Consider the following 114,865-nt stretch of genomic DNA (forward strand, 5'->3'; position numbering starts at 1 on the left):
GTGGGCCTGGAGCGAGCAAACTCTCAGTGCTGATTTCGCCGTCTTGCCTAGCGCAACTGTCTGCATCGAGCGGAGAGGCTTGCTGACTACCGTCAACAAGCGAACGGAATCAGATGAATGACCCAGCAGACTCAGGCAGAAGGCCTCGCGGAAAACACCGGGCTACATAACGGAAAAACGCTGCTGCAAAAGTGACGGCAGGATAGGCTACCGCCGGTTTTAGGCGCCATGTGCGACACACTTCTACTGGATAAATATGACAGCGGCCTCCGTAACCCTGCGCTTGTCAACACGCACTCTCGCGTCGACCGGCATCCTGTTACGTATTCCGGTAACGTGATCGATCAGATTAACGCGAACATCCAGAACTGAATTCGTGGCCACCGAAATTGCTCGCCGTCTGCAGTGGCGTTGACAGACTGAATGCGCCGTACTCAACAGGTCGGCGGCGGTGTCGCGCCAAGAACTCCTTATAAGGAACAGCTCGCGTTAGAGGCGTCGTCGCGGCCGGCGAGTGTCGGACATTGCGATCATTGTTAGCTTCTCAGGAAGTGGCTGCTTTGCCCAAAGCGGCCCTGTTGCTGCGTCGGCCGGTGGCCTCAAAGAAATGCAAAGAACGATGCTACATGGAGTCGGGCAACCACCAGTCGATCCGTCCTGCCTGCCCTCGCCCTTGCGACACCGGGTTGACGCAATAACGTGTGCTATCGCCGCCTCGGCCGGCAGATCCACTTGCCACGTTCACCGCGACGGTGCTAAGAACTGGTCACTATCCTGCCGTTCGCGGATTTTGCATAAAGAAACTATCAACCTTTTGGTTGTAGTAGCTTTATGGAAATGTCGGGTTTGGGCCTCGGTATTCTTGCCGGTTCCTCGTGCGCCTTGCACTAGGAACCGGCGCAGGTGCTTGTCGCCGTGCTTGCTGATTCCACACAGGACACTTCGCTCGCCCGTGCTGTGCTGTCGTGGTACCAGTTCGATCGAGGCCGCGAAGTTCCGGCCGCTAGCAAACTGGGCAACGTTGCCGACTTCCGGTGCGAAAAGGCTTGCCGTAACGGTTCTGATACCGGGAATCGACAGTAACCGGGCAGCGCTCTCGTCTTCGTTAGTTGTGAAGTCAGATCCCGCTCGACATCGTTAATCTGCTGGTCGAGGTGAAGATAATGAGCATGGAGGCGGTGGATGAGCTCGATCAACCGCAGTGGCAGCTCCTGAACCGCAAGCACATCAGGCAACCGACGTAGCGTGGCTCTCGATAAAGGAACGACGATGCCGAACTCAAGCAGTACGCCACGAATCCGGTTGATGGTGGTCGTACGTTCGGTCACCAGACCTTCACGCGCCCGATGCAAGGCTGCCAGTAGCTGCTGCGCTTCCCTTCGCGGCTCGACGAAGCGCATAGCGGACCGGGATGCAGCTTCGCAGATCGCTTCGGCGTCGATGTAGTCGTTCATGTTGCTCTTCACAAAAGGTCGCACATATTGGGCCGAAATCAGCTTTACCTGGTGACCCATTGCATCGAGCTTGCGTGCGAGCCAGTGCGCGCCGGGACACGCCTCCATGACCACGGTAGCCGCCTTCAGATTGCTAAAAAACGGAATCAGTTGTGTGCACGAAAGCTTTCGACGAGGAACAGCGGCCAACTATTCACGCTGCTAATACTAAGAATTAGAAATCAGACTTTTACTTATTGTTTTTGGCTTCCGATAAAGGCACCAGGCCATGCGCGCAATGGCTGCGTTCATCCACTGAAACCGCCATGCCTCAAGGAGAAACTCATGACGTCCTCTCGCCTCGCGGACACGCCACCGCCACTGCCAGGAGATGGCACCCCGGCCAACATGAAAAAGATCGCGGTGGCGAGTGTGATCGGCACGACCGTCGAATGGTATGACCTGTTCGTTTTCGCCACCGCCTCAGCACTCGTCTTCAACAAGGTGTTCTTTCCCGGCTTCGTCCCGTTGGTCGGCACCTTGCTGGCGTTCGGCACGTTCGCCTCCGCCTATCTCGCACGCATTGTCGGAGCCGCCCTGTTCGGCCATTTCGGCGACCGCCTCGGACGCAAGGCGATGCTGCTGGTCTCGCTCATCATTATGGGCATCGCGACGTTTTCGATCGGGCTGCTGCCGAACTACGCATCCATAGGCATCTGGGCGCCCATTCTGCTGCTCACCTTGCGCGTCATTCAGGGACTCGCGCTCGGCGGCGAATGGGGCGGCGCCGTACTGATGGCGGTGGAACACGCCCCTGCCGGCAAGCGCGGACTGTATGGCTCGTGGGTGCAGATCGGCGTGCCTGCCGGTACCTTGATCGCCAATCTGGCGTTTCTGGTCTGCAATGCCACGCTGTCAAACGACGCCCTGCTCTCCTGGGGCTGGCGCATTCCGTTCCTTGCGAGCGCGTTACTCGTGGGGGTCGGGCTTTATATCCGTCTGAACACATCGGAAACGCCGTCGTTCCGCAAGATCAAGGAAGCCGACGCGCAGGTCAAACTGCCGATCGCCGAGGTCCTCACCCGATACTGGAAGCAGGTGCTGCTCGGCGGCATCGCAACGATGTCGACGGGCACCTCGTTCAACCTGATCGTCGCTTTCGGGCTAACCTATGGGACGCAGACGCTGGGCTTCTCACGTAACGCAATGCTTTCCATTGCACTGATTGCCTGCGCGCTCTGCATCGTGTTGTTGCCGGCCTTCGGCAGGCTATCCGACATCGTGGGCCGCAAACCGGTGATCATCGGCGGCATTGTTGCCGAGGCCCTGCTCGCTTTTCCGCTTTTCTGGCTGCTGGATACGCGCGAGTTTCCGTTTGCGCTGCTCGGCTATCTACTGATGATGACCGCCTTCGCAGCGAACTATGGCCCCATCGCCACCTTCCTCGCGGAGCTGTTCGGCACCGAGGTTCGCTACTCCGGCCTGTCGGTAAGCTATATGCTGTCCGGGCTGCTCGGCAGTGCGGCCACGCCGATTGTCACCACCGCGCTGTTGTCGGCTACCGGCCGCGGTTCGTCGGTGGCGTGGTACATGATGGGCTCGGCGGCTGTTTCGGTACTCGCGCTCGTGCTGCTCGCGGAGACACTGCGCCGCGACATCTCATCCACGGCGCGCGCCAATGCCGCCACCGCGAGCCTTTCGTGAAGACCTGATATGAAAACGGAAAATGCCGCTCTGATGCAAGCCACGCCAGACTCATCCTTACTGCGCAGCCTCGAATCCGTCAGCTTCCCGACACTCGGGCACTTCATGGAAAACGGCTTCGCGGACCACCGTCTTCGCGCGATGGTCCCCAATGTGAAGGTGATCGGACGCGCGGTGACGCTCAAGCTGCTGTCGCCCGACGCCATTCCCGTGAACCGCGCCCTGTCGCAGCTTAAACCCGGCGACGTGCTGGTGATCGACATGAGCGGTAACCATACGCATGCGCCGGTCGGTGCGGTCACGGCATGCGCCGCGCTCAACGCCGGCGCAAGAGGCGTCATCGTGGACGGCGTGGTAACCGATCTCCTCGAACTACGCAGCACGGGACTGCCGGTATTCGCACGCGGAACGTCATTGCTGACGACCAAAAAGCGCGACACGATGTCGAGCCTGTTCAACGAGCCCGTGGTGTGCGGCGGCGTCGTGGTGCGCCCGGGCGACATCGTGCTGGCCGACGACAACGGCGTGCTGTTCGCCGAAGCGTCAGCCCTCGCCGCCGTGATCGATCAGGCACTGGCCTCGGACCACGCGGAGCCCGCCTTACTGGCTCGGCTTAACGCCAAAGCGCCGCTTCACGAAGTCCTGCAATGCTTCACGTCGTAAAGTATTCACGCGGCTAATGATCAGCATTAGAACAATCAAGTTGACGGACACTGACGCGCTAACGAACACTACGCGCACTACAGCACGTGAGAACCTGGGAGTCTTCTGAAATGCAATCCACGCCCACACCCGATCGCATGAGCGACAAACCGGCGCCGCCGGCTGCCGAACAGCAGGTACGAGAGGAACTGGCGGCACTCTACCGGCTGGCCGCACACTTCCGCATGACCGACATGATCGACACGCACATCACGGCGCGCCTGCCCGGCTCGCCGGGCGAGCCGCCGGCATTTCTCATCAACCGCTATGGCGTGCTGTTTCACGAGATGCGCGCGTCGGACCTCGTGAAGATCGATCATCTCGGCAACGTCATCGACGAGCGGGCGCGCACCGATCCGGCGTTGTTTCGTGTGAACGCCGCCGGGTTCACGATTCATTCGGCCATCCACGCGGCGCGCGACGACCTGCACTTCGTGATCCATACGCACACTGCCGCAGGAACAGCGGTATCGGCGCAGGAGCAGGGGCTGCTGCCGATCAGTCAGCATGCGTTGAAGTTCTACGGCAAGCTCGCCTATCACGATTACGAGGGCATCGCGCTCGAACTGGGCGAGCGCGAGCGCCTGGTGCGCGATCTCGGTTCCTGCAAGGCGATGATCCTGCGCAATCACGGGCTGCTTGCGGCAGGCACCACGGCAGCCGAAGCGTTCCACGAGATCTATTTCCTCGAGCGGGCCTGTCAGGCGCAAATCCAGGCGCTGGCGGGCGGCAGCGCACTGCGCATCCCGCCGCGAGAAGTGTGCGAGTTGACCGCGAGCCAGTTCGCTCGCGACGATTCCGCGGGAATTTCGGAGTTGGCGTGGCGCGCGGCGTTACGGTTGATCGACGACCCGCAATCCGACTACCGCAGCTAGACCCGCTTTCTGATTCGATGCAATGACCAAACTAGTTCTGATGAGCCGTGACTACGACATGTCACATCTGGTGCAGCCGATTCTGCACGCCGCCCCTGAATTCGATGTCGTGATGCACGGCGAGCGGTCGGCCGCCGATGCTGACATCGCCGTGTGCTGGAATCCGCCGGCCGGCGCGTTGGCCGAACTGCCGAAACTGCGGCTCGTGCATAGCATCGCAGCGGGCGTCGACAACATCCTGTCCGACCCCGCCCTGCCCGCCGTGCCGCTGTGCCGGGTAGTCGATCCTCAGCACGCGCGCGGAATGAGCGAATTCGTCACATGGGGGGTGCTGCACTTTCATCGTCAACTCGACCGCGTGCTCGCCAATCAGCGTCTTGATCGCTGGTTTCGCCACGATCAGCGTGATGCGTCCGAATGCGCCGTCGGCATTATGGGACTGGGAGAAATCGGCAGCCGTGTCGCGACGGACCTGCAGCGCTTCGGCTTCGCGGTGCGCGGCTGGGCGCGCAAGCCCCGTGAACTGCCGGGCGTGACGACCTTCGCCGGTCCGCAGGAATTCAAGTCATTCCTTCGGGGGACGGACATCCTCGTGTGTCTCCTGCCGCTCACGCACGAAACCCGCTGGATTCTCAACGCGAACACGTTCGAACACTTACGGCCAGGCGCGAAACTGATCCACGTCGGCCGAGGCGAACATCTGGTGCCCGCGGATCTGATCGCGGCGCTGACGAACGGGCACATCGGCGGCGCGATCGTCGACGTGTTTCCGACCGAACCGCTACCACCCGAAGATCATTTATGGCGCGCGCCCAATCTGATCGTGACGCCGCATATGGCGTCGGTGGCCAGCTCGGAGACGATCGGCACACAAGTGGCGCACAACGCGCGCAGGCTGATCCGCGGCGAACCGCTGCAGAACGTGGTCGACGTTACGCGCGGCTATTGAGCGAGGTTGTGGAGCGCAGCGTGAGAGAAGTGGCGCAGAACGCGCGCAGGCCGATCCGCGGTGAACCGCTGCAGAACGTGGCCGACATGACGCGCGGCTGTAGAGCGTTGCGTTAGCCGCCAGCACCTTCCGCCTGACCGTCGATAAACACATTCAAAGCATCGATAAACGCGGCTTCAGCGGCGCTCAACTTACGGTCCTGTGACCACAGCATGTAGATATCGAGGTCAGCCACGCCTTCATCCGGCGGCAGCCGCTGAAGGCGGCCTTGAGCGATGTCGTCGCGTACGACGTGTTCCGGCAGGCAGCCAATGCCGAAGCCCGCGAAGATAAAACGCCTCACCTCGGTCATGCTCGACGATGAACCGACCACGCGCCCGGTGAAGCCCATCTCGTCACGAAAGAATGTGAGCGGCGACAGGTGGTCGCCCACTTTGTCGCCGGTGAAGGAGACGAACTTCTCGCCGGCAAGATCGGCGACCCGAAGATCCTCGCGCCCAAAGAGCGGATGATGACGTCCGCAGAAAAGCGCATACCGTTGCCGCAGAAACACGCGGCTATCAACCCGTTTAGGCAACGCTCGCCGCGGCGTCAGTCCGAGCGTGGCGGATTTTTGCTGGAGACTGTTCACCACATCGGCGCTGCGCATTTCCTGGCTTTCGAGTTCAATGCGCGGATACGTGCGATGGAACTCCGCGAGAAACGTGTCGTAGGCCGGAAAATCGATGCCGCTGACGGTACTCACGCGCACCATGCCGGAGATATCGTGATCGCGATCCACCTCGGCAAGCGAGAGTCGCGAAATCGTGCCATAGACGTCTTCAGCAATCTGCTTCACTTCGATGCCGGCCTGCGTGACCTCGATGCGCGGACCGTGGCGATCCACGAGGCGCAGTCCCAACTGTTCCTCCAGCCGGCGCAACGCCTGGCTCACGGCCGGCTGCGTCAGATGCAGCTTCGTCGCCGCGCGACTCACGCTGCCCTCTTTCGCAATGGCGAGAAAAGTCCGCAGCAGGTTCCAGTCGAGGCGGTCGTTCAGATAGGTGTCCGGGCGGTCTTTGCTCACGATGAGGCTCACTGTTTTCATCATCCGCCAAAATTATACTTAGGATTAGAATTAGAAATTAGACTTATCATTTTTGATTGCGGATAAAGGCATCACGACGAACCCGACGCGGACAGTACGCCGCGGCTTCAGGAGTGTGTGATGCTAAAGATCAATGGTGAGCGGCTCTGGACGAGCCTGATGAACATGGCCGCCGTCGGCACCACGGCCGGCGGTGGTGTGCGGCGCCTCGCACTGACCGAGCAGGACGCGGCAGGCCGGGCGCTTTTCTCGCAATGGTGTGTCGACGCGGGGCTCACGTTATCCGTCGACCAGGTCGGCAATCTCTTCGCCCGGCGCGCAGGCAAGCGGAACGACGCCGCGCCCGTCGCGAGCGGCAGCCACCTCGACACCCAGCCCGAAGGCGGCCGCTTCGACGGAGTCTATGGCGTGCTGGCCGCGCTCGAAGTTGTCCGCACGCTCAACGATGCGAACATTCAAACCGACAAGCCTATCGAAATCGTCGTGTGGACCAACGAGGAAGGCGCCCGCTTCACGCCGGCGATGCTCGGTTCAGCGGCCTTCACGGGCGTCATGCCGCTCGCCCAGGCATTGAACACGCGCGACGCAGCAGGAACCTCGGTCGAGCAGGCATTGCAGGCAACAGGCTATGCCGGCACACGCTCTGTGCCCGGCATCGTCTTCGACGCCTATTTCGAGGCGCATATAGAACAGGGGCCGGTGCTCGAGGAAAGTGGCGTGCCGATTGGCGTCGTCACGGGCGGCCAGGCGATTCGCTGGCTCGATGTGCGCGTCCGCGGGCAGGCCGCGCACGCGGGCACGACGCCGATGCAGTACCGCCGCGATGCGCTATTCGCAAGCGCGGAAATGGCCGCGGAACTGGAAAGCATCGCGGCGGATTTCTTCCCGCAGGGCCTCGCCACCATCGGCGAGCTGCACATACGCAATGCATCGCGCAATACGATCGCGGCGGACCTGTCGTTCACGGTTGATCTGCGCCACCCCGACGACGCGATGATCGAAAAGATGGAAGCCGCGCTGCGCGAGCGCTTCGAGGCCATCGCGCGGCGCCGCCGCCTCACCGTCGAGGTGGGGCAGCATTGGGTCAGTCCGGCTACGCCGTTCGACCCGCACTGCATTGCCGCTGTCAGCAACGCGGTGGGGGCGCTGGACTATCCGCATCAACGCATCGTCAGCGGAGCCGGTCATGACGCGATCCATCTCGCGAAGCACTGCCCGACCGCGATGATTTTTATCCCCTGTGTCGACGGTCTGAGTCATAACGAAGCCGAAGACGCTTTGCCGGAAGACGTCACGCGTGGTACGGACGTGCTGCTTCACGCGATGCTTGCACGCGCCGGGCAGGCCGTATGAACGTTGATCAAACGCCGCGCCCGCCAAGTATCCGACGCACATGGCTCTTCGTACCCGGCAACCATTCCGGGACCCACGCAGTCGCGCTGCAAAGCGGTGCAGATGCAATCGTCGCTGACCTCGAAGAGATGACTTCGCCGCAAGACCGGCCGCAGGCACGCGAACGCATTGTCACGCTATTGCGCGAGGCGGCTCGGGCCGGCACGTTCGGTTCGGTACGGATCAACAAACTGGAGCACGACGGCCATGCCGATCTCGAAGGCATCATGCCCGGCACCCCACGGGCGATTTTTCTGCCGCACGCGGAGAGCGCGGCTCAGCTGGCTTCACTCGACGATGCGCTGGCCGTCATCGAGCGCAAGCTGGGCATTCCGGAGGGTTCGACGGAGGTGGTTCCAGTTGTCGAATCCGCAAAGGGTCTGGTCAATCTGGGAGCGCTACTTCATGTGGGTGCGCGGATAAAGTGCTGCATGCTGGCGGTCGAGGACCTGGCGGCGAACCTCGGCGCACGCCGCACGCCGGGCGGTAACGAACTGCTTTACGCACGAAGCCGCTTTCTGATTGAGTGCGTCGCCGCCGGCCGCGTGCCGATTGATCTTCCTTGTACATATCGGTCGGCGCAGGTGCTTGGGCAGGACCTGGACATCTCCACACAACTCGGATTCGTATCAAAAAGCGTCGTGTTTCCGGAACACGTGCCGGCGATTCACCGCGCGCTAACGCCATCCGTGGAAGACGTGAAGGCGGCGCGTGCGCTCGTCGATACACACGCGGCGCAGCAGGCGCATCCGTCCCCTGCCGGTTCGACATGGATCGACTACCCGGAGCGCAATAACGCGCAACGGCTGATCGCGCGTGCCGCACTCCTCCGCGCCTTTGACGACAGCGGCAACGCATAAGTAGGGCGAGCATTAGCTGCCTTGATACTGAAGATTAAAAATCTGAATTTTGCGGGCGTATTTCGGCGACCGATAAAGTCGGCAGTCAAGCCAACGCTGTTCGCCCATCAACAGGATTCCCCATGTCCCATTCTGACCAGACTCATCAGCCGGTGCGCGCCGCCACCGCGGCTTTTATCGGCACGGCTGTCGAGTTTTACGACTACTACACCTATGCCACGGCCGCCGCGCTCGTGCTCGGCGAGCTGTTCTTCCCGAGCAGCAATCACTTTCCGAGTACGATGGCTTCGTTCGGCACGTTCTTTGTCGGCTTCATTGCGCGTCCATTGAGCGGTGCAGTGTTCGGGCATCTAGGCGACAAGCTCGGCCGCAAGAGGATGCTGCTGCTGACCATGTTCCTGATGGGGATCGCCACCACCGGCATCGGCCTGCTGCCCGGCTACGCCAGCATCGGCATCTGGGCGCCGATCTCGCTCGTGCTGTTGCGGATTCTCCAAGGCATTGCCGTGGGCGGCGAATGGGGCGGCGCGGTACTGATGGCAAGCGAGCACGCGCCAACCGGCCGCAAAACGTTCTTCGCGTCCTTTCCACAGATGGGCAGCCCGGCTGGGTTGATTCTTTCGCTCGTGTCGTTCAGGCTCGTGACCTCGCTCGATCACGCAAGCTTCGTTGCCTGGGGCTGGCGCCTGCCGTTTCTCGCCAGCTTCGTGCTGCTCCTGATCGGCATGGCGATCCGTCTCGGCGTGAAAGAGTCGCCCGAGTTCGAGCAGCTTCGCAAGAATCGCGAGGTGCTGAAGTCGCCGGTCAGGGAAGTGCTGCGCACCGCGTGGTATCCAATCGTCGTGGCAGCGATGGCCACGACGATTGGCTCCGCCGGGTTCTTCTTCACGAACACGTTCATGATTTCGTATGTCACAGCGTATCTCGGCATGTCGAAATCGTTCATTCTTGATTGCCTGTTTGTCGTCACCCTCATCCAGTTGGCGTCCCAGCCGGTTTCGGCGCTGATGGCACAGCGTGTTGGGGAGACCCGCTTTCTGACCTGCGCCGCCCTGCTCTCGATGCTTACGCCCTACCCGATGTTCCTGCTCGTCACGACACAAAATCCGGTCGCGATCGTAGTGGGCATCTCGCTCGCAGTGGTGGTGCTGTCCGCTATCTACGCAGTCATCGCCGGTTTCATGACACCGGCCTTTCCGACCCAGATCCGGTACTCCGGCATTTCGATTGCCTATCAGTTGTGCGCGACGATCGCCGGTGGGACGACGCCTCTGATCGGTACGATGCTCGCGCAGAACTACAAGGGTGAATGGTTGCCATTGGCGGTGTTCTTCAGCGCACTTTCCGCTGTGTCGCTGCTTGGGATCGTGGGACTCGGGCGATATCGCAAGGAGATCCGGGCAGAGGGACCTGCGGCGATGCTCATGAATTAGTGCGTGCAGGAGGCGCAATCGCGCCCACTTCGATTGATGCCGATCTCAGTCGGACAGAACCAGAATCAAGGATATCGGCTTTGCTGGTGCCTGACACAGAGTTTATGAATTTGACCGGTAAGTTTTGGTATCTGGGCCAACGCGTGCGGGATGTACATCACCGACTTCGGGGCCTCTTCCGAGCGGCAGACCGATGAGATACCCGTCGATGCCATCGAGATCGCTTACCGGTCATTGTCTGTTCATTTCCCGTGTAGTAACTCTTGCCTGCGTGCTTGCGAGGTACGTCCTCTTTGTATTGGCCGAACACGTGGAAATAATATCGTGACCGCTCCCGAGCGGGAGCGATCGCCTGACCGAACTCGGCATCGACATCCATATCGCTGCGTGAGACGAATATCCCCGAGCATAGCTCACCGGTCCGCCCGCCATCTCTCAACGACATCCGGGCGTTGCTCACGTCGGCGGTTGATTGACTTCATCGGGCCCAGGACGATGCGGCAGCTCTTGTGCGTCGAGAATCAGTCGTCAGCAAACATCGTGAACTTGCTCTATTGAGATTTCCGCGGTTTAGCAAGGAACCTATTGTCGCGTCCCCTCGAGCCAACAGAAAGATCACAGATTGTCCAAAGTCGCGGCCAGTTTGCGCAGAGTGCTTCCAGTAGGTGACGTTTCGCTAGTTACGCCGGCAGCCGGTCTGCCAACCGGTTAGTCGAGGTGCGACGGGGAGCTTCGGAAGCTATCTCCTTGCCGCTGGTCTGGCAATCACGCACTGCCTGCTTAGAGCTTGTGGGTGGAAAGCAAAATGCTTGTCTCCGTATTGGCGATTCCGTCGATCAACCGTATCGCACCGAGCACGCGATCGAAGTTCTCCAGCGTGTCGGCTCGCAGCTCCGCAATCATGTCCCAACGTCCATTGGTGCTATGGATGGTCGCCACGTTAGGGTGTCCGCGCAGCACCGTCATTACGTCTTTCGCTCGATTACCTTCAACGGCGATCGTCATCAACGCGCGAATTTGATGCGGCTCCGCCGCCGGTTTCAGGCGCACGGTATAGCCGACGATTACCCCGCTTTTCTCGAGCCGGGTTATACGGTTCTGCACCGTTGCGCGTGCGACGCGCAAGTGCTTTGCAAGCGTCACCACAGACATGCGAGCGTCCTGCCGCAACAGCGCAAGCAACTGCTTGTCGACATCATCGAGATTGACCACTTTCCCCACCGATCTGAATGCGCCGGCACAGACAGGTCGCCGCCAAATTTAGCAAATTGTCACGAATGACTAGCATTTTGCTACACAAGTCAAAAAAACTGCAACCTTTGCCATCTTTTTGTTGGCTGGAGGCCGGTGAATAATTTCACCAGCGTTCTCGCAATAGCGGCCACCAATAACATGGGAGATTCGGCAATGACCTGCTTTCTAGACGTACCCGCAACCTATCGCCTCGTCGCGGACATCGGCGTCCCGCTCTTCCTGAGTGAACTCGCCGACACGATTCGCGCCGATTACCTTCGATGGCAGGAATTCGATAAATCGCCACGCGTTGCCTGTCATTCGAACGTGGGCGTCATTGAGTTGATGCCCGTCGCGGATTCAAGCCTGTTCGCCTTCAAATACGTGAACGGCCATCCCATCAATGCCGAGCGCGGCATCCACACCGTGATGGCATTCGGTGCGTTGGCAGACGTCGACACGGGCTACCCGATTTTTTTGTCCGAGCTGACCTTGACGACCGCATTGCGCACCGCCGCAACGTCGGCGATGGTTGCGAAGGTGCTCGCACGGCCCGACTCTCGCACCATGGCATTGATCGGCAACGGGGCGCAGAGCGAATTCCAGGCGATCGCCTTTCACACCATCCTCGGCATCGAAGAGATCCGCGTGTTTGACGTCGATCCTCGCGCAACCGACAAGCTGATTGCCAATCTCGCGGGGTATCCGCAATTGCGAGTCGTACGCGCAAGCTCGACGGCTGACGCCGTGCGCGGGGCCGACATCGTCACCACCGTCACTGCGGACAAGGCGTACGCGACGATCATCACGCCCGAGATGATTGAGCCGGGCATACACCTCAACGCAGTCGGAGGCGACTGCCCTGGAAAAACAGAACTGCACGCAGACGTGCTGCGCACGGCGACCGTATTTGTTGAGTTTGAGCCGCAGACCCGCATCGAAGGGGACATCCAACAACTGCCGGGCGACTTCCCGGTCATCGAATTCTGGCGTGTGCTTCGGGGCGAAGTGGCTGGCCGGGAACGCCCCGAGCAAGTCACGGTATTCGACTCGGTGGGCTTCGCGCTCGAAGATTATTCCGCGCTCCGCTATCTGCATAGTCTCGCACAGAGCCGGAAAGTCGGCACACAGGTCGCATTGATCCCGCCTTCTGTCGACCCCAAGAACCTGTTCGATACGCTGGCCACGCCGAGCGCGCCTGCGGACGACTTGATGGCGCTCAATAACGAGGCTATGGCACTGAGTCAATAAGAAGCGTCGTCGAAACTCGAAACGACATATACAACGTACTCGTTCTCCCCTCACTGACATGAGCACTATTTCGATTCAGGCGCCCAGCGCTGTCGTCATGATCCGGCCGCACTGTTTTCACCCCAATCCCGAAACGGCGGATGACAACACCTTTCAGCGGGCCGGGCGCGAGCAGGACCATGCGGCACTTGCCGCTGCTGCGCGAAACGAGGTCACGGCAGCGGCGGCAGCGTTGGAGCGAGCCGGAATCCGCACCCACGTTTTTGACGATCACGGGGAACACCAGACGCCCGACTCCGTGTTTCCGAACAACTGGCTCTCAACTCATGCTGGCGGTCATATCGCGCTCTATCCAATGCATTGCGCGAACCGCCGGCGCGAGCGACGTGCAGATGTCGTCGAGATGCTCAAAGCAGAATATCGTGTCCAGGACGTGATTGATTATTCAGGTCTTGAATACGACGGTGTTTTCCTCGAGGGCACTGGCGCCATGGTGCTCGACCACGTCGCACGCGTTGCCTACACTGCGCGTTCGCGTCGCGCCGACCCTGTTGCCCTGGAGCGCTTCTGTACGCATTTCAATTTCGAGCCCATGTGTTTCGACACGACTGATCGTTCAGGCCGTGCCGTCTACCACACCAACGTCATGATGAGCATCGCTACCGAATTTTCGCTGGTGGGGCTCGACTTGATTTCTGATTCGTCCCGCCGCGCGGAAGTTCAGCGGCGACTGCTCGAGAGTGGACGGACCGTGATTGCGCTCGATCACGAACAGATCGACAGCTTTGCCGGCAACGCAATCGAACTCACGGGAAGCAACGGTCGTGTGCTCGCGTTGTCCGAACGCGCAGCTGAAAGTCTGAGACCGCAACAACGCACACAGATTGAGCAATCCGCGCGCCTCCTGCCACTTCGGGTTCCCACCGTTGAAATGGCGGGCGGCTCCGTGCGCTGCATGCTTGCTGGCATCCATCTCGCGCGACGCTAACGCGTGTAATCGACCCTCCTTAACTACAGCATTTCACCTACAACATCCGATGACCGGAGAGAGACAAATGCGACATTCATTCAACAAACGTGCCCAATTCACGGTCGCCGCCGTGCTTTGCGTCACGTCACCATGCGTTGCACTGGCGGCCCCAGACAACATCGTCGTGAAGATCGGGCATGCCGCGCCGCTAACCGGCGGCAGCGCACACCTGGGAAAGGACGATGAAAACGGTGCTCGCCTGGCAATTGAAGAGATCAATGCCGCCGGGCTAACAATCGGCGGCAAGAACGTCACACTTCAACTCGAGTCGGAGGACGATGCAGGCGACCCGCGTCAAGCGACTCAAGTCGCGCAGAAGCTGGTCGACGACAAGGCCGTTGCTGTCATCGGTCATTTGAACTCCGGTACGTCGATTCCCGCCTCGCGAATCTACAACGACGCGGGCATTGTTGAGATATCACCGTCGGCAACGAATCCAACTTACACAAAGCAAGGCTTCAAAACCACCTACCGGTTGGTAGCAACCGATGCGCAGCAAGGTCCGGCGCTTGCCGATTATGCGTCGAAGGTGCTGAAAGCAAGGACCGTCGCGATCATCGACGATTCCACTGCGTATGGTCAAGGACTTGCAAACGAGTTCGAAAAGCGGGCGAAAGCGGCTGGTCTCACCGTTGTCTCGCACGATGCCGCAACGGACAAGTCGATCGACTTCCGGGGCATCCTGACAAAAATCAAGGGTGAGCGCCCGGACGTCATCATGTACGGAGGCATGGACTCGACGGGCGGTCCACTTGCCAAACAGGCCACGCAGTTGGCAATACCTGCAAAGTTACTCGCGGGCGACGGAGTTTGCACGCCTAAAGTAGCGGAACTCGCCGGCGCCGCAAGCAAAAACATCATCTGCTCTATCGCCGGTCTTCCGCTCGAAAGGATGGAGCGAGGCAAGGATTTTGAGAAGCGATACGTTGCACGTTTCAACAAACCCATTGAAGTCTATGCGCCATTCACCTATGACGCGGTGTACATCATCGTGGACGCGATGAAACGATCGGGGTCGATTCAGGCCAAAGATATTCTCGAGGCGGTGGCATCTACTTCATACACAGGGGTTATTGGCACGACTCGGTTTGATGCCCAGGGCGACCTCAAACAAAGCGCGATATCACTCTATCAGTACGTTGACGGGAAACAGAGGTTGCTCGACATTGTAAAAATGTGAACGCCCGGTAGCATGCTTCGGACGCGTGCATGAAGTAGCAAGATGACACATCCGAGGGCACGTTTGCATCGACAGCGCAAGGTAGAGCGTCTGACACCCTGCACTTCGAGTACATCAGCACTTTCAAGTCGGGCCAACCGGTAGCCCCGGGGCAGCCCGCTGTTCACTCACGGATGACAGCCCTGTTCTTTTCACAGAGAACAGGTCCGGCCGGGATTCATTAAGATCCAAAGCTTAAGATATTTTCGATTATCTACATCGGAATAGATGTACTACGCTGTCTCGGGGTGGGTCAAATGATTCGTTTCGGCGCTCCAGCGCGATGCCAATACACGCTCAGCAGATCAGCGGGCGGCATGGCTTCGCCGAGGCCTGCAAGCGTTTTCACCTACACGACGGATCAAGCTACGGATGCCGACGAGCCTCGGGTCCGCCGGCATCCGGCACTCCCACCTTTAGGCCGCAGCCAATGTCGCAATCTGGTCGGCCGTGAGCGCGTTGTAATAGATACGGAACTCGTCGATCAAACCGTGGAAATATGGATCCGTGGAGTACTGCGAGTGGCCAATCCAGTTCTGGCTGGTACTGCCAAGGCGGAACGGCGCAAGCAACATTGCCGTATTCGTGCCGACCGCGCTGCCGTTCACATACAACGTCCCGACACTGCCTGACAGTGTCACCGCGATGTGGGTCCATTCTCCGGTGGGTAGTGCCGTCGTGCCGTTGATCCCCTTCTCGCCCGCGCTGCCATTGACCGTCATCGCAAAGCGAGGTACCCCGCTACTTGAGTGCGTCGTCAACATCATGTAGTGGTCGACATTTGAACCGAAGTCGAACACGCGCATCCAGTTGCGCGATGTGCTGCAGTTAACCCATGCTGCGATCGTGAAGTCAGCAAGACCGAGCACGATGTCGCTTGGCAGACTGACGTAGCCCGTGCTGCCGTCAAGGGAGACCGCGTTACCTGTCTTGCCGGCCACCCAGCTCGCCCCTCCGACCAGCGTGCCGGTATGGCCGTTGCCGCTCGAATCCGCTGCGGTGGTACCGCTGCTCGCGTTGAACGTGAGGTACGTTTGCAGTTGCACGGCCGTGACCGCTGCCGCTTCGTTCGACACCGCAGTCTCGCCAGTCGGCGTCTCCGCCGACACGACGTAGTAGTAAGTGCCGGCCGCGAGACCACTGTCCGTATAGGTCAACAGATCGGTTATGCCCGTTGCGATCGTCGTATAGGAACCACCCGAGGTTGTGCTGCGCTGGACGTTATAACTGGTCGCATACGCGGTACCCCACCACGACAGGGTGACGCTCCCCTCGCTCACGAACGCAGTGAGCCCGCTCGGCGCGACCCCGCTTCCAATCGGGTCACGCGTGCAGGTCAGCGTCCCGTAGCCGAGCTGGTCGTAGCCGCCAGTATTCGGACCATAGTTGCCGCCGCCTCCTTCGGTGCCCACAAACGTCATCATCTTTCCCGTATAGGGCGCAGCAATGCCTTGAAGGTTAACGTAGTGGTGATAGATCAAAGTCCAGCAAGGCCGTATCGTACCCTGCGCGGACGTCGAAAATGCAGTGTCCGTAACGCTCGCGTTCGTGTATGTCGCAAACGGAATCGTGTAATACGTCGTGCCGGACTGGATCAGGTTGCCCTTGGCGACATATTCGGCGGCAGCGAGCAAGCTGTTGTTGTTGTAACTGAACAGATCGACGCTCTGATTCCACGCCATCTGGCAGATCGCACCCAGGTGCGCGATGCTGAGCGTGTCGTGCCCCTGGTCGCGGCCGGACTCCTGCGTCTGCCCAAGATAGCCCGGATGGAGGTAATAAAGCGTCTGCGCGATTGCGCCATTGCCGAGTCCCGTCTTGAAGTACGTGACGGCCTCGTCGAACACACTCTGATTATCGCAAAGCACCCCGATTGCCATGATCGACGCCACGCAGCAGAGGTCCCAGTTCGAGTACACCACGAGCGCACCTGGAAGCGCCCCATGGTTCACCGGGTAGAAGATGTTGAGCATCATCGACTGGAAGCTGGCAAAGTCAGCTGCCGTCCAGCCCGAATACGTGCGCATGATCTCGCCAGCGTTGGCGAACTGATAACCCTGGATGCCGGCGAGCAGGATTCCGTCGTAGTCGCTGTTTGCGCCTGTCGTACCGCCAATTTTTGTCAGCGTCGACGACCACGCATTCATGATCTGGACCGCCTTGTCGGCATACGCGGTGGTACCCGTTATCTTCCAGCGCAGTGCGCATGCGTACGCGGCTGCGATGTCGTTATAAAGAGTGCCGGCATTGTTGGAGTCCGTACCGTCGTCGCCGCGTGAGACGACCGCCTGCGGATTTGGCGTCCACGACAGACTCGCGTGGCTGTTGGCAATCAGGATATTCCAGCTGTCGATCCACGGCGACGCTTGCGCCGCAACCTTCTGGCTCATCCGGTCAAAATCAGCCTGAGTATGCAACAGACCGGGATGTACGAACGCGCTGGACGACGAACTGCTTGTTGCTGCCGCCTGCGACGTGGACGACTGGGTCGACTGAGATGACGACGAACCCTCTCCGCCGCCGCAAGCCGAAAGGGCCAATGCGCCCAGGCTGTAGAGGAAAGTCCGGCGCGATACGCCGTCCGCAATTCGCGTTGGCATCGGTAAGGCGCCCAAGGGTCCTGACAATGTGTCAGACGCGTCACAACTCACGTCTTGGTACGGCGTATCGGCGTGGCCTGATTTCGACTTCGTCATATTTGTCCTCTCGTCGTGTGTGGAACGCACCCGGTGTTTCACTCACGCAGTCCGCTCCGGGCGCCATCGTCGACTGCCAAACGTTTGCTCGCAGACCCGCAACTTCGCCTCCCCGGATATCCGCCAGGGGACATGATTTCGATCTATTCTTCGATGACCCGTGCTAAGCGCTGCAGCATTAGAACCATTCCAGATAGCGCCGTATTCTATTCCGTGGCTTTTTTTTGGGTTCGAATACTTCGCGTTATCACGGGACAGCAGGAACTCATTTGCACTTATGCCCACAAGTGCACCCATCCGCTCGACGGCATAAGTGCGAATGATCCTGCATTTTCAAGGGTAAACGGCCCCGTCTCTTCGTTCTTGAGGGCAAATCTCTAATTTTTTAATTGAATTTCAATCAATTCTGGCCTGGTACGATACTTTGGGAAATTCACCTATAGGGCAATAAGGAAATCCCTACATTTCGATAAAGAATAGAACCGTAATTGATGATCTAAAAACGCCCCCTCGATGAACAGCTCATTAGGCGGCGCGATTGCGCCTTTCCATAGTCTGGTCGCCGACAGAGCGAGAATCCGTGTCGGCTTTCGGACGCTTCGTTCTTCGACGCAGGAAAGGCGTTGATGGCCATGCCCGACGCTAGCGTGATTGTGCACTCTGGCGGTCGCGACAACGCGCCGAAGCCGGGCTAAGGTACATCCTGGCGTCGTGCGACCGGTGCGACCGCGACAACGCAACACCAACATATCCCGTGTCGTTGTGCTGCCACATTGCCGGCACAATTTCCTGCACGAACGAATCCATTCATGACCGCGCTGCAGTCAGCGGGTATTTCCGTCTGAATACCCCTGTGCACCACGATTGCATCCCGGACAATTTCCCTATGATCGCAAACGATCGAACGGTGATTCTGGTCAATCAGCTTCGGCCACAGCGCAGACCCGGGACAAGCCGCCGTTGAGGCCCCGTCCTGCCACACAGCAACACCATTGACGAACACCTGATCGATGCCGGTCGCGGTGGATACTCAAAGGTCGCTCGGTCAAACAGCGTTTCCCGATCGAAAGCGACAATGTCCGCGAAATGGCCGAGGCATCAGACGTCCACGGTCGGCGAATCCGCCAGGAAGGTCGGTCATTCGAAACACAGCCTCTTCAAGGCTGAAGAGATTCACATCCCGCGCCATTTTGCTTCGCACTCCATTGCACTGACTTCAGATACCCTCCGCCGGTGCCCCTTCAACGCTCCCCGAATTTGGCTACTTCAGCGTGAAAGTCAACGTCCCGTAGCCGAGTTGGTCGAATCCACCGCTGTTGGGGCCGTAGTCGCCACCGCCACCTTCCACACGCGCCTTCTGCGCGAAGGCTTTCACATCCGGCGCACTTAACCCTTTGAGCACAACGTAGTGGTTATACAGCATTTCCCAGATAGGCCGCATGTCGCCACGAGAATTACTGGAGATCACGGCCTGCGTGACGTCGCTGTTGGCGTAGGGAGCGTAGGGTACGTCATAACCCAGGTTGTATCTGGCTGCATACTCTGCACCGAGCAGAACTCTATTATGATCGTAGCCGAACAGATCGTCGCCCTGATTCCACGCCATCTGGCAGAACGTTCCGAGCAGCGATACGTCGAGCATGGTATGCCCCTGATCACGTCCGCTCTCCTGAACCTGCCCGATTCCGCCACTGTAGATTTTCCACACGACATGCGCAATAGAGCCGTTCCCGGCGCCGTGCCTGAAATATTCTGTGGCTTCGTCGTAGATGTCGCGACGATCCGTGAGCACCCCGATGGCAAGCATGGAGTCCATGTTCGCGAGATCCCAGTTCGCCCAATAGTGGTCGATCTTCGCACCGTTGTGGCGGACCAGGAAGTCGTGATTCATCGGATAGAAGACCTTCAGCATCATGGTCCGGAACCGACGGAAATCGGCCGCACGCCACTTGGGATAGCTGCGTAGGATTTCAGCGGCGTTCGCAAACTGGTAGCCGTAGATTCCCGAGGCGAGGAATTTGTCCGACGTGCCGTCAATCTCCCTCAGGGTTGATGACCAGGCGTCCAGAATCTCGACCGCTTTTGCGGCATACGCGTCGTTACCTGAGATCTTCCAACGTAAAGCCAGGGCGTAAGCGGCAGCGGCATCATTGAAGAGGTCTGGATAGTTCTCTGCATGATGCCCGTCGGCGCCCCGATATACGACCCCTCGGGGATTGGGCCTCCAGTCGAGCGAAGAATGTCGATTGGCAACGAGTCTCTGCCAACCTGCAGTCCAGGGCTGATCTCCATGGGCGACCTTGATGCGCATTCGATCAAAGTCGTGCTGCGTGTGCAGCAAGCCAGGGTGTACAAAGACTTGATCATCCTTCGCTGGTGCTTCTGTGACAAATCCAACTCTCGCGCCAGTCGCCGTATGGCTTTGCTGTTGCGTCACACAGCCGACGAGCAATGTGGTAGCCACCGCAAACCCGATGACCCACGTGCTATATGGTTCTTTCATTTATCTTCCTTTGTTTCGCGTGTGACAAAAACAACGATTGCGACTGGCATTTCCTGCCGACTCGCAAACAAAGGTGCTGCAAGCCTCGGCAAACTGCGACACATGCTCAAATTGACGGGTTTGCTTCCGTAAAATCAATTGAATGCGCACTAGAACGCAAGATATCTGACTCGGCGTTCGGCCATCCTTGCACAGCAAGTGAGCGCCGTTAGGAAAGGTCTGGATAGCGCAGTTCTTGATGCGATTACCGCTTCGACTGTGCGAAGACGCGATACTGGGGGGAGAACACCTGCTGGATCACGACGCTATTCGCACCGGGCAACCGGTGGATATTCCGTACTGTGTTGCAGAGGGTGTGGACAAGCGGTGGCGACTCAGCCGATCCCCAATCACTTTATCGGCTCATTTTGCCAGCCTTTCCCAAGAGAGCGATGCACTCGCCTTAGTCGCCGTCCGAGTGGTAGCCGATGGATGGCGAACATGCGATTTTCTCTTTAGCGTTACTTTCGCCGTCACTGGCGACAGGCCAGCATTGAGTTGTCGCTGCAATACGCGTATCTTTCGCGCCGAATCCGCCAGCATTGCATGCTCGGACTCTTCATCCTTTCGTAACATCATGATCCGCTGTGCCGTGATGTCCTGTAATGCGTCGGACTCATCGCGCTGAGTCTGCGCAACCTCCAGGTCCGCCTGCAGTCGTTCGACTAGGGCTTGAGTCTCTGCGAGCCTTCGCCGCGCCGCCGCATTCTGCATTTCCAGATTCACACGCAACAGATGCGCCGCAGCCAACTGGACCATACGCCGAACAAATGCATGGTATTGGGATTGAGCACGCGCATAGTTGGGCGTCGTCATGACAAGCCAATATTCGTTCTGTTGGCTTAGTGCGACGTAGTAAGTCGCTCCATCGCCTTGCAAAAACAGTTGCACACGATATTCAGCGGCTGACGACGATTCTATCTCCGCAACCTTCCCAGCCGCCACTAACTTCGTCAGTGCCGCAACATTGCCACCCACCGGAGACCTCACGGCCGACTGCGAAGCGGCAACTGTCGAGCTTGCGCTGATCGGCTTCAGTTCATCTGGTATTGCGACGCCTGTTGGCGCGGGTTGGTCCGTTTGAGAAAAGGCCAATCCGGCAACGCCTAACGTCGCGAGAAGGATTGCGCAGCGGAGTGTAGATCGCGCCAAAGTGTGTTTCATTTTCATACTGGATTTGTCGTGGGATCATTCAAAGCAATAGGATTGCAGGCTGTCGATTGCCATGCCCATACCGCGTACGACGCATGTCATTGGATCCGTCGCGACCAGCACTCGCAACCCTGTTTCCTGCGCAAGACGGCGGTCCATCGAATGCAAACGCGCGCTTCCGCCACTGAGAACGATCCCGCGGTCTGCGATGTCCGTCGCCAATTCCGGCGGTGTGCGCTCAAGCGCGCTTTTGAGCAGAGAGACAATCTGATTCAACGGATCGCAGAGGGCCTCAAAAACCTCGCTACTTGAGACCTGCAGTGTGCGCGGGATGCCCTCGGACAAGTTGTGCCCAGTCACCTCCACGCAGGTTTCATCGTCACCAGCGATTGCGCACCCGATTTCGTGCTTGATACGTTCTGCCGTCTGCTCACCGATTACCAGTCCACGCGCACGGCGAAGGTGGTTGATAATAGCTCGATCGAAGGTATCTCCCCCCACGCGCGCCGACGCCTTATGGGCAACGCTACCGAGCGCCACGACTCCGATCTCGGTCGATCCCGCGCCGATATCCACGACCAGCGAGCCAATCGCGTCGAACACGGCAACGCCCGCCCCAAGCGCTGCAGCAATGGGTTTCTCAAGCAACATGACGTGAGTCACGCCTGCGCCCTGAATGGCCTCCTTGATCGCTCGACGTTCGACTTGCGTCGCCCCGCTCGGCACACCGACGGTGGCATGGAGCGACGCCGATAGCATGCGCCTCGCACGCCCCATCTTGATAAACTCGCCGATCATCCGTTGAGTTTCGGAAAAATGCGCGATCACTCCACCGTGGATCGGCCGAATCGCTTCAATGTTTCTGGGCAAGCGGCCGAGCATACGCTTGGCCTCCCCGCCGACCACTTGCGTCGGCCGCACGCTCGCGTCGGTTTGCCCACCTGAACTCACGCAGATCACCGATGCCTCATCGAGCACCATTCCTTTGTCGCGGCTATAGATGCGTGTGTTGGCCGTACCGACGTCGAGAGCGATATCAGTTTGGAGAAGTCCCCGGAATTGCGAAAACAAAGTCATGGATGGTCCGCTTGTTACAGCGCGATCTACTATAATTGGAGGCCCTCTGTCGTTCGCTTGCTGGCGCGGTCGTGCGAACAGATCACCTTGGGTTTGCAACAAGATGCCGGGACAGTCTCGTCTCGGCCTTTCAATGAGTCACGGTCAAAACTCGTGTCGCAAGCCCATCGCGAATAAAGCCTATGAATTCGCACCCGAGTTCACATTCGCAGATTCAATGGCCACCTCAACCGTACCCTTACCATTGCCGCCATTCTCATGCGCGTACGCTGCAATTGCGTAGTTATGGTTGTGCTCTGCGCTGCGGTGGCTCAAGGCATCTCGCCGAGCATCGAAACCGCTGCGGTATTAGACGGGACATCAAGCAATTCATGCGCCGTCCCGAGCCTCGGCTACATTTTGTAAAGGTAAGATTCCACGCATTTTCTACTTGTCATCGAAGTAGCGATCCGTAACCGGACCAGCACACCAGAGCCGACGTCGCATCTACTTTTTGCCGGGACGGATCGTGTGATGAGCTGCTCAATGCCTGCTCTTAACCAGACGATCCCTGTTCCGGGCGCTCGTGACATACGGCTGAACTTCGCTGCGAAGAAACCCATCAGAACCGATACGTCCAGCCGATCTTCAACACTGGATAGAAGCGCAACCTATCCGCCGTGTTCTGCAGCGATCGCTTCTCTGCGTCGACGCTAGCCTGCCCCGCCTCGGCAAGGATGTCGGCCGGCACCTCGAGATCAACGTGAGGCTTGCCGTACGCTACACCAGCGTCGAAGAACATCGAGAAACCCTTTTGTGCAGTCGGCGTGTGGCCAAGACCAATGCCGAGGTACGGGCGCAAGACGGGGAAGATCGCCTTCGCGTGGATACTCTGACCCAACGTCGGATACGCGATGCCATTGATCGTGTATGTTCCCGACGAGCTGTTGGCGGTCGCGTCGATGTTATCGGTGCCGATCAGTACGCCGGCGGTCAACCGGAAGGACACCGGGTTCGACGCGAGGAAAAAGTCCCCATAGATACCCCCGTGTGCGAGGTTAACCTTGCCATCGTAGTGCAAGCCTCCCGAATTGAAGTCGTGCGAAATACTGCAACCGTTTAACTCGGCACGAACATTGTCCAGCGCACCCAGCACATAGCTATAACCGATGCCGATACCCTCTGTGCCTACCTGACCATAAACTTCATTCGCCTGTGCGAGTGTCGTGTGGAGCGTGATAACGCCTACAAACAAAGGCGCAACCAGGCGTTTCATACTTCAGATTCCTTTGACCCTTGTGTCGGGCCTGATAGTGGCATCTGGTTGCATTCTGTTCGCGTTTTACACGCACCTGGACTTATGCTACGAAAGCAAGTTTCTGGTGAATCGAAACGCCTCATCACAGGCGTAAAGGCAGCGATGCGCAGCGGTCCCCCGCTTTCCCGAATCTGGTGGTGCGACCTCGTACATGCAACGCATCAACATCGTCGCCGGTACACTACACCTCAGATGCTCGATCGTATTCGAGCGTCCAATTTCGACGCAGTCAGGGAATGCGGATATTTCCTGGGAGCCTCGCTGATTTCTTTGTCAGGAAATACTGCCCCATTACTGTCTCGACTCCAAGGGACCCGGAGATTTTCTCAGCCAAACGTGGCACGATTTCAATCCCTGCCCCCCATGTTTCGCGGGGTGTTGTCATCGGGCCGAGCGGGCGGATGGTGATCTCTGGCTGGCGCCCGCCCGAGACACCGACTCGCGCCGCCTTTGCAAGCGGCAAGCGAGCCTCCAATGGGTGAATGAGCTTACCTCCACAGGTGCTACGCGCTCGATCTTCAGTTGACAAACTAGTCCCAAACTTTGATCTAATGCGAGCCACTCAGATCGGTGAGGCGACCCAGCAGAATGCAATGATTGTCGGCGACGCGGAACACATCGCGGCTGAACTGCGCGATCAGGCAACACGGCTCGCGCAGGTGGTCAGCTTGTTCAAGTTGCCACTACTTGAAGTGCCACGTGCTGACATGCATCGCTAATCAACCGATCAACCGCGTCGACGAATTGCTGCCCTGGCGGGTGGCCCGATACCTGCAGAACCCATCCGAACTTTCGGCCCCGACCGGCTTGGGCCACAGCAGTGGATGGGTACGGCTACAAGCCGGATCACGACTTCTCAGCAGCCGGACTAGTGGGAACGCGTACCTTGATAGCGGTGCCTTTGCCCGGCGAACTAGCAATGCCGATCTCGCCACCGAGCATGAGCGCGCGCTCTTTCATTCCCATTAGTCCGAAGGACTTTTTATGGACTGTCACTGGATCGAATCCCCTGCCATCATCGCGCACTTCCAGCAGGCAATCGCAACCCCGTTGCTCCAACGCAATGAATACGTGTCGCGCCACGGCATGTCGCCTGACATTGGTCAGTGCCTCCTGGACGATTCGGAACAGCGCTACGGCCTGATCCTCCGCAAGTGTCATATTTTCTTCCCGCACGAACAGGCGACAAGCGGTCTCCCCATTGTTCGAAAATTCGGCGGCCAGCCATTCAAGCGCTGCAGCGATGCCCGCGTCGAGGACGGCAGGACGCAGCGAAGCGACGACGTCGCGTACCACTTGCATCGTTTTGTCAGCGAGTTCAAGTATTTTTTGGACGTGCTCGCCGAGGGCTGGATTGTCATGACCGAACCGGATGCGCAGCGTCGACGCCCCCATGCGAAGCGCCGTCAGGTGCTGGCCCAGTTCGTCGTGCATCTCACGAGCGATGCGCTTACGTTCCTCCTCACGTGCCGTTTCACGTCGCGAGGTGAGTTCCTGGAGCAGTTCGTAAGACTCGCGCAGACGGCGCTCGGCTTGCTTGCGCTCGGTAATGTCTCGCCAGACAGTCAGGACGCTGTGAACTACACCGTCTGAATTGCACTCAGGGACTGCATGGACGTACCAGCATTGTGGCCTGCCACGGTCACTCCAAGCGAGCTCGAATTTAGCCGCCACTCCACCCTTCAGGATCTTTCTCAATTGCGCCCGAAACCGCCGTGCCACCACGGCCGGTACGCCCGACATCCGGCCCGCGGTCTCGCCGAGCAATTTCGCTGCCTCGATCCCACTTACCCGCTCGAACTCCGGATTCACATACGTACGTCGGCAGTTCCGATCATAACGGATGATGGGATCTGGCGCGTTTTCCGCCAACGTGCGAAAAGCCCTCTCGCTGTCCCGCAATGCCAGTTCGATGTTTCTTAGTTTTGTGATATCGCGCGCAATACCCAGCACGCTGACAACCTTGCCCTCGGCATCCCTTTCCGGGATGTGCCGCACCTCGAATATGCGTACGCCCTGTGCTGTGCGCCAATGTGCCTCATCCTCGTTCGGTTGCCCTTCATTGAAGGCCCGCTGGATTCCCAGCCTAAGACGCTCGTTCTGACCCACTTCACTGGTAGGAGCCATATCGAGTGGCGGCTTGCCGACAAAGGCCTTCTGGGAAACGCCGAAGGCCCCCGCTATGACCGGATTGACATAGATGTGACGTCCATCCCTGTCGAACCGGGCAATGAAATCCGGAAAATTCTCGGTCAATGTGCGAAAGAGATGTTCGCTTTTTTTCAGTTCGTCAATGTCGCGGCTGATGGCCAGCAGGCTGACAACCTTACCGTCGGGTGCAAACTCGGGAACGATACGCGTATGTCCCCAGCGAATCCGGCCTGTGGCATCAAGCAGCCGCACCTCATCTGCCACCTCGTTGCCTGTCTCGGCCACGCGTTGCAGCTGGTCCATATACCGGGAAGCATCGACGAACTTTGACAGCTCTGCCGGCGTCGTGCCGAGCACTTCGCCAGCACGGGGCCCCATGAGTTTCAATAGCGCCGGGTTTGCGTATACGCGGCGATACCCCAGATCGTAACGAGCGATGTAGTCAGGTGAATGCTCTACAACGGCGCGGAAAGCCTGTTCGCTCGCATATAGCCGCTCCGCCGTCTCCTTGCGCTCGGTAATGTCGAACCCAAGAGTAAGCACACCTACGATCTCGTCCCGTATTCCCCGCTCCGGAATGATGCGAATATAATGGTAACGCTCGCGGCTGCCGCCATCGGGCACCATGATTTCAAAATTATGCTCTATCCCGGTATTGATGACCGTTTCAATCAACGTCTGATACTGCGCGTACCGGCGGCTAGGGCTATGTTCCGTAGGTGTCTTGCCCAACAGGTCAATCAACGGTCTACCCACCATCAAAGCAAGCCCCGAATTCGCGTAGACCAAGCGGCATTGCCGGTCATAGCGGCACATAAAGCCCGGCGTGTTTTCCGCCAATCTGTGCAACTGCGTTTCGAGTTCCAACTGCGTAATCAGTAGCGATTCTGCCTGTTTCTGCACCGTAATGTCGCGCCCGATACCGACGATCCGGTGAATGCGGCCCGACTCGTCGCGCAAGGGGATAAGTGTCGAGTGGTAATGGCGGCGGCCGCTGGGGAATTCGTGCGTCCGCTCATCGTAGAAAGCCACACCGGACTGAACACATTGTCGGTATCTGTCGCACAGACCTTCCGACATTTCCTTCGACACCACCTCGTCCACGCATTTTCCGATCAAACCCGCCCTCGGGATACCGAGCGATTGTTCGCCGGCCGGGTTGATCTCGAGAATACGAAAACGCCCTTCCGGGGTCACTTCGAGCAAAGAGAGTACATCCGAGACATTGTCGAAGATTTGCCTGTAACGGTGCTCGCTCTCCCGTAACGCGAGCTTGGTTCGCTCCCGCTCCGTGACGTCCCGTACCAGTGACAGGTTGTACTCTTTACCGCCGTACTCGAAATAACTCGCGCTCACTTCGACAGGCAATATGCTGCCATCCTTCCGACGGTGCGTAGTTTCCATAGAGGCCGCCCCCTCTTCGCGAAGCTCCCTCCAGGCCTGAGTCAATCGCTCGATCGTCCATCCCGGATCGATATCCATCACGGTCATCTGCAGCAGTTCGGCGAAACTGTATCCAAGCGATCGGCAGGACTCCTCGTTGACATAGACGAAACGACCGCCCTCATCGATCAGATAAGCTGCCTCATGCACCCGATTAAGGGCAAAGTTCGTCAGTTCCAGCAGTTCGTTACGATCGGCCACCGGTCGCTCCAGATTTTCGCGATCCCCTTGAAGATTCGTATATTGCCGTTCCACTTCGTCTTGAATCATACCTACCATGATTTCACTTGCGAACTCATTCAGACGCTTGTTGGGATACACCGCTGAATAGCACCGAATCGTGCCTTCAGTCGGCGTCAGTACGCGGAAGTATCCGGCGGCTTCCTAGCCCTCCGCCAACTGCACGCGTGCGGTAGCACGACCCCATTCCCAACAGGGACAGAAGCTCGCAGGTCCTGCAGCGGCTGGTCGAATGATCGATGGAAATACCGTCCTCGGAAAGCATTTCTTTAAGCGCACGCCAAGTGAGCAGATTTGAGACGTACCAGCGCAGATGGATCGGAATCGTCGACGATAGACAGCGCGAGTATTGCGGTACATTGGCCAATGCCGCGTTCAGCGCGTTCACCGATTCTCTTGGTAGAGATTTTCCATCACCAAACCTCTGCGGGCCGCCTCCTACTTCGCTACTACTCATGTGCACATTTTCCGACGGACTTACGCGCTAACGGTAGTCACCTCGCAGCGGCGGCGCCTGACTGTCCGTAAGCACCACTTGCACTGCGTGGCCCCGAAAGCGCTACGAGCGCAGCACCTGCGGGACAGCAGCAAGTCCGATAGATACTCCGAGACGACCCACGCTACGATTGTCAAATCGTAGTCACGCGATGCGAGTCGAGCAATCAGGACGCGTAGAAAATTCATTAGGGGCATGCCGAATTAATTGTAAGGAACTCCTTAGTGGCACGACGCATGACGCACGACGGAATCGATCAATTCGCGAAGTCAATTGAGAATCGTGCTGCCGAGCCCTGTCACGCTGAGGATCGGCCGCCCAGATAGTGAGACCAGCGAATCACTCCTTGAAGACCTTCGTTTCCCAGTCAGCGTCGTCGGTTGCACGATGAACCGGCACTTCCGCTCCCGGCGCATCCCGCATGACGTCAAGGATTACTCACTTCTGAGTGCTTGCGGTTCACGACCGCATTAGCGATCGATCCCGCACCCAACCTTTCCGGCGAAATGTCGCGGGTAGCCATCGAACGTCGCAACTTACGTGAACGAACGCCGCCCTTCCATAGCGACTTTTGGTGCGAACCTATCAACTCTATAGCAGAGTCTGTTGGGTCAAACACCGTTCCCCCGCACCATTTCAGAATCAGGTGACAGCTCAAGAAGTGGGAAAGTTCACAGGTAACAACCTTTCTTCTCCTCCAGGCACGATCTCATGGATAAGCTTGCTGATCGTGTCGTCCAGTTCCAGCCACCGATCCACGAGAATGCCCAGCAAGCGCAGCATGACACCGGATAGGCTCGAGTTGATGTGGTGAATGGGATCCGGCAACCGGTGCTGCAACTTGGCTCTGCCTTGTGCGGGGCGACACCGTTTTGGAAGAGAGGGGTATGGATAATAAATTCGGAGTCTTGCCGACAATAAAATCAGAACATCCCTAACGCAGAATCAGGAGCGCGCAAACGCGTCGAGAAATATCTTGTGTTGTACATGAGCTCGGAGATTGACAGAGGGATACCGCACGCCGTACCGTCACCGGTTCATCATAGTTTTTTCCCTACGCGCGTTGCTGAAGTGGGGACAAGCGATTCACGCTCTGGGAGATAAGGCAATTATTTTCCCATGTAAAATCTGGAGATCCAGGGTGATCAACACATGAACACAAAAATCAAAATTCTCGTGGTGGACGACTTCCCAATCATGCGGCAGATAATTACCAGCCTCTTGCGAGAACTGGGGTTCGTGAACATCGCTCAGGCAGCTGATGGTGTGGAGGCATTGCAACATCTCAAAAGCGCGCAGTTTGGTTTTGTCCTGAGTGACTGGAACATGCCCAATATGGATGGGCTTACTCTGCTTAAAGCGATTCGTGCCGACATCCAGCTTAAGACGCTACCCGTCTTGATGGTGACAGCCGAGGCCAAGAAAGAAAATATCGTGGCGGCGGCCCAGGCCGGGGCAAATGGATACATCGTGAAGCCTTTCACCGCAGAGATACTGGGCGAGAAGATCACCCGTATTGTTGAGAAAATAGCACAGCCCGGAGCGACATCATGAATAGTGTCAGCGATCTAACCGTAGTGCGAAATGCGGTCACGCATCCGGATGAACTGACTTCGACGCCGCTTTCGGGGCGCGAGGACGAGATACTGGCGCGAGTGGCAGGCATCACCCGGAGCCTCTACGAGGCATTGCAGACACTTGGAATAGATGCGGATATCCGCACATCATTGTCCCTGGTTCCCGATGCTGTCAATCGCCTCAAATATATCGAGAAACTGACCGAAGATGCGGCGACCCGTACGCTCAACGCAATCGACGACATGCGCCCGATCCTGGAAAGACTTGGGTCTTCTGCCAGCACTCTTTCACAGAGATGGAACTCCATTGCGGTGCAAGGCGCAAACCGTGAAACCATCGCGCAGTTGTTTGCCGATACGCGTAGCTTCTTTAGATCACTCCACCAATCAACGGCAACGGTAAATACTCAATTGAGCGAAGTGCTGGTCGCGCAGAGCTTTCAGGATCTAACCGGTCAGGTGCTGCGCAAGGTGACGGAAATCGTTCTGTCGCTGGAACGGCAACTGGCGGACTTGCTAATGGAGCGTATCTCTCCTGAGCGACGCACGATGTTTGCTGAACGGGTGATGAGAGAATTTTCGGAGAGCTCCCGAGCGCAACAGTCCGAGAGCCCCCCTGTCCCGGACTCGATTGCGATGCCGGACCAGGAGGCAGTGGACGACCTGCTATCGAGTTTAGGTTTTTAGACGAATAGTTGGCTGCTGCGCGCGCGCAAGTGAGTGGCTCACCGTAGGCTCTACAGCAACTCGATCGTTGATAGTTGCGGGCGTGCAGGTGTGCGCTGTCAGCGCCTCGAATGACTGATGAGTTCGACCTGAGGCGATCGTCATCCGGTTTAGAGCGGCCAATTCCGCCGTTCGACATCGCCGCGAGGATTGTGGGCAATCGGTATGTCGGATAGCATTGCTTCCACGCTTTGGCGCATCCCGTCCAACATACATCGCCTGTGCTTACGGTCGCCGTTTGCGTCGCTGACTTTGGTCACTCTATCCATATTTGCGCCAGCGGGTGGGCGTCAAATAAAAATGGACGCCCACCTGAGCATCCATCCTGGCGAACTCGTTCGCGACCGCAGAACTAACCAGTATGGTTTTGGGCTGCCTGGTCGACGATTTGTTGCTGGACTTCTTTCCGCAGTAACAGGTTGCCGGGACTCACCCGGGCCAACTCGACAATCAGTCTGCTGCACAGGGCACTGCGACCAACCGACTGAGCGCTCAACCAGGCGGCATGCTCCTTGAGCGGCGCGAACTCAATGCGCAGTTGCCCGGCACGCTGCTTCCATTGCGTGCTCTCAAGATTGGCTTCGTCGAGCCTCGTCTGAAGCGTTTGTCGCTCCTGGGCGAACGTGGCCTCCATCTCGGCGATACGCTGCGCCGCTTCTTGCGCCGCCTGCACACCGGTGGAGTCATTGGCCGGTGGATTGGCGGATTGAGCGGCATTTGCCAATTGCGCTTCGAGATCCTGCACTCGAGCCTCGGCGGCCAAAGCACGCGTTTCCGCTAGAGCAAGCTCTTCGGCAAGTCCTTCGACGCTGTCCAGCTCGGGGAGCAAAACTTGTGGCGCGAACTCATTAAATCGTTCGGCCGGCTCGACGGTAAGATCCGGCTCAGGTGCAGGCGTTTGTGCGGTTTCCTCGAGCGCTGCCTCTACAGGCACGGCGCCCGTCTCGTCGAAGGGTCGGGGAGCGCCAAGAGGCGAATCTGTCATCGGATGCTTGTCGATGGCGGCACTGTCAATGTGGGGTTGGTATGCACGCTCCTCGACGACCGGCGCATGTTCGTCGAATGCTGCCGGATTGATTTCTGATTCTGTTGGCGCTTCATTCGATGTGGCTGTCGAACGGTCGACAATCGGGAGAACTGTGTCAGCGTCGCGCGCAGCGATCATGCGAGTCGCTCCCGTAGCGGAATGCTGAAGCTCGGCCACCTTAAGCTTGCAGCTCTCCAATTCATTTAGCGTACGCGTCAGGTCGATGTACAACACACCGGTTTCCCGCTCGGCCTGTTCGGTTCGCTCCTTCAACGCGCGTATTTCCGCATCGACCTGTCCACGCACATTTTTTTGCGCCACCGCCCAGCAACGCTCGATGGCGTCGCGTATCACATCGCCAAAATCTTCTGGTGTTGGCAAGGCCGCGAGCGCCGAATCCACGGGCGCGATCCTTTCTTCGCGCCATTGCTGAAGCGTTGCCGCAATTTCCGGCAGTGACTGGCCATATGCTTCCAGACAAACAGTTACAGGAGAGATTGCACGACCTTCACTCTTTAGACGGTTCGCAATCTCAAGTACGTCATCCCTTTTCATATATCCTTTTGATCAGACGCCGATACGGCTGCCTAGCTGACGCACCTGCCCGAAGAACACTGCGCTGCCTGGCAATGTGCTCGTATCGAGGAAAACAGAAGAAGTAATCAACAGAACCAAGCATATCAAGGTAAACGGCTTGCTTGGCCGATACTTTAGTAGGTAACGAAATCTTTGGACACGCATGCCAATGTAGCACCGACGCAAATGAAGTCACCCGTTTGCCGTGTGGATGGTCTAACGCGCAGTACAAAATATTCTGCTATTACTGTTCGGGGCACTTCCCGGGTTGTGTGCCTGCCAGAGCGAGGTCTGGCTCCGAGCGTCGCGTCAGGAAGCCAAATGGTCAACGACCACAAGCCACGCAGTTAGCCACGTCCTGCGATGACATTCACTTTCTCGATTGGATAATGATAAGGATTTCCTGATTTTGTCGTAGGCATCCAGTCCGCAAACGTTTTTGTTTTTTGGTCTACGACTCTTCATTCAACAATCGGCTCATATACAAAAATTTGAGAATGCGCTGGCGAGCCGAATGCTTTGTGTGGGACGATGACTTGATATCACGACTCATTGCGGCGCAGTGGTCGTCAGATTCATTCGCTATCCGCCAGCCGCGTGGCAATGGCGTGCATGACCTCCTGCGCCTGACTGCGGCAGTGAACCACCGCATCATCGGCATAACGCGCAAAGGGACATTGCGGGAAGTGTCGCTGCGTCCATGCGTCAAGCGCATAGTGCATGAACAGATTCATCAGCATCGGGCTGACTACTTCGCCCTATGGTGTACCGCGCACCCGCGGCTATCTCGCTCCGTCCGCAGTCTCAAACGGCGCAGTCAGCCACCGCTCGATATACAGTAGGATCCAGCCCGCCTTGACGAACCGTCTGGGAAACTTGATCTGACACGGTGGGGACGCAGAGCTTTCTGGCACCACCCTTGGCCTTCGGTATTTCAACCTGCTTCACCAGTGGCGGGAAACACGAGCCCTACGACATCCGGTTCCACAACTTGTACAGATTGCCCGACAGGTTCTGCTCGAACATGGCGATCGTTTCATCGTCCACGCCTGCAGAACCCCGGTTGGCTCCCACCAGCTGATACGCTTCCCATACCGAGTGCTTCGCAATGCAATACCGTTTCGTTGAGGTCGTGTCACTCATCCCCACCATGCAGGTTAGCGACCTTCGTCAACAGGATAACGCCGCCCCTTCGGTCCACCCTCATTACATTGGTTCAGCACTACTACGGACAGCTCTGCCCCGCGTTGCAACGAATGAACAGCGGCCCGCCAAGGTCTTCCTCCAGCGAACGAATCAACGCCAACAGCCCCGACTGAACGAGATTGAGGCGCCGCGACGCGCGCGTGAAATGCCGTTCTTCGGCGACCGCCACGAAATGCTCAAGTTGTTTCAGGTCTACTTGCCGCCTCGCTAAAGACACCATCAGATTCATCACCAATAACGCACAATTTAATCACATATTTCCGTTGGAACGATAAGTCAAACTACTTTATTGTCGAGGGCATTGACGCATTTGCTGCAAAAAACTGCGTGGCACGACCCACCCCGGTGCGTCCGGCCTGGGGCCATCCAGACGCTCAAGATACTGTCCACATAACAGGAGGGTTTCACCTTGGAATATCGTCAACTCGGCCGCTCAGGCCTCAAAGTATCGACCATCACGCTGGGCACCATGACTATGGGCGGTAAGGGGAAATTCGCGAAGGTCGGCGAGGTCGGCCTTGACGGAGCACGCCGGCAGATCGACATGTGCATCGACGCGGGCGTCAACCTGATCGATACAGCGGACGTCTATTCGAACGGCGCGTCCGAAGAAGTCGTCGGCGAGGCACTTGGCGGCAAGCGCAAGGGTGGTGTGCTGATTGCAACGAAGGCCCGCTCGCCTATGGGCAACGGTCCGAACGATCGCGGCCTGTCGCGGCACCATTTGATCCAGGCCTGCGAGGCGAGCCTGCGCCGGCTCAAAACCGACGTAATTGATCTATACCAGGTCCATCACTGGGACGGGCTGACGCCGCTCGAGGAAACGCTCGAAGCACTCGACCTGCTCGTGCGGCACGGAAAAATCCGGTATGTCGGCTGTTCGAACTACTCGGGCTGGCACTTGATGAAGGCGCTGCATGTAAGCGAACGTGACCGTCTGCCGCGTTTCATCAGCCAGCAGATCCACTACACGCTCGAAGCGCGCGAAGCCGAATACGAACTCGCGCCAATCGCGCTCGACCAGGGGCTCGGCATTCTGGTCTGGAGTCCGCTTGCAGGCGGCCTGCTGTCCGGCAAGCATCGCCGCAATGCCTCACCGGAAGGCACGCGCCAGTTAGCCGGCTGGACTGAGCCGCCGATTCGCGACGAAGGACGTCTGTGGTCGATCGTCGACACGCTTGTTGAGATTGCCGAGGAGCACAAGGTGTCCGCTGCACAGGTCACGCTGGCGTGGACACTGGCGCGACCCGCCGTCACCTCGATCATCATCGGCGGACGCAACGAGGCGCAGTTGCAGGACAACCTCGGCGCGGCGAACCTCACCCTGAGCGCAGATCAGCGCGCAAGGCTGGACACGGTCAGCGCACCTCCTCTGCTTTACCCATACTGGCATCAGTTGCAGACCGCGAGCGACCGCCTCGGCGGTGCCGACCTGTCGCTGCTCGGGCCACATCTGACGGCATGAGCTGGTCCGGTGGGCGCCGTTCCGTTTGGCGCGCGTCCGCCAGATTCGCACTGGTCATTGCAAGCAGCTGTGCAATCCCCGGCAACCGCGCGGGTTGAGCCCGCACATCGACACCCCGTTGATCGGCAGGCACAGGATGTCGGTGCCGCCGGTCGCGGCCATCCGGAAGACTTCGGGAAATCACATGTCGTAGCAGATCGCGCAAGCGACACGACTGAACGACGTATCGAACACCCGCATGTCACGCTTGCCCGGCCCGAAATCGAGATGCTCATCCCACAGACCCGTCGTCCGGCAGCCGCTCAGAACATCCTTCGCTTGCGACATGTCATCGTGCCGCTGAATCGTTGCAAGTCATCTCAGGGTGGTCACATGACAGAAGCTCGTCTTGTGCGCGAGGAATTCCTGCTGCCCGCCCAGCCGTGACGCACATCGACGATATCGACGTGCCTACGCCACCTGCCGGCACAAACGTACGCATGCGTGTGTTGCGCCCAGCTCTCGGCGGCGACCTGTCTGTCCTTATCTATCTGCACTGCATCGGCTGAACGACGGTTAGCCTCGACACGCACGACCGTGCCACCTTCCGCGTATCACGAGGAAGCATCGAAGCCATATAGCGCCGCCGCGGTCCGGCTCAACACCTTCTCGCGCACGCCCGCCCTGGGCGCCCACTCATCCAGCAATGCCAGCATGGCCGCATCGTCAGGCCGCGGGGTCCGGTTCGGATGCGGCCAATTGCTGGCCCACATGCACCGATCAGGATTCACCTCGACCAGCGTGCGTGCCAGGATCCCGACATCGTCGTACGTGGGCGGCCCAACCTTCGACGTCTCGTAAGGCGCCGACACCTTGATCCAGGTCCGCCCGGCATCGAGCAGATTTAGCAAGCTGCGGAAGCCCGGGTGATCGATTCCCACAGGTTCCAGAAACTTGCCAATGTGATCGATGGTTAGAAAACACGGTAACGCCCGCAAGCGCGCTTCGTAAGCCGCCAATTCACAGCCGTCGAGTTGCAGGTTGATTACCCAGCCAAATTCGGCAATCCGCTGTGCCACGGTTTCCAGATCGTCCCACGCAAGCAGTCCGCCGCTGCCTGGAATCATCATGAAACGGACGCCGCGCACGCCGGCATCGTGCATGTCCTGAAGCGTCTGCCGGGACGTGTCCGGACGGATCACCACGATACCCCGCGCCGCGCCGCCAGCCAGATGTAAGGTATCGAGAAGGCATCGATTGTCGTAGCCGTAGGCCGTCGGCTGTACCAGCACCACACGCGATAAACCCAGTTTGTGCTGCACGGCAACGTAATCGTTCCACGTCGCTTTCGGTGGTCCAGACGTGGACGTGCCGGCAAGCGGATAGCGTTGGAGTTCGTAGATATGGACGTGACAATCGCATCCATCCTGGGAGGCATCAAGCAATGGGTCGGTCAATTCCGTGCTCCATCATAGGTGCCGGAAAATCCCGGCAGCCGCGCGAGTCGCGTCGCATGGTCGAAATTTACTGCGTGCTCGGGTAGCGCGCCCTCGATGAGCGCCCGTATCTGACGCACGGTATCCATCGCCTGATGCTCGATGGCCTGCGGCGTCAGTCCACCCGCATGTGGGCTCGCTATCACCTTTGGGTATGCGGCGAGCGCAGCGCTCGGCATCTGGTCAGCGGCACGCCCGACATCGACCGCAGCCCCCGCGATCACGCCACGGTCGAGCGCGTCGAGCAACGCGTCTTCATCGACAAGTTCACCACGCGAAGCGTTGATGAAATACGCATGCGGAGACATTTTTGCGAACGCGTCGGCATCGAATAGATCGGCGGTCTCAGGTGTGGCCGCTGCAAGGCAGACAACGTAGTCGGCACGAGCAAGGACTCCCGAAAACTCCATCTGTTCCACACCCGCTTCCACGGTCGTCGCGTGCGGATCGCACACCACGACCGACATCCCCAGGGCGCGCGCGAGCGCCACCACGCGTCGTCCAATGAAGCCATAACCGATCACACCCAGCGTCGACGCGCGCAGTTCGCGGCCGATCGCGATCGCGGGCGCGCGATGCTGCCAGTAAGCGGCCGCAGCAGCACTGATGCCACGGCTCAGGTCGATCATCATGCCGATCACCCATTCGGCGACGGAAGTATCGAAGCCCGGCGTCGCGCGCGTCACGAGCACGCCATGGTGGCTGGCTGCGTCCACGTCGATATTGCGAATGTCCACCGCGACCCGGCAAAACGCGATGAGATCCGGTAGGCGCTCAAATAGGGCCGCGGGCGCGGCGGCTTCGCGGCTCGCTACCACGATGTCATGGCCGGCTGCCGCCGACGCGAATTCATCAAGCGTCAGCGACCGGTCGAGCCCGTTGAAGGTCACGTCGCCGAGCGTCCGGAGTTCGGCGAGCGCCCGCTCGCCGTAATAGTTCTTTCGCGCCTCAGGCGTATGCGTGAGGTAGATCTTGGTCATATCGATGGTCTTGCCTTCTTGGCGCGGGCCGGCGCGGCAACCGACTGACGCGTGATTGGAGTGAGTTTAAACAGGAAATCGAAAACGGGCCGATCAGGCTGGGCAGAGCGTTCGGCAATGGCGCTGGCCATCTCGCCCAGCCGCAAGGAAACCGATGTCAACCCGGGCTTGACGAACGCCCGAGACCGGCAACCCGTCCATGCCGACCACGGACACGTCTTCCGGCACGCAAATCCGAGCGCGTCGAGCCGCGACATCAGTCCGATCGCCAGCATGTCGCTGATCGCGACATGCCCGTCGTAGTGAGGCGCATCGACGCAACCTTGCTCGCCATCGTGCAGCTCAGGTCGGCAGGTCCGGAGTCACCAAATGCTTCGGATACCTGTCCTTTGATCACGCGGTCGGTGCAGCGGGCGCCATTGTGCGAGATGCGGTTGAGAAAGACGGCAATCTTCTCGCCCTGGCGCACCGCCTTGCCGCCCGCACAACGAATGCCAACTGCTTGCGGACATCAGTGCTCAACCGTTGAACGCTGGCCTGAGAATGTGAATTCAATGCTTGATGAAATCCTATGCAGCATAGCCGCCGAATCCGCAGGTAGTAAAGGTCTGCACAGCGTAAGGTACTCATAGGCGAATTCTAAAGCAGATTAACGCACGCTGCGTGGGACGCGGATAAAGTGACCGATATAGTGCCAGGCGCCGCAACGCGTACGAATTGCCACGATCTGTTTTTGAAAATTTTGACGTGGTAGAAAGCCATTTGACATGCTAACTATATGAATATTTAGTCCAGTTCCATAATCTGAAAATCTCGAAATTGAACGTGTGTTGGCGTGTGCGCGTCGTGTGAAGTCACTGCAAGGCCGACGAACGCAGACTGCGGCAGCGGTAGCTCAGTCTGGGTGTAAACCGTCCAATGCTCCCCTTCCATGCTTGCCCAGCCGGTGAAAACATTGGCTTTGCGCACGACGCGTAACCATACGTGAGGAAAATCAACAGGAAATTCGGGCGGAAGGGCTCCCTTTTTCGGCGGGTATAAAGCCACGCAGACACCGCCTTTGGTTTGGCGGTACTGTGCCTCATAACCTCCACTATTGTTGTTGCGCGCCCGGTTGTCGGGAAATACCCATTGCATAAAGTGGACAGCATCTGCTTGCAAATCCGCACGCACCATCACACCGATCTTGGTGTATGGATGCGTAAGTTCGGCGGATTGAACCCGAACCCGCAGGTCAAAATCACCTGTAAACGAGGTGCAAACAAAATGGAACTGGTCGTTGCTTCCCCAGATGTCTGCTCCTCCCGCAACCACATCAAATCCTGTACTTGTTTCGGTGCTTGAACCTATAATCTCGGGCGCACCGATATCGATACCTTTGAGTTTCATAGTTCGATTTTCCTTGACGCGCCTATGCCCATTTCACCGTAGTGATGATTGCTTCAATACGGGCTAACTCGTCCGCGGTGAAGTCCAGGTTATTTAGCGCCTTCACGTTTTCTTCGATCTGTGTGACACGGCTGGCACCGATTAGGGCAGATGTCACCCTACCCCCACGCAACACCCACGCCAAGGCCATTTGCGCCAAAGTCTGTTCGCGCTCTTTGGCGATACGGTTGAGTTGTTGTAAGGCCGCAATGTTCCCGGGACTAACTTCTGTTTCATTGATGAAGCCTGCTTTTTTGGCGAGGCGCGAATTGTCGGGAATGCCCATCAGGTATTTATCAGTCAACAAGCCTTGTGCCAATGGACAAAACGCAATGCTGCCAATACCCTCCTCATCCAAAACATCCTGGAGATCGCTTTCAATAGCGCGACTAAACATATGGTAGTAAGGTTGGTGGATTAAACACGGTGTACCCAATTTTTTGAGAATGACGGCCGCCTGTCTCGTTTGCTCACCGTTGTAGTTTGAAATGCCCACGTAAAGCGCCTTGCCTTGGCGCACCACCTGGTCTAGCGCGCCCATAGTTTCTTCCAAAGGGGTATCCGGATCAAAGCGGTGTGAGTAAAAAATATCTACGTATTCCAATCCCATACGCTTTAAGCTTTGGTCGAGACTGGCGATCAGGGATTTCCTGCTTCCCCATTCACCGTAGGGGCCTGACCACATGTTGTAACCCGCTTTAGTTGAAACTACCAGCTCATCGCGGAATGGTTTGAGGTCGGTGTGCATGATGCGCCCAAACGTCTCCTCCGCAGAACCGGGAGGCGGCCCGTAGTTGTTAGCCAAATCCATGTGGGTTATGCCCAGATCGAAGGCGCCCAACACCATGGCACGGCTGTTTTCGTGCGTATCGATGCCACCGAAGTTGTTCCAGAGTCCCAAAGAAATTCTCGGTAACTTCAGGCCGCTTTTACCAACGCGAGCGTATGGCATGGTTTCGTAGCGATTGGTCAAAGGTAAATAGGTCATGCGTAACTAACGCTCCATTCTGATAGTTGAAATACAGGTACGGTCATGGCCATGACGTTAGTAACAAGCCGACCGCACGGTAAAGATACTTCCATCGACCTGCCACTTTGATGCAGGTCTCGTCCATTCGTCAGCTAGAGCTCACGGGTCGTTTGCGCCGCCGGAAAACAGCGACCCACACCGACAACATCCCGATCCCCAGCCATGTGCGGCTGAGTGGCCAACAAAAACAACGCCTCTTGCATCGCTTCCTCAATATGGCGCAGATCACGGCCAATGCTTAATGAGACATGACGCAGAATTCCACGGAGTTTTATCAACGTTTTTTCAGGTATTTCCTGATATCGATGCCGACGGCGGTGACGATAATGAGCCCTTTGAAAATCTGCTGCCAGTAGACCGACACGCCGAGGATGACCAGAGCGTTGTTCAAGAAGGTCAGAATCAGGACGCCGGTCACGATTCCTCCCACCGTTCCTATCCCGCCAGAGGTCGATACACCGCCGATGACACAAGCCGCGATCCCGTCCAGCTCCCAGGTGAATCCCAGGTTGTTCGTTGCGCTCCCCTGCCTGGCCGCCTGAAGGGAGCCCGCCAAGCCATAGAGGGCACCCGCGATTACATAAACCAGGATAAGGGTCTTGTTGACGTTGACACCCGATACTGTCGCGGCTTCCGGATTCGCCCCGATGGCATAGACGTTCTTGCCCATTCTGGTGTGGTTCAACAGTACCCACATCGAAAAGACCACGAGCGCGGCGATGATGACGATATACGGTAATCGGAAGTCCCCCCAGATGTCGAAAGCACCGTTAGCAATCCTCGTAAAGTCATCGCGAAGTCCACCGATGGGCGTTGCACCGTGCGGAGGGCGGTCCACATACAGCGAGGTGGCGCCGTACACAACGACCATGGTTCCCAAAGTGGTGATGAACGGGGGCACCTTCAGGAAAGCCACGATCGAACCGTTCAGGATGCCGACCAGAATCCCTGCGACAATCGCCAGAAGGATCGGTGCCCACAGGGGAATAGCGGGCAGGTCAGGAAAGACCTTGCTGGCGTAATCGACCCGTTGCAGCATGGACGCCGCGATGCAGGCGGTCAGCCCCACGACCCGACCAGCAGACAGATCAACGCCCTTGGTCAAAAGGATAGGGCCTTCGCCGAGTGCCAGGATCACGTACACCGACGAGATCATCAGCACGTTGATTACGTTGGAGACATCGAGGAACGACGGTTGAACCATACCCGTAATTGCGATCAGGGCCACGAGGACGAAGAGCATCGCCCGCTTTCCGGCTATCTCCTTGAGCCGAGCACCCAAAGGTCTTCTTGAAGTGGTGTCAATGGCTGCCATTCGGTAGTCCTTGTGTCATAAATTGGGTCGAGAGATGCATGATGGTTTCCTGCGTTGCTTCAGCTCCCGATACGATGCCGGTCATGCGCCCTTCGCACATGACCATGATTCTGTCGGACATTCCCAATATCTCGGGCAATTCGGACGAGATCATGATGATTCCCTTACCCCGCTGGGCCAGTTCTGCGATCAGCGTGTAAATTTCAAATTTGGCGCCGACATCGATGCCCCGGGTCGGTTCGTCCAGGATAAAAATGTCTGGCTCGGTAAGGAGCCAACGGGAGAAGACGATCTTCTGCTGATTACCTCCCGAGAGATTCTGAATGAGGGCTTTACTGGACGGCGTCTTCACTCTCAGCGTCCGAATGCTTTTTTGCACATCCTCTTCGCCTTTCTTGAGATCGAGGAGCCCCCACGCTTTGGCGTAATGCCCCCAATGAGCCATCAAGGTGTTTTCGAAGACAGGAAGGATGGGGAATATGCCGGTAGTTCGACGTTCCTCTGTCAAGAGCGCCATGCGGTTCTTTTGGGCATCGACGGGGTGTTTGATTGATTTCGGCTTGCCGTGCAGGAAAATCTTCCCGGCCTGGATGGGGCGCATGCCGAAGATCGCTTCCATCACTTCGGTTCTCTGGGCACCGACCAGGCCGCTGACCCCAAGGATTTCGCCTCGTCTCAATTCGAAGGACACGTCCTTGAAGGACTTCGGATTTGGCGAGGTGTAGTTCTCGACCCGCATGATGACCTCGCCGGGAACATTGCTCCGCGGCGGAAACCGATGGGTCAAATCGCGTCCAACCATGCGATTAATGATCAGGTCGGTCGTCAACTCGTTCGCCGGATAGGTGCCCACTTGTCGTCCGTCGCGCATGATCGTGACGTCATCGGCGATCTGAAGGATCTCTTCCATCTTGTGGGAAATGTAAATGATCGCCACGCCGTCGGCCTTCAGCTTCCGGATGATCCGAAACAAGTGCCCGACCTCAGTCTCCGACAGGCTGGAAGTCGGTTCGTCCATGATGATGATTCGCGACTTATAAGAAACCGCCTTGGCGATCTCGAGGGACTGAATCTTGGAAACTGAAAGATAAGTTACCCAGATATTCGGATCGAGGTCCATCTCGAGTTCGGTGAATAGCTTCACCGTCTCGGCTAGCATCTTGCGATGATCAACCAGTTGGAATGGACCAACTCTTCGAGTGGGATAGCGTCCCAGCCAGAGATTCTCCATCACGCTGCGGTAGGGAATGGGATGCAGTTCCTGATGGATCATCGAAATGCCGGCATCGAGGGCTTGCCTGGAATTAGAAAACGCCCTGACGCTGCCGTCGAGGACGATGCTCCCCGAGTCAGGTTGATACATGCCGAAAAGGCATTTCATCAAAGTCGATTTTCCGGCTCCATTTTCACCCATCAGCGCATGGACGGTCCCAGAGCTAACTTTCAGGGTGACATTGTCCAAGGCCTGGACGCCGGGAAAACCTTTGAAGATACCTCGCAACTCCAGAAGGTTGGGTGTTTCGGACATAAGGCAAGACTCCCATTTTTCAAAATGACGGGACACCCATGCTTCGGGTGTCCCGCAACCTGCGATCCAAATAGGAGTCTATTTCACAAATTTCGCGTAGTTATCCTTAGTTACCTTGGTATAGGGAATCCACACGTAGTGCCCTGCGGGATTAGGTGTTCCATCAGCGTTGGCCAGCGGAGCGACTGTCTTGAGGGTTTTGGCCCCTGAGCCGAGCTGATCAGCCAGATCAAAAACGGCTTTACCTTGCTTGTCGGCGTCATTCAAGACGGTCCCGAGGAGAGTGCCTTGCTTGAGCGCATCGAGACCTGCGGGTGTCGCATCGACGCCGACGACGGGTATGTACTTCTTGCCGCCAGCAAAGTACCCGGCCGCCTTCAGCGCTTCGATGGCACCGAGGGCCATATCATCATTGTTGGCGAATACGACCTCGATCTTGTCGCCAAACTTGGCGAGCCAGGCCTGCATCTTGTTCTGCGCATCGCCTCGGTTCCACATAGCCGTGTCTTCGGCCAGGGCTTCGACCTTGATGCCAGCTGCGCTGAGGGCTTTGATCGAATACTCGGTGCGGTACTTGGCGTCGGTGTTGGCTGGATCACCCATCAGCATCACATATCGGAGCTTGCCGTCTTTGTTTTTATCAGCTTCGGGATGGGACTTCCAGTATGCAGCAACGATTTCGCCTTGTAGGGTGCCGGAAGCTTGTGCCTTGGCGCCGACGTAGTAGGCCAGCGGATACTTGACCATGTCAGCCACATCCGGCTCCCGGTTGAAGAACACGACCGGAACTTTCCTGGCCGAAACCTTCTGGATGACGACGTTCGCAGCGGTAGGCTCGACCATGTTGATGGCGAGGCTGTTATAGCCTTGCGTCAGGAACAGATCCTGGATGTCGTTCACCTTGGACTGATCACCCTGGCCGTCCTGGACAGAGATGGTCGTACCAGCGGCTTTGCCTTCTGCTTCGATCTTGCCGCGAACATAGGACATGAATGTATCGTCGAACTTGTAGATCGTGACACCAATCTTGGGTTTTGTCTGGGCAAATGCACCCGTAACGGCGACCGCAAGAGCAACCAGTAACATGCCGGACTTTTTTTTCATATAGCTCCCTGACATTGAACAGAGCGTTTAAGAACGTAGTGTAACGATACACAAAGCGGAATCTACGTTATGAAACGAGACGGGTCGATTAGCAACAACCCTACCGATAAGGTTATGTCGCATCCGTGAAGCCTGACCTAAGGAAGTCGCATTGCCTCCCAATGACCAAACCGCGAAGCTCTAGAATTGCTGTGCTACGGACACAGGGTTGATCCCCTGAGGACAACGGCACGGTAAAGCTACATCCACCGACCTGCCACTTAGATATAGGTCTCGTCCATTCGCCAGCTGAAGCCCACGGGTCGTTGGCGCCGCCGGAAAACAGCCGCCTACACCGACAACATCGTGATTCCCCAGCCATGCTCGGTTGAGCGGCCAACAGGAACACCGCCCTCTTGCATTACTTCCTCAACGTGGCGCGTGCGTGTGGACATCGAGCACGGCACAGATCGTCGTCAATGCTTACCGCGACACAACCGCGTGGCCCATGGCGAAGTAAATGGTGGTACTTGTCGCGACGCTTATGTTGCTGGTAGTCTTGCCTTCATACAGCCTCTGGCTTCCTACCGACTCGGCCTGCAAGCGGCCTCAGAAATATTTTCGTGAATACAATCAAGGACGTAGCCCAACATGCCGGGGTGTCAGTGAGTACCGTTTCCAACGTACTCAATGGACGCACCGACCGCATGCGCAAGGAAACGCTGGCCCGCGTCGAGAATGCAATAGACCAGCTCAAATTCCGACCCAACCCCGTTGCTCTGCGGCTTAAAACCGGGCAGACGCCTCTTCTCGGACTATTGGTCCCTTCGTTGGCTAACCCAATGTATGGTGTCATCGCCCGAGAGATAGAAACTTTCGCGCAGGAGCAGTACGGGCACCGCGTGCTCATTGGCAGCACCTACCGGGACAAGGAGAAAGAAGCAACTTTCTTCGAGGATTTGCTTGCGCACGGCGTGCGCCATGTGATCGTCATTTCGTCTCTCGCTGACGAGCGCCATTTCGAGACCGTGGTCGAGCGCGGAATGACAGTAGTCAGCTACGACCGGCCCGCGGCAAAGGGGCGTCCGTCCAAAGTCGTACACGTTACGCCGGACAACTTTGAGGCTGCGCGCCTCGCCACCGAGCACCTGATTGAGCACGGCCATAGACGGCTGGCTTTTGCCACCGTGGCCGGGATGACCATGAGCCGCAGCGCAAAGATTCAGGGGTTCCAGGCGGCGGCCGGCCGCCGCGGTCTGCAGAAAACTGCAGTCGTCCTGAACGGCGGTCTGTTGGACGAATACGGGGACTCAGTCATGAGCGAGGTCGGCCGTGCACTGGCACTGCGCCTCGCCGCTGACCCTGCGCGACCCACCGGCATAGTCGCGGTGAACGACCTGATGGCGCTCGGCTTGATGGCCGGCCTGCGCGAAGCCGGCATGCGGGTGCCTCAGGATGTATCCATCGTAGGCATTGACGGGTTGTTCCTGGCAGCACTGTCTAATCCTGGGCTGACCACTGTGCAACTTCCGGTCGCGGACATGGCACATGCGATGGTCGAATGTGCAATAGCTCAAAGGGTGGAAGACGAGGCACTTGCAGGTGAACGGTTTTTCACTCACACACTTCTGGTCGAGCGAGAATCAGTTGCGCCGCCACCAGTTTCCGCGAGAAAAAGCGCGATCAAGGCGGGTGCACGGAAAGCGCGTGCATGACACGGATGTTTGTCAGCCAACCGCGTGACAAGCTCAGCGTCATCGGCATGGAAGGACGCTTCAAACCGCACTGGCGCTTTGGCGAGAGGGTCGAGACATCGATCTGGGCTACAGACGGCATCACGGGCTACGCAGTCGCACCTGATTTGGGGCCTCTGGTCGTGTTGCGGAAGGGCTCGACGACGGTGCGCGGGCTTGCATTGATGCCTCAAGGTTCGGGGCGCCTTTCCGGCGTGGCAATCGATGGACGGCCGCTGGACTGCGCTCAAGGATGGCTGGAGCCCCGTGCGCTTCCACGTGGACGGAAACCTCGAGATCGAAAGGTCACCCAGCACCCCGTCGGCATCCGCCACTTTCGCGCCGTGCATCTTTGCCACCGACTCAACCGAAGGCGTATGCATATCGACCACATACTTCAGGCGCACGCCCAGCTGGCGTACGAGGTTTGCTGCATGGATCTTGCCGATGCGGCCGGCTCCACACGAAGCAATGTCGATCATCCCGGGTATCCTTAAGGCGGGTAATAAAAATTCGATGATGGAAACTTAGCGGGCGCGCCGCTTGCGGTATTGATCAGCGACCACGGCGGCAACAATGATCAATCCCTTGACGATTTCCTGGATGTACGAATCGATGCCCAAAAAGGTGAAACCGCTCGAAATCACGCCAAGGATCAATGCACCGATCACCGCACCGGTGATCCGGCCCACCCCACCGGCAAGGCTCGTGCCGCCGATCACGGCTGCCGCAATCGCGTCGAGCTCATATGACATGCCCATGCCGGACTGGCTCGTCTGCGCGCGCGCCGAGACAACCACACCGGCAAGCCCTGTCAGCAGCCCGGCGATGGTGTAGACGGCCACCAGACTGCGCCCGACACCAATGCCCGATACGCGCGCCGCCTGCGCATTGCCGCCGATCGCATACAGGCATTTGCCGAAACGCGTGTAGCGCAGCACGATATGGAAGACGAGCGCGGCCAACAGAAAGATCGCTACCGGCTTCGCGCCACTGCCGATCGCCGAGTACGCGTCGGTGAACATGCTGATGGGTTGGCCGTGCGTGTAGTAGCGCGCGAGTCCACGCGCCGACACCATCATGCCGAGCGTGACGATGAAAGGCGGCACACCGGTGCGCACGATCAACGAGCCGTTGATCAGGCCGCAAATGCCGCCCGTCAGCACACCTGCCATGACCGGCATGAGCACCGGCAGATCGAGAAGGCCTGGAAACATCGCGCGCCCGTAACCCGATGTCTGCGCGAGGCTACCCGCAATCATCGCCGATAGTGCGACCACCGATCCGGAAGACAGATCGATGCCGCCAGCGATGATGATCATCGTGACGCCCACCGCGATCAGTCCGATTTCGGACACGCGCAGCACCATGATCAGGAGACCTTGTGGGTTGTAAAGAAATGACTGGCCGCGTTCGATCCAGCCGAGCGCTTCGAAAACCAGCGCGATACCGATCAGCACGAGCAGAATGCTGGTCTCCTGCGGCACGCGCCAGGTGCGCGCTGCGGGACGGGGCATATCTGGAATGAGGACCGCTGAGTTACGCATGTTTGTCTCCTGTATTTACCGCTGAATCACAGTCGCTCGCCGGACGCCAGCATCATGATGGTTTCCTGCGTAGCCGTTGCGCGAGGCAGAATGCCGCTGATGGTGTGCTCGTGCATCACCACGATCCGGTCGCTCATGCCCATCAATTCAGGCAGTTCGGACGAGATCATGATGATCGCCACACCCTCTCTCGCAAGTTGGGTGATCAGCGTATGGATCTCTGCCTTCGCGCCGACGTCGACGCCGCGCGTAGGTTCATCGAGGATCAGAATCCTGGGTTTGTTCAGGAGCCAACGTGCGAGCAACACCTTCTGCTGGTTGCCGCCGCTCAGGTTCTCGATGATTTCGTGCAGCCCAGGCGTCTTGACCTTCAGTTGGCGGCACATATCGGTGCATGAGACGTTCACCCGTTTTTGCCGGACGAAGCCCAGCACACAATTGTGGCGCAACGCCGAGATCTCCATGTTCTCGCCGACCGAGAGCTGAAGGAACAGACCGGTGCTCTTGCGGTCTTCGGTGAGAAACGCGACGCCTGCAGCAATCGCCTGTTGCGGGGAGTGAATCGCCTGGCGCTTCCCGTCGAACAGCAATTCGCCCTCGTCTGCCGGATAGATGCCGAAGATCGATTCCATCACCTCGGTGCGCCCGGAACCCATCAGGCCGGCCACACCGAGAACCTCACCATACTGCAGGTCAAAGCTGACGTTCGAAAACACGCTGCGGCGACCAAGGTTGCGCACGGCGAGCGCCACTTCGCCGATCTCGACCTCCATCTTCGGAAATACCTGCGTGAGTTCGCGGCCGACCATCGCGGCAATCAGCGATTGCTTGTCGAACTCGTTCGCCTTGCGCGTCGCGATATGGTGACCGTCCCGGAAGATCGAGATATCGTCCGCGATCTGAAACACCTCATCCATCTTGTGTGTGATGTAGATAATCGCCTTGCCTTGCGTCTTCAGCTCGCCGATGATCCGGAACAGATGCTCGACTTCCTTGTCGTTGATCGCCGAGGTCGGTTCGTCCATGATCAGCAGATCGGATTCGAAGGACACCGCCTTGGCGATTTCCACCATCTGCCGGTTCGCAATACTCAGGCTGCCCAACAGCACCTGCGAATCGATTTCAATACCGAGTTGCGCGAACAGTTCCCTAGTTTGCCGGTTCAGCGCGCGATGGTCGATGAGGCCCAACAGATTGCGCGGTTCACGGCCAATCCAGATGTTCTCCGCCACCGTCATATAGGGCAGCAGATTCAGCTCCTGGTGAATCATCGCGATACCTCGGTCAAGCGCGTCACGCGGCGACTTCAGCGCGATCGCTTCGCCTTTGAAATGCAGCGAACCGTGGTCGGGACAATAGATGCCCGCGATGATTTTCATCATCGTCGACTTGCCCGCGCCGTTTTCGCCCATCAACGCGTGCACCCGGCCGGCGTGGATGTCGATCGACACGTCGTCGAGCGCAATCACGCCGGGAAAGGCCTTGCGAATCCGGCGAGCTGCAAAGACCGGCTCGTGCGCCTCCCAGGCGTCGACGTGTCGCGCCCGGGCTGTTCCCGCTCTCATGAAGATATCTGACATAGTGGCACTCCCTCTGTGGGTGAAGCGGGACGAGCGTGGCGCCGCCCCGAGGCCATGCAGACTATCTGCCCAGAAAGCTCTTGTAGTTATCCGGCGTGACGAGCTGGTAAGGGATCCAGTCCTCTTTGGGCACGCTCTTGTCGCCGCCGGCCAGCTTGATGGCGGTATCGACTGCGTCTTTGCCCTGCCCTCGTCCATCCTGGAAAACCGTGACGGCGAGGTCACCCCTGGCCATCGCGTTCAAGGCGTCCTTCGTAGCATCGACGCCTCCGACCAGCACGCTCTTCGACGAGACGCCCGCCTGTTTCATCGCAATCAGTGCGCCGAGCGCCATCTCGTCGTTGTTCGCGGCAATCGCATCGAATTTCTTACCGGAGCTCAGCCACTGGCTCATCAGGTTGATGCCCTGACTGCGGTCGAAGTTTGCCGTCTGCTCGTCGACGATCTTGATACCTGGGTTCTTCGCGACGATATCCTTCACACCGCGCGTGCGGTCACGAGTCGCATCGGTCGACAGCTCGCCGAGCATGATGGCGACATTGCCTTTGCCTTTGAGCTGCTTCGCGAGGTAATCCATCTGCAGGTGCCCGGCCACGAGACTGTCCGAGCCGACGAAATAGGCGCCGTTGCCCATCGGCTCATCCGGTTTGCGATTGACGTAGACGATCGGGATGCCGGCCTTGCGCGCGGCGTCGGTCATCCGTTTTGTTGCAGAGGCGTCGGCAGGATTGACGATGATCGCCGCCACATGCTGCGACACGAAGCTTTCGACCTGGCTGACCTGTCGCCCCACATCGCCTTGCGCATCCTCGAAGTCGAGATTGACGTCTTTGTGGGTTTTGCCTTCAGTCACCATGGCGTCGCGTACCGTCGTCAGAAAATTGTCATCGAAGTGCGCCATCGAGACGCCAATTGTCGTGCTGGCGATAGCGAAAACTGGCTGCATCGCCGCGAACGACAAGGCGAACAGGGATCGGATAAATAATTTCATTGACATGTCTCCTATCAGTTGATTGAACCGGCGCGGCCTGTCGGTCTGATGCCAAGGTCCGCTCGGCAAACGGTCATGCGTTATTCACGTTCTCTACCTCTTTCCAAGCGTTTCCTGAGAAGTCCTGCTACGCGGCGGCCTTGCGCACCGGTTCCGATCCAACGCTCGCGCGGATAAAAGCGATACTGTCACGCAGGCGGCTTTCGATATCGTCAGCGCAGGCAATTTCCTCAGCAAACGGCTCGAACGACACGTGGCCGCGATAGCCGCGTGTAAGCAGCGTGGTCAGTTGACAGATGTTGCCGAGCTGATCGGCCGCGCCGACCAGCACACGATGCCCGTCGCGCATCTGGCCAACCGGCAGGCTGCTGTCCTCGACGCCCGAAACATGGATCAGGCCCGTCAGGTCAGGAAAGAAAATGTCTTCGCCAGACAGATAGTGATGAAACGTGTCGTGCACGAGCCGGAAATGGCATTCACCTACCGCGTCGTAGATCCCCTTAACTGCATCCGATTTGCGGCGCAGCGCACATTCCTCGAAACCGAGCGGTTCGATCAACCCATGAAGCCCGTAATCGTCGAGGATCGGTTTGAGTTGCCTGAGCGCATCGACCAGATCGGCGTGACGCTCGCTTGCGCTGCGCTGATCCTGTCGGCTGTTAGTCGGGCACAGGACAATCGCACGTGCGCCGCAGTCGACGGCATAGCGTGAAAGTGCCAGCGCTTCCTTCGCGCGGGTAGTATCGAAGCGTTCGAAGCGCTGCAGTGCATTGATCGACAGGATTGTCAGACCGGCCGTTGCGGCGGCGACCTTGATATCTGCCGCAGCCGTACCGTCGTTGATCTCGACGCCGTGGAGGTCATTGCGGATTTCGATCGCATCGACGGCGAGGCGCTGGCAAAGCGTGGCATAGTCGGCAAACGCCAGGCGTGGTGCGCTCATGCGATTCAGGGAAAATTGCAATGCGGCTGCACTCGTCAGTGTCATTGACGTCTCCGGTTGTAATGAACGAATGTCTTCATCTCTCAGGTTCATACGGCGATGGCATTCCTGTGTCCGGCGGTTTCCTCCAGCCAGGTGTTGCGCAACCATGCCGCGCAGGCCACGTTGTTCTCGAAGATCGAATATCCCGCCCCACCGCCATAGTCGGCAAACGGGATGAACTCACAGCTGATGTGCCGTGGTTTAGAAATGCTGCTCTCTGCGCACGCGTTGAGCAGGTGCCGCACAGCGTCCTTCCAGGGAAGAAGTGCTGCCTCATCCCAGTTACCGTCCCATTGGTCCGCAGTGGGACGCACGAACGGGTATTGAATGCCGCGGCCAGGTCGGCCGCCGACTCGACGCATACGGGCATTGTGTGGATTGTTCGGTATGACGCTCCGTGCGTGGGCGTGATGAACCCAGCCGCGCGCGATCCACTGTTTGAAGATCGCGTCGGGCGACGCAGGATCGAGCACAATCTCGCCCGCTTCGACCAGCTGACGGATCCGCGACGCATCGAGTTCTTCCGCGTTGCCGATCTTGAAGATCAGATGCGAATGATCGAGTGTGAGACACAAACGGATGCCCTCGCGCGCCAGCAGTTCTCCCACCACGGCAACGCGGCTGAAATCTTCGCTCCACATATCGACGTGCACTTCGAAACTCGGGACACAGCCGGTCGGGGCGGCCCATTCGCAAGCCTGTGCATAGAACTGCACGACCTCGGCATCGGTAAGACGATGTCCGTCCGCATGGTTCGCGTAGAGCTGGCAATTCAGCACCCTCGAGCCGAAGCGCGGCGTCCACTCGATCACACGCCGCAAATGCGCTTCGTCACGGCCCGCACAAAAGATGCCGCCGATCACGCGAACCGGTAACGCATGGCGCTCGCTCAGTTCCACGTAGCGCGCGAGTGCAACGCCCTCGGGTGGGTTCATCTCGACATAGTCGAACATGCCCGCGTCGGCGATCATCTGGAATTGAGTTTCAGCGCCGACAGGTGGCATATCGTCGCGATGCAGCACGCCGTCGATATTGACGCCGATGTGAAGAGTGGGGTTCATGGTTGGTTTGCGATGGACCGATAGACACTACTCAAGCCGCTTCGGCGACAAGCAGCGACTTGAGCTTCACTGACGAATCTGCGAGCTCTTCGGCATCGACACGAGCGTTGCGGCTGATCAGCATCTGCGCAATCCGGATGTCGCGGCCGACTGCCCGGCCGACGCCGCTCGCCGCGATCAGCGCGCCTTTCGCCGACAGATGAAACAGCAACAGCGCATCGGCCGTTTCGCGTACGACGGTCCCACAACCGAAGGCAGGAAGCCCTGTGATCTGGATCGACAGTTCATATTGATCGGACCAGAACCACGGCACCTCACGATAGCGAAGGTCTTCGCCAAGCATGTTGCGTGCGACGATGCGGCCTTGATCGTCCGCGTTCTTCCAGCATTCCAGTCGAACACGACGGCCGTAAAGCGCATGAGGGAACGAGCAGACATCGCCCGCGGCAAAGATGGCGGGATCGCTCGTGCACAGACGGTCGTCAACGACGATGCCGTCCGCAACTTCGAGTCCTACGGCCTGTGCAAGCGCGGTACGGGGCGCTGCGCCAATGCCCACGACAACGGTGTCGCAGCGGATGGCTTCGCCGTCCGCGAGCTGGATCTTTTCGGCTGCACCAGCACCCACGATGGCGGTCAACTGCGCAGAGAAACGAAATTGCACACCGGCGTCGCGATGGCGTGCCTCGATACGCGCGGCGATTTCCTGCGGTACAGCGCGCATCAGCAGACGCTCGCCAGCTTCGATGATCGTGACACAGCACCCCGCCGCGACGGCACTTGCCGCCACTTCGAGTCCGATAAAACCACCACCGATAATCGCAATGCGTTGCCCGTCACGAAGACGTGCCGCGAGGTAGCGAGCATCGTCTATGGTACGCAACGTTACGACTCCTGGCAGTCTCGAACCGTGCAGATTCAACGTTTTGGGCGACGCGCCGGTTGCCAGCAAAAGGCAGTTGTAGTCAATCCTTTCGCCATTGGAGAGCTGAACCGCCCGGCCTTCGCGATCGATCTTGACCACATCGGTGCCAAGCTTCAGATCGATCGCGTGATCGCCGAAGAACGAGTCAGTGAAGAGAGCGCAGTCGCCCAGTGACTTTTCCTTGAGCAGGACCGCCTTCGAGAGTGGCGGCCGGTCGTACGGCGCGTGCGGCTCATTGGCGATGAGCGTGATCGGCCCATCGAATCCCGCCTCGCGCAATTCAGCGCTGGCTCGGGCACCCGCCAGTCCGGCACCGACGATGACCATATGTCCGTTGTTTGCCATGATCACTCCGCCGCCGGCACACCAATCAGCACCGCATCGCCTTCAATGCGTACCGGATGCGTTTTAAGTTGTTGACAGACCGGCGCACAAAGCGGCTTGCCCGTTGCAATATCGAAGCGCCCTTGATGCCGCGGACATTCGATCGCGTTGCCCAACACGAAGCCATCGGCAAGATGGGCTTTCTCGTGCGTACACCAGCCGTCCGACGCATAAAATCTCCCGTCGACGCGATAGACGGCGAAGGTTGCAGAGCCATGATCGAAACGCACGACGTCTTCTTCATCGATGTCGCCGGTCTGGCAGGCGACGACCCATTCACGTTGATCCACCATTTCAGATACTCCCTAGTCTGGACGTTTCAGGTTGCCGAGCGCATCGACTCCCGACGCGGGACGTGGCGATGGATAAAGTGAGAGCGATCCCGTGTCTGGCGGATCAGGGTCGGCACCATCTCCCTGTAAACCGACCAGAGACTCGGATACGCGGGCGGCGTTTCTGCCCTGATCGCCTCGTGCAGCTTCGGCAGCGCGTGGTATGGCACCATCGGCAGCAGGTGATGTTCAATGTGGTACTGCATGTTCATGTAAAAAAACGCGAACACCGGATTGATGTAGACCGTGCGCGTGTTGAGCCGATGGTCGGCAACGTTCATGGCCATTCCGGCGTGTTGCGTGAGGCCCAGCGTCTGGTGGAACCAGCCACAGTAAAAGCGCGGCGTCCAGACGAACATCAGCGGTAGAACGCTCTGGATGGCAAAGCACCAGCCGATCACAGCTGCCATGACGACGACATAGAGACGGCTGATCCAGACCATCTTGCGGCGTTCCATCGCCGGCACAAAGTCGGCCACTTCCGGGCTGATCGACCCGCATGCATGGCGCACGGTCTTGACGATCTCGCTTGTCCCGCCAATCAGATAGAAGAAATCCAGCATGATGGTGACGAGTTGCGGCGGGCGGCATACCTGAACCTCGGGGTCCCGGCCGACCATGATCGTGTGCGTGTGATGCCGCGCGTGGCTCCAGCGCCAGAGCGTCGCCTCGCGGATCGTCATGAACGAGCAAAGCTGATAGAACGCCTGATTCAGCCATGGCGTCCTGAACGGCGTGCCGTGTGCGAGTTCATGCCAGCGCGCGTCGCTCGAACAGTAGATCGTGCCGTAGACGAAAAACGCCGGAATCGCCCACCACGTACCCCACGCATAGAAGGCCGCCACGCCCGATACGAGCAGCAACGCGATCCACAGGCCGAAATTCTTCAGGCCTTCAGCATCGCTGCGCTTCATCAGTTGCTTGAGCGTGTGGCGTGGGATGTCGGGGCGATACCAGTTCTCTTCCGGATGTGCGGCCGATGCATCACGGCCGACAACGCCGGCGTTTGCAAGGCTGCCCGTGCATGGCATGTTCAGAGGTGATTTGAGCACCTGTGTCTCCTTTACTTTTTCGAGCGGCTTCTCCCGGCTGCCGCGAAGGACAGGATCACGGGGAGGCGATGTCTGCACGATAAGAGACCTCCGCGCTCCTCTCAACGAAAAGATTGACGTTTTTTCGTCAATCCCCTAGCTTTAAAAAAGCACGAAATAATGCTGCGCTGCGCCATTCACGTGAGCGCCGCTCAAAACAAAGCCGACAGATGAAAACGGAGATAACGATATGACCGACACCGCCAAGCCACCACGGCGCAAGCGCACGGCACGCTTTATCGAAATCGCGGAGGCGGCGGACGTGAGCCCGGCAACTGTCGACCGGGTACTCAACGAACGCGGCAGCGTGTCGGCTGCGACGCGCGCACGCGTGGTGGCAGCCGCGCGGCAGCTGGCCGTACCGCGCGTGCTGCCCGATACGCGGCACGGGTTGATGCATGTGGACGTGCTCCTGCCGCAAAACAGCACGCCTTTCTTTGGCCGTCTGAATCTCGCCCTGCAACGGTCGATGCAGATGCTGGACAAGCGGGTCGTCTTACACCGATCGATCCTTCCGGAAGCCGATGACGATGTGATCACCAACGCGATCCTCCATCCGCGCTACAAGCGATCGGGCTTGATCGTGACAACTCACGACACACCGCGCGTGCGCGATGCCTTGCGCGCTGTGATTGAACGCGGCGAACCGGTCGTGACGATGGTCACCGACGTCCGCGACGTGGCACGCTTACACTACGCGGGCATCAACAACCTGTCTGCCGGGCACACTGCCGGCTACTTCGTCGGCCGGCTTGCAAGACGGTCTGGGCGGGTGCTGCTGCTGTGCAGTCGTAAGGACTACCGCGCCCATATCGACCGGATTGGCGGTTGCCGGGCACAACTCGCGACGTCGTTTCCTACGCTCGATTGCGATAGCTCCGAAGTGGAGACCGAGGATGACCCGGACAGGTGTTATCGCGCCGTCGTTGGCGCACAGAAGCGAGGCGATCTCGTCGCCATCTACAACAGTGGGTACGGCTCACCCGGCATCGAAGCCGCGTTGCGCAAGTTCGACGCCGCCGGGCAGGTCGTATGGGTGAGCCATGAAATGCTCGACTTGCATCGCAGGTACATCGAGGAACATACGATGGATATCGCCATCGACCAGGACCCGGATGGACAGGTAATATCCGCGCTGCAGCACATGTTGCATGCCTGCGGAGTGGTCGAGGATGCGCCCCCGCCTGGGCCAGTAGAATTCCGCATATTCTGTCCGGCCAACGTGAGGCGCACGGCCTATCTGCCTTCGCAGCTGGATTGAAGGCATATTGACTCGCTCAGGGAGTCTGCGGCGTCCCATCCTTCACTCTGGTCTTCGTGGCTCTGTCACTCGCGCGGATTTCGATGGCCGATCACCGACTTTCGTCAGGTCGCGTGCGGTCGGCGCTTCAAGAACTTCAAGAGGTAGATGCCCGGCATCCACAGCCCGGTATCAGCACGGAAGCTGCCCTACGGGCCGAACGCTTGAGATAGCCTGACTTCTCATCCCGAATGACCGCCGGGTCCCGTTCAGGTTGTCACACCTGATTCAAAGCAATTCGAACGTAGCGACGGCGGACGCCAGATGACGCGTCTGTTCGTGCAATTCCTGTGCTGCAGCTGCCGCCTGCTCGACGAGGGCAGCGTTTTTCTGGGTCATGCGATCCATCTCCGTCACCGCACGATTGATCTGCGCGATTCCCGCACTCTGCTCGCCCGTTGCCCCGCTGATCTCGCCAATCATCGTTGTGACACGGGAAATCGATTTCGAAACTGCCCCTATCGCCACTCCAGCGCGTTCTACGAGATCTACACCTCCTCGAGCCTGTTCCACCGAACCTTCAATCAATTGTTTGATCTCCCTGGCCGCAACAGCCGTACGCTGGGCAAGCCCGCGAACCTCACTGGCGACCACAGCAAACCCCCGACCTTGGTCGCCCGCGCGAGCCGCCTCCACAGCCGCATTCAAGGCGAGGATATTCGTCTGAAACGCAATGCCGTCGATGACCGTGATGATCTCGACAATCCGATGGGAGCTACCCGCGATTCCGTTCATTCGCTCTACCACTGCGCCGACCACATCGTTTCCCGCTTCTGCCTCCTGCAACGCGACAGCAGCGAGCCGGCTTACCTCGGCTGCGTGTTCAGCCGTTTGCTGCACTGTCGATGTCAGCTCGTCCATACTTGCTGCGGTTTGCTGCAGTGACGCAGCCTGTTCCTCCGTTCGTGTTGACAGCTCCGTGTTTCCGGTCGCGATTTCATTGGTACCCACATGAATCGAATCCGAGGCTTCACGAACAGAAGTGACCATCCTCGCTACACTGGATTGCATGACGCCAAGATCGACCTGGAGACGACTGATTTCCTTGAATCCGGACGTAGTGACCTGATTGTTCAAGCGACCATTCGAAATCGCCTGAAACAGTCTCGCCGTCTCGCGAAGCGGTTTCGATATGGCGCGTCCAAGCACGACACTCACTAGAACCGAAAGCAGAAGCATGATCGCCAGCATCAAAAAACCGGTGACTCTGAACCTGCCATACCGCAAATCGAGCGACTTCAGGGATGCGTCGGCCTCGTGCGCAACAAAATCTGCATATCGGTGCTGCTCCGTTATGAACGCATCCTGATATTTTTGCGTCGGCTGATCGAGATAGGCCTGAAGGTTGTTGGCATCCAGAAACCCCACGAGTTCTCCAAGGGCCTGGCGCAGCGTTCGAAACTGTTGTTGCAACGCTACCGATCTGGACTGGCTTTCTCCATCACCCGAGGCTTCGGATACGAAGCTCGCAAAATCGCCGTCGGCCTGGGTGAGTTGCTCTTTTGCATGTTTCACGATCTCGACCGGCTCCGCGCTGCCATGTGCCACGCGCGTGGCAGCACGGGCCAGATTGATGCGAGCGTCCATCAGGTCGCGTGTAGTCGCGTTGAGCGCCCCGCCCTGCCTGATCGATAGGTTTGTCAGGCGCGCAATGTCGTCCCGGGTTCCCCCCATCGACGAGAAACCGAGCCCCTGCACGATGATCTGAAAAAGAACAAACGTGGCTAGCAGTGCCAGCATAAAGGAAGACAGTTTGATACTTGAAAACATAATCCCGAACTCCTTCAACGCGCTCACGATTATGATCTGCACGTTCATTCGTATTTGTTTGTCGCTTCGCTGGAGGACAGGCGGTTGGTCGCGCGCACCATCCCCCGTCCAGACTGCAGCGAGGTCGGTTGGTCTCACGTCATCATTGTGCAACTGTGGCTTCGGGAACCGCGTCTCCACGCGCTTACTCGATGCAGCGCTTTGCGAGAGTCCACGGTTGCTGCCAGCCCAACGCCACCCACCACGCCGACCTTGAAGACGCGACCGCGACAAGCGTAGCCAACCGCCACCACGTAATGCGCGTACACCAGGTTTGAGTCAACCAAGGGCACTTCCAGCGGCCCGATCCGGTCCATCACGAGACTGATTTCCGTCAGGCGTGACAAGATCACATCGGCGCCCTGCACGATCGGATCGGCACGGGTTTTGGGCAGTAGTTCGACCGGTGTTCCCCCGAGGTTGCCGCACCTGATACCGTCTTCGCCGTAGACGGCACAGACGACCGGATCGACTTCGCCTGGCGCGCACAGACGCGAATGAAGAACCTGGAATTCCGGCGCGGCGAAATAACGTTCGAAAAGTTTCTCACTGTGAATATAGTCAGCGATTAGGATGCCGAATGATCTCCGGGTCTGCACCATCGGCGCCGTCATTGCACTTCGCCCCTAAGTCCCTCGAAATGCATGCCGACACGTGCGCCGCTGCGTCGCGCCTCCCATTTCGCGATAACTGCGGTCGCCACGCTGTTGCCGATCACATTCGTCATCGTACGGCCCATGTCGAGAATCTGGTCAATAGCGAGCACCAGGACTACTCCCTCGGCGGGCAAGTGGAAAAGCGGCGCCACTGCCGCCACCACCACGACCGAGCCGCGCGGCACACTGGCCATACCTTTGCTACTGAGCATCAGCACCAGCAGCATGAGGATTTGTTGCGACAACGGCATATCCACACCAAAAGCCTGCGCGATGAAAATCGCCGCGAACGACTGATACATCATGGAGCCGTCCAGATTGAACGCATAGCCAAGCGGTAATGTGAAACCCACCACTTTCTTGTCAACGCCGAATTTCTCCAGTTGTTCAGTCAGTCGTGGATAGGCGGCTTCGCTGCTGGCGGTCGAAAACGCAAGCATGGCCGGCTCGCGGACCGCCTTGAGCAGCGGACCGATCTCCCGGCCGAGGAAAAGATAACCGACGCCAATCAGGAGCGCCCATAGTAGCGCCAGCCCGAGGTAGAACGAGCCGATCAGCTTGCCATATGTGAACAACACGTCCAGGCCGCGCAGCGTCACGGCCGACGCGATCGCACCAAAGACACCCAACGGTGCGGCGCGCATAACGTAGGTGGTCAACCGGAGCATGACCGGGACCAGCCCGTCGATCGCCTGAATCAATGCGTTGACGCGCGGATCGTGTTTGAGCGCGCCCAGCCCCAGGCCGAAGAATATCGAAAACACCAATATCTGCAGGATGTCGTTGCGTGCCATCGCATCAAGCAGGCTGACAGGAATTGCATGTGTGACGATGTCCTTGAAGTTCAGACCGGCAGTGTTGAGGCCGGTGTTCACGTCGCCGGCACCCGCAACCATGTGCAGACCGGCACCTGGCTGTGTGACGTTGGCCAGCAGGAGGCCGAGCGCGAGAGAAACCAGCGAGGCGCAGACGAACCAACCCATGGTGCGCAGGCCGATGCGGCCGACGTCACGACCGCTGTCCATGCCAGCAAGTCCGGCAACCAGCGTCGCGAACACCAGCGGCGCAATGATCATCTTGATGAGCCGCAGAAAAATATCGGTGATGATCGAGAAATACCCTGCGATAACTTTCGCCGCAGCGACATCCGCTGCACCGGTGTGGCATGCGTATCCCACTGCGACGCCGAGCACCATGCCGGCGGCGATATAAAACGTGAGGCGGTTTTTCATGTTGATCCTTTTGTTCGTCGACTAGTACGGGCGTTCTTCCGACGCGTATTCGAGGCGTGTGGACGTGTGTACGCGTCACTTGTCCACGCAGCCGGACAACGGCACGCAGAAGACATGAACGAATACTAGAGGCCGAAAAAAATAACGGTGATGCGGGCTTGACATGAGGTTATGCGGCATCCGCATAACTCCACGAGAGGCATAGCACGTCAGCGCTGTTTCAGGTTTGCGCACGGGACTCCAGATACGCCCAGATGTCCCTGAGCAGCGGCATTTGCCACCCGGGATCAGATCTGCTGACACTTGCGCAAAAGCACATTCCTACGAAAGTTTCAGGGTTTCCCTACCAAAGTCTCACTGTTGCTTTTTAGGCGTATTGCCGTAAATACTATGTGAGCATCTGCGATTTTTTGCTTCGTGGAGTCTACAAATTCCGAACACCACCTCTTGGACGGACGTTACATGGGCAATTTTGTACAAACGATCAAATTCAAAATCATTCTTGCGTTTGGCGCCTGCGTGATACTCATGACTGCAATCGGATTGTTTGGAGCATTCGGTCTCTCCAGACTCAATTCGAACATAGCCGATGGGTACTCTGGCAATACCGTTCCGATTGCCGATCTATCGGACCTGCGGGAGGCAAGCCTGGATATTCGTCTTCAGTTGAGGCGAATTCAGGTGCTTCACGATCAAAAAGAAACGACCACCGAAATTGAGACAATCCGCAGCGATCTGGAGCGTGTTGATAAAGCGTGGAATCACTACTATCGGGATGGCATATCCAGTGACAAGGAACGTGAGGTCGCAGAGAAGATAAAAACCGCTTTGACTCAGCTCAAGGCGACAACTGACGAAGCTCTCGCCGCGTTGCGCGCTGGCGACTACGGTGCGGCTGCACCGCTGGTTGAGAAAGTATCGGTGCCCGGCCTTGCCTTGAGGGACGCACTTAATGAAAACTCCACCCTCAATCTGGCTCAAGCCAAGCAATTCACCGACGACAGCGCGTCGACGTTCAAAACTATCCTCTGGGTTGCCATTGTTCTTCTCGGCATGGGTGTTGTGGTTGCCCTTGGTGCATCGGCCTACCTGCTGCGTGTGATCTCGAAACCGCTCAACAAGGCGGTTGATATAGCGAACCATATTGCAGGAGGCAAGCTGGAGAATCAGATCGTAGTTGACTCAGGAGGGGAGTTCGGTCAGCTTCTCGAAGCACTGAAGACAATGGATCAGCAACTCAGCGATACAGTTCGCGGGATCAAGGCGTCCACCGAGTCAGTTACCGTGGCATCGCGCGAAATTGCAAGCGGCAATACCGACCTCTCTGCTCGCACCGAGGAACAGGCCGCGTCGCTCGAAGAAACTGCGGCGAGCATGACGCAGTTGACCGAAACGGTAAAGCAGAACGCTGACAATGCCCGGCAGGCGAACGTACTGGCCACGAGCGCCACGGACATGGCTGACACGGGCAATGACTCGGTTCAGGCTATGGTGGGAACAATCGGCCAGATCAGCAGCAGTTCAAGCAAGATTTCAGAAATCACCGGCGTGATCGAAGCCATTGCCTTCCAGACCAACATTCTCGCGCTGAACGCTGCCGTGGAAGCGGCCCGCGCGGGTGAACAGGGGCGAGGCTTCGCCGTAGTTGCCAGCGAGGTTCGTAGCCTGGCGCAGCGTTCGGCCGCTGCCGCCAAGGAGATCAAGGAGCTGATCAGCTCATCCGTTGCAACGATTCAGGACGGCTCGACGCAGGCGGCAGAGGTCGGTTCAACCATGGGGCAGGTCAAGCAGGCTATCAAGCAGGTGTCCGATATCGTCAGCGAGATCGCTGCTGCGGCGGAAGAACAGAGCCGTGGCATTGAGCAGGTGAATCAGGCCGTCGGTCAAATGGACGAAGTAACGCAACAGAACGCGGCGCTGGTCGAGCAAGCGGCGGCGGCAGCTCAGTCTCTCGAAGAGCAGGCGACCAGACTGAAAGACGCTGTTTCGGTATTCAAGCTCGCTGATGCGCGTTCGTCCCCGTACCAGGCAACCATTCCGCAAAGCAAGCCCTGGCCGGCTGCGTCGACGTTGCCCACGACGCGTCGCGCAGAGCCGGCAAAGTCGCGGGTTGCCTCGGCCACCATGGCTGACAAGCCTGCCACCATCGTCGACACCGCTGGAAGGGATTGGCAAACATTCTAATAGTGACCTGAATCATGCATAGAGTCTTCAACATGCAGAGCGACGACACACACCCTGAGACCCAAACGGCTTCGTCAGTCCCAACGACTCTCGTCTCGCCCACACAATCTGAAGAATTGAGCGACGACACGTTGATCGATTCGATCACGACCCTATCTAAAATAAACGGCATTGCCGTTGTTCAGCAAGGCGCACGTCTCGCGGTTATAGGTGAACTGCTGGCTTCCATACTGACGCACCTGCCTCTTTCAATGAGGGCAGATATTGCGAAATCGTTCCGCGACAGGATTGAGAGTGTGATGTCACTGGGCGACGACAGGTGTTTACATGAAAAGTATCACTCGGCGCTGCTAACAGAGGTCAACCGTTACCTGAACGTACTTCGGTAATCTGTGACAGGATCCTTTTGTGCACGGTTCTAGCCATGTCAGCTAGAACCTTTGGTGTTGTGTTTACAGGAGATGTTTTTCAGTTTTATATTATAAGCAATCCTTTTATTCCCATAGTATGAAAAACATACCACATACCGACTACGCATGATAAGAGGCGCCTATGTGGACGCATCCCGGATTGGAATCAGTTTGGCATGTAGATCGCCAGGTAAAGGCCGCACACTGGCTGTCGTGCAAATAGCGAAAGTGACTCGACTAACGCGTCAGGCAGACCAATTTGAGAGTCAACGGTGAGCAAGCTCAAGTGTATGGAGGATCTGTTCGGGTTGTGCGGCAATAAGAAGGGGTGGCGAAGCAAGGCTATCTTGCGATGGCTTTCTCGAAGTAGCGGCGCGCGGCCAGCGCGCGAAACGCGCCGCGCAAACCCCTGCGGTTACCCTGCAGAACACCGCTTTGCAGCGCGTATGATCGCTTGCCGGTCATGTTGCTGTTGCTGTTGTAGTTGATGCCCTGATCGACAATGCCGTAGAGGGTGACGCTACTTTGCGCGTGCGCAGCGCCTCCAATCGTGCCGCATACCGCTGCGGCTACAAGGACAGTCTTCTTCACTATAAGAAGCTGTTGCGAAATTAGTTAAACCGTGACTTGAGACACGTCCAGCAAATCAAGGCGCATGCCAGAGACAGGAAGGCCTCGTGAACATGAGCGTAGCGTTCGTAGCGAATCTTCAGGCGTCGAAGCGAGTGAAGCCAAGCAATCGAGCGCTCGACTGGCCAACGCGTTTTGCTGAGGTCACTTCCGTGGGGCGAACCGATTTTTGCGAGCATCGGCGTGATGCTGCGGTCTTTCAAACGTTGTCGATGGAGTTCAGAGCTGTAGCCCCGGTCGCCCTGAACGATCTGCGGTCGATGCAGGGGGCGTCCCCGCTTGCCACGAATGTGCGGAATAGCCTCGACCAACTGTCGACGAGCGCTCGCGACAAATCGATTCCGCCGCGGCGACGCAATTCGGCCAGCAGCGTTTCGTGGATACGTTGCCAGACGCCTGCTTGCTGCCATGCCACTAGCCGTCGCCAACAGGCAGTTCCTGAACCGCAACCCATCTCTTGCGGCAGCAGATTCCACACGATGCCCGAGCGCAGCACGAACACGATGCCCGTCAGTACGGCGCGGTCGGGTGCCGGCTTGCGGCCCGCATACTGTCGATTGCGGGGGGCTCGCGCAGGTAAAAGCGGTTCGATGAGTAACCACAATTCGTCGTCGATGAGTTCTTTAGGCATCGCTTCCTGTCGGGCAAAACAAGACAGGAAGTTAACGCCAAGTCGGAAAAGTTAACAGACCCGAAAACTTAATTTCGCAACAGCTTCTTACTCGCGGTTCCCGCTATTTCTGCCGCAGAAACTTGTCGGCCTTCTGTTCCAGCAGCGCGACGAGTTCGGGTTGCATGACCGCATAATCGTCGGGGATGTCGAGGCAAATCATTTTTTTGCCATTCAGATACGCGTGGAATTTTTCCAACAGCCTCGCTCGATACGTTTTCTCCATGACGAAGACGATGTCGGCCCAGCGAAGCTGCTCGGGCGAAAGCGGCACTTCGGCATCCGCACCCAGCCCGGCCGAATCGGTTTCGACGTTAGGCCACGCGGCGAATACCTGTTCGGCCGTTGGGCTACGCAGGCGGTTCTTGCTGCAGACAAACAAGGCGCGTATCACAGATTAGCCGGCTACGTTTCTGTTCGGGGGCAAGCGTGCCTCACACATTGCCATCGGCAAACGCCGTGAGTGCATCGCCCGCCAGACGGTAGCGAACCCATTCGCTTTGCGCGCTCGCACCGATCGATTCATAGAAACCGATTGCTGGCTCGTTCCAGTCGAGCACCCACCATTCGAAGCGCCCACAGTCTGTTTCGCATGCGATTTGTGCGAGGTGGCGAAGCATCTGTTTGCCCGCGCCACTGCCGTGCGAAGTCGGCGATATGTACAGGTCTTCCAGATAAAGCCTTTGTTTGCCGAGCCACGTCGAATAAGAAAAGAAATAAACGCAGAAGCCAATCGGCTCGCCGTTCATTTCGCAGATCAAAGCCTTCGCGGTGGACGCAGTGGAGAACAGGCTCGCTTCGATATCGCTAACGGTCGCGACAACTTCACGCTCCGCCTTTTTTTGCGGCGAGTTCGCTGATGAAGCGGAGAATCAAGGCTGCGTCGGGCGCGTGGGCGGGGCGGATGTGGATGGTCAAGATGATGTGCTCGGCGGGTTGGATAGTGGATCGAAGTTTAGCGAAGATGCGTTGGCTGCGTCAGCATCTGTGATGGATACACGATGGCAGGGGTTTCGCTAAGTGACGTCGGTGAACAACCTGCCCCAACTCGCCAGCGGCGCCGTATCCACGCCCATCATTTTATGAACGGCCACCCGTAATCCTCGCCGGGCTTCATTTCGTGGTCTTTGCGATGCTTATGCTCGCACGCGGTGCCAGTCCTTCAACGTTCCTAACACGCTCTACTGGGTGCGCCACCGACTCTGTTGCTCTCCAGGCCACCCGCATCGAATAAGGCAGGTGCGTCAGCATGTAAGTCAACAGTTCGCCAATAACCGCGAGGCGAGCGCCATGCTGAACAACAGCAGTGCCGTTTATTGTGGATAGGGTCGCGAGCGAATCAATCAACGTATCGGTGCTGATCTTCTGAACTTGAGCAAGGGCGGCGAGCACCGATTTCTCGGGCGAAGTCGGTTGGGCTTGTAATGCCGGCGCATTACCCTACATGTTGAAGGAATTGTGCATGTGTTGGGCCAAGGTCGGAATGTTTGCTAGTTCAGGCTAGTCGTATCGGCTGCGGCCCCGGTTGGCTTGTCAACGATAGCGTCTACATGACGCGTCGGGGGGGGCTTGGGGGCAGGCAGGCGAGGCTTGCTTTGTGGAATCACCCATGCGATCTCGTCGACGGCGTGTTCCGCCGCGGCAAGGAAAGAAGAAAGGACGACAGATCGTGTCGCGTGTCGCAGTTTGCCTTTTCGAGTACGGCTTTCACGTGATCACGTGCCGAGTTGATTGTGATCTGCAGCGCATCGGCAATTTCCCGATTCGTCTTGCCTTGCAACAGTAGCAGACTAGCGCGCTGCTGCGCCGCGGAAAACTGCGCGTCTTGCATCGCGGATGCAAGACGCAAAACTTTTGGCTCCTTACGATCCAGCCGGATTGCGATCAAGCCGTCGCCTGGGTTCATCGAATCCAGCCAATAAGCGTGGATGTCAAATTGACCCCAGCGATTGGTCAACTGGAGCCGAGGGGGAAGCGTGGTCGCTGGCCGTCCGACGTCTATCAGGCGTCTGAACACGAGTTCAATGAATCCCGGTACGCCAAACCTCCCAATCAAATCGACGTACCCGGTGTTCTCGATCATCGATGCAAGCGTTAAAGCCGATGCGCTTCTGTATTGAATCCTTCCTTCCCGATCCATCAGAAGCATGCCGCTGTCGATGCTATCGGCAAATTCGATCTCGGACGACGGGTCGACCGAGAGCGCATGAGAAATGTAGGGTATCAAGCCTTCCATGAACCCGATATCGGCCTTGGAAAAGTTACGTGCCGTGCGCTCGCGATGCAGCATCAGGTGCCCGAGACAGCGGCCGTCGGCGGCCGGGATCACAGTCGAGAGCCCGTAATGTATCCCGGTCTCCTTCCAGATGTAGTTGCACATCTCCGTCCGAGAGAAGCCGGCCCATTCCGGCGTAAGCCGCACGCTCGGCCCACGCTCGTAAAACGACGCTAAGCCGCCAGCGTGCGGCGATTCGGCCTCGAGGTGAGCGAAGTGAACGAGGAAATCGTTCGCGATACGGTCCGGCACGATGGTATTCGACCAGACGTGCTGGATTCTTGGCTCGGTGGGCGACAACCAGAGAAAGACGCAGACGTTGAAACCAACGGTATGCCGAAGCGCGTGTGTAAAGTCAGGAAGCAACATCTCCCAACCGAGGTTCAGCAAACAGATCTGCCGAAGGTTTGCCCTGGCTCTTGCATTTTTTTGATGCATCTAACGGCGGCCACTTTCGTATTTGGAGTTGCGAGGACGGTGCGTACATTGTCTTTCTCTTGTATACGGCTCTGAGTGTCGATATCTTGAGGGGGGCACAGGATTCACGTTGCGGCTTTGACGTCGCTCCGCGTGTGCGTGCATTGCCGCAACAGCGTCGCGAAGCGGTCCGCGCTCAATGGCCGGCTGACGTGGCTCCTCTGGATCTGGCCGCAACCATGCACGCCCATGCTCCTGATCGCACGAAGTATGTCGATGGCCCTTGCTGGGCCGGACATCACCGCGCTTTCCATGATTTCAGATCCCAGCAGATCGGCTCTCATTTCCGTCTCATTGAGCAGATCCGATATGGGGGCCGCAGATGGCGCGATTTCGCAGGTCCAGCTTGAGTTGGTATTGCGAACGGAATTCGCAGCGCTCCAGCGCGCTTCGCAGATGAGCGTCCAGTTCAAACGCGTGCGCCAGCCGGGGGCATGCGGTCGCATTGGGACCTGAACGCGTTGCCCTCTTCCTGCTTCGCCACGCGCATCGCGACATCGGCATGCTTGATCAGCGATTGCCAGCTATCCGCATCGGACGGGCAAATCGATATGCCCATGCTCGCGTGGCGCGGCATTCGTGCCCACTGACGACGATAGACTGGCCGAGGGCCGTCAGTATTCGACCCGCGGTTGCGCAGGCGCCGTCAATTCCATCGGGTTCCCGCAGAATAATTGCAAATTCGTCGTCCCCCAGGCGGGCAACCAGCTTGTCGTCTGTTACGCATTCCACCAGCCGCCGGGACAGCGTCTTGAGCATCTGGTCGCCGACAACGGGGCCGAGCATCGTGTTTACCCGCCCGAACCGGTCCAGATCGACAAGCAGCACCGCGACCTTGCGCACCCTATGCTGCGCCGACTGCACGGCCTCGCAAAGCTGGCAGGAAAAGGACTTGCAGCGCGTGTAATCCGGTCAGGCCGTCAAGCATCCCCATATACCCGATGCGGCGCCCGGTGTCGTTCATGAATCGCCCCATGTTCTCATCACGCCAATGCCGCCAAAAGGGCATCGACCTCACTCAGCCAGGCCGTGGCGTAACCGGCGGGAAGCGCTGCACTGTCCATAGCGCGCATGGCTTCTACGATTCTTTCAAAAGATGCTCGCCTGATCTCCGCTTTCGTCGGTGCAACCATATTGGACATCAGCACACGCAGAATCAGGTCGATCGCGGAGATCCGGGCGCTTTGCTGCACAATGCCGTCGGCGTGCGTTTCAAGGGTGGCTCCAATGCTCGTCATCAAGCTGACCAAATCGCTTTGCGTGAAGCCCGTCATAGGGGAGCTCCACCGCTTCGCTTTGCCGAGCCGCGCCTGCGCCAATCCGGTTCATGTCCATATCGCATATTAGTCTTCGTTGTCGTGGGAACGGCTGGAGCCGGAGTCATGCGACGTCTGGTCTACGGCCAGCAGCGCGCAAAAGTGCCCCGTCCTCCCCACTCGATCTCGGGTTCAGGACATGGTTGCACGCTTCATCCCGAACATTCCCACTGCATCCGGGGGAAGAACTGCACGCTCAGACCGTTCTAATATGCATTATCTGGATTGGGTCGCCGTTTTCGTTGCACGGGTAGAGCCGAGCGACGCCGGCCAGGGGCGCCAAAGGAAACGCCATCACCACAATGGAGGCTGCCGATGCTGACTGGCAGAAGTTCTGAACAGGGTGGGAAGTCGGACACCCCTGAAGCGTTACTGAATTCGCTGACCACGCTCGAGAGGACAAACGGCGCAGCAGTTTCTCATCCCGGCGCACGGCTCGTGGTTGTGAGCGAGTTTATCGGTCCGGTGCTGTGGCACCTCACGGCGGCACCGTGCGCGGCCGTGACGAAATTGTTTCGATGCAGGGTTGGTGATGCGAAGTCGCTGATGGGCGACGTTTCTCTTCCACCCGCATTTCACTCGATGCTGCTCGAACAGACCAACACTCTCCCCGCTGCATCGAGCCAAAGACTCACGGTTTGCAGACAACTCGCACGCACAGCGATTGATATGCGTCTAAATCCGATGGCATGACCGGACATACGCCCGTGCCATTCCGCTACAAGCGAATCGAATAGTTAAGGTAAGCCTATCCGCAATTGGTTGTCAGGCAATCCTTGCAACGATGTTCACCGCACTTACAAGCTTGCCCGCTCACGTCTTCCGAGGATTTCCAGTGATTCAACGCTTTCTAAATCTGAGTATTTCAGCAAAACTCATCGTTTCTTTTTTTATTGGCATATTTCTCACGATCGTATTGGGTGGAATTTCTATCGTCGAGCTAGAGACCGTCAACCAGCTCTCTACCGATATGGCAGTCAACTGGTTGCCTGGCGCTCGCTTTTCTTCCGCGATGAATACCAACGCCTCAGATTTCCGCATCGCTGAGTTGCAGCATATCCTGTCCACCGACGACAACGATATGAAGAAATACGAAAAGGATATGCAGGAAGTGGTGTCGGATTTTGAGAAAAATCGCACCGGGTATGAAAATCTGACCTCTTCACCAGAAGAACGGAAGCTCTATGAAAAATTCAAGGCCGAGTGGAATGAATACCTGATTCAACACCAGAAGGTGCTCGATCTATCCCGATCGAACAAGAACAACGAAGCGAGAGATCTGATACGTGGAATATCGCAGCAACGATACGACGAGGCCGGCGACGACCTCCAGAAGATCGTAGATATGAATGTGCAGGGCGGCAAGGACGCGAGTCAGCGTGGTAATGCCATCTACGAGAGCGGACGATACAAGGTTATCGCACTGCTTGCGGCTGTTGTCGCACTGAACCTTGGCATTGCGCTACTTCTTGCAAAAGCCATCTCGCGCCCTTTGAACAAGGCCATCCAGACAGCAAACACCGTAGCCGAGGGTGACCTGACAACGCTCATTGAAGCGACGACTCACGACGAAACCGGTCAGTTGATGGCAGCGCTTGGAAGGATGAATGGTAGCCTGGTCAATATAATCCGTGGCGTGCGCACGGGTACAGACGCTATCGCAGGAGCTTCAACCCAGATCGCAGCGGGAAATCAGGACCTCTCGGCGCGCACCGGGGAACAGGCGGCGTCCCTTGAGGAAACCGCAGCCAGCATGACGCAGTTGACGGAAACGGTAAAGCAGAACGCCGACAATGCCCGCCAGGCAAGCGCACTGGCAACAAGCGCGACAGAGATGGCCGATACAGGCAACGATGCTGTTCAATCCATGGTAGGCACGATTGAGAAGATCAGCGGCAGCTCAAGCAAGATTTCCGATATCACCGGCGTAATCGAAGGCATTGCTTTCCAGACGAACATTCTCGCGTTGAACGCAGCCGTCGAAGCCGCGCGTGCCGGCGAACAGGGGCGAGGCTTTGCTGTGGTTGCCAGCGAGGTCCGCAGTCTGGCCCAGCGTTCCGCCGCGGCAGCCAAGGAAATAAAGGAACTGATCAGTTCGTCCGTGACAACGATTCAGGACGGCGTGAAGCAGGCGGCAGAAGTCAGCGCCACCATGGGGCAGGTCAAGCAGTCAATCAAACAGGTCTCCGATATCGTCGGTGAAATTGCTGCTGCGTCTGAAGAGCAGAGCCGTGGCATTGAGCAGGTGAATCTGGCAGTCGGCCAGATGGACGAAGTGACGCAACAGAATGCGGCGCTCGTTGAACAGGCGGCAGCTGCCGCGCAGTCACTTGAAGAACAGGCCACACATCTTAAGAATGCCGTTGCAGTGTTCAAGGTCGCCGACACGGGGCAATCTACGTCACGCATGGCGATCCCGCAAAGCAAACGCCGCTTGCCTGTCTCCAGGATTTCCACCACACGCCGCACGGAGTCCGCACAGCCGGGGATCGTTCCGGCCGCTATCGCAGACAAGCCCGCCATCGCAGCCGATGCAGGGAAAGTGGACTGGAAAACTTTCTGATCGCGAAATCCATCATGTCCAGAATCTCCAAAATGCAGATACCCGACTCAGACATTGAGACCCTACCTGATTCGTCGGCAGTACCAGCCAACGAATCTGAAAAGACTAGCAACGTATTGTTGCTCGATGCGGTCGTGATCCTATCCAAGGCAAACGGTATCAACGTTGTTCAACTCGGTGCGCGTCTTGCAGTCGTTGGCGAATTGCTGGTTTCCGTGTTGGCGCACCTTCCAGTCTCGATGCGGGCAGATATTGTCAAATCGTTCCGTGACAGGATTGAAGAGCTGATGTCCCTAAGTGACGACTGGAGCCTACCGGAAAGTTATCACTCGGCTCTCCTGAGCGAGGTCAACCGTTACCTGAATGCACACGCTTCACTCCTGCCATAGCGGGACCCTTGGTGCGGGATAATCGTCCAACGTGATGATGTCGCGCTCTGGCCGACGCGAAAGAAAACCAGAGTGACTTATCCACGGTTTTCCAGCTCATGGCCTTCATAGGTAGCCGCTTCGAAATGCACACCCGGCATCTCCAGCGCGACCGTATCCGGTAAGCTCGCGACAATGTGCGCAGTCGCGAGCAGTCCGGGGCCGTAGAAGAAGCAGTGAGGCACGACGCGCACACCGTGCCGGTTCGCCAGCGTCATCACCTCCCGGACGGCGGTGACGCCGCCAAGCTTCGTGACGCTCGGTTGCAGCACGTCCACTGCGCCGCTTTCCAGATATTGCCGGATGCCCGCGATGCCCGCGGCGTTCTCGCCAGCCGCTATTGGCACGCCGCTGCGGCGCACCCGCGTCAGTCTGGCGTAGTCATCCGGCGGCCAGACCGGTTCCTCGAGCCAGGCGAGTCCCTGCGAATGCAGGCGAGCAGCTTGCGGCGCGGCTTCCTCAACCGACCAGGGACAATTCACGTCCACCATCAATTCAACCTCGGCAGGTAGCGCTTCGCGCGCCGCCCGAATTGCGTCGGCCGATGTTTCGTGCAGCTTGATTCGCGTGAATCCCTCGGCGTGCACGCGATGCACCTGTCGCGCCACTTCTGCGGGATCATTGTCGTAGCTGACGAGGCTCGCATAGCCGTCCACGCATGCGCGGCTCGCGCCCAGCATCCGGCATAGTGGAACGCCTGCTGCCTGGCCGGCGAGATTCCACAGCGCGATATCGACGGCGGACAGCGCGTACATCGTCGGCCCCGTGCTGCCGTACGAATGAAAGGCGCGCTGCGCTGCCACGTTCAACACTTCAGGTTGCGCCGCCGCATCGAACGACATGCCGATAAAAAACGTCCGGCCGCGCCCGCGAGCATCGCGAACGTCGCGGGATTGCAGGCATGACCGAATCCTTCACCCCAGCCGATGTGTCCATCGGAAAGTGCCACCTTAACGAGCAGGGATTCCATCCGCGCGAGTTGCTTGGACGCGGCGTCGAATGCGTCGCCTGCTCGTGCCCCTGAGTCTTCGGTTAAGCGTCGGCCGGCGTCGAAACCGATCGCTACGCGCATGACCTCGATTTGTACGATCGTCGTCATCACACTTCCAATGGCACCATGCCGCACCAGAACATCCAGTCGTTGCCCGTCTCGACATGGTATTTGCGGATGCGCGTGAGGCGGCCGTCAGCAGCGATGCGAAACACCGTCAGCGCAGCGGGAACATCGCGGACCGTGTCGCCCTCGCGCACTCGCAGCGGCTCGACCGCCGCCGACACCAGCATGCGCCCATCCGAATGAATCGAGAAGGTGCGCGGATGGAAACTCTCCGTCGCCACGGTCTGGATCAGGACAGGCTCACCGGTAGAAGAATCGACGCGAAATACCGCAATGCTATTCTCGCCGCCGGAGAAAACTTTCTACCCGTCGACCCCGGTTGTCCCGTTCGCACGGTTCGCAAGATAGATGAATCGGCCATCACGCGATATAAATGGGTCCGACAATCTGTTGCGGATGCACCTCCGCGGGTTTCGAAAGCGTCGTCTTCACGAAGCTGGGCTGCGGGGCCAGCCGCCCCGCTTTCATGTCGAACATCTGCAACTGGTTCTCGCGCTCCATCGACACATACATCCACGGTTTCGACGGATGAAAATCGACGTGGCGTGGACCGAAACCATAGCCGTCGTGCGGCGCTACCGATTGCTCGTCCGTCAATTGCCCTTATCCGTCCTGCAACTGGCACCTTCAACGCACCCGGATCTTCGGGCCTGGTCGCGGTAGCGTCATTGCCGCGAGTCGGCAATACGACCGTGCGGTTGTCCGGCGCGACACGCACCTGATGCGCGTAGACACCTGCATCGACATGCTCACGCTGTGATACGGCGTCGCCAATCGATCCGTCTTCCGCGAGCGGATGCGCGGTCAGACCGCTAGGCGCGTTGTATGCGACGAGCAGATAAAGGCCGATAAACCGTGAGCGTCGCACCCACCGCGACATGAAACGCCGCGTGCGCGGCGCCCTTTCCATGCGCTTGCATCGCGTCGCTCGCCGCCCAGCTCACCGACGGTGTCAACGCCACGCCCGCTGCCAACTTGCAAAAGCGGCGGCGGCCGGACACCGTAAGTTTACCGTTGCCGTTTCTCTTCATCCATCGTCTCCGATTTTATTCTGCCCGAGCGTTGCCGGCATGCTCAAGCCGCCACACGCGGGCGCTGTGCGAGTGCGCGAGTTTTTTCCTTACCGATACCTTCCCACAAACCCTGCAGATACATGATGCCGAGCGCGCGATCGTACAGGCCGTAGCCCGGCACGCCGGTTTCGCCCCAGATCATGCGGCCGTGGTCGGGCCGCGCGTAGCCCTGGAAATCGGCGTCGTGCAGCGCCTTGACAATCTCGGCCATGTCGAGGGAACCGCATTGGGTCAGATGCGCCGATTCGTAGAAATCTCCGTTTTCGCCAACCTTGACGTTGCGCAGATGCACGAAGTGCACGCGTTTACGCGCCGCGAATTCGTTGATGAACGACGGCACGTCGTTGCGCAGATCGGAACCGAGCGTGCCGCTGCACAGCGTCAGGCCGTTCGCTGTCGAATCGACGATATCGAGCACGCGCCGGTGATCGTCGATGTTCTTGATGATGCGTGGCAGGCCGAACACCGGACGCGGAGGATCGTCTGCATGCAGCGCGAGCTTGAGACCGAGTTCTTCGGCGACCGGAACAAGTTGCGACAGGAAATATTCGAGGTTGCTCCACATCTGCTCGGTGGTCACCGAGGCGTATTCGTCCAGCAGTGCCTGCAGCTTTTCCTGCGTATAGCGTGTGCCCCAGCCGGGCAGTGGAATGCCCTTCGATACATCCAGCTGCTCCACCCGCTCTGCTTCGAACGAAAGCGTGTTCGAACCGTCCGGCAGCGGAAATTCCATCTGCGTGCGCGTCCAGTCGAACACCGGCATGAAGTTGTAGCAAACCACTTTTATGCCGCTCGCCGCAAGATTCTTCAGGGTGGAGATGTACTGCGGCATCAGTTTTTCGCGGCCCTGCCGGCCGAGCTTGATCTCCTCATGCACGCGGAAGCTGTCGACGACCTCCATCCTGAGGCCGTGCGCCGCCGCAGCGCCGGTCAGCACCTGAATCCGCTCGCCCGGCCACACTTCGCCGAGCGGCAGGTCGTAAAGCGACGACACAATGCCGTAGAGGCCCGGAATCTGGCGGATGTACTGCAGGCTGATCGGGTCCTTCGGACCGTGCCAGCGAAAGATCATCTTCATGATGTCAACACTCTGTCTGAATGGTAAAAAAAGCTCCCTGCGCTCGTGCTACGAGCGCTGGCTACATCTGCTACTTAGGCCCCCGTGCCAAACGAAGCAGACTCGGTAGTCCACGCACGTGCCTGATCGCTGAGGCTGAAACCCAGGCCCGGACGATTCGGCACATGCATCCGGCCGTCACGAAGTTCGAGCCGCTCGTTGAACATCGGCTCCAGCCACTCGAAATGTTCAAGCCACGGTTCGCGCGGATAAGCCGCAGCGAGATGCAGGTGAATTTCCATCGCGAAGTGCGGCGCGAGGCTGAACCCCTTGAAATCCGCCAGACTCATGATCTGCAGAAAAGGTGTAATTCCGCCGACGCGCGGCGCATCCGGCTGAATGAAGTCAGACGCGTGCGCCGTAATCAGTTGCGCGTGTTCACCGAAGCTCGTCAGCATTTCGCCGGTGGCGATCGGCGTATCGAGCGACGCCGTCAGCGCCGCATGGCCTTCGACATCGTACGCGTCGAGCGGCTCTTCGATCCATGTCAGATCGAACTGTTCGAGCACACGACCGAAACGTTGAGCGGTCGCGCGGTCCCATTGCTGATTCGCGTCGACCATAAAAGGGAAACTGTCGCCGAGATGTTTGCGTACCGCTGTGACGCGCTGCAGATCGACTGCCGTGTCCGGCTGGCCGACCTTGATCTTGATGCCGCCAATCCCCCGCTCACGAGAAGCGTCGATGTTCTCGAGCACGCGATCGAGTGGCATCGATAGATAGCCGCCCGACGTGTTGTAGCAGCGCACCGAGTCACGATGTGCGCCGAGCAGCTTCGCCAGCGGTAAGCCGGCACGCTTTGCCTTGAGGTCCCATAGCGCGATGTCGAAAGGTGCGATGGCCTGGGTGGTCAAGCCGCTGCGGCCCATCGAGGCACCCGCCCAACACAACTTGTTCCAGATGCGCGCGATGTCGTTCGGATCTTCGCCGATCAGTTCAGGCGCGATTTCGTTCGCATGCGCGAACATACCTGGACCGCCTGCGCGCTTCGAGTAGCCGAAGCCGATGCCCCGGTGGCCGCTTTCAGTGCTGATCTCGGCGAAGATAAAGGCGATTTCCGTAAGCGGCTTCTGACGGCCAGTCAGCACCTTCGCATCGCTGATGGGCGCCGCGAGCGGCAGATAAGTCAGCGAAACCTTCACGCCCGTGATGCGATCCGTACTTGCCGCGCCGCGTGACAGATGCGCGAGTGTTTGGGTAGACGATGTGTTCACAACTTCTCCGTTCAAAAAATGAATGGTGTCGATGTCCATGCAGGTCGCAGGATCACGCTTTCAGCTGATAGCGCTGGATCTTTCCGACAATCAGCCCATAGCTCAATACGGCGACCAGACCGTGCGCGCCGACATAAACCAGCGCCGCGCTAAAGGATCCCGTGCTTTGCAGCAGGTAGCCGATGACCACCGGCGTGACGATGCCCGCGCTGTTGCCGAGCGCGTTGAACACACCGCCGGTCGTACCGATGATTTCGCGCGGCGCCGTATCGGCGAGAATCGTCCAGCTCAGCGCACCAAATCCCTTGCCGAAAAATGCCAGGCTCATCAGGCCGACCACCAGCCATTGGGAATTCACGTAGTTACACAGGATCATGCTCGCGCTCAACAGGAAGCCGACGATCACCGGCCCTTTGCGGGCAATGCTGAGCGAGCCGGTTTTCTTCAGCAGGCCGTCGGATACGAAACCGCTCGCGACACCGCCGATCAATCCGGCGAGCGCGGGAATCGATGCCACGAAACCGGCCTGAAGAATGTCGAAGCCACGATCCTTCACAAGGTAGATCGGAAACCACGTCACGAAGAACCACGTAATGGCGCTGATACAGTACTGGCCGATAAAGATGCCGACCAGCATCCTGCTTTTGAACAACGAACCGATATCGCGCAACTGGGAGCGCTCCGGTCCGGTTTTATCCTGCCTCTGTGACGCTTCGAGATCAACCAGGCCCTCACCCGCACGAATGTGTTCGAGTTCGCTTGCGCTCATCGACGGGTGCCTGACCGGCAGGTAGTAGTTCTTCCACCAGATCGTCGCAATCACCAGCCCCACGCCGCCCATCGCGATGAATACGTATTCCCAACCGAACGCATGGCACAGCCAGCCCATGAACGGCGTGAAGAGTGCGAGAGAGACATACTGGGCGCTGTTGAAGATTGCGCCGGCCACACCGCGCTCAGAAGCGGGGAACCAGGCCGCAATGATCCGGCCGGACGCAGGACCGACCGGCGACTCGGCGACGCCAAGCAGAAACCGCAAGGCGAGCAACAGCGGCACGACGAGGCCGATAAAATGCACGAGACCCATGCAAACGGTGAACGCGGACCACACCACGATCGCGCTGAACATCGCTTTCTTCGAGCCGATGCGATCCGTCAGCCAGCCCGCCGGAATCAGGAAGATCACATAGGCCCAGCTAAAAGCGGAGAAGATATAGCCGAGCTCGACCGATGTGATGTGAAGCTCTTTCGCCATCGCGGAGCCCGCGACGGACATCGCCGCCCGATCGCCCGAACTGAGCGCAAGGACGATGGTGATGAGCGCCAGTGTCACGAACCGGTAACGTGTGCGGGTTGTAGCGGCAGCGGCGCTCCGCGCGTTGGTGACGGATGGCATCGCCAGTTCCGCGTTAGCGGATGACGGGTGGTCGTTCATTGTCTGTCTCCTGTCTGATGCGCGGGCCGACAAACCGGCGCACCGTTATGCCATTGAGCGAATGCGATGAAGCTGTCCCGCTTCTCGTGATACCGCGTTCGCGAATTTTCAAGCCGTTCGTCAGTCTGTCAGCCTGTAGTCGACTGGGGCGCAGCGCGACGCTGGCTCGCGTGACGGGCGTTTCCTGTTCAGTAGGCGTTCGCAGCCGTGAGGTTCCATAAACTGGAACTGAATCCGTTATTCGGCACATCATCGTGAGTCAAATGCTAGTCCGACGCTGCAGATGATGAAACTAGGCTGTCCTCGTGTTCCGCTCGCGAGTTCCAATCCATGGGAATATGGCTGCAGGGGTTCGAAAGTCGTCGGGATTTGCTATGACAAATTTAGCAGGTGCCCTGGTTGCCGCTCGTGACGCTACGGCCTTCGTTTAGAGGCAAGCGCCCACCCGGCTCTCTCACCGCTTCGCCAGCGCGGGGCCGGTTCCCGGATCAAAAACGCGACCGCCACAGCCCCAAGCAACGCCAACGCGCCAGCGATCGTAAACGCCATCGAATAGCTTCGCGTACTCTGTATCACGAAGCCGGTCAATGTCGGCGCCACGATCCCCGATATATTGCCGAGTCCATGCATCAGCCCGCTTGCGCCACCCACCGCGTCTCGCGGCGCGATGGTCTGAATCAGCGCCCAATACGCTGTCGACGTCAGCATGACAAAACCGACACCGATCGACATGACCGACACGGCCCCCCGCGCCGACTCGATTTGTCCGGTCAGGGCAACGCAAGCGCCCCCCAATGCTAGACACACAACCAGTACAACCTTGCGTGACAGCAGGAATTTTCCAGTCAAACGATATAGAGCGTCGATCGCAAGCCCGCCCAGCACGTAGCCAAGCGCACCGGCCAGCCACGGAAACGACGACACCACGCTCATCTCGGCCAGCGACAGATGCTTCTGTTCGACGAGATACGTCGGAAACCAGGTCAGGAAGAAAAACTGGTTGTAGCTGCAACAAAATAGCGAGAACGCCATCACGTACACAGCCGGATTGCGAAAGACGGTGTGCGCGGTGCCGGATGACGCTACAATGGCTGCCTGCGCGCGGCCGGCTACGCCCGTCGCTGTTTCCGGGCCAATGAGCGCCGCTTCTTCGCTCGATACGCGCGCGTTCTGCAGGGGATGGTCGGTCGCCAGACGCACCCACGCCACCACCCACAGCACACCTAAGCATCCGACCACGACAAACGCCAGCCGCCATCCAAACTGGATCGCCATGAAGCCCACCACAGGGCCGGCGAGCGCGCCACCCAGCGGGCCACCCGCCTGATTCAGTCCCACTGCGCGAGCCCGCTCCCCGGTTGGGAACCAGTTTGCCACCGTGCGATTTGCGGTCGCCGAGATGGGGCCCTCACCCATCCCAAATGCCGTGCGGAACATCAGCAACGAGACAAAGCCCGATGCCGCCGCCGTCAGCGCGCAACATCCAGACCAGCAGAGCATCGCCCACGTGAAAACGCGGTTCGGGCCGATACGATCGGACAGGTAGCCTCCAATCACGTTGAACAGCGCATAGCCCACAAAGAAGCTGCTGAAAACGATGCCCTTCTCCGACGGCGAAAGGCTGAACGTTTTCGAAATGAACGGCATCGCGATGGAAAGTGCCGCACGATCCATATAGTTGATCAGCATTGCCAGAAACAGCAGGGTAAGGACAACCCCGCGGAAACGCGTGGACATTGGATCCTCCGTATCGTTTTGAATCACTGAGACCGCGCGGCCCCTGGTCGTCAGAATTTGTGCCGCAAGCCGACGGTTGCAGCGATCTGCGTGCCGGTCGACGAGGCCGTCAACCCGTAAATCGCTGCTCGTGCGTCCTTACCAGTCGAATCCTTTCCGGACGCGTGCTGGCCGAACACGACGACATAGATATCGGTACGCTTGGACAGGTAGTAGTCCGCCCCGAGGTTCACCTGGTTGTATGTCACACCACCCGCTGCGCCGCCGCTGACCTGCGCGCCACGCGTGTACGCATAAGACGTTCCGATCAGAAAATCGGGTGCCACCCAGATGCGAAAATTCAGTTCGACGGTATTGAACACGGCGTTACCGCTGTATCCGCCGCGATTGAGGCTCACTGTCGCCCCAAGGTTGCGGAACTGAACGTTGGAATAGACCACGCCCGCTGTTGCCGTCCCGATCGTATAGGCGGCCGCGGTGGCGATGGTTTGCAGCGTTTGCGCAGACGCGTAACCCGAGTACACCGGAATCGACGACATGTTCGACGCGGTCGTGCTCGATGCGGGGTTGTTGCCGTAATAGGAGAAATTGGGGTTGCGGGCGTTGAGGTAGGCCACGCCTAGCGCCAACGGTCCCTGTTTGTAACCGGCTCCGAGCGAATACACGCGGTTCTGCTGGAAATTTCCCGCTACGCCACCGAGACTGAAAACACCACCGAATCTGAAACCCTTGTAGTCGGGGCTCGCGTACTTGAGCGCGTTATTGACGCGATAGTTGTTGCCCGTGTTATCGAGGTCGGCCGGGTGATTCGCGTAGCCGCCGGCGGTATCGCCGCCGGCTTTCAGAACGCCCACGTAGTCGACCACCGAATCGTATTGACGCCCAAGCGTCATCGTTCCGAACGGTCCCGAGAGCCCCACAAAAGCCTGACGGCCGAATTCCGCACCGCCCTGCCCCAGTGCGCCGGTGGCAGCGGAAAAGCCATTCTCCAGCTTGAAAATTGCCTTATAACCGCCGCCAAGATCCTCCGCGCCCGTCAATCCCCAGCGGTTTCCGTTCAACGCGCCTACGGCCATCGCATATTGCTTCGCACCTCCGGCATTATTCGCATAGACAAGACCCACATCAATGAGCCCGTACAACGTGACGCTGCTCTGCGCGTGAGCCGCGCTCGCCAACGGGATCACGCAGGCGGCCGCAAGCCAGGACTTTTTCATCATCATCTCCATTCGGAATTATTCAGTTTTTTGTTTTCTTTTTTATTTCGCTATCCAAAATATTGTGAATCGACATTCACTCAAAATATTCGGATGCGTATCTACATGGCCCCTCTACAGCTAATGCTTATCTGCTCACGCGGTCCGTTGGTGTCCAGTTCAGACGGATCATCGCTTGCATCGACTCACCCGGCTCAAGCATCCGGTGGCCTGTTCCCTGCACGCCACCATGCGCGAGATTGAATGCGTTCGCGACATGACTGACGGGTTCGACGCACACGAAATCCGCTCCGGCCGGCGCGAACACGACGAGATGACTCAACGGCTCCGACACCTGCATGTCGAGTGAACCGCCTGCAACCGACAGCACAGCCTGTCCTGACCAGTCGGAGAAATAACCTGCATATTCACTCGTGCTCCAGTCGTCGCTTCTCACGACCACCGGGCGATCCGACCGGGTCCGCGCGCCATCAGGAAGGTAGTCCACTCCGATGGTCCACCTCTGTCCGGCTTCGAAGCTCACCACACAGTCACCCTTCACACAGAAGTACGGATGCCAGCCGAGCCCCGCCGGCATCGGCGTATCCGCGCGGTTTTCCACCGCAAGCCGCAGTGTCAACTCAGAACCCTCCAGTTCGAACGTCTGTTCTGCGTGAATCGGCCACGGCCACTCCGCGCCCACATAGTCGACGCAGAGCGTTGCACGACGCTGCGTCTGCGCCACGCATTGCCACGGCAAGGTCTGACAAACACCGTGCAATGTATGCGGCGCGCTCGGCGGGTGCGGCGGTAATCCATACACCTGATCCAGAACGGCAAGCCTTGCGTGGGCAATACGGTTCGAATACGGAATCAACGGATACGCGCCGCGCCTGGGCCAGCCGAACGGCGCCGCAGTCCATTGCTCGAGCGGTGCGACCAGGTCGTAACCGTCTACGATGGAGCGAAGCCGCGCGAGCCGGCCACCGCGGGCCGGAACCAGTTCCGCTTCGAGCGTTGCGCTCGCAAGACGCACACGCGATTCGCTCAAGGCGTTCGAATGCGCCATCGGCAATGCGACGGAGCGCGCAGGGTGTCGAGGCGATTCATCGGTCGTTTCGTGCATCACACGTCAGTACGCGTCGTGACCTGCTCACGGGCGAGACGTTCGGGCGTCTGCCGGTATTGCGCCAGCACGCCCATGTCGAACCTGACGCCGTGCCCCGGCGTATTGTCGGGCTGGATCGTGCCGTCGGTCACCTTCAGCGGACGCTCGATAATGCCCATCTCCGACAAACCCGCTCCGCGCAACCCCTCAAAGCACAGGACGTTTGGCACCGCGCAGCCGAGGTGCGCGACCAGTTCCATGCCGAAGTGCGGCGCCACCGGAATGTTGTGGCTCTCCGCCATTTTGACGATCTTCATGAACTCGGTAATACCGCCTACGCGATAAACATCCGGCTGCACGATGTCACATGCGCCGCGAGTAATCTGATGCGCAAACTGGTGTTTCGTATAGAGGCTTTCGCCGACGGCCACCGGCGTCACGAGTTTGCTCCGAATCAAAGCGTGACCGTCCACGTCGTCGCTCAACGTCGGCTCCTCGAGCCAGAACAGATTCGCCGGTTTGAGCATATCCACGCGGCGGATCACCTCCGATGGATGCCACTTCTGATTCGCGTCCACCATCAGGCGCGCGGCATTGCCGACCAGCGCACGCACCGCCATGACACGTTCGAGATCTTCGTGGGGGTCGTCCTTACCGATCTTCATCTTGAACGCACGGTAGCCTTGCGACTGGAACGATTCCATCTGTGCGAGCAATGCGTCCTGATCGAGATGCAGGTTCACGCCGCTGCCATAGCCCGGCAGACTGTCGCGATACCCGCCGAGCAGACGGTGCAGCGGCTGCCGCAATGCCTGGCCAAGCAGGTCCCAGATGGCAATGTCGATGGCGGCGATCGCGTGCGTGGTGACGCCACCGGAACCGACATCGTGCGTTTCGAGCCACATCCTGCTCCACAGCCGCTCGACCTGAAATACATCCTGACCCAGCACCTTCGGCGCGAGGTAATAGTCGATCATGCTCTTGAACGCTGCCGCACCGTTGCCGACACTGAAAGTCCAGCCGGTGCCGATCAGACCGTTGTCGCTCTTCAGCGAAACGATCACGAATTCGAGCGACGTGAACGAGTAATTCGACGAACCCCATGCTTCGGTCAGCGGGACACGATAAATTTCCGATTCGAAAGAGGCGATTTTCATGGTGAGTCAACCTGGAGTTCAGACCGTCGCCGGGTATTCCGTAACCAGCGACGGGCGGGGTTTCTTGAGGAACAACGCAACGATCAGCGCACCGGCGATACCGAGCGTGCCGGCCAGCACGAAGCCTGTCGCATAGCTGCCCGAGCGCTGGATCAGCAAACCGGTCAGCGCGGGACCGACGATGCCGGACACGTTCGCGAGACCGTGCATGAAGCCGCCCGCAGTGCCAACCTGATTGCGCGGCACGCTGTCCTGAATGATCGACCAGTAGGCCGGCGCCGTCAGCATCAGAAAGCCGATGGCCACGGTCATCACGCCGACGGCAACTCTCACGTCGTCGACGAGTCCCGTCAGCCCGATACACAACGAGGCGACCAGCAGACACGTCACCAGCACGCATTTGCGCGAGAGCAACAGCTTGCCGGTTCGCTTGTAGATCGCATCAATCAACGCGCCGCCGCTCATATAGCCCAGCGCGCCGATCAGCCACGGCAGTGCCGAAACGAAGCTCATGTTCTTCAGGCTGATTCCCTTGGCGTCGATCAGGTAGCTCGGAAACCAGCTCATAAAGAAAAACAGGATGTAGTTGTAGCAAAAGAGCGAGATGCCGGTCACCAGCACCGCGCGCTGGAAGATGACATGCGTGAGCATCGGCCGTGCGGACGATGCTTCGACGACATCTTCATCATCGTGCCGGCCGATCAGTTCGAGTTCGGCCGGCGTGACCCTCGGATGCTGGGCAGGATATTCCGTTGCCAGCTTGCGCCAGCAGAACGCCCATGTCAGTCCAAGCGCGGCGATCACGACAAACGCCACGCGCCAGCCGAGCCACAGCGCCAGCAAGCCCACCACCGGTCCGGCAAGCGCGCCGCCGAGCGGACCGCCCGCCTGATTGATACCGATCGCGCGCGCCCGCTCCTTGACCGGAAACCAGTTGTTGACGACCTTGTTCGCCGTGGTGGAAATCGGCCCCTCGCCCGCCCCGAACAGCACGCGCACCACTAGCAACGTGCTGAAGCTGAATACGCCCGCCGTCAGTCCGCACAACACAGACCAGACCGTCATGGCCCAGGTGAATACACGCTTGCCACCGAACCGGTCGGCGAGATATCCGCCGACAAAATTAAAGATCGCGTAGCCGATCGAGAAACTGCTGAAGATCAAACCCTTTTCGGCTACGCTCAAATGAAAATCTTTTGTGATGAATGGCATCGCGATAGCGAGCGCGGCCCGGTCGATGTAGTTAATGACCATCGCGAGAAACAGCATGGTCAGTATCGTGCCACGGTAGCGGTTGGCTAAAAACATCGTGTCTCCTTCGTCTTTTTTATATGTCGCCCACCGTCATCGGGCGGCGCATGCATCAGTCGGCTGGAATCCGCCGGATCAGACGACTGACGGAAAAACCGCCATCGATAGTCACGGTTGCGCCGTTGATGGCGCGCGCGTTCGCACCGCTCACCAGCGTGCAGGCGCTCGCAACGTCTGCGTCGCTTGCGTAATGCAGCGGCGGATAATGGTCTTCGTCATGGACCTTCTGCAACGCTTCGAAAAACGCTTTCTCAGCGCCGCGCTCAGCCCAGCCGCGCACGATGAAATTAAATCGAATTCCCACGTGATCCAACTCGAGCAACGCCGTACGGGCGAGGTTCATCAACATCGCCTGACTCATCGCGCTGAACGAAAAGCGCTGTGTCGGCACGATTGCGCTGACATGCGAGACGAAGGCCAAACTGCCTGGCCCCCTTCGCTCGACCATCGAACGCGCCACCGCCTGCAACCACCATGCGCCCGCAGCAAAGTCGCTCTCCAGGCGGCCGTCCAGCAGATGTGCATCGGCGTCGTCGAGAAAATCAATCTCCACCGGATCGGGCGACACATACACCAACGCGTCGATGCCACCGTGGCGCTGTTCGAGCGCGGCCAGTTCGGTGAAGATCTCGTTGCGCGTGGTCGCCTGACTGCGCAGAACTACTGCTGCCTCGCGCGCGAAGTTTGCTTCGAGGGCCTCGTCGAGCGAGGGATTGCGATCACCGCAGGCGATCAGAACGTTTTGTTTCATTTGCCGGACCTCATTGCAGACAGCGGATAAAGGCTCCGCCGTCGACCTTCAACGTCGCGCCTGTGACGACATCCGCCTCTTCACGGCAGAAGTAAGCCACCGCCTCGCCGATATCTTTCGGTGTCGCGCATCGTCCAGCGGGAATGGTCTGGAGAAATTTTTCCCGTGCATCGCTGGTGTTTAGTTCAGGCTTGGAACCGTTGATGTCGGTGTCCACGAAACCAGGCCATACCTGATTGACCGTGATCCGGTGATGGGCAAGCGCCAGCGCGAGACATTGTGTCAGATGGTCGATACCCGCCTTGCTGGCCGAATACACCGACATCGACGGCGTCGGCCGCTTCGACTGAAGCGAGCAGATATTGACGATGCGCCCGCCACGTCCGTTCGCAATCATCAGGCGTGCCGCCTCACGCGAGCACTCCATGGTCCCACGCACATTGACGTCGATGATCTGGCTCATGCCCGCCGGTGTGATGTCGACCGCCTTCTCCCACACACACCGTCCCGCGTTGTTCACGAGAATGTCGAGACGGCCGAACGTGCTCTGTATTTCGCGGAACATCGACCTGATCTGCTCTTTCGACGTCAGGTCCGCGCGCACCGCAAACGCGCGCCGGCCCAAGGCTCGCGCGTCCTCTACAACTTGCACATGGTCATCATCCTCACTCAGGTAATTGACGACCACGTCGATTCCCGCTTCGCTCAAACGCTGAACCACGCCACGCCCGATTCCCTTGAGATTGCCCGCGCCCGTCACGAGCGCCACCCTCGCGGTATGCATATGAAAACTCCCTTCAGACAATGGATCGCGCAGCGCTTCGTAACAACGATGCGTGACCGGATAGTGACACCTCAGGTCTCGCTGTAGTCACACGCAGCCCATTCGAAATAGCGCTTGAGGTCAGTAATCAACGCGACATGCGCTGGATGCGGCAGATACCGGTCGAGCGCATCGCGATCGTCGAATGCCGATTCGAGCAGATAGTCCCAGCAGATCGCGCGCTCGAGTTCGTTGGCCGACACTTTCCATGCGCGTACGAATGGAATCTCCCTGTCCAGACCACGCATGCGCTCCACCAGTTGCGCTTCGAATTCAGGTTGACGATCGACCGTCGCCAGGCGGCGGAACATCACAATGTGCTTCATCATGACAGCGTCCCTCCGCGCTTTGCCGCGATGAGCCAATCCGGTGCATCCTGCAGCGCGACCGGCCGTAGAAAGCGTGCAAGCGCTCCATAGCCGACCGATGTGGTTTGCGGTTGCGTCGAGGCGGGCCACGGACCGCCGTGCTGCTGAGCACGCGTAACTGCCACGCCGGTTGGCACACCGCCAAACAGCACGCGACCCGCGATCTGCTCCGCGGCGCGAATGAGTGCGAGGTTGTCGGCGGTATTCTGTTGAACACCCCACAACGTGACGGTAAGCGACCCTTCCACGGCCTGCAGCACCTGGAGCACCTCGGCAACCGAGCGAACCTTCACGACCAGCGCGGCGGGTCCGAACATTTCCTCATGCAGGTCCGAATTGGCGATAAACGCCGCGGCCTCGACTTCGAACAGACGCGGTGACGGACCGGCACCGCCGCCATCGCCCGCTTCGCGCGGCTCGATTAGTGAGCGCACCGCGGCGTGACTCGCCATCTTCCCGACTGCATGGTCAAAGCCGTACCGGATACTGTCCGTCAACATTCGATGCGGCGACTGCGTGCTCAGCGCATCGGCCAACGCAGCCGTAAAACTCCTGCCATCGGCATCGTCGAAGACAAGGATCAAGCCGGGGCTCGTGCAGAATTGCCCGCAACCCAGCGCGATCGAACCTGCAAGAGATTTCGCCACTTCGGCCACGCCATTCGCCAGCGCGCCCGGCAGCACAACAAGCGGATTGATCGAACCAAGTTCACCGAAAAATGGAATTGGCCGCGGACGCTCATTCGCGACACGCCACAATGCGACGCCGCCCTGATACGAACCGGTAAACGCAACTGCAGCAATGTTCGGATGACGCACCAGGTACGCGCCCGCTTCGCGAGACGCGCCTTCCACGAGCGGCAGCACACCCGCCGACAGGCCCTGCTGCGCCACGACAGCCGCAGCCAGATCGAACACCTTGCGCGACAACACTGGATGCCCGCTGTGCGCCTTGACGATCACCGGACAACCGGCAGCGAGCGCCGATGCCGTATCGCCGCCGAGCACCGAGAACGCGAACGGGAAATTGCCCGCCGAGAACATCGCGACCGGGCCAAGTGGCACCTGAACCAGCGTCAGGCGTGGCCGGCCTGCGGGTGGCGCACCAGGCGCCGCGGCATCGTCGATCTGCAAGTACGGGGCGCCCGCTTCCACTGCGGACGCGAAACCGCGCAATTGAAACGCAGTGCGAGCCAGTTCGCCGGTAAGACGAATTTCGCCGAGACCGCTCTCGTCGTTAGCCAGCGCGATTAGTGCAGTGGCGTTCTGTTCGAGCACATCGGCGAGACCGCGCAGCAAGCGGGCGCGTTCGATTGCGGTCGACGCGGCCCAGCGCGGCGCCGCCTCGTGCGCTTGTGTGACGGCGTGGTCGATGGCGGCAAACGCGGGATTCGCTTCGCTCATGACCCAGCCCTCAAGTGATAGCCGCGCGCTTCGTAATCGAACGCAACCAGTTCGTTGATTTTCACTTCCTTGTCCGCTGGCGCCGCGTAGTACGCGCGGATTTCGCGAATCAGGCCCGTGGCTTCGTCAAAGACGTACCATTCGTCGCCGCGCAGCGCGGTGCCGAGCTTGCCCTTCCAGTGAGTCCACTCGATCACCGCTTCATGGCTGTCATAGCTCACCAGAATTTTCTCGATGGTCCATTGCGAGCCGAGATTCTCCACGCACCATTGCCAATTACGCGCGATCGTGTCCGCCGTGCGCCACGGAATGTCCGGCAAGCCAGCCGGAAAGTAATGCACGGCATCGGGCGTGAAGCACGAGACGAGCTTGTCGTAGTCGGCTTCGTTGCAGGCGTCGAAATAGCGGCGAATCAGTGCGGCGTACTTTGCGTGGTCGATAGCGGCCATCGTTTCAGGCCCCCTTCTTGTCGAACACCGCGGGAATCTGCGGACGCCCGGCCGCGACCCACCTGTCGTAGTCCTCGTAGGCTTGCGCACTTGGCGGGTACACACCCCACAGCGCTTCGCCCGCGGCGATACGCATCGCCAGGTAACCCTCGAGATCGTCCTGTTGCGTGCAGAAATCAGCCAGCTCGGCGGCCAGATGCGGCGGCACGACCGTGATCCCATCCGAATCGCCGACGATGATGTCGCCCGGATAGATCGCGACACCCGCACAACCGATCGGCACCTGCAGATCCGCCACGTGGTGATAGGCGATGCGCGTCGTCGCCGTGACTTCACGGGCGTAGGCCGGCAGTGGCAGCCTCGCGATCTCGGTGCCATCGCGCAGCGCGCCGTCGGTGATGATCGCCTTCGCACCACGCGCGAGCAGGCGCGTGACCAGGATGTTGCCCGCCGACGCCGCACGCGGATCGTTCTGGCTATCGATCACCAGCACGTCGCCCGGCTTCACCTGTTCAACGCCCTGCCATTGCAGGTTGTCCATGTTCGGCTTGGTGGTCATCGTGCCGTAGGTGTCGATACCTTCGCGCGCCGGAATGAAGCGCATCGTGAACGCGCGGCCCGCAAATGGCTCGACGTCCTGGTTGAGCGGCCGCAAGCCGACCAGCGACGGCTGCTTGTAGCCGTGCTTGAAGAGTTGCGTCGTTAGCGAACCGCTGCTCACCCGGGCGAGTTTCGCAAGTACTTCGTCACTCACCTCCACATCGCGCGCGACGTCGGTTTCGAGGGAATCTGAATAGTGGTGGATCTTCACTGGCGTTTCCTGTTCAGTGGGAATTCGCGAATCTTCAGTTCCACACTCTGGAACTGAATCTGCTGTTTGGTGCGTCATCGTGAGGAGAATGCTAGCTCGCGACTCCTTCAGATGAAACCGGGTGCTATCCTCGTTTTCATTCGTGAGTTCCAGAGGATGGGAATATGAGCGTAGGAGAAGGAACTGCATCACTGGATAAGGCGCTGGGCGTGCTCGATCTGATCGGCGCGGCGCCCAATGGCATGAGCAACGCCGAATTACTCGACCAGGCCGGCTTGCCAAAGACCACGCTGTATCGCATCCTCGCGACCCTCGTCGAACGCGGGCTGGTCCGGCGCGATCAGGTGCGGCGGGTTTACCGGCTCGGTTTTCGCTACCTCGAACTTGTGCGCAACGCGTACCTGATGCCGGATCTGGTCGCCGCAGCCAGCGTGGAATTGCGCACGCTGCGCGATCTGACTGGAGAAACGTCCTACCTCGCGGTGCTGGACGGCGGTACGGTGCTGTCGCTCGAACGATGCGACGGCGCGCATTCGCAACGCTCGGCCGCCACGCTCGGACAAAGCAAGCCGCTGCATTGCACGGGTCAGGGCAAGGCAATCCTGTCGCGGCTGCCGAAAGACCAGTGCGAGGCGCTCGTCAAAAGCATCACGCTGGACGCGCTGACGCCGCACACGATCACGGATCGCCGGCGCTTGCAGATAGAACTCGGCATTACGCGCTCACGCGGCTACGCGATCGACGACGAGGAAATCGTGCTCGGCGTGCGCTGCGTAGCCGCGCCAATTGTCGATACCGCGGGCGAGGTGCGCGGTGCATTGAGTGTCGCAGGTCCTGCCTACAGGCTAAGCCTCACAAGGCTCGAACTGCTCGGTCCGGAACTCGCCGACGCCGCACGGCGCGTCGGTTCGCAATTGACCGTGAGCAGGTATCAGTCCGGCGTGGAAGAAGTCGAACCGGTCAGCGACGGTTGGGCGTTTCACGGTGCGTTTCCCGTGTGGTCTAGCATGAGCCGTTGCCTCTACTGGGCCGACGCGCTCGCGCCGGCCGTGCATTGCTTCGATGGCAAACAGGATCGCATCATCGCGCGTCTCGACGCGCCGATCACAGCCATGCTGTTACGCGGCGACACGCTGATCGTCGTTCATGACGGACATTACGTGCGACTCGAAGCAGACGGCCACGTCACGCGGATAAGCGACGCCTCGGTGTGGACCGACCCTACGATAAACGCGCTTTGTGTCGATCCTCAGGGTGGCTGTTGGGTCGCCTTGTGCGCCGAAGGCGATACGGAGTGCAGCCTCGGCGTCGTGGATGACGAGGGCCGCGTCAGACCGCATTGGCGCTTTAGCGAGCGGATCGAAGCAATGACCTGGGCTCACGACGGCGTCACGGCCTACGCCGTCGCCCCTGATTCCGGGACCCTGTTCATGCTGCGCAAAGGATCGCCGACCGTGCGTCGGCTGGCTTCGATGCCAAAGGGTTCAGGGCGTCTGTCTGGGATTGCCCTTGACGAAGACGGCGGCCTCTGGACCGCGCTAAAAGATGGCTGGACCCTCGTGCGGTTCGCGGCCGATGGCAGCGTGGACCGGCTTGTCAGTCTGCCGGTGGCGGCGCCGACTGGCCTCGCCTTTGTGCCTGATGCGGACGGTCCAGCGTTGTACGTGACGAGCGACCGGCATCTGCAGTCGCTCGAATCGCTGACGAGTGCCCCATGGTCAGGGCGACTGCTGAAAGTGCGCCCCGGCGCAGCGCCGGCAAGGGTCCAGGCGTGATTCGTTCATCCAGACTCGCCCCTGCGAGCATTGCAAGGCCGCGTGCGCCCGTTGGATCGGCACGGAATCGCCGGTGTATCGCGGCTCCCACAAACCACGCAAACCAAGTCCGACGACAGCAAAAAGCCCGCCCTTATCCTCCTTCTGCCAAATACCTCATATCGGACGCCCCATCCCATCGTACGTGACGTACAGCTCAGTGAGCTTAGGGCCGCCGAACATCACTCCAGTACAGGCGCTGTTCGGGGACGCTCCATAAACAAGCAATGTCGTTCGAGATGTCTGATCACACCCGGAATACATGTCAACCGGAGACGGGATAGGGAAAAATACACCAGGCAAGCGACCAGTCTGCCGCACGGCTTTTGACGGCTGCTCGTGGATAGCGCTTACGTGCCACGGACGTCCAGTTTTCGGCCATACGAAAAGCCCGGCATGAGACCGACAACCGGCCATACGACTGCAGCGCCGCTGGCTCCTACCGGTTCAGCAGCCGGCGTCACGCCAGATATTGCGCTGAACGACCACTTGCGCAATTTCGCCCGAAGCAATCGCGATCGAGCGCGAACCCGCCAGTCAAATCATCCTTTCAACAATTCCACGCGCAGTCAGGTCATTGACTCGTTCGGGTGTAAGCCCGAGCAAACGCCCAAGCACATCGCCCGTATTTTCTCCCAGCATCGGCGCAACAGATGGCGCAGGCGCCGGTGTTTCGGCGAACGACAAGGACACACGCGGCGTCAGCACCCGTCCGACGCCTGGCTGGTCGACTGGCGCAAACATGGGGTTATCGTTGGAGCAGCGCCAGTCCTCTTCGATCAGTTGCTGAAAATCGCGATATACGCCCCATAGCACACCGCTGCCATCGAAGCGTTCACCGATCTCTGCCACGGTGCGTCCAGCAAACCACGGCTCCAGCACCGCCGCAATCGCATGACGCGCCTGGAAGCGCCCGCCTTCGGTGGCCAGATCGACGCCCGTAGCCGCCACCAATGATTGCCGCGTTCACTGCCGCCTCGGTACCTGAGGCATTGAGGGCGGCCTTCTTGACTCAAGTCTGGAGAAGACTACACCTCAATCGTTCGGCCTACGGCAAGGTATCAAGAGGTATCGCATTCGACCGCGCCCGGTACCCCGAAAAAGTGTGTTTGACTGCCCAAGGCAAGAACGAGCGCGTCGTACCCGATGCTTCGAGCAGGCAAGATTTCCTCGTTATCGTATTCCGTGTCGAATATGGGGGCAAGACGTAGAAACTGCGACGCGCGCTCCAGTCCGACCATTTCGCCGCGGACAAATTCGAAGTGATGCCAATCAGCTTGTGGTGCATACATCAATCTGATGTGCATGCGCATCGAGACTTCCTGCTGCCACTTCATCCAACAGCGGCTTCCAGACATGAGTCGGGCAGCGGTCAACCAGCGTAATGTGAGTTCGCTTCGATTTCCCGAGCTTGTTGCCAAGACGCGTAGCTAATTCAAGGCTGCCGGCGCCACCGCCCACGATTACGATGCGATGCATCACAAGCTCCTGTACTTAGTTGTAGCCGAGAATTGCGACAGACGAAACGTCAGCGCGGTCGGAAACATTGCTGGCAAGTGCATTCATTGGAGCCTGCAGCATGACTACGTAAAGCGAAGCCTTCTTACCTGCGCTAACGCGCACGGCAGCCTCGGTGCTGCGAGTTACGAGATACGGGGATAAGGCGATTACAGGGGTTTCGAACGAGTTCATTTGCGCACCAGTAGCTTGATGGTTAGGACGATTTGCGTGGCTACCGGCCCACCCGGGAAATTTGACCGAACGACAACACGCGATGAGCCAACGTTTTCAGAGCCACCACAACCACCTGATTTATCGGCAGGTTTTTCCCGAAAATCACAGTCAGTTGCAAGCCCATGTCGCAACTATAGGAAGTCAAATTAAGAAAAAAAAGACGACACTTTTTGACCCTATAGGAAGATTTTTCTTTCTAGTTATCGTCTTCTTGAGTGCGGCCCAGGAAACGGCGACCTGCCGCGTCAGGAGAGGTTTAAGGCGACCGGGGCGCTTGAACAACCCGTGCGTAGGTGCGGCATCATCGGCGGCTCGCACAAGAACCCTCACGACTTTGAATGGCGGTTTGTTCCTGTGCAGGTTTTCAACTGGAGCGCGGCACGCCCGGAGTGCCGCTTGAGCCCGCGAATGCGACGAGGACGGCGATGAGGTGAGTCTGAATGTGGGCGCAACTCGAGCTGTCTCGAAAGAACAGCGCCATGTCCGTAATATGGCGCTGCCCGGAGTTGCTTCGCCCAAAAAAACAAATACTCCACGCTCCGAAGAACGGGGGTTTGGCCTAGCTTTGTGCGCTCTGTCTGAGACACGGTGCTCGATACCGTTCAACAAATACTACTTGAACGCTGGACTGATAATCGTCGAGATGAGTTGCACAACGGCCAGATGCGTCGCCTCGGGAATCCCGTCGACGTTAGGGTCGACGATATTTGCTACCGAGTTGATTAGACCGACATCCACGCCGCGCCTGAGGAGAGAAGCCTCTAACGCCGGCGTGTGTGCCAGCGATGCCTTGCCCTGGCGAGCCGCGAAGGCGCCCGCGATGGCATAGCAGCCCCAGTTGGAACATGCTGCTGTCACGAGCACGTCGGTTCCGGTCACCGCGCCGATACCCTTGCTGCCATCAGGTCGCTTGTCGCCAAATTTGACGTGCTTCTGAACGGCGTCCATGACGACGCCCATACCAATCTCGTTACCACCATCGCCGACAGCCACCGTCGGGATTTTCCGCACGATAGCCTCATCGAAGAGGAAATCGATGCGAGCCCGTCCCATTCCGTAGTCGATACCACGCATGCTGCAGTAAATGCCGTCGACGTTGCGACCGACGCGCTCCGTAGAGAAGAACAGTGCCGGGTCGTATTTGTCGAGAAGCGATTTCGAAGCGTCTCTTGCCGCCGAGTCCTCGACAGGGAAAGGCTCGACACACACAACGGCCAGGCTGCCATCGTCGCGCGCGATTACGGCCTGCTCATAGGGAAGAACAGTCAGACCCGCCGTCGTCAGAATCGCCGAAGTAGTCTCGACAAGCGTCTCTTCGACGAAAGTGATGCAAAGCGCCTTCTTCGCCAGTGAGAGAGCGCGCACGACTGCCGCAAGTCCCGCTGGACCATCGTTCTCGCCGATGGATGGCGAAATCCACGCGCGTGACACCGAACCTGTGGTCACAAAGACGTTCGCTTTTTCAGGGATGGCTGCGAGCGCATCGGCCGCGGCACCCACGAGGGAGCCGCCTTGTCGCTCCCGGGCAGCCAGATAGAGATGCTCGACGCCGCGTCCGCCCAGGTCCAACGAGATAAGGGCATCCAGCCTATCATCGACGGCGCTGAAATTACTTGAAGTCATATTTAACTCCCTACGATAAGGTGCTTGATTGCGTCGGGGTTATCGATAATCTTCGCGACCTTATCGAGAGACTCCATAACCGCCGTCACAACAGCATCGAAACCTCCGACTCGGCCCAGTGCGTCGAGCGTCGGCTTAAGGCGTAGTGACACGCGTGCGCCCGGCTGCCCGTGGGTGTTCACGGTCAATACGCCGTAGTCCTGAAGCAGTACCATGCCAAGTGCCGATGTGGCCTCACATGGGACGACGACCGGCTTCGAACCCGCCTTGCCCGCGAGCTTCAGAAGCACACGGAGTACCGCGTCTTCGTCGACCATCGGTCCGAGGTCGCTGCGTTGGACGAGCTCCTTGCCCAACTTCGCTTCGAGTACGGCGGCAAGCTGTTGACCCGCGGCAGACTCCTTGCGCAGGTCTTCGGGCTCATATTTCTGAAGCGACCGGAATACAGCGGCTGCTATCGGAGCCCGCGCCTCCATACCAAACTCAGCGCCCTTTGCAGCTGCTGCTGTAACCAGCTCCGGGCGCCCCACAAGGACGCCTGCACGCGGGCCCGACAACCCCGCCTTATCGCAGTTCGTGATGGAGATATCCGCACCCATCTGAAGACTCAGTTGACCGCCGTGCAACACGGTGCGAAGACGTGCGCCATAAGCTTCGTCCAGAAATACAGTCGCGCCGAGTGCGTGAGCGTATTCCGTGACTTGGGTCGTGATGTGGTCGTCCAGACGCTCGAGACTGCTCGTGACCGTGGTAATGACCACCAGAGCGGGCGCGTTTTTCTGAATTACCGTCAGCCACTCCTTGTCGCCCAGCACCTCGACCACAACGACGCCCGCGATTTTCGAACCGCGGACCACGGAGGCGTGCGAGCGTCCGCCAGGCGGGACCACGGACACGACCGGCTTGCCGCCGGCGAGCGCTGCGATTGTGGCGATGATGCCAGCGCTGGTTCGATTGAACGTAGCAACAGCATCGTCAGTTTTCCCACCCATATGACCGATTGCGACCTGGCGCAGCGACTCCGCTTCGAGTCCCGGGCCGACCCACTCCTCGCAAAGCGTGGCGATGTCATCAGCCTTAATCGGGAAATCGCGCTGATTGCCAGTGAATACGCCTATCGACTCTGCGCCAAGTGTTTTCACCCGTTTCGCCGCGACAGCCTGTCCATGGCGAAGCCGGAGTGCCTCGTCGATGCTGGAGCGAATGATGGAGCCTCTTGCAAAGCCGACGGTTGGGTCGATGGGGTTTCCGAAACTGTCCGTTTTTACGGGACTAACACTTGCAGCTTTTGCTGCATTGCTAACGTCCTTCACGTCATTCATGACTTACACCTGTTAATTCAGTTGGGTACTGCTGCGAGAGACTTGCCGGTGCCTGTCGTTCATAGCGACACAGTGACAATGCTTCGTAATAGTTCGACAAACGAGGTGTGGCCCTGCCAGTTGATGCCATCCACTGCGACCTCTGCTTTAGACGTGGCCCCATCCCGCGCGCCAGCTTTCACCGTTGCTTCAATCAGCTCGTGCTCCAGCGCTTGCGTATGAAGCACGTCAATGTTTCCCGTCTGTGCTGCAAGCGCAGCGGCGATTGCGTACGCACCCCAGTTGGAAACCGACGCGCTCACAACGACGTCGGTTGCCGTGACCGTGACAACGCCTGACTCATGCCCCGCCAAAGATTTCCCGCCCAACGGATGAACGGCGGTTATGGCGTCGCGTACCGCGCCAAAGCCAACTTCATTGCCACCGTCGCCAATGCCAATCGTCAGCACCCCGCGCTTGCGCGCAAAATCGGCGAGCAGGTAAACGTGACCAACGTCTTCAGGGTTGCGACAATCACCTCGTACCCCGTGGAAGTAGCCTTCCTTGTTCGGGCCATCGCGTTCAACGAAGACGACCGCGCTCGGTCGGTACTCTTCCATCAATGTTTGCGCGATACTGCGGCCAGGCTCAAGACCCAGCGGGAAGCACACTGTCGAAATTGCGGCGGGGCCGCCCAATTCGGCATTGATGGTTGCAGCAACCGCCATCACGGGGGCTACATGTGCATCTTCGGTGACAAGGACCACGCGCACACCGAAGGCGACTACCAGCGCACGGGCCAGGACCGCGGCGCCGACCGGGCCATCTGTTTCACCTTGCGGCAGCCTGGGTGGTGTACCAGCTCCCGTGGCAATGAAGACGATGTCGCCGCGGGACAACGTATCGGCGAGTTTTCGCGCAGCGAGTGAACTGAGCGGCTCTCCATGGTGGGCGCGGCACACGTTGTACATCGGCACCACGTAGCCTGCTGGAAGACCGCCGTTTAGCGGGCGGATTTCAACCGTCATAAGACGGTCAATCCGCTCCCCTGTAATCTGGTCGTTCGTCGGAGTCATTGTTACGCTCGTTTTAACGGTCGATAGGCTCACGATATGTCTCCTTCACCAGAAGGACGCAGACCAGTGAGATGATTGCCGCCAACACCACGTACCAGGAGACCGACATGGAGTTGCCACTTCGCGCCACGAGCCACGCGGCAATCAACGGCGTCGGCGCACTGGAGATAATTCCGGAGAGCTGATACGCAGTCGACGAGCCGCTAAATCGGTACCGGGTCGGGTACTGCTCAGCGTAAATAACGCCATGCAGCGACCCAGTAGATGCGTGACCGATGCCGAGGCCGAGAGCCAACGCGACCGTGATGAGTACGGGGTTCGCCGTGTCGAGCAACCAGAACAGCGGAAATGCGTAGAGCGCGAAGAAGATGGCACCAAACCCGTAGACGACTCGCCGGCCAACCTTGTCCGAAAGCCATCCGAAGAAGGGTTGCATGAAGAGGTCAACTGCGGCTGCAATGAGTAGGCCCGTCGATGCGACGCTTCGCGGCAGATGCAATGTTCCTGTGATGTACGTCAACGCATAAACGGTGATGAGGAAGTAGCCGACATTCGCCACGGTCTGGAAGAACACCATGATGACGGTCTTCTTCTTTTCGTTTTTCCACACTTCAAGCAGCGGGGCGCGCGAGACGTTGCCCGACTCTTTGACCTTCTCGAATGCTGGCGGCTCCGACACCTGCAGGCGGATGTACATCCCGACTGCCAGCAGGGCGAGGCTGAAGATGAACGGCAATCGCCATCCCCATGCGAAGAACTGCTGGTCCGGCAACGCAGAAACGAGAGCGAATGCTCCGGTAGACACCAGCAAGCCGGCCGGTACACCCATTTGCATAGTGCTTCCGAAAAGCCCTCTGCGCCCCTCTGGTGCGTGCTCGACTGACATCAGTGCTGCACCACCCCATTCGCCACCCAAAGCGAAACCCTGGATGACGCGCAGGAGAATCAGAAGCGCTGGGCTCCAGTGACCCGCCGAGTTATACGAGGGCAAAAAGCCGATGCCGGCTGTGCAGAGCCCCATGACAAGCAGGGTGAACACCAGCATCTTCTTGCGGCCCATCTGGTCGCCGAAGTGACCGATGACCATACCTCCAAGCGGGCGCAGCACAAATGCGACAGCGAAGGAAGCCATCGAAGCGAGCGTTGCCAGCTCCGGGGTTAGGTCATTAAAGAAGACTTTCGGAAATACCAGTGCTGCGGCTGTACCATACAGAAAATAGTCGTACCATTCGACCGTCGTGCCGATGAATGAACTGAATGCTGCTCGCGTCGAAACGCTTCGAGCCTCCTTAGCTTCGTCCGAAGCCGTTGCTGCCAGATTTGCGCTCATGATTAACTCCCAACCTGTTGCCCAGTAGAGGTGTGGTGGTAACCCGGTCGGTCGCCGGGCTACCTTATCTGCAGCGGTTACACGTTGATGGTTACGCTCTTTCGCGACGTGTACGCTTCCAGTGCGCCTTCAATGGAATACTCGGCACCGATGCCGCTTTGCTTCGCGCCACCGTACGACATGCCCGGAATCTGGCCGCCAGCGCGATTGACCTGCAACCAGCCCGCGTCAATTTTTTCCGTGACACGGAGCGCCGTGGTCAGGTCATTCGTGAAGACATATGCAGCAAGGCCGTAGACGGAGTCGTTCGCCCATTGCAACACTTCATCCTCGTTCTTCCAGGGCAACGCCACCAGAACTGGGCCGAAGACTTCTTCACGGCACACGCGCCAGCTGTTGTCGACACCGGTGAAAATCACTGGTTCAGGGAAGAAGCCCTTTGCTTCATCGACCGTCGGCGGCAGCGCGCCCGTCAAAACCTTCGCGCCGCTGTTGATAGCTTCTTCGATGAACGCGCGGACTTCCGAGTAGCGTTCTGCGCTGATAATTGCGCCTATATCGCTCGATTCGTCCAGCGAGTCGCCGATTTTCAGTTCCTTCACCTTCGCGACGACCTTGGTCATCACCGCGTCCCAGACGCTTTCATGGACGTAGAGACGCGAGCCCGCCGTACAGGACTGACCTTGGCGCGCGAAGCGCATGGCGTTGATGATGCCGGTGACCGTCGAGTCGATATGTTCCGGCGTTGCTGCATCCGGGTAGACGATGCACGGGCTCTTACCGCCGAGCTCCAGCGTTGCGTGACCGATGCGGTCAGCAACCGCGTGACCAACCAGCTTTCCGACTTCCAGTGAACCGGTAAACGAAACCTTCGCGACATTCGGATGCGCCGCGAGCGGTGCGCCGGCATCGATACCCGTACCCGTCACCACGTTGAACACACCCGCCGGGAACAGGCCAGTCGCGAGTTCTGCGATTTTGATAACAGCGAGGGGCGCGTCTTCTGCCGGCTTCAGAACCAGCGTGTTGCCAGTGCCAAGCGCCATGCCGATTTTCACGGCCGCCAGGACAACCGGGGAGTTCCACGGGATGATGGCGCCGACGACGCCGAGCGGCTCACGCGTGGTGTAGCTGAAGAGACCCGGACCGAGCGGGAGCGTTTCACCCTTTTGTTCAGCGATGACACCGCCGTAGTAACGCAACACTTCAGCGGCGCCCAGAACTTCCGGGCGGCTTTGGGTGCGCAGCGCATTGCCGCTTTCCGCAGCGAGAACTCGAGCGATTTCTTCAGCGTTGGCGGTAACGCGATTGCCCAGTTCAATCAGGAGGGCGCCGCGTGCACGCGATGCCATGCGACGCCATGCCAGGAAAGCAGCACTAGCTGCGGCAACGGCCGCCTTGACGTCTTCTTCGTCGCTCGCACCGATGGAGACAATCTTCGTGCGGCGCGACGGATTTTCCACGTCGAAAGTCTTGCCCTTCGCGGGGGTGCGCCACTCGTTGTTAATCAGCAGGCCGGTAATGCCGGCCTTCGGGACGACGATTTCGGCGGAAACGTTGTCAGTCATGGAGTTCACGGTATGTCCTTCGATGTTCAGTTGACTTATTAGGCAGCCGGCAGGCTGAGGCGCACGCCGAGCAGCTCTTCGTAGATTTCATTTACGCTGGTCGAGTCCTTGCCGCCGAGGCCCTTTGCACGAGCTGCGTTGTAGGTTTGCAGCACGAGTTGGCCGAGCGGCATCGGAAGGTTCGAGAATTCGTCGAGGCACAACTTGATGTCTTTGTGCATCAGGTCAATGGCGAAGTTGGCCGGGCGTTGCTCGGTGAACAGGGTCTTCGGCAGGTAGTCGAGCATCTTGCTGCCAGCGAGGCCAGCGGTCAGGACGTCGCACAGCACGTCGAGCTTCGCGCCTGCCTTGACGCTTGCTGTCAGGACTTCGCCGAGCGCGACGGTGTTGATTGCCGTGAGCAGGTTGTGGCTCAGTTTCGTGAGCTGACCCGCGCCCGTATCTCCGCAATGCACGACGCGGCCGGCCAGAACTTCAAAAATCGAGTTCAGTTTTTCGATTACTTCGAGCGAGCCACCGACCATCAGAACGAGCTTGCCGTTCTCGGCGCCTGCAACGCCGCCGCTCACGGGCGAATCGACGAAGCTAACTTTCTTTGCTGCGGCTGCAGCAGCAACCTCTTTGGTCGTCGCCGGGTCGACGGTGCTGAAGTCGACAATGATTGCGCCTTCTGCTGCCGTCTGCAGAACACCGCCTTCGCCAGTCACCGCATCGCGCAGCGTCTTCGGGCTCGGCAGGCTGAGGAGAATGCGTTCTGCATCCTGCGCTGCGTCGGCAGGGCTCTTTGCGGCGATTGCACCCTTCGATGCGAGAGCGTCAACGGCTGCCTGGCTAGGGTCGAACACGCGCACCTGATGACCCGCTGCGACCAGACGGGCTGCCATACGGCCACCCATGCGTCCCACTCCGATAAATGCAACCTTCATTTGAGCTTCCTCCAACTGGAATCTGATTGGTTAAGCCGGGCAAAACGCGCAACACCTAAGTCATTGTCAGCCAAGGGTTTTCCCTCGTTTCGACCAGGAATTGCGTGCCGGTGATGTGACTATAGGAAGACAAATTTAGAAAAAAAAGACGACACTTTTTAACCCTATGAGTAAGTTTCGCTTACCATTCGCTCCATATCCTTGTAGGAGTGCGGGATGCTCAACCTCAGCCGTCTTCATCTGTTGCACGAGTTGTCGGTCCTTGGAACGATTTCGGCGGTCGCGGAAGCGGTCCATCTCACGCGGCCAGCCGTTTCTCAACAGCTCGCCCAGCTGGAAGAGGAACTCGAGACGGTTCTAATCGAGCGGTCAGGTCGCGGCGTTCAACTGACGCCCGCCGGGCGGCGCCTGGTGGCAAGGGCGACCGGCTTGTTCGAAATGGTTGCGGATATTGAATCCGAGGTCGCCGCAGCGAATGTGGAAGTTAGCGGCGAGGTTCGAATGTCGGCATTCGGGTCGCTGGCGAGCAGTGTCGTCCCGGTCGCCATCAGCCAGCTGCTTGAGCAGCACCCTCAGTTGAACGTCATCTTTACTGAACTGGAGCCATCCGAAGGTCTGCGAGCGGCTGCGGCCAAGCAAACTGACCTCGCCATCGTGGACGACCTCGTGAGTGCCGAAGCACTCGCAAGCGCACTTGAGTTTCATCCTCTATGTGTTGACCACTTCGATGCAGTTGTATCGTCGAAGCACAAACTTGCTGGACGAAAATCCATTGCGTTATCGGACCTCGCGCACGAACGCTGGGCGTTGAATCAGTCGGCGGCGACGTACCACACGTTCCTTCTGAACGCCTGCTATGCAGGCGGGTTCACCCCGAAAGTGACGACAAGCAGCCGCAACACGGCAGTCACACTGGAAATGGTCCGGACCGGCTGTACCGTCGCTGTGTTGCCACGGCTCGCGCTGCGGCAGGCAGAGAAAGACCCCCACTTCTCCGTCATTCCAATTGACCCCGTGTTGAACCGGCGCGTATTCATTGCTTTGCCACGCGGAACTGCAAAACGGCCCGCTATCGCGGCAGTTCTCGATGCTCTAACGTTGGCCGCCGAACCACCCGAGTGAAGTCCAAACCAGTGCTGGTCCCATCACGAGCCCGGGGCAGCCAGTTGAGTGCTTTTGCGCTCAATACGAGCGGGGCATTTCCGACGCCTAGAGGCGTTTTCGGATGATTTCTGCGACAGCGTCAACGTCTGTTTCGTCGTTGAAAATGCCGAACGAAATTCTGATGCCATCTCGCTCTGGCGATACGCGGACATTGTTCTCTGAGAGATACGCCAACCAGTCAAGCGAGAGCGCAATCGTGTAAATGTGCGCACGCTCCGTCGCATTCCGTGGCCCGACAAGTCGGATGCTAAGGTCATCGAGATGCTCGATAAGTCTGTCCCCGAGTCTGAGGACGTGCGCCTCAATGTTGTCGACGCCAATGCTATCGAGCAAACTCAACGTAGCGCCCAGCGCATGAATCCCTGGCAGGTTGAAGTTGCCGAGCTCGAATCGACCAGCCCCTGCTCGCAGAGCGACATCATCGGGACGTGCTATGAAATCGGCTGGCGGATTCGCGAGCCCAGCCGTAGCGAGATACACGGGCTCAAGGCTTTCGAGGCTTGAATCGACGTAAAGGAACCCAAGCCCTTGGGGCACCAGCAGTCCTTTGTGGCATCCGGCCGCCAGAATCGAAACCCCAAGGTCTTTGACGTCAAGCGGCAAGACTCCGACCGACTGCATTGCATCGACAACGAGATAAAGAGCATTCTCTTTGCAAAGCTGTCCGATAGACCGGATGTCATGTCGCTGCCCGGCGTGAAAGGTCACGTGCGAAAGCGATATCGCTCGCGTTTTGCAGTCGACGTAGGGAACGAAAGTCTGGGCATTCGCAACCTCTCCAGATAATTTGACGAACCGCACCTCGACACCTTTACGACGCAAATTCAGCCACGTATAGGCGTTGTTGGGATGGTCACCTTCAATCAGCAAGACGTTGTCGCCAGCGTTGAAATCAATCGCATTGGCTGCGATGTTGAGGCCTTCCGACGTGTTCTTCGTGTATGCGATTTCGTCAGGAGATGCTCCAATGAATGACGCCAGGGCCCCCCGCACCTGTTCAACCCGGGCCAGCCATTTCGGCTTTGGGCCTGCCATCTCAAAGCTTTCTGCGAGAAAGTCTTCGACTGCCACCTTTGCTGTCACGCCAAGTGGCGTCTGATGTGCCGAGTCCAGATAGAGCATTTTGCTTGCCGCAGGAAAATCTGCCCTGATTGCTGCGTTATCGAGGAGTGTCATGAGCATTCATTGCTGCGCGCCTGAACCGGCGCTGCAAACGGAAGATGGTTACAGGAAAGTCTGCACCGCGAGCGCGCTCGCCGGCGGCCGGGCGTTCATTCAGGCGTGCGCTAATACCTGCCCGAGGAATTCGCGTACACGCGGATGAGCTGCGTCGCCGAAGAACTCATCCGGTGGTAAGTCGACCAGGATGCGGCCGCCGTCCACGAAGATGATTCGGTCGGCAACTCTCCGTGCAAACGACATTTCGTGGGTGACACAAAGCATGGTCATACCCTCCGTCGCCAAAGCAACCATCGTGTCGAGGACCTCCTTGACCATCTCTGGGTCCAACGCCGATGTCGGTTCATCAAAGAGCATAATGCTCGGACTCATGCATAAAGCCCGTGCGATGGCCACTCGCTGTTGCTGGCCTCCCGAGAGTTGGGGAGGATATTTTTCCGCCTGATTTGCTACGCGGACCTTGGTGAGCAACCGCGTCGCTATTTCTCTTGCCTCATCCTTGCTTACGCCGTTCACCTTTACGGGGGCGAGCATGCAATTTTTGAGCACCGTGTAGTGCGGAAACAGATTAAAACTCTGGAACACCATGCCCACATGGCGACGTACATCTGCTGGCTTCTGGTATCGCTCGCCGGTTTGTGGGTTTCGGACGATGACCTCTCCGCCATCAATGTCCTCCAACCCGTTGATACAACGGATAAGGGTCGACTTCCCGGACCCCGACGGTCCGCAAATCACCACTTTCTGTCCCACGCCAATCTTCAGGTTGACGCTATTGAGAACAGTGTGCGCCCCGAAGCGCTTGGTTAGCGATACGAGTTCGACGACCGGGGTATCGGTTGCATTCATTTCTGCTCCCTGTAACGGGTGATTGGGTGGAGTCAGTTGACTGCGGTGACAACGACCGGAGCCGGAGTACGTGTTTCGCTCTTTGCCTGGCGACGCGCCCGAAGGTAGTCAGCAAGCTCCGCCACGCCAGAGCAGATTACGAAGTAAACGACCGCTGCGAATGTATAAAACTCCACAAGCTTGCCGTCACGCTGGGCAATCTTCGAGGCGGCCCCGACAAAATCAGTCAGCGACAGGACGTACACGAGAGACGTGTCCTGGAACAGAATAATTGCCTGGGTCACCATGATTGGAAATACTGCCTTAAGCGCCTGTGGAACGATGACGAGTGAATACGCGTGCCAGGTCGAAAGGCCCAAAGCTTTCGCTCCCTCATATTGACCTCTAGGCACGGACAGCAGGCCCGAGCGGATGATTTCGCAGAAGTAGGCTGCCTCAAAAAGCGTGTACGTAACGAAGGCCGTCAGTTGCGGACTTACCGAGACCGAGATTCCCGCCGGAGAGAAATGGCGAAGCGCTAGTGGCACAAGAAAGAAAAACCAGAACAGCACCATGATGAGCGGAATTGACCGCATGACCGTCACGTAAGCCCAGACGATACGGTCGAGCACCGGAACCCGGATGTGACGAATCACGGCCAGGACTATCCCGATTGCCAGGCCGCCGAGAAACGCGAAGACAGTGAGCTTGAGGGTGAACACCATGCCCTCGCCGAGATACGGGAGCGCGCGCTGGATGGCTCCAAAGTTATACGTAGTCATGCTTGCCTCTATGCCTTGCTGACCGTTGCGACATTCGATTTCACGGAAAACCGCCGCATGACAATCTCGGCCGCGCCATAAATGACTATGGAGAGGGCGAAGTACGTCACTGTAACGACGCTGAATGATTCGAATGTTCTGAACGTAAACTCATTCATCTGCTGTGCCTGCGCCGTCAGGTCGAGCAGGCCAATTGTCATTGCGACCGATGTGTTTTTGAGCAATGCCAATGCTTCACTTGTAAGCGAGGGCGCCATTGTTCGCAGCGACTGGGGTACCAGGATGCATGCGTACGTGGTAAAGCTAGACAGCCCCAGCGCGTGTGCTGCCTCACGCTGTCCTTTCGGCAATGACTGAATGCCTGCACGAATCTGCTCGGCGACGCGCGCTCCCGTGTACAGGCCGACCGCAATCAATGCAGGTACGAAACTGGCCCACGGTGGAGGTATTTGCTTGATTGCACTTCCCAATGCGGCAGGCAGAATCTCCGGGAAGACGAAGTACCAGAGAAACGCCTGAAGCAGCAGAGGGATATTCCTAAATACTTGAACGTACGCGCGACTTAACGTGCGGAGCACCTTGCTGCGCGACGTCCGACCCGAACCAACCACCACCCCGAGCACCGCCGAGATGACGGCGGCGCCAAGCCACAGCAGCACAGTCCAATAAAGGCCTGAGAGCAACCAGTTGATGTAGTGATTTCCGTCGACTGTTGTTTCGAACAGGAGTTGCATGGTTGCCCCCAGTTAATGAACAGTGCCGTTGCCCCGGACAGATTTACGAAGGCAACTTGTCGCTCGGAGCCTTGACGCGCTCCTTCAGGTCATCGCTCATCGGAAAGTTCAGTTTGATGCCGCGGGGCGGAATCTGACCTTCGAACCATTTCGCGTAGATTTTGTTGAATTCACCTGATGCCATCAGCGACTTCAATGTATCGTCGACCGTCTTCTTGAAGCCGGGGTCGTCCTTCGCGAACATCAAACCGTAGACGAGCGAGTTATAGGATTCCGGCAGGAACGTGAAGGTAGCCGGGTCCTTGGAGTCCGCTTTCTTTGCGGCCAGGAGAATGTCGTCTTCGATGAAGGCAGCCGCGCGGCCGCTTTCCAGAACGAGCATTGACTCGCCATGGTCATGTGCCGGGATGAACTTCAGGTCGAGGTTGTTCTTCTCACTGATTTCCTTCGCGAAACCCAAAGCATTTGAGCCTTGGGTGTAGACCACGGTCTTCCCCTTGAGGTCAGCCGCAGACTTGATGCCCGAGTCTGCTTTCACCAGCCAGCGGGTATGGCTGACAAACGTACCAACCGAGAAACCAACCTGCTTTTGGCGGTCGAGGCTGTTCGCCGTACTCGCGCATTCAATGTCGACGTTTCCGTTGTTCACGAGCGCGATGCGATTGGCCGAAGTGACCGGAACATTCGTCACCTTCAACGTCGGCATGGTCTGCTTCAGTTTGTCGACCACTGCGTGGCACAGGTCGACCGAGAACCCGACGTAGTTCTGGTTCTGGTCGAGGTACGAAAACGGCACGGAAGCATCCCGCACTCCCAGCCGTATTTCGCCAGTGCTTTTGATTTTGGCGAGCGTGTCTGCGGCGTTGGCATGCACCGAAAACATCGTACTGCCCGCAACGAGAAGAACCGCTGGAACGAAAAGTCTGAACAGCATTCCGAACTCCTGTGTTGTCGCTTATTCACTGACGCAGCGAGGTCTCCCGGCGCTGGCATTCGTAGGTGGATTTATGCGCACTGAACGACTGGGTGCAGGAAAACTGTAGGTACCCAAAAATAATAAAAAAAGACGACCTTTTCTTTCCAAATAGGAAAGAAAAAGTGTCGTGTGAGTGTGGGGATTTCTGTCTTTCGGAAGCGATTCGCACGCTCACGGTCTCTGCCCCTAGTCCATCGAACACGCGCAGAGGCCGCTTGGGCGTCGGCGGCGGAGTCGTACTCGACAGTCATGCCAACGACGAATGCGCAGAGACGTTGTTCAAGGCGAAATTTCTTACCGTCGCCGAGCCGATGGCTTGGGTAAGCTAGCCAAAGATATAGCGGCTAAAGTGCACCCGGCGATGCATCGGCGATACATGATCCATCCTACGGAGACTTTTGGAAGGCGTCTTTCTCGAGTCTCGTAGGCCAAACTCTTCGGCCTGTCGCAGGTGACCGATGCTTGCCAGCCGGCAGACCGCAACGCCAGCACTTACCGGCATCGACGGGTCGCCATCCTAATGGCACCCTCGACGGCGAATCGACCGGATCACAGCCGAAGCCGCCTACCGCCCACCGCCGTCCATTAACGGACGCGCGCGAGGCGAAGGTGCCGATGGAAAATTCGCGCCAAGATTCCTCTGGATAAGGGGGCGGTGGTAGCGGTCGGGCAGCAGCGGCTCATTACTGCGCCGGCGCCTCCCGGTGGCAGTTCGACCAATAACGGCTGTCCCCAGGGACTCGTTCCCTGCCCGAAAGTCGCGCAGTGACAATGCCTGACGCGTCGCCCTAGCTAAGGGCGAAATTGTCGAGGGCGTTGTGAACTGGCCTTCCGAGCGATTGTGCATAGCCCAACTCTCCGACTTCGTCCATTCGCGGAGCCAGACGCCGGTTATCTTTCCGTCATCCGCGAATCAAGCCCATAAACGTCCTGAGGCGTAATCGCCAGATGTTCTGACAGCGCTGCTGCTGCCGCCTCCGCGTCCCTGCCAAGCACGGTGCGCATGAGCGCCTCATGTCGCTCGACGAAACCGTCAAGTTCCTGTGCGTCGGCGAGGATCACATGACGGTAGCGACTCGCCTGATCGTAGAAGGTGGACTGCAGTTCCATCAGCCGCTGCGAGCGGCAAGCCCCGAGCAAAGCGGTGTGGAAGCTCTTGTGAGCGATTTCGATCGTGCGCCGCGCCTCCGCCGGCGCATCGTAATGGCGCGTCACGGCGAGTGACAGCTTCGCGAAGCTGCCGGCGATCTCCATCTCCCAGTTGGCATTGCCTGCCGCGATCGCTTCACGCAGCGCCTCCGTCTCGACCAACTGACGCATGCGAGTCAGGTCTGAAAGGTCGGCTTGCGACAGGGGCGCGACACGGAAGCCGCGCCGCGTCTCATTGGTCACGAAACCCAGCGAGGTCAGCCGCGCCAGTGCCTCGCGCAATGGCGAAGCACCGATGCCGTACTGCTCCTTCAATTGCTCGATGCGCAGGTTGTGCTCAGGCGGCAGCACGCCGGACACGATGTCTTCGACGAGACGCTCGAGAATTGCCTCGGTCAGCGTTTCCTTGACGAGTATTTCCATGGGTGGGACATGCTTGAGATGGATAGCGTGATCCTGCGCTACGACCTTCTTTTTGTCAATAAAGTCTATTTTATCGATAATAATGGTATTTACCGATGGAAAGGCCGGCACACGTCATCCACTATGCGGACCATAGGAGGAGTTCCATGAACACCGAGCATTTACGCTTTATCGACCTGTCGGTCGCGCTGGAGAACGACGTGCCGGCCGATCCGCCAGGCCTGCGTCCACGAATCCACTACACCGATCACCACCGCGGCGCTGAGCAGATCGCCGCGATGTTCCCCGGCCTTTCACCGAACGAACTGCCCGATGGCGAGGGATGGGCGGTCGAAGACCTGATCCTGCACACGCATAGTGGCACCCACATGGATGCGCCGCTGCACTATGCGTCGACCATGAACCGTGGCGAACGCGCGATCGGCATCGACGAACTGCCGCTTGAATGGTGCATGGCACCCGGCGTGAAGCTGGATTTTCGGGCGTTGCCGGATGGACATGTTGTGCGCGCAGATGAAGTCGAGGCGGAATTGACCCGAATCGGACACGTCCTCAAGCCGCGTGACATCGTGCTGGTCAACACCGCCGCGGCCCGCGCGTACGGCACGCCCGCCTATGTGGACAGCGGCTGCGGAATGGGACGTGCCGCGACCCTTTACCTGCTTGAGCGCGGCGTGCGTGTGGTCGGCACGGACGCGTGGAGCTGGGATGCACCGTTCCGTTACACGCGCGAGGAATACCTCCGGAGCGGCGATCCGTCGATTATCTGGGAGGGCCACAAGGCAGGCAGAGAGATCGGCTACGGCCAACTCGAGAAACTGACCAACCTGGACCTGCTGCCGCCGTTCGGCTTCACCGTCTGCTGTTTCCCCTACAAGATCAAGGGCGCGTCCGCCGGCTTCACGCGTGCAGTCGCCATCATCGACCCGGAGTCCTGCTCGTGAAACTCGCCACCTTCGAGACCCGTGATCATGTTGCGCGTATCGGCGTCGTGTTGCCCGCCCAACAGCGTGTGGTCGGGCTGTCCGATGCGTTTCTCGCGCATCACGGCACAGTTCAACCGGCCTTCACCGACATGCTGGCGCTGATGCGGGGCGGCCCGCGCGCGCTCGACACCGCCTTCGAACTAATAGCGCGCACACACGGTGATGAGCCGTTCGTGCACGCGCTCGATTCGGTGCGGTTTCTCGCGCCCCTCCCGATACCAGAACAGATTCGGGATTTCTCGACCTTTGATCTGCACATGCAACAGGCCGGGGCAGCTATGGCCCGTCTGCGCGCGCAGCGCCGGGGTGGCGACCTGCTTGCCCTGCCGGAACCAGAAGCCATCGCTTTGCCGCCGGTGTACTACGAACAGCCGATCTACTACAAGGCAAACCGTCTCAACGTGGTCGGTCATGAACACGACGTGCGCTGGCCGCGGCGAGCAAAACTGCTGGACTATGAAGCAGAACTGGGTGTGTATATCGGGCACCCCGGGCGGGATATCGATAGCCGGAGCGCCAGCCTGCACATCTTCGGCTTCACGATCTTCAATGACTTCTCGGCGCGAGATCTTCAGGAACACGAGATGGAAGGACCGTTCGGCCCGGCAAAAGGTAAGGACTTCGATACCGGCAATGCGATGGGCCCATGGATCGTGACCGCCGATGAAATTGAGGACCCCTATGATCTGGCCGTCACAGTGCGTGTGAATGGCGAGCAGTGGTCGCGTGGATCGACAAAAGACATGCGTCATAGCTTCGAACGAATGATCGAACACGTGTCCGCGGACGAAACCTTGCATGTCGGAGAATTCCTCGGATCGGGTACGGTCGGCAGCGGCAGTGGTCTCGAGCTGAACCGGTGGATCAAGAATGGCGACGTGATCGAAATCGAAGTCGAAAAAATCGGCGTGTTACGCAACCGGGTCGTTGCGCATGCGGGCGAACATAAAGGAAGCGGATCATGAACAATCGTTGGATTGCACTTGCTGTGCTTTGCCTTGGCGTCTTTCAGTTCACACTCAACTGGTTCTGCGTCGTTCCGGCTTTTCCGGCGATCGCGCACGAATACGGACTATCGATTCCGCAGGTCGCAGCGCTCGTTGCCGCGTTTGTCGGGGGGTACGGCATTTGCCATCTGCCGGCGGGTTGGCTGTCCGCCCGATTCGGCATGCGCTACGCGCTGCTCATCGGCATTGCGCTCGAAGCTTGCGCATCGCTCAGTGGCGCGCTGGTGTCGTCGTATCCGGCGATGCTGGCCACCCGGGTGATTGCCGGTGCAGGTGGGGCCTGCTGCCTTGGTGCGGTGGTGGGACTCGTCAGCGCCTGGTTCCGCGACCGCGAATTGTCGTTCGCGATCGGACTGACAACCGGCGTAGCCTTCGCGCTCGGTGCGGCGACTGGACTGTTCCTGTGGTCAATGGTGGTGGCAGCCGCTGGCTGGCATACCGCCATCGTCATCGCCGGGCTCATCGGGTTGGGGGTACTACTACTCCTCTGGTTTGCACCAATTGTCCCCAGTGCGGCTGCGGCGACACTCGACGGTGGTCACCTCGATATGCGCGCCGTGCGCCGCGTGCTGTGCAATGGGACGCTCTGGTGGTGGGGGCTGAGTATCGTCGGCTCGTACGGCGCGTTCTTTACCCTTGCGCAGTTCCTGCCGATCTACGCGGAGCGTGTCCTGCACTTCTCGCCGACCGAAGGCGGACGCCTTAGTGCATTGCTGTTGCTGAGCGGTATTCCCGCTGCGATGCTGGGCGGCTGGTTGTCGGACCGCTTCGGCCGGATCAAGCTGCTTATCTGCGGCTCGTTCGTCGTGAGTGGAATCGTGACCGTGATGCTGCCTCGTTTCGACGGGGGATCGTTGCATCTTGCTGCCGCAGCGATCGGGTTGATCACAATGATAGGACTCACACCGTGGTTCAGCGTGCCTGCGATGTATCCCGACCGTATCCCGCTGCATGACGTGCCCGCGGCCTCCGGTCTGATGCTCTCGCTTGCGGCGGTTGGAGGCTTTGCGGTGCCGCTTGGATTCGGCCGAATTGTTGCCAGCTACGGGTTTGACGCGGGGCTGCCTTACCTCGGCATCGTATCGATTGCCTTTACCGCTTTCGGACTGATTGCGCCGACACCGTCACGGCGACGCGGTATCGTGGGTCATATACAGACGGACGCTGCCTGACAGAAGCGAATCCGGCGCAACGAAACCCAACCTGGCGACTGGTGGAGCGGTCTTTCGTCATCCTGTTTCGTTGATATTTATTATTTCGGATCTCTAATTATATAAATGGAGGAGAACATGCATATTCCAGGAGGAAAAAATGCTTACCCACTGTGGATTGCCTGCGCCATGCTCGGCAGTCCGTGCCTTGCACAAACCAGTGTCAGCCTGTACGGGCAAATCGACGTTTTTGCCGGAGCGACAAAGTCCATTGGCGGTCGAACGGCGTGGCAGGAATCAAGCGGCGGCTTATCCACGTCCTATTTCGGCATGAAAGGCGCGGAGGATCTCGGTGCGGACACGAAGGCCATTTTCGCGCTGGAAGGCTTCTTTCAGCCGCAAAACGGGCAGATCGGCCGCTTTCCGAATGATGTCTTCTTCTCACGAAACGCGTATGTCGGCATTGAATCGCCATATGGCACATTCACCGCAGGGCGCCAAAGTACTAACCTCTTCATCTCGACGATCCTGTTCAATCCCTTTGTCGATTCATTTACGTTTTCGCCTGTGGTGCTGCAAACCTATCTGGGTCTCGGCGGCCAGGGCGTAATCGGCGATACAGGCTGGAACAATGCGGTCCAGTACAGCACCCCGCGGTTTGGCGGGCTCTCCGGCGCGGCAATGTATTCGTTTGGCAATTCGGCTGGAACTGCAGGGCAACGTAAATGGAGTGCCCAATTCCTCTACTTTCATGGGCCGTTCGCAGCAACGGGCGTCTACCAGTACGAAAACTACAGCTTCGCCGCCGGCGACATCGGCACCGCGCTTGCTGGCGTGCCCGGCCTGAGCAGCCAGAGTACAAGCGAGCTCGCCGCAACTTATGACTTCAGGCTGGTCAAGCTATACGCGCAATATCTGCGCACCAATGACAGGACGAACAACGGCACAGTCATCGTCAATAGAGGACAGGCCGGTTTTTCGATTCCGCTTGGTGTCGGCTCGATTCTCGGTTCGTATGCCTACTCGAAGAGCAACGGCCCGGTCGACGGCATGGTGCGCAAGACGTGGGCGGTCGGCTATGACTATCCGCTTTCAAAGCGTACCGACGCGTACGCCGCCTATCTGTCCGATCACCTGACCGGGAAGTCGACCGGCGATACGCTGGGCGTTGGCATACGGATGAAGTTCTGATGCGTGCCAGGCCTAGCAGAGGTTGCGGATGCCGATCTGAAGTGTCGAGTTACTTGACACTAGATCGATAACACGCGCCCTACCCTAGGGCGATTTTTCTGGAGAGAATGAATGGCATACGAAGGATGCCGGAAACCTTGAGTGTCGAGGTCGAGGACAGCATTGCGTGCGTCACGCTCAATCGTCCGGAAAAACGCAACGCTATGAGTCCGACGCTCAACGCGGAAACGATCGAAGTGCTGGATGCGATCGAACTCGATCGCGAAGCGGCCGTGCTGGCCTTGGCCGACGAAGGCGACGCACGGACCGGCGGTATGGGCTTGAAGGATTATTTTCGCGAGGTCGACGCCAGTCCAGAGGTGCTGCAGGAAAAGATTCGGCGTAACGCATGCCGTCGGCAGTGGCAGCTTTTGCGCATGTACGCGAAGCCGGCCATTACGATGGTCAATGACTGGTGCTTTGGCGGTGGCCTCTCGCCACTGACAGCCCGCGGCCTCCCGATCACGACGCGTCAGACGATCCCTACCTAATTCGCGCCATGCGCTTACGCCGAGGACCCCATGCAGCACGCTTTCCCGTCTCTACCCGCCTGGAAATACACCCGAACTGCGATGACGCTCCACTGGGTTGTCGCGACTATGATGATCGGTGGCTTTGTAATTGGCTGGTTTATGACCGACATTCCAGGTTTCACGCCAACCAAGCTGCGCTACTTTTCATGGCACAAATGGATTGGCTGTACCGTGCTCGTTCTCGCTGTCGTCCGACTGGTTTGGCGAACGCTGCATACCGCGCCACCATTACCGCAATCCACCACGCATTGGCAACGCGTCGCCGCGGAGGCAACCCATTGGATGCTATACGCGCTGATGTTCGCAGTAGGGGTGTCGGGCTATCTATATAGCTCCGTGGCGAACATACAGGTGGTCTATCTCGGCTTGATTCCGCTGCCGCGCATCATCGGACCAGACCCGGTACTGCGCCCGTTACTCAGATACACACACATCTACCAGCCAATAACGCCGAAACCTGGCAACTTCGGCATGGACTGGGGCAAGAAGTATGGCTGTAGTACGGTGGCGAAGCTTCAAATTCAGGTCGAGGATATCAAGCAATAACGAACCCGGCACGCCGCGGGACGCGCCCACTTTCATTGTTCAATCATTTTCTCACGCTGGTCATCGCGAGATCTTTCTCTCTTTGGCGGTTCCCCTCTTCGATCCGGCGCTCCGCTGCGGCGAGGCTTTCGCGCCAGTAATAGGACTGTGGGCTGTAACCATGCCTCTCAAGATCGACCAATTCGTCGCGGACTTGCTGACGGCTAGGTACCTGAGTGTCGACCTGCGCCATTAAGGAACCGGTCGTGGTAATAAGGGCAACCGTTAACGTGACAGTCAAGATCTTGTTCACTGTGCATGCTCCAGTATCGGTTCGAGTGGATGGGCGATCTCCGATTTTCCGTCGCCCGCATGTATGCAGTGTGCGAGCAGTACGCCCGCAAGACAAATGAATACCCCGAATAACCGCCATGAGCCATATCGATACACCGCGTCCAGCGGCATTTCACCGCCGCTTCAGGCGCTGCGATCTGAACCTGCTGGTCACGCTCGACGCACTTTTTGCGGAAGACGGTAACGTAACGCGCACGGCGGACCGGCTCGCCATCAGTCAATCCGCGACGAGCCATGCGCTCAGTCGTTTGCGAGAAGTCTTTCGCGACGAACTCTTCGTCAGGGCGGGACCACGGATGGTGCCTACGGCTTTCGCGATGCAACTCAAGCCAATGATCTATGAATGGATCGAAGGTGCGGAGCGGGTGCTCATTACCGCGCAGCCGTTCGACCTGCGACATGCGCATGCCCGGCTAGTGGTTTCCGTGCCCGAACAGATCGAGAGGATGGTGATGCCGCCTCTGATGGAACATCTCTTCGACGTGGCGCCAGACATTGAAATCTTCGTCACGCCGTTGCCGCTTGGTGAGACGCTTGACGCACTGGATGCTGGGCAGATCGATCTCGCCATAGCGATTGGCGATGTCGACTTCAAGCCGTGGCATGTAGCGGTGCTCGCGTGCGAGACATCATTTGTACAGGTATACGATCCACGGTTAATTATGGGGGAACGGCCGTTGAAGCTTGAGTGCATTGCTTTGCTGCCGCATCTTAAGGTTAGCTATGAACCGGCGCGGAATATTGTCGTAGACGGCTATTTTGAGCGTCATGGCCTCGCGCGTCGGATCGCCGCCGGGTGCGCAGGGGCCGCGTCGGTGGCGCGCATGGTGGCGGCACGTCCGTTGGTCGCGATCCTGCCGGCGCTTGTCGCCCGTTCATTTCCGCAGGGCGTGCAACTCGCCGTCGAGCCGTTCGGCGATGACAGTCTGAGTTTGCGCGTGTACATAGTCTGGCATCGTCGTTCCGATCGTGATGAAGCACACGCTTATGTACGCCGTTGCCTTGCGCGCTACCTCGACGACGATTACGTGCAAGGTTGAATCCAGATCGCCTCATCGGAGGCAAAAAAAGCGCGCACCAAGCAACGTCTTCGGACTGGCCGATGCGCCTGATCATCATCTTGCCGAGTGCCCGCTTCAGAAATTCTGGCCGTGCCTGTACGCGCGTGCGTGGCTGCTGTTTCAAAGAGCGCAGGCGAAGTGCTGTTCATGCGAATACCGTGTGAGCCACCTTCGATTCAGAACACACAGCCCTTCAAGAGCGACAGCACGTACACCACCATGTCTCACCAGATTGCAGTGCTCCACCGAGTCAACGTCTGAGAGAATGCCGCCTCGTGGGAAACCTGCGCGACGTCGTGCAGTTAGCGTCAGTCAGCCCGCGTTTCGAGACCTGTATTTGCCCCTTGCGGCAATCATCCGCGGCTCGACTGCCCGCACAACCCTTGACATCCACCAACCTCCCAACACACTTTGAGCCGTTCGCGCGACCGGATGCACTTCGCCAGTGCTCCTCGGGTCCGTGCCACATGCCCACGAAGCTCGTAGCAATGTGGCACGACGACATCTATTTATTTTTCGACCCACGGCGACATGGCTTCCGGCGGCCCCAGTTTTTCAAGCAGATGCATGCCCTGTACTTTGCCGTCATAGATCCTGTGCATCTGTGCAACCGTCACGGACGCACGCGTCGGTTTCAGCGCCGCCAGGACGAATCGCCCAGATGCTTGCTGTTTTGTCAGCATATCGACATAAGGCTTCAGCATTGCATCCGGCACGAAGGCCGATTCGGTTGGTTTCGTGATCACATAGGGTTCGACAACCCCGGGGATAGTTGCGAGGCTGACCACGACGCTTTGTTCCTCGTCAACGATATCTGTGCGTGCGTGTCTGTCGGTGGGACGAAAAGGCGGCGATCCGCAAGGAATCGAGACGGTTCCGTCCGCATTCTGATGCAGCGGTGGGAGCGACGGTTGTGACTTATCGGGTGGCGGCATGACCTCCTTCAGAACGTCGGGATTTTCTGCGACTACCTTTCCGTTTTCCATCATGACGCAACTCGCCGCGAATGGTGGACTCGTAAGCGCAGGGTCGGTGTCGAAGATACTGCGTCCCGCCGAAATGAGTTGGGCCCGGGATGCCCGTCGCTGCGGCACGAGGTCGATCGTCCACGCGTCAGGGAGCTTGCCAGGACCATCCGCGTCGAACTGGAAACCACCATCGCTACGCGATCGATCGGTGTAAAGTTCAATTTCCGATATGCTCTGATCGCGAACCTTGAGTCGTCCGAATAGTAGAGCGTTACCCGCTCCTTCGCTAATGGTGACAACCAGAAATAGCTGCTCCGACTTTGGGTCGATTACATAGTATTTGTGCTTGATGCCAGTCGCCGTACGCCAGATGGTCATCATACTCAGGGCAGCCGGCACGGCATTTTCAGTCGCTTTGTATCCGGTGGACAGGGGAAGCGCCGATGGATCATGTGCGACCATCGACCCGAGCAGTCCGTCTGCGACATGGGTAAGACAGGCTCTGTCACATGTGGTGGTTGCCGCCGCGTACTGCGAAAAAAGAGCGGCAGCCAGCGTGCTGGCGAGTGATGCAATGAATCGGGTTTTTCTTTTCACAGCAAAGTCTCCATACATTGGTCCGCCAAAGGGACAGAAATTTTTTGCGTTCAATTCGTCGCAAAGCGGCTACATTAACAACTGCATTTTCCGCTCATGAAAAACGATTGATTACAGATGAGTGTTGCCGATTGTGATCGCCAGGGTCACTCCCGCAAGCCAACCACTTCTTGGCACATTTGGATAGCCAAACGCAAATGCGCTATCTGGATTAAGGATGTATTCGACCACTGGCTCCAGCTTTGCATACCGGGTCAAGCTGAACGTGCTGCTCAACTCAAAACGATATTCATTGGGCGACGTCATTTCAGCACTGCCACCCGCCAGCATTCGTGCATCCCGCTGAGCCAGCAAAGTCGACTTGTTGATTCGGTCATACATCGCTTTGACATTTATCTGGTCGACGCCGAACCAGCTCGACCTGTAATTGAACGGTTTTGTCAAGGTCAAGCCAGCGATGAGACCCCAGCCGATTGGACGGGCAGCGTCGAACGATCGCTCAATCGAAGAAAAGAACGC

102 protein-coding genes and 11 pseudogenes (1 of these 113 running past the window's edge) are annotated in these 114,865 nt (G+C 58.6%); 33 read left to right on the plus strand and 80 right to left on the minus strand.

Features of this window, described 5'->3' with window-relative positions:
- Positions 1–873: 873 nt before the first annotated feature.
- Positions 874–1,637, minus strand: a pseudogene (locus ACOSV0_RS09690) (IS110 family transposase); the annotation flags it as partial.
- A gap of 141 nt (positions 1,638–1,778) precedes the next feature.
- On the opposite strand from ACOSV0_RS09690, the gene ACOSV0_RS09695 reads away from it, so the two are divergent.
- The 4 genes from ACOSV0_RS09695 to ACOSV0_RS09710 all read left to right on the plus strand — a co-directional run bounded on the left by ACOSV0_RS09695 (position 1,779) and on the right by ACOSV0_RS09710 (position 5,663).
- Positions 1,779–3,137 (plus strand): MFS transporter, encoded by a 1,359-nt coding sequence (locus ACOSV0_RS09695; RefSeq protein WP_434110113.1) that lies wholly within the window; start codon positions 1,779–1,781, stop codon positions 3,135–3,137.
- A 9-nt stretch (positions 3,138–3,146) separates the two neighbouring features.
- Positions 3,147–3,800 (plus strand): RraA family protein, encoded by a 654-nt coding sequence (locus ACOSV0_RS09700; protein ID WP_434110114.1) that lies wholly within the window; start codon positions 3,147–3,149, stop codon positions 3,798–3,800.
- Positions 3,801–3,937: 137 nt separating this feature from the next.
- Complete coding sequence (locus ACOSV0_RS09705; protein WP_115783104.1) at positions 3,938–4,714, plus strand: class II aldolase/adducin family protein; 777 nt, start codon at positions 3,938–3,940, stop codon at positions 4,712–4,714.
- 22 nt (positions 4,715–4,736) lie between these two features.
- Positions 4,737–5,663, plus strand: coding sequence for a 2-hydroxyacid dehydrogenase (locus tag ACOSV0_RS09710; RefSeq protein ID WP_434110115.1), 927 nt, complete (start codon positions 4,737–4,739; stop codon positions 5,661–5,663).
- A gap of 112 nt (positions 5,664–5,775) precedes the next feature.
- Here the strand turns inward: ACOSV0_RS09710 and ACOSV0_RS09715 are convergent, their stop codons facing one another.
- Positions 5,776–6,729, minus strand: coding sequence for a LysR family transcriptional regulator (locus ACOSV0_RS09715; RefSeq protein WP_434110116.1), 954 nt, complete (start codon positions 6,727–6,729; stop codon positions 5,776–5,778).
- Between the two features lie 141 nt (positions 6,730–6,870).
- On the opposite strand from ACOSV0_RS09715, the gene ACOSV0_RS09720 reads away from it, so the two are divergent.
- The 3 genes from ACOSV0_RS09720 to ACOSV0_RS09730 all read left to right on the plus strand — a co-directional run bounded on the left by ACOSV0_RS09720 (position 6,871) and on the right by ACOSV0_RS09730 (position 10,435).
- Positions 6,871–8,103 (plus strand): Zn-dependent hydrolase, encoded by a 1,233-nt coding sequence (locus ACOSV0_RS09720; protein WP_115783103.1) that lies wholly within the window; start codon positions 6,871–6,873, stop codon positions 8,101–8,103.
- On the plus strand, positions 8,100–9,002 hold the full coding sequence (locus ACOSV0_RS09725) for an HpcH/HpaI aldolase/citrate lyase family protein (protein WP_434110117.1): 903 nt from the start codon (positions 8,100–8,102) through the stop codon (positions 9,000–9,002). Before ACOSV0_RS09720 ends, ACOSV0_RS09725 begins: the two co-directional genes overlap by 4 nt.
- A 122-nt stretch (positions 9,003–9,124) precedes the next feature.
- Entirely contained in the window at positions 9,125–10,435 is a 1,311-nt protein-coding gene (locus tag ACOSV0_RS09730) for an MFS transporter (protein ID WP_434110118.1), read from the plus strand.
- 780 nt (positions 10,436–11,215) lie between these two features.
- Here the strand turns inward: ACOSV0_RS09730 and ACOSV0_RS09735 are convergent.
- Positions 11,216–11,647: an Lrp/AsnC family transcriptional regulator gene (locus ACOSV0_RS09735; protein WP_115783632.1), complete on the minus strand. Its 432-nt coding sequence runs from the start codon at positions 11,645–11,647 to the stop codon at positions 11,216–11,218.
- A gap of 195 nt (positions 11,648–11,842) precedes the next feature.
- On the opposite strand from ACOSV0_RS09735, the gene ACOSV0_RS09740 reads away from it, so the two are divergent.
- From ACOSV0_RS09740 to ACOSV0_RS09750, 3 genes are all read left to right on the plus strand, one after another.
- Complete coding sequence (locus ACOSV0_RS09740; protein ID WP_434110119.1) at positions 11,843–12,919, plus strand: ornithine cyclodeaminase; 1,077 nt, start codon at positions 11,843–11,845, stop codon at positions 12,917–12,919.
- Positions 12,920–12,977: 58 nt separating this feature from the next.
- The gene (gene ctlX / locus ACOSV0_RS09745; RefSeq protein ID WP_115783098.1) at positions 12,978–13,907 is read left to right on the plus strand and encodes a citrulline utilization hydrolase CtlX; all 930 of its coding nucleotides are present in this window, start codon (positions 12,978–12,980) and stop codon (positions 13,905–13,907) included.
- A 67-nt stretch (positions 13,908–13,974) separates the two neighbouring features.
- A complete protein-coding gene (locus ACOSV0_RS09750; protein WP_434110120.1) occupies positions 13,975–15,129 on the plus strand; it encodes a branched-chain amino acid ABC transporter substrate-binding protein in 1,155 nt (384 codons plus the stop codon).
- A 455-nt stretch (positions 15,130–15,584) separates the two neighbouring features.
- On the opposite strand, the gene ACOSV0_RS09755 is transcribed toward ACOSV0_RS09750, so the two are convergent.
- The 5 genes from ACOSV0_RS09755 to ACOSV0_RS09775 form a co-directional block, all read right to left on the minus strand.
- The gene (locus ACOSV0_RS09755; protein ID WP_434110121.1) at positions 15,585–17,768 is read right to left on the minus strand and encodes a LamG-like jellyroll fold domain-containing protein; all 2,184 of its coding nucleotides are present in this window, start codon (positions 17,766–17,768) and stop codon (positions 15,585–15,587) included.
- A 1,357-nt stretch (positions 17,769–19,125) separates the two neighbouring features.
- Complete coding sequence (locus tag ACOSV0_RS09760) at positions 19,126–20,367, minus strand: alginate lyase family protein (RefSeq protein ID WP_434110122.1); 1,242 nt, start codon at positions 20,365–20,367, stop codon at positions 19,126–19,128.
- A 402-nt stretch (positions 20,368–20,769) separates the two neighbouring features.
- Positions 20,770–21,576 (minus strand): DUF2968 domain-containing protein, encoded by an 807-nt coding sequence (locus ACOSV0_RS09765; protein WP_434110123.1) that lies wholly within the window; start codon positions 21,574–21,576, stop codon positions 20,770–20,772.
- 18 nt (positions 21,577–21,594) lie between these two features.
- On the minus strand, positions 21,595–22,629 hold the full coding sequence (locus tag ACOSV0_RS09770) for a rod shape-determining protein (protein WP_434110228.1): 1,035 nt from the start codon (positions 22,627–22,629) through the stop codon (positions 21,595–21,597).
- 607 nt (positions 22,630–23,236) lie between these two features.
- Positions 23,237–23,890, minus strand: a complete 654-nt coding sequence (locus ACOSV0_RS09775; protein ID WP_434110124.1) for a hypothetical protein — start codon at positions 23,888–23,890, stop codon at positions 23,237–23,239.
- Between the two features lie 635 nt (positions 23,891–24,525).
- On the opposite strand from ACOSV0_RS09775, the gene ACOSV0_RS09780 reads away from it, so the two are divergent.
- Positions 24,526–24,651 carry a hypothetical protein gene (locus ACOSV0_RS09780; protein WP_434110389.1) on the plus strand — a complete coding sequence of 42 codons (126 nt, stop codon included), beginning with the start codon at positions 24,526–24,528 and terminating at the stop codon, positions 24,649–24,651.
- Positions 24,652–24,778: 127 nt separating this feature from the next.
- On the opposite strand, the gene ACOSV0_RS09785 is transcribed toward ACOSV0_RS09780, so the two are convergent.
- Complete coding sequence (locus ACOSV0_RS09785) at positions 24,779–27,847, minus strand: PAS domain-containing sensor histidine kinase (protein WP_434110125.1); 3,069 nt, start codon at positions 27,845–27,847, stop codon at positions 24,779–24,781.
- Positions 27,848–27,872: 25 nt separating this feature from the next.
- Positions 27,873–28,223: a hypothetical protein gene (locus ACOSV0_RS09790; protein WP_434110127.1), complete on the minus strand. Its 351-nt coding sequence runs from the start codon at positions 28,221–28,223 to the stop codon at positions 27,873–27,875.
- A gap of 1,191 nt (positions 28,224–29,414) precedes the next feature.
- Here ACOSV0_RS09790 and cheY point away from each other — a divergent pair.
- Positions 29,415–29,816, plus strand: a complete 402-nt coding sequence (gene cheY, locus ACOSV0_RS09795; protein WP_115783088.1) for a chemotaxis response regulator CheY — start codon at positions 29,415–29,417, stop codon at positions 29,814–29,816.
- Positions 29,813–30,526, plus strand: a complete 714-nt coding sequence (locus ACOSV0_RS09800) for a protein phosphatase CheZ (protein WP_115783087.1) — start codon at positions 29,813–29,815, stop codon at positions 30,524–30,526. Before cheY ends, ACOSV0_RS09800 begins: the two co-directional genes overlap by 4 nt.
- Before the next feature lie 391 nt (positions 30,527–30,917).
- On the opposite strand, the gene ACOSV0_RS09805 is transcribed toward ACOSV0_RS09800, so the two are convergent.
- From ACOSV0_RS09805 to ACOSV0_RS09820, 4 genes are all read right to left on the minus strand, one after another.
- Entirely contained in the window at positions 30,918–32,147 is a 1,230-nt protein-coding gene (locus tag ACOSV0_RS09805) for a DNA-binding protein (protein WP_434110128.1), read from the minus strand.
- 596 nt (positions 32,148–32,743) lie between these two features.
- The gene (locus ACOSV0_RS09810; protein ID WP_434110129.1) at positions 32,744–32,908 is read right to left on the minus strand and encodes a hypothetical protein; all 165 of its coding nucleotides are present in this window, start codon (positions 32,906–32,908) and stop codon (positions 32,744–32,746) included.
- Between the two features lie 229 nt (positions 32,909–33,137).
- Positions 33,138–33,311, minus strand: a complete 174-nt coding sequence (locus tag ACOSV0_RS09815; protein ID WP_434110130.1) for a hypothetical protein — start codon at positions 33,309–33,311, stop codon at positions 33,138–33,140.
- 82 nt (positions 33,312–33,393) lie between these two features.
- Positions 33,394–33,603: a helix-turn-helix domain-containing protein gene (locus tag ACOSV0_RS09820; protein WP_434110131.1), complete on the minus strand. Its 210-nt coding sequence runs from the start codon at positions 33,601–33,603 to the stop codon at positions 33,394–33,396.
- A gap of 180 nt (positions 33,604–33,783) precedes the next feature.
- Between ACOSV0_RS09820 and ACOSV0_RS09825 the strand changes: the two genes are divergently transcribed.
- Positions 33,784–34,839 carry an aldo/keto reductase gene (locus ACOSV0_RS09825; RefSeq protein ID WP_434110132.1) on the plus strand — a complete coding sequence of 352 codons (1,056 nt, stop codon included), beginning with the start codon at positions 33,784–33,786 and terminating at the stop codon, positions 34,837–34,839.
- Between the two features lie 180 nt (positions 34,840–35,019).
- Here ACOSV0_RS09825 and ACOSV0_RS09830 read toward each other — a convergent pair whose 3' ends face one another.
- From ACOSV0_RS09830 to ACOSV0_RS09840, 3 genes are all read right to left on the minus strand, one after another.
- Positions 35,020–35,166 carry a hypothetical protein gene (locus ACOSV0_RS09830; protein WP_434110133.1) on the minus strand — a complete coding sequence of 49 codons (147 nt, stop codon included), beginning with the start codon at positions 35,164–35,166 and terminating at the stop codon, positions 35,020–35,022.
- Positions 35,167–35,432: 266 nt separating this feature from the next.
- A complete protein-coding gene (locus tag ACOSV0_RS09835) occupies positions 35,433–36,275 on the minus strand; it encodes an amidohydrolase family protein (protein WP_434110134.1) in 843 nt (280 codons plus the stop codon).
- A complete protein-coding gene (locus ACOSV0_RS09840; protein WP_434110135.1) occupies positions 36,272–37,294 on the minus strand; it encodes an NAD(P)-dependent oxidoreductase in 1,023 nt (340 codons plus the stop codon). The genes ACOSV0_RS09835 and ACOSV0_RS09840 overlap by 4 nt, the downstream gene beginning before the upstream one ends.
- Before the next feature lie 117 nt (positions 37,295–37,411).
- Between ACOSV0_RS09840 and ACOSV0_RS09845 the strand changes: the two genes are divergently transcribed.
- Positions 37,412–37,597: a hypothetical protein gene (locus ACOSV0_RS09845; RefSeq protein ID WP_434110136.1), complete on the plus strand. Its 186-nt coding sequence runs from the start codon at positions 37,412–37,414 to the stop codon at positions 37,595–37,597.
- Between the two features lie 483 nt (positions 37,598–38,080).
- Here the strand turns inward: ACOSV0_RS09845 and ACOSV0_RS09850 are convergent, their stop codons facing one another.
- The 7 genes and pseudogenes from ACOSV0_RS09850 to ACOSV0_RS09880 form a co-directional block, all read right to left on the minus strand.
- Positions 38,081–38,683, minus strand: a complete 603-nt coding sequence (locus tag ACOSV0_RS09850) for a DUF1349 domain-containing protein (protein WP_434110137.1) — start codon at positions 38,681–38,683, stop codon at positions 38,081–38,083.
- A 22-nt stretch (positions 38,684–38,705) separates the two neighbouring features.
- Positions 38,706–39,710, minus strand: a complete 1,005-nt coding sequence (locus tag ACOSV0_RS09855) for an aldo/keto reductase (RefSeq protein ID WP_434110138.1) — start codon at positions 39,708–39,710, stop codon at positions 38,706–38,708.
- A 70-nt stretch (positions 39,711–39,780) separates the two neighbouring features.
- Positions 39,781–39,976: pseudogene (locus ACOSV0_RS09860) on the minus strand (IS6 family transposase); the annotation flags it as partial.
- A gap of 50 nt (positions 39,977–40,026) precedes the next feature.
- Complete coding sequence (mglC, locus tag ACOSV0_RS09865) at positions 40,027–41,067, minus strand: galactose/methyl galactoside ABC transporter permease MglC (protein ID WP_434110139.1); 1,041 nt, start codon at positions 41,065–41,067, stop codon at positions 40,027–40,029.
- Positions 41,054–42,595, minus strand: coding sequence for a sugar ABC transporter ATP-binding protein (locus ACOSV0_RS09870; RefSeq protein WP_434110141.1), 1,542 nt, complete (start codon positions 42,593–42,595; stop codon positions 41,054–41,056). Before ACOSV0_RS09870 ends, mglC begins: the two co-directional genes overlap by 14 nt.
- A gap of 78 nt (positions 42,596–42,673) precedes the next feature.
- The gene (locus tag ACOSV0_RS09875) at positions 42,674–43,699 is read right to left on the minus strand and encodes a galactose ABC transporter substrate-binding protein (protein WP_434110143.1); all 1,026 of its coding nucleotides are present in this window, start codon (positions 43,697–43,699) and stop codon (positions 42,674–42,676) included.
- Between the two features lie 263 nt (positions 43,700–43,962).
- Positions 43,963–44,118, minus strand: a pseudogene (locus ACOSV0_RS09880) (IS6 family transposase); the annotation flags it as partial.
- Between the two features lie 183 nt (positions 44,119–44,301).
- Between ACOSV0_RS09880 and ACOSV0_RS09885 the strand changes: the two are divergent.
- Entirely contained in the window at positions 44,302–45,393 is a 1,092-nt protein-coding gene (locus tag ACOSV0_RS09885) for a LacI family DNA-binding transcriptional regulator (RefSeq protein WP_434110145.1), read from the plus strand.
- A 314-nt stretch (positions 45,394–45,707) separates the two neighbouring features.
- Here ACOSV0_RS09885 and ACOSV0_RS09890 read toward each other — a convergent pair.
- The 9 genes and pseudogenes from ACOSV0_RS09890 to ACOSV0_RS09930 all read right to left on the minus strand — a co-directional run.
- Positions 45,708–45,893: pseudogene (locus ACOSV0_RS09890) on the minus strand (inositol 2-dehydrogenase); the annotation flags it as partial.
- Between the two features lie 45 nt (positions 45,894–45,938).
- A complete protein-coding gene (locus ACOSV0_RS09895) occupies positions 45,939–46,928 on the minus strand; it encodes an ABC transporter permease (protein ID WP_434110230.1) in 990 nt (329 codons plus the stop codon).
- 56 nt (positions 46,929–46,984) lie between these two features.
- On the minus strand, positions 46,985–48,538 hold the full coding sequence (locus ACOSV0_RS09900) for a sugar ABC transporter ATP-binding protein (RefSeq protein WP_434110147.1): 1,554 nt from the start codon (positions 48,536–48,538) through the stop codon (positions 46,985–46,987).
- Between the two features lie 61 nt (positions 48,539–48,599).
- Positions 48,600–49,529 (minus strand): sugar ABC transporter substrate-binding protein, encoded by a 930-nt coding sequence (locus tag ACOSV0_RS09905; protein WP_434106000.1) that lies wholly within the window; start codon positions 49,527–49,529, stop codon positions 48,600–48,602.
- A 127-nt stretch (positions 49,530–49,656) separates the two neighbouring features.
- The gene (locus ACOSV0_RS09910; protein ID WP_434106001.1) at positions 49,657–50,517 is read right to left on the minus strand and encodes a TIM barrel protein; all 861 of its coding nucleotides are present in this window, start codon (positions 50,515–50,517) and stop codon (positions 49,657–49,659) included.
- Between the two features lie 44 nt (positions 50,518–50,561).
- Positions 50,562–51,575, minus strand: a complete 1,014-nt coding sequence (locus tag ACOSV0_RS09915) for a xylose isomerase (RefSeq protein WP_434106002.1) — start codon at positions 51,573–51,575, stop codon at positions 50,562–50,564.
- Positions 51,576–51,606: 31 nt separating this feature from the next.
- Entirely contained in the window at positions 51,607–52,845 is a 1,239-nt protein-coding gene (locus tag ACOSV0_RS09920) for an NAD(P)/FAD-dependent oxidoreductase (RefSeq protein ID WP_434106003.1), read from the minus strand.
- 2 nt (positions 52,846–52,847) lie between these two features.
- The gene (locus ACOSV0_RS09925; RefSeq protein WP_434106004.1) at positions 52,848–53,177 is read right to left on the minus strand and encodes a non-heme iron oxygenase ferredoxin subunit; all 330 of its coding nucleotides are present in this window, start codon (positions 53,175–53,177) and stop codon (positions 52,848–52,850) included.
- 26 nt (positions 53,178–53,203) lie between these two features.
- Positions 53,204–54,268: a fatty acid desaturase gene (locus ACOSV0_RS09930; RefSeq protein ID WP_434106005.1), complete on the minus strand. Its 1,065-nt coding sequence runs from the start codon at positions 54,266–54,268 to the stop codon at positions 53,204–53,206.
- Positions 54,269–54,497: 229 nt separating this feature from the next.
- Between ACOSV0_RS09930 and ACOSV0_RS09935 the strand changes: the two genes are divergently transcribed.
- A complete protein-coding gene (locus tag ACOSV0_RS09935) occupies positions 54,498–55,568 on the plus strand; it encodes a LacI family DNA-binding transcriptional regulator (protein WP_434106006.1) in 1,071 nt (356 codons plus the stop codon).
- Positions 55,569–55,835: 267 nt separating this feature from the next.
- On the opposite strand, the gene ACOSV0_RS09940 is transcribed toward ACOSV0_RS09935, so the two are convergent.
- The 3 genes from ACOSV0_RS09940 to ACOSV0_RS09950 form a co-directional block, all read right to left on the minus strand.
- Positions 55,836–57,425 (minus strand): methyl-accepting chemotaxis protein, encoded by a 1,590-nt coding sequence (locus ACOSV0_RS09940; RefSeq protein WP_434106007.1) that lies wholly within the window; start codon positions 57,423–57,425, stop codon positions 55,836–55,838.
- An 86-nt stretch (positions 57,426–57,511) separates the two neighbouring features.
- Positions 57,512–58,030: a hypothetical protein gene (locus ACOSV0_RS09945; RefSeq protein WP_115783085.1), complete on the minus strand. Its 519-nt coding sequence runs from the start codon at positions 58,028–58,030 to the stop codon at positions 57,512–57,514.
- On the minus strand, positions 58,027–59,304 hold the full coding sequence (locus tag ACOSV0_RS09950) for a dicarboxylate/amino acid:cation symporter (RefSeq protein ID WP_434106008.1): 1,278 nt from the start codon (positions 59,302–59,304) through the stop codon (positions 58,027–58,029). Before ACOSV0_RS09950 ends, ACOSV0_RS09945 begins: the two co-directional genes overlap by 4 nt.
- 462 nt (positions 59,305–59,766) lie before the next feature.
- Here ACOSV0_RS09950 and ACOSV0_RS09955 point away from each other — a divergent pair, with 462 nt between their 5' ends.
- Together ACOSV0_RS09955 and ACOSV0_RS09960 are read left to right on the plus strand one after the other, a co-directional pair.
- Entirely contained in the window at positions 59,767–61,488 is a 1,722-nt protein-coding gene (locus tag ACOSV0_RS09955) for a methyl-accepting chemotaxis protein (protein ID WP_434106009.1), read from the plus strand.
- A 32-nt stretch (positions 61,489–61,520) separates the two neighbouring features.
- Complete coding sequence (locus ACOSV0_RS09960) at positions 61,521–61,877, plus strand: hypothetical protein (RefSeq protein ID WP_434106010.1); 357 nt, start codon at positions 61,521–61,523, stop codon at positions 61,875–61,877.
- Positions 61,878–62,294: 417 nt separating this feature from the next.
- Here ACOSV0_RS09960 and ACOSV0_RS09965 read toward each other — a convergent pair.
- The 4 genes and pseudogenes from ACOSV0_RS09965 to ACOSV0_RS09980 form a co-directional block, all read right to left on the minus strand.
- A pseudogene (locus tag ACOSV0_RS09965) lies at positions 62,295–62,489 on the minus strand (porin); the annotation flags it as partial.
- A gap of 20 nt (positions 62,490–62,509) precedes the next feature.
- Positions 62,510–63,159: pseudogene (locus ACOSV0_RS09970) on the minus strand (transposase).
- Positions 63,160–63,262: 103 nt separating this feature from the next.
- Entirely contained in the window at positions 63,263–63,592 is a 330-nt protein-coding gene (locus ACOSV0_RS09975; RefSeq protein ID WP_434106011.1) for a low molecular weight protein tyrosine phosphatase family protein, read from the minus strand.
- Positions 63,593–63,632: 40 nt separating this feature from the next.
- A pseudogene (locus ACOSV0_RS09980) lies at positions 63,633–64,116 on the minus strand (GNAT family N-acetyltransferase).
- Positions 64,117–64,279: 163 nt separating this feature from the next.
- Between ACOSV0_RS09980 and ACOSV0_RS09985 the strand changes: the two are divergent.
- Positions 64,280–64,373, plus strand: a pseudogene (locus ACOSV0_RS09985) (IS5/IS1182 family transposase); the annotation flags it as partial.
- A 428-nt stretch (positions 64,374–64,801) separates the two neighbouring features.
- Here ACOSV0_RS09985 and ACOSV0_RS09990 read toward each other — a convergent pair.
- From ACOSV0_RS09990 to ACOSV0_RS10005, 4 genes are all read right to left on the minus strand, one after another.
- Complete coding sequence (locus ACOSV0_RS09990; RefSeq protein WP_162831517.1) at positions 64,802–65,863, minus strand: helix-turn-helix transcriptional regulator; 1,062 nt, start codon at positions 65,861–65,863, stop codon at positions 64,802–64,804.
- Positions 65,864–66,015: 152 nt separating this feature from the next.
- Positions 66,016–66,234: a hypothetical protein gene (locus ACOSV0_RS09995; protein ID WP_434106012.1), complete on the minus strand. Its 219-nt coding sequence runs from the start codon at positions 66,232–66,234 to the stop codon at positions 66,016–66,018.
- Between the two features lie 226 nt (positions 66,235–66,460).
- Positions 66,461–66,793, minus strand: coding sequence for a diguanylate cyclase domain-containing protein (locus ACOSV0_RS10000; protein ID WP_434106013.1), 333 nt, complete (start codon positions 66,791–66,793; stop codon positions 66,461–66,463).
- Between the two features lie 140 nt (positions 66,794–66,933).
- Positions 66,934–67,224, minus strand: a complete 291-nt coding sequence (locus ACOSV0_RS10005; RefSeq protein WP_434106015.1) for a hypothetical protein — start codon at positions 67,222–67,224, stop codon at positions 66,934–66,936.
- A 357-nt stretch (positions 67,225–67,581) separates the two neighbouring features.
- On the opposite strand from ACOSV0_RS10005, the gene ACOSV0_RS10010 reads away from it, so the two are divergent.
- The 3 genes from ACOSV0_RS10010 (at position 67,582) to ACOSV0_RS10020 (ending at position 70,218) form a co-directional block, all read left to right on the plus strand.
- Positions 67,582–67,959, plus strand: coding sequence for a hypothetical protein (locus tag ACOSV0_RS10010; RefSeq protein ID WP_434106016.1), 378 nt, complete (start codon positions 67,582–67,584; stop codon positions 67,957–67,959).
- 142 nt (positions 67,960–68,101) lie between these two features.
- The gene (locus ACOSV0_RS10015; protein ID WP_229758084.1) at positions 68,102–69,829 is read left to right on the plus strand and encodes a methyl-accepting chemotaxis protein; all 1,728 of its coding nucleotides are present in this window, start codon (positions 68,102–68,104) and stop codon (positions 69,827–69,829) included.
- Positions 69,830–69,843: 14 nt separating this feature from the next.
- Positions 69,844–70,218, plus strand: coding sequence for a hypothetical protein (locus ACOSV0_RS10020; RefSeq protein WP_115783073.1), 375 nt, complete (start codon positions 69,844–69,846; stop codon positions 70,216–70,218).
- A gap of 77 nt (positions 70,219–70,295) precedes the next feature.
- Here ACOSV0_RS10020 and ACOSV0_RS10025 read toward each other — a convergent pair whose 3' ends face one another.
- The 18 genes from ACOSV0_RS10025 to ACOSV0_RS10110 all read right to left on the minus strand — a co-directional run bounded on the left by ACOSV0_RS10025 (position 70,296) and on the right by ACOSV0_RS10110 (position 87,327).
- Positions 70,296–71,099: a mandelate racemase/muconate lactonizing enzyme family protein gene (locus ACOSV0_RS10025; RefSeq protein WP_434106017.1), complete on the minus strand. Its 804-nt coding sequence runs from the start codon at positions 71,097–71,099 to the stop codon at positions 70,296–70,298.
- Positions 71,063–71,356, minus strand: coding sequence for a hypothetical protein (locus ACOSV0_RS10030; protein ID WP_162831513.1), 294 nt, complete (start codon positions 71,354–71,356; stop codon positions 71,063–71,065). Before ACOSV0_RS10030 ends, ACOSV0_RS10025 begins: the two co-directional genes overlap by 37 nt.
- On the minus strand, positions 71,356–71,649 hold the full coding sequence (locus tag ACOSV0_RS10035) for a beta-propeller fold lactonase family protein (protein ID WP_434110231.1): 294 nt from the start codon (positions 71,647–71,649) through the stop codon (positions 71,356–71,358). Before ACOSV0_RS10035 ends, ACOSV0_RS10030 begins: the two co-directional genes overlap by 1 nt.
- An 85-nt stretch (positions 71,650–71,734) precedes the next feature.
- Positions 71,735–71,971: a beta-propeller fold lactonase family protein gene (locus ACOSV0_RS10040; RefSeq protein WP_115783070.1), complete on the minus strand. Its 237-nt coding sequence runs from the start codon at positions 71,969–71,971 to the stop codon at positions 71,735–71,737.
- Positions 71,972–72,448: 477 nt separating this feature from the next.
- A complete protein-coding gene (uxuA, locus tag ACOSV0_RS10045) occupies positions 72,449–73,525 on the minus strand; it encodes a mannonate dehydratase (RefSeq protein ID WP_434106018.1) in 1,077 nt (358 codons plus the stop codon).
- 74 nt (positions 73,526–73,599) lie between these two features.
- Positions 73,600–74,778 (minus strand): L-talarate/galactarate dehydratase, encoded by a 1,179-nt coding sequence (locus ACOSV0_RS10050; protein ID WP_229758085.1) that lies wholly within the window; start codon positions 74,776–74,778, stop codon positions 73,600–73,602.
- A gap of 52 nt (positions 74,779–74,830) precedes the next feature.
- Entirely contained in the window at positions 74,831–76,213 is a 1,383-nt protein-coding gene (locus ACOSV0_RS10055; RefSeq protein ID WP_373291804.1) for an MFS transporter, read from the minus strand.
- Positions 76,214–76,627: 414 nt separating this feature from the next.
- Complete coding sequence (locus tag ACOSV0_RS10060) at positions 76,628–77,950, minus strand: MFS transporter (protein WP_434106019.1); 1,323 nt, start codon at positions 77,948–77,950, stop codon at positions 76,628–76,630.
- 50 nt (positions 77,951–78,000) lie between these two features.
- Positions 78,001–79,167 carry a porin gene (locus tag ACOSV0_RS10065; RefSeq protein WP_434106020.1) on the minus strand — a complete coding sequence of 389 codons (1,167 nt, stop codon included), beginning with the start codon at positions 79,165–79,167 and terminating at the stop codon, positions 78,001–78,003.
- Positions 79,168–79,294: 127 nt separating this feature from the next.
- On the minus strand, positions 79,295–80,215 hold the full coding sequence (locus tag ACOSV0_RS10070; RefSeq protein ID WP_434106021.1) for an aldose 1-epimerase: 921 nt from the start codon (positions 80,213–80,215) through the stop codon (positions 79,295–79,297).
- A 56-nt stretch (positions 80,216–80,271) separates the two neighbouring features.
- A complete protein-coding gene (locus ACOSV0_RS10075; RefSeq protein WP_434106022.1) occupies positions 80,272–81,411 on the minus strand; it encodes a mandelate racemase/muconate lactonizing enzyme family protein in 1,140 nt (379 codons plus the stop codon).
- An 18-nt stretch (positions 81,412–81,429) separates the two neighbouring features.
- Positions 81,430–82,719 (minus strand): MFS transporter, encoded by a 1,290-nt coding sequence (locus tag ACOSV0_RS10080; RefSeq protein ID WP_115783062.1) that lies wholly within the window; start codon positions 82,717–82,719, stop codon positions 81,430–81,432.
- Positions 82,720–82,774: 55 nt separating this feature from the next.
- Complete coding sequence (locus ACOSV0_RS10085) at positions 82,775–83,473, minus strand: SDR family oxidoreductase (RefSeq protein ID WP_434106023.1); 699 nt, start codon at positions 83,471–83,473, stop codon at positions 82,775–82,777.
- 10 nt (positions 83,474–83,483) lie between these two features.
- Complete coding sequence (locus ACOSV0_RS10090) at positions 83,484–84,257, minus strand: SDR family NAD(P)-dependent oxidoreductase (RefSeq protein ID WP_434106024.1); 774 nt, start codon at positions 84,255–84,257, stop codon at positions 83,484–83,486.
- 71 nt (positions 84,258–84,328) lie between these two features.
- On the minus strand, positions 84,329–84,625 hold the full coding sequence (locus ACOSV0_RS10095; RefSeq protein ID WP_115783059.1) for a Dabb family protein: 297 nt from the start codon (positions 84,623–84,625) through the stop codon (positions 84,329–84,331).
- Complete coding sequence (locus tag ACOSV0_RS10100) at positions 84,622–86,067, minus strand: aldehyde dehydrogenase (NADP(+)) (RefSeq protein WP_434106026.1); 1,446 nt, start codon at positions 86,065–86,067, stop codon at positions 84,622–84,624. The genes ACOSV0_RS10095 and ACOSV0_RS10100 overlap by 4 nt, the downstream gene beginning before the upstream one ends.
- The gene (locus ACOSV0_RS10105) at positions 86,064–86,516 is read right to left on the minus strand and encodes a nuclear transport factor 2 family protein (RefSeq protein WP_434106027.1); all 453 of its coding nucleotides are present in this window, start codon (positions 86,514–86,516) and stop codon (positions 86,064–86,066) included. Before ACOSV0_RS10105 ends, ACOSV0_RS10100 begins: the two co-directional genes overlap by 4 nt.
- A gap of 4 nt (positions 86,517–86,520) precedes the next feature.
- A complete protein-coding gene (locus tag ACOSV0_RS10110) occupies positions 86,521–87,327 on the minus strand; it encodes a ribonuclease activity regulator RraA (protein ID WP_229758087.1) in 807 nt (268 codons plus the stop codon).
- Positions 87,328–87,491: 164 nt separating this feature from the next.
- Here ACOSV0_RS10110 and ACOSV0_RS10115 point away from each other — a divergent pair, with 164 nt between their 5' ends.
- Positions 87,492–89,102 carry an IclR family transcriptional regulator domain-containing protein gene (locus ACOSV0_RS10115; protein ID WP_434106028.1) on the plus strand — a complete coding sequence of 537 codons (1,611 nt, stop codon included), beginning with the start codon at positions 87,492–87,494 and terminating at the stop codon, positions 89,100–89,102.
- 576 nt (positions 89,103–89,678) lie between these two features.
- Here ACOSV0_RS10115 and ACOSV0_RS10120 read toward each other — a convergent pair.
- The 9 genes and pseudogenes from ACOSV0_RS10120 to ACOSV0_RS10160 all read right to left on the minus strand — a co-directional run bounded on the left by ACOSV0_RS10120 (position 89,679) and on the right by ACOSV0_RS10160 (position 98,699).
- On the minus strand, positions 89,679–90,092 hold the full coding sequence (locus ACOSV0_RS10120) for a CoA transferase (protein WP_434106029.1): 414 nt from the start codon (positions 90,090–90,092) through the stop codon (positions 89,679–89,681).
- A 103-nt stretch (positions 90,093–90,195) separates the two neighbouring features.
- Positions 90,196–90,620, minus strand: a pseudogene (locus ACOSV0_RS10125) (NAD(P)/FAD-dependent oxidoreductase); the annotation flags it as partial.
- Positions 90,621–90,635: 15 nt separating this feature from the next.
- Complete coding sequence (locus ACOSV0_RS10130; protein WP_434106030.1) at positions 90,636–90,833, minus strand: hypothetical protein; 198 nt, start codon at positions 90,831–90,833, stop codon at positions 90,636–90,638.
- A gap of 654 nt (positions 90,834–91,487) precedes the next feature.
- On the minus strand, positions 91,488–92,498 hold the full coding sequence (locus ACOSV0_RS10135) for a glutamate cyclase domain-containing protein (RefSeq protein ID WP_434106031.1): 1,011 nt from the start codon (positions 92,496–92,498) through the stop codon (positions 91,488–91,490).
- A 2-nt stretch (positions 92,499–92,500) separates the two neighbouring features.
- The gene (locus ACOSV0_RS10140; RefSeq protein WP_434106033.1) at positions 92,501–93,820 is read right to left on the minus strand and encodes a selenocysteine synthase; all 1,320 of its coding nucleotides are present in this window, start codon (positions 93,818–93,820) and stop codon (positions 92,501–92,503) included.
- A 59-nt stretch (positions 93,821–93,879) separates the two neighbouring features.
- Positions 93,880–94,875, minus strand: a complete 996-nt coding sequence (locus ACOSV0_RS10145) for a glutamate cyclase domain-containing protein (protein WP_434106034.1) — start codon at positions 94,873–94,875, stop codon at positions 93,880–93,882.
- A 13-nt stretch (positions 94,876–94,888) separates the two neighbouring features.
- Complete coding sequence (locus ACOSV0_RS10150) at positions 94,889–96,205, minus strand: MFS transporter (protein ID WP_434106035.1); 1,317 nt, start codon at positions 96,203–96,205, stop codon at positions 94,889–94,891.
- Between the two features lie 77 nt (positions 96,206–96,282).
- The gene (locus ACOSV0_RS10155; RefSeq protein ID WP_434110232.1) at positions 96,283–97,773 is read right to left on the minus strand and encodes an aldehyde dehydrogenase family protein; all 1,491 of its coding nucleotides are present in this window, start codon (positions 97,771–97,773) and stop codon (positions 96,283–96,285) included.
- Positions 97,774–97,811: 38 nt separating this feature from the next.
- The gene (locus ACOSV0_RS10160; RefSeq protein WP_434106036.1) at positions 97,812–98,699 is read right to left on the minus strand and encodes an NAD(P)-dependent oxidoreductase; all 888 of its coding nucleotides are present in this window, start codon (positions 98,697–98,699) and stop codon (positions 97,812–97,814) included.
- Between the two features lie 216 nt (positions 98,700–98,915).
- Between ACOSV0_RS10160 and ACOSV0_RS10165 the strand changes: the two genes are divergently transcribed.
- On the plus strand, positions 98,916–99,821 hold the full coding sequence (locus tag ACOSV0_RS10165) for a LysR family transcriptional regulator (RefSeq protein WP_434106037.1): 906 nt from the start codon (positions 98,916–98,918) through the stop codon (positions 99,819–99,821).
- A gap of 87 nt (positions 99,822–99,908) precedes the next feature.
- Here ACOSV0_RS10165 and ACOSV0_RS10170 read toward each other — a convergent pair whose 3' ends face one another.
- The 6 genes from ACOSV0_RS10170 to ACOSV0_RS10195 all read right to left on the minus strand — a co-directional run bounded on the left by ACOSV0_RS10170 (position 99,909) and on the right by ACOSV0_RS10195 (position 106,045).
- Entirely contained in the window at positions 99,909–101,039 is a 1,131-nt protein-coding gene (locus ACOSV0_RS10170) for an aminotransferase class V-fold PLP-dependent enzyme (protein ID WP_434106038.1), read from the minus strand.
- Between the two features lie 99 nt (positions 101,040–101,138).
- Positions 101,139–101,891, minus strand: coding sequence for an amino acid ABC transporter ATP-binding protein (locus ACOSV0_RS10175; protein ID WP_434106039.1), 753 nt, complete (start codon positions 101,889–101,891; stop codon positions 101,139–101,141).
- 32 nt (positions 101,892–101,923) lie between these two features.
- Entirely contained in the window at positions 101,924–102,652 is a 729-nt protein-coding gene (locus tag ACOSV0_RS10180; RefSeq protein WP_434106040.1) for an amino acid ABC transporter permease, read from the minus strand.
- 8 nt (positions 102,653–102,660) lie between these two features.
- Positions 102,661–103,386 (minus strand): amino acid ABC transporter permease, encoded by a 726-nt coding sequence (locus ACOSV0_RS10185; protein ID WP_434106041.1) that lies wholly within the window; start codon positions 103,384–103,386, stop codon positions 102,661–102,663.
- A gap of 43 nt (positions 103,387–103,429) precedes the next feature.
- On the minus strand, positions 103,430–104,269 hold the full coding sequence (locus ACOSV0_RS10190) for an amino acid ABC transporter substrate-binding protein (protein WP_434110234.1): 840 nt from the start codon (positions 104,267–104,269) through the stop codon (positions 103,430–103,432).
- Positions 104,270–105,253: 984 nt separating this feature from the next.
- A complete protein-coding gene (locus tag ACOSV0_RS10195; protein WP_434106042.1) occupies positions 105,254–106,045 on the minus strand; it encodes a GntR family transcriptional regulator in 792 nt (263 codons plus the stop codon).
- A gap of 35 nt (positions 106,046–106,080) precedes the next feature.
- Here ACOSV0_RS10195 and ACOSV0_RS10200 point away from each other — a divergent pair, with 35 nt between their 5' ends.
- The 6 genes and pseudogenes from ACOSV0_RS10200 (at position 106,081) to ACOSV0_RS10225 (ending at position 111,387) form a co-directional block, all read left to right on the plus strand.
- Positions 106,081–106,878 (plus strand): cyclase family protein, encoded by a 798-nt coding sequence (locus ACOSV0_RS10200; protein WP_434106044.1) that lies wholly within the window; start codon positions 106,081–106,083, stop codon positions 106,876–106,878.
- Between the two features lie 131 nt (positions 106,879–107,009).
- Positions 107,010–107,885, plus strand: coding sequence for a fumarylacetoacetate hydrolase family protein (locus ACOSV0_RS10205; RefSeq protein ID WP_434106045.1), 876 nt, complete (start codon positions 107,010–107,012; stop codon positions 107,883–107,885).
- Entirely contained in the window at positions 107,882–109,099 is a 1,218-nt protein-coding gene (locus ACOSV0_RS10210) for an MFS transporter (protein WP_434106047.1), read from the plus strand. Before ACOSV0_RS10205 ends, ACOSV0_RS10210 begins: the two co-directional genes overlap by 4 nt.
- A 117-nt stretch (positions 109,100–109,216) precedes the next feature.
- The gene (locus ACOSV0_RS10215; RefSeq protein ID WP_434106048.1) at positions 109,217–110,269 is read left to right on the plus strand and encodes a porin; all 1,053 of its coding nucleotides are present in this window, start codon (positions 109,217–109,219) and stop codon (positions 110,267–110,269) included.
- Positions 110,270–110,380: 111 nt separating this feature from the next.
- Positions 110,381–110,790, plus strand: a pseudogene (locus ACOSV0_RS10220) (enoyl-CoA hydratase-related protein); the annotation flags it as partial.
- A gap of 39 nt (positions 110,791–110,829) precedes the next feature.
- The gene (locus tag ACOSV0_RS10225; RefSeq protein ID WP_434106049.1) at positions 110,830–111,387 is read left to right on the plus strand and encodes a cytochrome b; all 558 of its coding nucleotides are present in this window, start codon (positions 110,830–110,832) and stop codon (positions 111,385–111,387) included.
- 43 nt (positions 111,388–111,430) lie between these two features.
- On the opposite strand, the gene ACOSV0_RS10230 is transcribed toward ACOSV0_RS10225, so the two are convergent.
- Complete coding sequence (locus ACOSV0_RS10230; protein ID WP_434106050.1) at positions 111,431–111,679, minus strand: DUF4148 domain-containing protein; 249 nt, start codon at positions 111,677–111,679, stop codon at positions 111,431–111,433.
- A gap of 118 nt (positions 111,680–111,797) precedes the next feature.
- Between ACOSV0_RS10230 and ACOSV0_RS10235 the strand changes: the two are divergent.
- Both ACOSV0_RS10235 and ACOSV0_RS10240 read left to right on the plus strand, forming a co-directional pair.
- Positions 111,798–111,977 (plus strand): annotated as a pseudogene (locus ACOSV0_RS10235) (LysR family transcriptional regulator); the annotation flags it as partial.
- A gap of 60 nt (positions 111,978–112,037) precedes the next feature.
- Positions 112,038–112,760 (plus strand): LysR substrate-binding domain-containing protein, encoded by a 723-nt coding sequence (locus tag ACOSV0_RS10240; RefSeq protein WP_434110236.1) that lies wholly within the window; start codon positions 112,038–112,040, stop codon positions 112,758–112,760.
- A gap of 530 nt (positions 112,761–113,290) precedes the next feature.
- Here ACOSV0_RS10240 and ACOSV0_RS10245 read toward each other — a convergent pair.
- Together ACOSV0_RS10245 and ACOSV0_RS10250 are read right to left on the minus strand one after the other, a co-directional pair.
- A complete protein-coding gene (locus ACOSV0_RS10245) occupies positions 113,291–114,346 on the minus strand; it encodes a hypothetical protein (protein WP_434106051.1) in 1,056 nt (351 codons plus the stop codon).
- Between the two features lie 111 nt (positions 114,347–114,457).
- Positions 114,458–114,865, minus strand: partial view of a carbohydrate porin gene (locus tag ACOSV0_RS10250; protein ID WP_434106052.1) — the final stretch only. It continues 1,293 nt past the right edge of the window; the window shows 408 of its 1,701 coding nt (coding positions 1,294–1,701); the start codon falls outside the window, past its right edge; its stop codon occupies positions 114,458–114,460.

This window comes from Paraburkholderia caffeinilytica (assembly GCF_051027425.1).
Lineage (GTDB): Bacteria > Pseudomonadota > Gammaproteobacteria > Burkholderiales > Burkholderiaceae > Paraburkholderia > Paraburkholderia caffeinilytica_A.

What these genes read in the sequence shown, in the direction of transcription:
- ACOSV0_RS09695 (WP_434110113.1), top strand. Translation starts at nt 1,779, where the DNA reads ATGACGTCCTCTCGCCTCGCGGACACGCCACCGCCACTGCCAGGAGAT.
- ACOSV0_RS09700 (WP_434110114.1), top strand. Translation starts at nt 3,147, where the DNA reads ATGAAAACGGAAAATGCCGCTCTGATGCAAGCCACGCCAGACTCATCC.
- ACOSV0_RS09705 (WP_115783104.1), top strand. Translation starts at nt 3,938, where the DNA reads ATGAGCGACAAACCGGCGCCGCCGGCTGCCGAACAGCAGGTACGAGAG.
- ACOSV0_RS09710 (WP_434110115.1), top strand. Translation starts at nt 4,737, where the DNA reads ATGACCAAACTAGTTCTGATGAGCCGTGACTACGACATGTCACATCTG.
- ACOSV0_RS09720 (WP_115783103.1), top strand. Translation starts at nt 6,871, where the DNA reads ATGCTAAAGATCAATGGTGAGCGGCTCTGGACGAGCCTGATGAACATG.
- ACOSV0_RS09725 (WP_434110117.1), top strand. Translation starts at nt 8,100, where the DNA reads ATGAACGTTGATCAAACGCCGCGCCCGCCAAGTATCCGACGCACATGG.
- ACOSV0_RS09730 (WP_434110118.1), top strand. Translation starts at nt 9,125, where the DNA reads ATGTCCCATTCTGACCAGACTCATCAGCCGGTGCGCGCCGCCACCGCG.
- ACOSV0_RS09740 (WP_434110119.1), top strand. Translation starts at nt 11,843, where the DNA reads ATGACCTGCTTTCTAGACGTACCCGCAACCTATCGCCTCGTCGCGGAC.
- ctlX (WP_115783098.1), top strand. Translation starts at nt 12,978, where the DNA reads ATGAGCACTATTTCGATTCAGGCGCCCAGCGCTGTCGTCATGATCCGG.
- ACOSV0_RS09750 (WP_434110120.1), top strand. Translation starts at nt 13,975, where the DNA reads ATGCGACATTCATTCAACAAACGTGCCCAATTCACGGTCGCCGCCGTG.
- ACOSV0_RS09755 (WP_434110121.1), bottom strand. Translation starts at nt 17,768, where the DNA reads ATGCCAACGCGAATTGCGGACGGCGTATCGCGCCGGACTTTCCTCTAC.
- ACOSV0_RS09760 (WP_434110122.1), bottom strand. Translation starts at nt 20,367, where the DNA reads ATGAAAGAACCATATAGCACGTGGGTCATCGGGTTTGCGGTGGCTACC.
- ACOSV0_RS09765 (WP_434110123.1), bottom strand. Translation starts at nt 21,576, where the DNA reads ATGAAAATGAAACACACTTTGGCGCGATCTACACTCCGCTGCGCAATC.
- ACOSV0_RS09775 (WP_434110124.1), bottom strand. Translation starts at nt 23,890, where the DNA reads ATGAAACGCCTGGTTGCGCCTTTGTTTGTAGGCGTTATCACGCTCCAC.
- ACOSV0_RS09780 (WP_434110389.1), top strand. Translation starts at nt 24,526, where the DNA reads ATGATTGTCGGCGACGCGGAACACATCGCGGCTGAACTGCGCGATCAG.
- ACOSV0_RS09790 (WP_434110127.1), bottom strand. Translation starts at nt 28,223, where the DNA reads ATGAGTAGTAGCGAAGTAGGAGGCGGCCCGCAGAGGTTTGGTGATGGA.
- cheY (WP_115783088.1), top strand. Translation starts at nt 29,415, where the DNA reads ATGAACACAAAAATCAAAATTCTCGTGGTGGACGACTTCCCAATCATG.
- ACOSV0_RS09800 (WP_115783087.1), top strand. Translation starts at nt 29,813, where the DNA reads ATGAATAGTGTCAGCGATCTAACCGTAGTGCGAAATGCGGTCACGCAT.
- ACOSV0_RS09805 (WP_434110128.1), bottom strand. Translation starts at nt 32,147, where the DNA reads ATGAAAAGGGATGACGTACTTGAGATTGCGAACCGTCTAAAGAGTGAA.
- ACOSV0_RS09810 (WP_434110129.1), bottom strand. Translation starts at nt 32,908, where the DNA reads ATGCTGATGAATCTGTTCATGCACTATGCGCTTGACGCATGGACGCAG.
- ACOSV0_RS09815 (WP_434110130.1), bottom strand. Translation starts at nt 33,311, where the DNA reads ATGAGTGACACGACCTCAACGAAACGGTATTGCATTGCGAAGCACTCG.
- ACOSV0_RS09820 (WP_434110131.1), bottom strand. Translation starts at nt 33,603, where the DNA reads ATGAATCTGATGGTGTCTTTAGCGAGGCGGCAAGTAGACCTGAAACAA.
- ACOSV0_RS09830 (WP_434110133.1), bottom strand. Translation starts at nt 35,166, where the DNA reads ATGTCGCAAGCGAAGGATGTTCTGAGCGGCTGCCGGACGACGGGTCTG.
- ACOSV0_RS09840 (WP_434110135.1), bottom strand. Translation starts at nt 37,294, where the DNA reads ATGACCAAGATCTACCTCACGCATACGCCTGAGGCGCGAAAGAACTAT.
- ACOSV0_RS09845 (WP_434110136.1), top strand. Translation starts at nt 37,412, where the DNA reads ATGGCGCTGGCCATCTCGCCCAGCCGCAAGGAAACCGATGTCAACCCG.
- ACOSV0_RS09850 (WP_434110137.1), bottom strand. Translation starts at nt 38,683, where the DNA reads ATGAAACTCAAAGGTATCGATATCGGTGCGCCCGAGATTATAGGTTCA.
- ACOSV0_RS09855 (WP_434110138.1), bottom strand. Translation starts at nt 39,710, where the DNA reads ATGACCTATTTACCTTTGACCAATCGCTACGAAACCATGCCATACGCT.
- mglC (WP_434110139.1), bottom strand. Translation starts at nt 41,067, where the DNA reads ATGGCAGCCATTGACACCACTTCAAGAAGACCTTTGGGTGCTCGGCTC.
- ACOSV0_RS09870 (WP_434110141.1), bottom strand. Translation starts at nt 42,595, where the DNA reads ATGTCCGAAACACCCAACCTTCTGGAGTTGCGAGGTATCTTCAAAGGT.
- ACOSV0_RS09875 (WP_434110143.1), bottom strand. Translation starts at nt 43,699, where the DNA reads ATGAAAAAAAAGTCCGGCATGTTACTGGTTGCTCTTGCGGTCGCCGTT.
- ACOSV0_RS09895 (WP_434110230.1), bottom strand. Translation starts at nt 46,928, where the DNA reads ATGCCCCGTCCCGCAGCGCGCACCTGGCGCGTGCCGCAGGAGACCAGC.
- ACOSV0_RS09900 (WP_434110147.1), bottom strand. Translation starts at nt 48,538, where the DNA reads ATGTCAGATATCTTCATGAGAGCGGGAACAGCCCGGGCGCGACACGTC.
- ACOSV0_RS09905 (WP_434106000.1), bottom strand. Translation starts at nt 49,529, where the DNA reads ATGAAATTATTTATCCGATCCCTGTTCGCCTTGTCGTTCGCGGCGATG.
- ACOSV0_RS09910 (WP_434106001.1), bottom strand. Translation starts at nt 50,517, where the DNA reads ATGACACTGACGAGTGCAGCCGCATTGCAATTTTCCCTGAATCGCATG.
- ACOSV0_RS09915 (WP_434106002.1), bottom strand. Translation starts at nt 51,575, where the DNA reads ATGAACCCCACTCTTCACATCGGCGTCAATATCGACGGCGTGCTGCAT.
- ACOSV0_RS09920 (WP_434106003.1), bottom strand. Translation starts at nt 52,845, where the DNA reads ATGGCAAACAACGGACATATGGTCATCGTCGGTGCCGGACTGGCGGGT.
- ACOSV0_RS09925 (WP_434106004.1), bottom strand. Translation starts at nt 53,177, where the DNA reads ATGGTGGATCAACGTGAATGGGTCGTCGCCTGCCAGACCGGCGACATC.
- ACOSV0_RS09935 (WP_434106006.1), top strand. Translation starts at nt 54,498, where the DNA reads ATGACCGACACCGCCAAGCCACCACGGCGCAAGCGCACGGCACGCTTT.
- ACOSV0_RS09940 (WP_434106007.1), bottom strand. Translation starts at nt 57,425, where the DNA reads ATGAACGTGCAGATCATAATCGTGAGCGCGTTGAAGGAGTTCGGGATT.
- ACOSV0_RS09945 (WP_115783085.1), bottom strand. Translation starts at nt 58,030, where the DNA reads ATGACGGCGCCGATGGTGCAGACCCGGAGATCATTCGGCATCCTAATC.
- ACOSV0_RS09950 (WP_434106008.1), bottom strand. Translation starts at nt 59,304, where the DNA reads ATGAAAAACCGCCTCACGTTTTATATCGCCGCCGGCATGGTGCTCGGC.
- ACOSV0_RS09955 (WP_434106009.1), top strand. Translation starts at nt 59,767, where the DNA reads ATGGGCAATTTTGTACAAACGATCAAATTCAAAATCATTCTTGCGTTT.
- ACOSV0_RS09960 (WP_434106010.1), top strand. Translation starts at nt 61,521, where the DNA reads ATGCAGAGCGACGACACACACCCTGAGACCCAAACGGCTTCGTCAGTC.
- ACOSV0_RS09995 (WP_434106012.1), bottom strand. Translation starts at nt 66,234, where the DNA reads ATGAGAGCCGATCTGCTGGGATCTGAAATCATGGAAAGCGCGGTGATG.
- ACOSV0_RS10005 (WP_434106015.1), bottom strand. Translation starts at nt 67,224, where the DNA reads ATGACGGGCTTCACGCAAAGCGATTTGGTCAGCTTGATGACGAGCATT.
- ACOSV0_RS10010 (WP_434106016.1), top strand. Translation starts at nt 67,582, where the DNA reads ATGCTGACTGGCAGAAGTTCTGAACAGGGTGGGAAGTCGGACACCCCT.
- ACOSV0_RS10020 (WP_115783073.1), top strand. Translation starts at nt 69,844, where the DNA reads ATGTCCAGAATCTCCAAAATGCAGATACCCGACTCAGACATTGAGACC.
- ACOSV0_RS10025 (WP_434106017.1), bottom strand. Translation starts at nt 71,099, where the DNA reads ATGTCGTTCGATGCGGCGGCGCAACCTGAAGTGTTGAACGTGGCAGCG.
- ACOSV0_RS10030 (WP_162831513.1), bottom strand. Translation starts at nt 71,356, where the DNA reads ATGACGACGATCGTACAAATCGAGGTCATGCGCGTAGCGATCGGTTTC.
- uxuA (WP_434106018.1), bottom strand. Translation starts at nt 73,525, where the DNA reads ATGAAGATGATCTTTCGCTGGCACGGTCCGAAGGACCCGATCAGCCTG.
- ACOSV0_RS10055 (WP_373291804.1), bottom strand. Translation starts at nt 76,213, where the DNA reads ATGAACGACCACCCGTCATCCGCTAACGCGGAACTGGCGATGCCATCC.
- ACOSV0_RS10060 (WP_434106019.1), bottom strand. Translation starts at nt 77,950, where the DNA reads ATGTCCACGCGTTTCCGCGGGGTTGTCCTTACCCTGCTGTTTCTGGCA.
- ACOSV0_RS10065 (WP_434106020.1), bottom strand. Translation starts at nt 79,167, where the DNA reads ATGAAAAAGTCCTGGCTTGCGGCCGCCTGCGTGATCCCGTTGGCGAGC.
- ACOSV0_RS10070 (WP_434106021.1), bottom strand. Translation starts at nt 80,215, where the DNA reads ATGGCGCATTCGAACGCCTTGAGCGAATCGCGTGTGCGTCTTGCGAGC.
- ACOSV0_RS10075 (WP_434106022.1), bottom strand. Translation starts at nt 81,411, where the DNA reads ATGAAAATCGCCTCTTTCGAATCGGAAATTTATCGTGTCCCGCTGACC.
- ACOSV0_RS10080 (WP_115783062.1), bottom strand. Translation starts at nt 82,719, where the DNA reads ATGTTTTTAGCCAACCGCTACCGTGGCACGATACTGACCATGCTGTTT.
- ACOSV0_RS10085 (WP_434106023.1), bottom strand. Translation starts at nt 83,473, where the DNA reads ATGAAACAAAACGTTCTGATCGCCTGCGGTGATCGCAATCCCTCGCTC.
- ACOSV0_RS10090 (WP_434106024.1), bottom strand. Translation starts at nt 84,257, where the DNA reads ATGCATACCGCGAGGGTGGCGCTCGTGACGGGCGCGGGCAATCTCAAG.
- ACOSV0_RS10095 (WP_115783059.1), bottom strand. Translation starts at nt 84,625, where the DNA reads ATGATGAAGCACATTGTGATGTTCCGCCGCCTGGCGACGGTCGATCGT.
- ACOSV0_RS10100 (WP_434106026.1), bottom strand. Translation starts at nt 86,067, where the DNA reads ATGAGCGAAGCGAATCCCGCGTTTGCCGCCATCGACCACGCCGTCACA.
- ACOSV0_RS10105 (WP_434106027.1), bottom strand. Translation starts at nt 86,516, where the DNA reads ATGGCCGCTATCGACCACGCAAAGTACGCCGCACTGATTCGCCGCTAT.
- ACOSV0_RS10115 (WP_434106028.1), top strand. Translation starts at nt 87,492, where the DNA reads ATGAGCGTAGGAGAAGGAACTGCATCACTGGATAAGGCGCTGGGCGTG.
- ACOSV0_RS10130 (WP_434106030.1), bottom strand. Translation starts at nt 90,833, where the DNA reads ATGAACTCGTTCGAAACCCCTGTAATCGCCTTATCCCCGTATCTCGTA.
- ACOSV0_RS10135 (WP_434106031.1), bottom strand. Translation starts at nt 92,498, where the DNA reads ATGACTTCAAGTAATTTCAGCGCCGTCGATGATAGGCTGGATGCCCTT.
- ACOSV0_RS10140 (WP_434106033.1), bottom strand. Translation starts at nt 93,820, where the DNA reads ATGAATGACGTGAAGGACGTTAGCAATGCAGCAAAAGCTGCAAGTGTT.
- ACOSV0_RS10145 (WP_434106034.1), bottom strand. Translation starts at nt 94,875, where the DNA reads ATGACTCCGACGAACGACCAGATTACAGGGGAGCGGATTGACCGTCTT.
- ACOSV0_RS10150 (WP_434106035.1), bottom strand. Translation starts at nt 96,205, where the DNA reads ATGAGCGCAAATCTGGCAGCAACGGCTTCGGACGAAGCTAAGGAGGCT.
- ACOSV0_RS10155 (WP_434110232.1), bottom strand. Translation starts at nt 97,773, where the DNA reads ATGACTGACAACGTTTCCGCCGAAATCGTCGTCCCGAAGGCCGGCATT.
- ACOSV0_RS10160 (WP_434106036.1), bottom strand. Translation starts at nt 98,699, where the DNA reads ATGAAGGTTGCATTTATCGGAGTGGGACGCATGGGTGGCCGTATGGCA.
- ACOSV0_RS10165 (WP_434106037.1), top strand. Translation starts at nt 98,916, where the DNA reads ATGCTCAACCTCAGCCGTCTTCATCTGTTGCACGAGTTGTCGGTCCTT.
- ACOSV0_RS10170 (WP_434106038.1), bottom strand. Translation starts at nt 101,039, where the DNA reads ATGACACTCCTCGATAACGCAGCAATCAGGGCAGATTTTCCTGCGGCA.
- ACOSV0_RS10175 (WP_434106039.1), bottom strand. Translation starts at nt 101,891, where the DNA reads ATGAATGCAACCGATACCCCGGTCGTCGAACTCGTATCGCTAACCAAG.
- ACOSV0_RS10180 (WP_434106040.1), bottom strand. Translation starts at nt 102,652, where the DNA reads ATGACTACGTATAACTTTGGAGCCATCCAGCGCGCGCTCCCGTATCTC.
- ACOSV0_RS10185 (WP_434106041.1), bottom strand. Translation starts at nt 103,386, where the DNA reads ATGCAACTCCTGTTCGAAACAACAGTCGACGGAAATCACTACATCAAC.
- ACOSV0_RS10190 (WP_434110234.1), bottom strand. Translation starts at nt 104,269, where the DNA reads ATGTTTTCGGTGCATGCCAACGCCGCAGACACGCTCGCCAAAATCAAA.
- ACOSV0_RS10200 (WP_434106044.1), top strand. Translation starts at nt 106,081, where the DNA reads ATGAACACCGAGCATTTACGCTTTATCGACCTGTCGGTCGCGCTGGAG.
- ACOSV0_RS10205 (WP_434106045.1), top strand. Translation starts at nt 107,010, where the DNA reads ATGCTGGCGCTGATGCGGGGCGGCCCGCGCGCGCTCGACACCGCCTTC.
- ACOSV0_RS10210 (WP_434106047.1), top strand. Translation starts at nt 107,882, where the DNA reads ATGAACAATCGTTGGATTGCACTTGCTGTGCTTTGCCTTGGCGTCTTT.
- ACOSV0_RS10215 (WP_434106048.1), top strand. Translation starts at nt 109,217, where the DNA reads ATGCATATTCCAGGAGGAAAAAATGCTTACCCACTGTGGATTGCCTGC.
- ACOSV0_RS10225 (WP_434106049.1), top strand. Translation starts at nt 110,830, where the DNA reads ATGCAGCACGCTTTCCCGTCTCTACCCGCCTGGAAATACACCCGAACT.
- ACOSV0_RS10240 (WP_434110236.1), top strand. Translation starts at nt 112,038, where the DNA reads ATGCAACTCAAGCCAATGATCTATGAATGGATCGAAGGTGCGGAGCGG.